The organism is Pseudomonas sp. DCB_AW (genome assembly GCF_026240895.1).
Taxonomy (GTDB): domain Bacteria; phylum Pseudomonadota; class Gammaproteobacteria; order Pseudomonadales; family Pseudomonadaceae; genus Aquipseudomonas; species Aquipseudomonas kermanshahensis.
In genome coordinates, this window is record NZ_JAPFCE010000015.1 from 1 (window position 1) to 105,155 (window position 105,155).

The window sequence follows — 105,155 nt, forward strand, 5'->3', positions numbered from 1 at the left end:
CATGGTGTTCGCGGTGTATCTGCCTCCTCAGGCCGAACAGGGGGCCAAGCTGCCGGTGCTTTACTGGCTGAGCGGCCTGACCTGCACCGACGAGAACTTCATGCAGAAGGCCGGCGCCCAGCGCCTGCGTTACGCGAGAGCGGCGCTTACTCGTCGTCCGCAGTACCGTCCGCCCGCCAGTAGGCCGCTGCCTTCAAGGCATCGTCCGGCACGCCTTTTTCCAGCAGCAACGCCTTGGCCTGGCGGGTCAGGGCTTTCTCCAGCGCCACCCAACCGTACAGCCTGCCTTGTGGCAAGGTCAGGTTCTTCAGCAGGGCGAGCAGGTCCTCTTCCTGGCGCCGGACCCAGATCACATCCACCTGTGCCTTGCTTGGCAGCGGCTGGCGTTCCTGTTCGTCTTCGATCTGGATTACCGCCAGCACGTGCCGGCCCGCGGGCAGTTCTTCAAGGCGGCGGCCGATAGCGGGGATTGCCGTCTCGTCACCGATCAGCAGGTAGCTGTCGAAGATATCCGGTACCACCATCGAGGCCCGTGGGCCGGCGATGTTCAGGTGTTGGCCTGGCGCAGCCTGGGCGGCCCAGGTGGAGGCAGGGCCATCACCGTGAAGGACGAAGTCGATGTCCAGTTCGTTGGCCTCCAGGTCGATGCGCCGTGGCGTGTATTCGCGCATGGTGGGCCGTGCGCCGCCGTCGCGGCCCAGGTTACGGGCGTCGATGGCTTGCTGTTGCGCCGGCGTTTCGGCAAACAGCAGCTTTACATGATCGTCGGTACCGACGCTGGTAAAGCCCGCCAGTTCCGCGCCGCCCAGGGTGATACGGCGCATGCGTGGGGTCAGGTCGGTGACGCGCAGCACGTCAAGGCGGCGCTGGCGGATTTCGTGGTTGACGCGGTGAATGGTGTCACTCATGGGTGTTCTCCGTAACGGCATCGTCCGGCCCGGAGGCAATGGCCTTGGCCGTGTTGTTAAGCAGGTCGCGGACCCGTTCGATTTCTTCCGGTGTCCAGCGCCCGCTGTGCATGTGCAGCGCATGGCGCAGGTTGCCGACCGCTTCGTGGATCTCGGGTGGGCGGTCGTGCCCGCGCAGGGCGCGTTTGCTGACTTCGATGCGCATGCGCACGCCGTCGAGGGCAACCGCCTGCTCGGCCAGGGCGGTGCGGCCGGCATCGGTGATGGCGTACAGGCGTTTGCTGCCCTGGACCTGGCCGCTGATCAGCTCGGCCTCTTCAAGGAAGTTGAGGGTCGGGTAGATGACGCCGGGGCTTGGGCTGTAGCTGCCGTCGAACAGGTTCTCGATCTGGCGGATCAAGTCATAACCGTGGCCAGGTTGCTCAGCCAGCAGGGCCAGCATCAGCAGCTTGAGGTCGCCGGGGGCGAAGACGCGAGGGCCGCGTTCGCCGCGGCCGGGGCGGCGCTCGAAAGGATCGTGGGGTGCAGGGTCGCGCATCAACATGGGCTCCGTCTTGTGCGATATATCTTAAGATATTACTCAAGATATATCTAAAGACAAGCCCTGAATGCCAATGATTATCATCTAAATGTTAGATGAGTCGCTCCCGTGCATCGCAACCTGCGGCGCTTTGCATTCATTCGGGTTGCCCGGCTGCAGGTACGGCATGAGGATCGGCGCCATGCCCTTTAGCACTTGCACGGGCAATGCCGAGGTGAATTTGAACGCTTCGGCCGAGCGCCCCGGCACGAATGCGGTCAATGTGCCGAAGTGGTTATCGCCCAGGAAGAACACGAAGGTGGCGGTGCGGTTCAGCGAACGCGAGCCGATCAAGCGGCCCCCGGCACCGAAGCTTTCGATGCGGTTGTCGCCGGTACCGGTCTTGCCGCCCATCACCAGCGGTGTACCGTCCTGCAGCTTGAAGCTGCCGGAAATACGCCGTGCCGTCCCCGCGTCGACCACTTGCGACATGGCGCCTTTGAGGGCCCGCGCAACCTCCACCGGGAGGATCCGCTGGCCGCGGTCGGGGTCACTCACCAACTTGGTCTCGTAGGGGGTGTTGGCGGCGAAGTGCAGGGTGTCGATGCGCAAGGTCGGCAGGCGCACGCCGTCGTTCTGAATGATGCCGACCAGTTCGGAAAGGGCGGCCGGGCGGTCACCCGAGCTGCCGATGGCGGTGGCCAGCGACGGTACCAGGTGGTCGAACGGATAGCCCACGCGCTTCCAGCGCTGGTGGATGTCGAGGAACGCTTCGATCTCGACCATGGTGCGGATACGGCTGTCGCGTGCACCCTGATGGCGGCTCTTGAACAGCCAGCCATACACCTCCTGGCGTTCGAAGCGGCTGGCATTGACCATTTCGGTCAGCGTCGAGCTTGGGTGCTTGAGCAGGTAACCGAGCAGCCACAGGTCCAGCGGGTGGACCTTGGCGATGTAGCCCTGGTCGGGCAAGTCGTACTTGCCCGGGCCGTAGGCGTCGTACATTTCCGACAGGCGACCGTCGGTGAGTTTGCCCAGGGCAATCTTGTCGTCCTTGCTGTGCGCGCGTACGAAGGCGTTGAAGGTTTCCTGGCCGGCTTCGGGGAACAGGTAGCGGTGCACCGCCGCCAGGCGCTGCGGGGTCACGCGCATGCTGTCGAGGAAGGTGTCCAGGCGTTGTTGCGAGGTTTTGCGCTGGTACTTCTTCCAGAAGCGCATCAGGTAGTTGGTACCCTCCTTGTCGGCGAAACGGGCCAGGTATTCCTGGCGGCGGGGGTCGGCGTCATCCTTGAGCAGCGGTACCCGATTGAATGGCTGCTGATAGGTGACGTAGCGCACCAGGTCGCGCATCAGGCGGATGAACGGCAGGTTGATCGATTCGCGCAGGGCGATCTTCAGCGTTGGGTTGCGGCTGTTGTCTTCCTTGCGGAAGTTGTTGAACACGTGCATGCCACCCCCGGTGAAGAAGGCCTCACCGGTGTTGGCCGAATACTTGCGTTCCAGGGCGGCGTCGAGCATGGCATCGAGGTTCTGGTCCTTGCTGTTCTGCATCAGCCATTCCAGTGACCACTGGGTGATGCGGTCCAGTTCGGCCACCTCGACCTTCTTCAGTTCGGCAGCGGGCTTGCCGGCATACTTGTCGTGCAGCTCGGCGATGATTTCCAGGTAGGTGGTGAGCACCCGCAGCTTGGCTGTCGAGCCCAATTCCAGCTTGCTGCCTTCGTTGATGTCGAACGGCTGGTCGGTGCTGTCGGTCTGCACCCGCACCCTGGATCCATCGGCGGTGCGCTCGAACAGCGTGAAGCTGTAGCGCACCTGGTCGGTGGTCTTGGTGGTCAGCAGGCGCTCGCCGATCAGCCCGATCTGCGCCGCGAACTCAGGGTCCGAGAGGTTCTTCAGGTACTGGCTGACCTGCATCTGCAGGTCAGCCTGCAGGGTGCTGGTGGCCGACAGGTCGAGGCGGTCGAGGTCGTACAGCGGGCGGTTGAGCATGGCCGCCAAGCGGTTGCGGGCCAGGCTGATGCCCTTGTTGGTGATGATCGGCACGATGGTCGGTTGTGCCACCCAGTCGCGATACACCGCCTTGCTGGCCAGCGCCGCATCGGCCAGCGGCTGGTCGATGACCTTGTTGGCGGCGAGCACGCGGACATGGGAATCGGTGAGCTCGGCCAGTTCGACCCGGCCTTTGGACAGGTAATGCGAGGGGCGACGCTGGGCGATCATCAGCGACAGCACCTGGCGCAGCGCAAGGCCACGCGCCGCGAGGCTTTCGGGGTCGCTGGCGGTCGACAGCAGGGCCTGGTTGACCTGGTCGAAATCGGCGCCGTACCACACCCGCAAGCCTTCAGCCATGCCATGCACTTCACCGTGGCCGGGCACCGCCGAGAGCGGCACGCTATTGAGGTAGTCGCGCACGATGCGCTGCCGGGCCTCGGTGGTGTCCGGGCCGCCCTGGTAGGCACGCACGCTGGCGGACACCATCTGGCGGATCTTCTCAGCGCCGGACACGGTCAGGCCATCCGGCGAGTGGCGGTACTTCTCCAGCTGCGTCGCCAGGGTACTGCCACCGGCCGACTGGCCGGGCAAGGCAAAGTACTTGGCCACCTGGCTGTAGGCGGCCTTGGCGAAGCGCGGCCAGTCGACGGCCGGGTTGTTGCGCGGGTCGGTGGTGTCGAGCAGGTCGCGGTTTTCGATGAACAACAGGCTGTTGACCATCACCGGCGGGATCGCTGCAAAGTCCGGGTACAGGTGTTGCGGGTAGTTGTACTGGTACAGCGTGTCGCCACGGCAGTCGGTAATCGACAGGCCAGCCTGAATTTTCTCGATATAGGGGGCGAACAGGCCGTGATCGACGTAGTCCATCAACGCGGGCGAGAACTGCACCTGTTCACTGATCAGGTAGTCGCGTTTGAGCAGCCGCGGCAGGAATTCGCCCAGCGCGCTGTAGCCCAGGCGTTTGTCGAACGGGCCTTCACCGGGGTAGACGATGGCATCGCTGGGGCCTGGCTGCAGCGAGTAGGTCAGGGTGGTGGCGAGCTTGCTGAACTCCCGCGATTGCAGGTTGGAGGTGCGGAATTCGTCATAGGCGGCAAAGCCCAGGGCGATGAGGGCCACCAGCAGGATCAAAATGATCAGCCGCCACCAGAGCCGACGCTGACGTGGGGACTTTGCAGGTGGCGTCTCGGCCGGAGGGGTTGCGGGTGCTTCCGTTCTGGTTGGTTCCGATTGCCACAGTGCGCCCATAGTCTTCAATCCGGCCAGGTATTTTCGTCTTGCTTGTCTGAAGCTTAGACGTTGACCGGGTTGGGTGAAAAATTTGTAGGAAGGCGAGAAAAGTGACGTAGGGATATGCGGCTTTGGTGTGGGTTTCGGGGCCAGGTGATGTTGATAAGGTGTCGCCCTGAATCTGCGGCGTGTAACAGCCTCAGAACCCTATCAGCAGTGGAATAGACCCGAGATTTCTCGCCAAATTTCCCCGTTTATACAGTGAAAATCCCTACAGGTAGCTTCCTATACTGCTCGCCCCTTCGACCTGCCGGACGCTCTACTCCGGCACACGGGCCGGCCCACAAGGCCAGCCCGGCCAATCAACGCCCCGCCTATCGGCGCGGCAGTTGCGGCACGAAGGTCAAATCCAATAACAAAATGAGGTTGTATTGCTATGCCAGTCGGCAACCACCCTGCCCATGCCGAGACCGCACAAGGCGGCCCTCTCAAGCGTGAACTGGGCGAACGGCACATCCGTCTTATGGCGCTGGGAGCCTGTATCGGTGTCGGTCTCTTCCTCGGTTCGGCCAAAGCCATCGAAATGGCCGGCCCTGCCATCATGCTTTCCTACATCATCGGTGGCCTGGCCATCCTGGTCATCATGCGCGCCCTCGGTGAGATGGCCGTGCACAACCCCGTTGCCGGCTCGTTCAGCCGCTACGCCCAGGACTACCTTGGCCCATTGGCCGGTTTCCTCACCGGCTGGAACTACTGGTTCCTGTGGCTGGTGACCTGCGTGGCGGAAATCACCGCAGTGGCCATCTACATGGGCATCTGGTTCCCCGACGTACCCCGCTGGATCTGGGCCTTGGCGGCGCTGGGCAGCATGGGCGCGGTCAACCTGATTGCGGTCAAGGCATTCGGTGAGTTCGAGTTCTGGTTCGCCCTGATCAAGATCGTCACCATCATCGCCATGGTCCTGGGGGGCATCGGCATCATTGCCTTCGGCTTGGGCAACGACGGCGTGGCAGTGGGTATTTCCAACCTGTGGAGCAATGGCGGCTTCATGCCCAACGGCGTGACCGGTGTGCTGATGTCGCTGCAGATGGTGATGTTTGCCTACCTGGGCGTGGAAATGATCGGCCTGACCGCCGGCGAAGCGCGCAACCCGCAAAAAACCATCCCGCAGGCCATCGGTTCGGTGTTCTGGCGCATCCTGCTGTTCTACGTGGGGGCGCTGTTCGTGATCCTGTCGATCTACCCGTGGAACGAGATCGGCAGCCAGGGCAGCCCGTTCGTGATGACCTTCGAGCGCCTCGGCATCAAGACTGCGGCCGGCATCATCAACTTCGTGGTCATCACGGCGGCGCTGTCGTCGTGCAACGGCGGCATCTTCAGCACTGGGCGCATGCTCTACAGCCTGGCGCAAAATGGCCAGGCCCCGGCGACCTTTGCCCGCACCTCGAAAAACGGTGTGCCGCGCAATGCGTTGCTGCTGTCGATTGGCGCACTGCTGCTGGGCGTGCTGGCCAACTACCTGGTGCCGGAGAAAGTCTTCGTCTGGGTGACCTCGATCGCCACCTTCGGCGCGATCTGGACCTGGGTGATGATCCTGCTGGCGCAGCTCAAATTCCGCGCCGGGCTGTCGACTGCCGAGCGCAAGGCGTTGAAATACCGCATGTGGCTGTGGCCGCTGAGCTCCTACCTGGCACTGGCTTTCCTGGTGCTGGTGGTGGGGCTGATGGCGTATTTCGAGGATACCCGCGTGGCGCTGTACATCGGGCCGGCGTTCCTGGTCTTGCTGACCGCCTTGTACTACACCTTCCGCCTGGCGCCGAAGGAGGCGCAAGGGGTAGCGAGCACCGCATCCTGATGTGAACTGGCTGGGGCCGCAGAGCGGCCCCTGCCATGTCAGGCTGCCACCTCACTGTTCGGCTCGAAGCTGTCCGCCCTGGCCAGCTGCCACATCCGCGAATAAAACTGCCCATTCACCTCGCCGGTCAGCAACTCGCCCGGCTTGAGGAATACGTGCATCTGCGAGAACAGCTTGATCTCCGTGGCCGATACGCGCCGTACCAGGTGCTTGGCCTCCAGTTGCGCGGGGTGGTCCAGGCCGGCCGCTGCCAGCATTTCGGCCAGGGCGCGCAGGGTGTTGTGGTGGAAGTTCAGCACCCGTTGGGCTTTGTCCGGCACCACCAGCGCACGCTGGCGCAACGGGTCTTGCGTGGCCACGCCAGTCGGGCACTTGTTGGTGTGGCAGCTTTGCGACTGGATGCAGCCAATAGCAAACATGAAGCCGCGCGCCGAGTTGGCCCAGTCGGCGCCGATGGCCAGCACGCTGGCGATATCGAACGCGCTGACGATCTTGCCGCTGGCGCCAAGCTTGATCTTGTCGCGCAGGTTCAGGCCCACCAGCGTGTTGTGCACGAACAGCAGGCCTTCGCGCAGCGGTACGCCGATGTGGTCGGTGAACTCTACCGGCGCAGCACCGGTGCCGCCTTCCTTGCCGTCGACGACGATGAAGTCGGGCAGGATGCCGGTTTCCAGCATGGCCTTGGCGATGCCCATGAACTCCCACGGGTGGCCCAGGCAGAACTTGAAGCCCACCGGCTTGCCGTCCGACAGCTCACGCAGTTGGGCGATGAACTGCATCATTTCTATCGGGGTGGAGAAGGCGCTGTGGCGTGACGGCGAAATGCAGTCCTCGCCCATGAGCACGCCGCGGGTTTCGGCAATCTCCTGGGTCACTTTGTGCTTGGGCAGGATGCCGCCGTGGCCTGGCTTGGCGCCCTGGCTCATCTTGATCTCGATCATGCGTACCTGCGGGCTGCGTGCCTGGGCGGCGAAGCGCTCGGGGTCGAAGCGCCCGTCAGGCGTGCGGCAGCCAAAGTAGCCGCTGCCCAGCTCCCAGACCAGGTCGCCACCGTGTTCCCGGTGGTAAGGGCTGATGCTGCCTTCGCCGGTATCGTGGTGGAAGTTGCCCAGCTTGGCGCCCTGGTTAAGGGCGCGGATGGCGTTGGCGCTGAGTGAGCCGAAGCTCATGGCGGAAATGTTGAAGATCGACGCCGAATACGGCTGCCGGCACTGCGGCCCGCCGACGATGACGCGGAAGCTCGCCGGGTCGGTCAGCGGTGCCGGGCGCATGGAGTGGCCGATGAATTCGAAGCCGGACTCATACACGTCGATCAGGGTACCGAAGGGTTTGTCCGAGGCTTCGTTCTTGGCCCGTGCGTAGACCAGCGAGCGTTGCGCGCGGGAGAAGGGCAGGGCGTCGCTGTCGGCTTCGAGCAGGTACTGGCGGATCTCTGGGCGAATGCCCTCGACCAGGTAACGGATGTTGCCGAGGATCGGGTAATTGCGGCGTACGGCGTGGCGTTGCTGCAGCAAGTCGAACACACCGATCAGGCTGAGCACGGCAGTGGTCAGGGTGAACGGCCACAACCACTCATGGTGGGTGAACGGCAGGCTCGCCAGGGTGAACAATACACAGGCGGCGAAGAAGGCGTAGCGGCTGAGAAGTGACAGGCTCATACGGGGTCCTTGCGATGGCGCGGTCAGGCTCAGGGCCTGGGGCAAACCCCGACCATAGCCCGGTTGGGCGATGCTGAAAATGAAAATCGGGGTATCGAAAATCATTCGCTTCAGCGTGCATCGCTCAACAACCTGCGGCGCCAGGTGTCCTGTTCCTCCACCGAGGCCTCGATGAGGAACTGGTAACGCCCGGCGACTCGCACCGCCACCGGCACGCCATCGCGGTACAGCAAGCGGTTACCGCTCACCGCGGGTAGTTTCGCCCCTGGCAGCAATGACCCGACCACATTGAGCGGGTCGCTGGCGCTGACCATCACCAGTGCGCCCTCCGGCTCACGCCGGCGCACTTGCCGCAACAGGCCCACAGCCTCTGGCAAGGCGAACTGCTCACCGGCCAGCCCAGCAATGAAGCGCCCACCCCGGATTTCGCCGCGGGCCTCCAGGCGGTGATAGCAACGCAGCAATTCGCGCCAGGGCGGCAATACATCACTTTCCCGCTCCAGCAGCCGCCAGCAGATCACCCCATAGCGGCGCAAGAGGGCGCGGGCGATGTGCTCCAGACGCTGGCTTTCGCCTATTGCAGCAGTGCCCCTGCGCAACAGCGCCCAGCGGCCGGCGTGGGCCATGCTGGTGGAGAGGGGGGCATGGCCGCGCCTGCTGGTGCGCGAGGTGCGTTTTGCCGCTGGCGTGATCAGGCTGCGCAGCCCGGTAAAGCTGTCGGCACCCACCAGGCCGAAGCCCACCAGCGCCTGCAATGCGGTTTCCAGTTCGCTGGGCAGCAGGTGGGCTTCCTGCGTCAGTTCATCGAAGAACAACGCCCCATGCGCCTGCAACACATCATGCACGCGTTGCGCCCGCGGGCCGAGCTCGTCTACTGCCGGTACGGGCGCCAGGCTGCGCCAGAGGCCCAGGTGTTCGCGCGGCAGCAGCACCAGCGGTGTACTGGCCAAGGTCGTGCTGGCCACCGTGGTCGCCAGCCGGCTCCAGGCAAACTGCCCGTTGCGGCAGGTGTCGTCGAGCCAGTGCGGGTTGTAGTCGTGGATGCGTGCCGGCAGCAGCTCCGCCTCCCAGGCGCCGGCCGCAGCGGGGTAGCCCTGCAACTGTGTCAGCACTTCAGCCACGGCCTGTGGCCCGCGCAGGCGCTCGTCTGCGGCCAGGTGCTGCCAGTCGAACAGAAAGCGCATGAAGTCTTGCAGGCTGACCGGTTCGATCTCCCGGCGCAGGCGTTTGACCGTGTAGCGGTGGATGCGCGCCAGCAAGTGCCGTTCGCACCACTGCAGCTGTTGTTCCGCAGGCCTGAAATAGCCGCGCAACACGTAGCCCTCGGCTTCCAGGCGGGCCAGGGCCTGTTCGATGTCTGGCTGCGGCTTGCCTAGCGGGGTAGCGATCTGCGCCATGGTTTGCGGGCCGTGGCCACTTAAGCGGGCACGCAGCAGTTCGCTTAGCGCATTGTCAGCCTCGATGGCTTGCTCGAAGCCTGGCAGCACGTTTAGCGCAGGTTCGGTGGCTGAACCTGGATACACACGTTGCAGCAGGCTCAGGCGTTCACGCGCCAGCCACAGCTGTTGACCCGGCAGGCGCAAGGCGCGCCCCGCTTTGGTCAGTTGCCGAAGCAGTAAATCCCAATGGGCGTTGGCCTGCACTTCATGGGCAGTGATGGCCCCCAGGCTCATCAACGCTTCGTGCATCTCGTCGGCGTTAGCCGCTTGCGGCCAGGCCTCGCTCTCTACGGCGGCGATGGCATCGGTGTCCAGCGCGCCCAGGTCATCCGCGCTGTGCAGTTCGTTCCAGCGCCGGTTGAGCACGGCCTGGGTGCGTCGCTCTTCCAGGGGCGCATCGTCAAGAAAGGCGTAGGGCCTGGCGTTGAGGATGGCCGAGGCCAGTGGCGACGGGGCCGGCAGGTCACGGCTGAGCAAGCGCACCTCACCGCCTTCGATGCGGCGCAGCAAGGCCAGCCAGCCTTCGCTGTCCATGGCTTCGTGCAGGCAGTCGTCGAGGGTCTGCTCGACCAGCGGATGATCCGGAATCTGCCGTTCGCCGGCGATGTTTTCCAGGCAGGCGATCTGGTCGGGGAACACCGAAGCGATCAGGTCCTCGCTTTTCATCCGCTGGAGCTGCGGGGCCACCTTGCGCCCACCGACGAAGCGCGGCAAGGCCATGGCCACGGCAGCGTTCCAGCGCCAGCGCACGCCGAACAAGGGCGCATCGAGCAGGGCCTGGATGAGGAGCTGTTCGGCGCTGCGGCTGGACAGGTAGCGCCACACCTCGTCCAGCGCAAAACTGTGGCTGGTGGACAGCGACAGGACGATGGCATCTTCGCTGGCCGCTGCCTGCAGCTCGAAATTGAAGGTGCGGCAAAAGCGTTTGCGCAGGGCCAGGCCCCAGGCACGGTTGATGCGGCTGCCATAGGGCGAGTGGATGATCAGCTGGGTACCGCCGGACTCATCGAAGAAGCGCTCCATGATCAGCGTCTGTTGCGAGGGCAGGGCGCCCAGCACGTCGCGGGTGCGCCCCAGGTAATCGAGCAACTGGCTGGCGCTGTCTTCGCCCAGTTCGAAGGTGCGCTGCAGCCAGGCCAGCACGGCGGTACTGTCGGCGCCGGGCAACCCCAGTCGCTCATCGATGCGTGCCTGCAGCCGAGCGACCGCGGCGGACAATTCGTCACTGCGCCCCGGTGCTTCGCCCAGCCAGAAGGGGATGGTCGGCGGCAGGCCATGGGCGTCTTCTACCCGCACCCGGCCCGATTCGACGCGCAGAATCCGGTAGGAGGCGTTGCCCAACTGGAAAATATCGCCGGCAATGCTTTCCACGGCGAAGTCTTCATTGACGCTGCCAATGTTCAGCGCCTGCGGCTCGAGTAGCACGGCGTAGTCGGCGGTTTCGGGGATAGTCCCGCCACTGGTCAGCGCAGTCAGTTGGCTGCCGCGGCGGCCGCGCAAGGTGCCGCTGACCGCGTCGCGGTGCAGGTAGGCGCTACGGATGCCCTGGCGGCCGTTATAGCCTTCGGCGAGCATGCGCAGCAGCGCCTGGTAATGGTTGACGTCGAGTTCGGCGTAAGGCGTTGCCTGGCGCAGGCAGTCGAACAGCGCTTGTTCCTGCCAGGGCTGATTACTGGTTTCGGCGACAATCTGCTGGGCCAGCACGTCGAGGGGCGCAGTGGGAATGTGCAGTTGGTCGAGCTCCCCGTGGCGCACGCAGTCCAGCAGGGCGATGCATTCGATCAAGTCGTCGCGCGAAGTGGGGAACAGGCGCCCTTTGGGGATGCCCTCGACCTGGTGCCCGGAGCGCCCGACGCGTTGCAAGAAGGCCGCGATCGAGCCCGGTGAGGCGATCTGGCAGACCAGGTCGACATCGCCGATGTCGATGCCCAACTCCAGTGACGCCGTGGCCACCAGCACCTGCAACTGGCCGGTTTTCAGGCGCTGTTCCGCATCCAGGCGCAGTTCCTTGGCCAGGCTGCCGTGGTGCGCGGCCACCGCGTCCTTGCCCAGGCGATCGCTGAGGTGGCGGGTCAGGCGTTCGGCCAGGCGCCGGGTGTTGACGAACACCAGCGTGGTGCGGTGCTCGCGGGCGAGGGCTGCCAGGCGGTCGTAGACCAGGTTCCACACGTCCGTGGCCATGACCGCGCCCAAGGGCACGGGCGGCACCTCGAGGGCCAGGTCGCGCTGGCGGGCGTGGCCAATGTCGACGATCGCGCAAGGGCGCTGATGGCCGACCAGAAATTGCGCCACGCGCTCCACCGGCCGCTGGGTGGCCGACAGGCCAATGCGACGCAACGGCCGCCCCGTCAGCGCCTGCAGGCGCTCCAGGGTCAGTGCCAAGTGCGCCCCCCGTTTGTTGCCGGCCAGGGCATGGATCTCATCGACGATCACTGTGTGCACGCTGGCAAGGCCCGCGCGGCCCGAGGCCGAGCCCATCAGCACATAGAGTGATTCCGGCGTGGTCACCAGGATATGCGGGGCCAGCTTGCGCATGGCTGCGCGTTCTTTTTGCGGTGTATCGCCGGTGCGCACTGCGGTGCTGATGCGGGGCGGCTTGAGGCCCTGGTCTTCCAGCGCCTGGCTGATGCCTTCGAGCGGTGCTTGCAGGTTCAGGCGAATATCGTTGGACAGCGCCTTGAGCGGCGAGACATACACCACTTGGGTGCACGCGGGCAGTTCGCCGCCGTGTTCGAGGCCTTGGCAGAACAGTTCGTCGAGCACGGCCAGAAAGGCGCTCAAGGTCTTGCCGGAGCCGGTCGGTGCGGCCAGCAGCATCGACTGGCCGCCGTGAATCAATGGCCAGGCACGCGCCTGGGCGTCGGTGACCGTGGCGAAATGGCGACGGAACCAGGTGCCGACGGCGGGGTGGAACAGCGCCAGCACCGGGTGCTGTTGGGCGGGTAGGTTCATGTGTTGGTTATGGCGGGTGGGCGGCGGGTTGGCAAGGGGCCGTTCGTCTGTGAGGGCAGGCTGCACCGACCTTGTCAGGCGATGAACCCCATGGGATCCTCTCAGGCTTTTCCAGCGAGCCCATCCCATGCCCAACACCCTTCGCATCGCCGCCGCCCTGCTGATCGACCCCCAGGGCCGCACCTTGCTGGTGCGCAAGCGCGGCACCGTGGCCTTCATGCAGCCCGGCGGCAAGATCGATGCGGGTGAGTCGCCGGTAGAGGCGCTGGTGCGTGAGCTGCATGAGGAGCTGGGCCTGCGCATCGACCCCGCCCAGGCCGTCCACCTCGGCCAGTTCAGCGCGCCGGCTGCCAACGAGCCAGGCTACCAGGTGCAAGCCGAACTGTTTCGCGTCGACAGCGCCGAAGCCGTGACCCCGGCGGCGGAAATCGAAGAAGTGGTGTGGCTGGCGGCGGACCAGGCGCCTGCGTTTGAGCTGGCGCCGCTGACCCGCGACCTGATCCTGCCGTTGTACCGCCAGGCCGTCAGCGTACCGCGCTGACCCCATCGAGGGTGGCGAACGAAGTGTCCTTGGCGGTCAGCAGAAAATCGCGCATGTACGGCGCATCGAGCATGTCGGTGCGTACCGCCGCATAAAGCGTGGCGAACAGGCCCTTTTCGCCCAGGCGCTTGCCTTTCACGTAGCCCCGCGAGCTGTACTCGTGCAGTGCCCAGTGCGGCATGCCGCACACGCCACGGCCGCTGGCGACCAATTGCATCATCATCACCGTCAGCTCCGAGGTACGCACGGCGGCTGGCTCGATGTCGGCTGGCTCCAGGAAGCGGGTGAAGATATCCAGGCGATCGCGTTCCACCGGGTAGGTGATCAGGGTCTGGTCGAGCAGGTCTTGCGGCACCATGTAAGGCTTGCTGGCCAGCGGGTGCTGGTTGGCCACGGCGAGCATGGCTTCATAGGTGAACAGCGGCACATAGGTGATACCGGCCAGGTCCAGCGGGTCGGAAGTGACCACCAGGTCCAGGTCGCCACGGGCCAGCGCGGGCAGGGGAGCGAAGGCAAAACCCGAGGCCAGGTCCAGCTCGACTTCCGGCCAGGCATCGCGGAACTGGTCGATGGTCGGCATCAGCCATTGGAAGCAGCTGTGGCATTCGATGGCCATGTGCAAGCGCCCGGCGGTGCCACCGGCCAAGCGCGCGATGTCACGCTCGGCGCCGCGCAGCAGCGGCAGCGTGGCATCTGCCAGTTGCAGCAAGCGCAGGCCGGCACTGGTGAAGCGGATCGGTTTGCTCTTGCGCACGAACAGCGGCAAGCCCAGGCGCTCTTCCAGCTCTTTGAACTGGTGCGACAGCGCCGACTGCGTCAGGTGCAGGCGTTCGGCGGCCTCTACCAGGCTGTCGGCCTCGCGCAGGGCATGAAGGGTTTTCAGGTGGCGGATCTCCAGCACTGCTGACTCCGAGGGTTGAATGCCAAAGGGAAGGAATTGAGTTGAGTTTCGCTCATGTTGCCCAGGCTGTCGACTGGACCGTTGGCCACACCACTCAGCGGGGGTCATCAAACTGTCACTGAACTGTGGCAGCGCGCCCGACAGAAATTCATCAAACTCGCGCTCTACTGGGGATCTGCATTCTGGTGTTTCTTTCATGCGGGCTTTGCTGCTGTTTCTCTTCTTTCTTTTCAGCGTGCCGGCGAGCTTCGCCGACCAACGCTGTGACACGCAGGTAGCGGTACAACGGGCTGAACTGGGTGATTTGAGCCTGGTTTACCAAAGCGTCGGTGCGCCGCGAGACCCTGCATTGCTGCTGGTCATGGGCCTGGGCGGGCAACTGATCCATTGGCCGGACGACGTGGTCGAGGCTCTGTGCCGCCAGGGTTTTCGGGTCATACGCTACGACAACCGCGATGTCGGCCTGTCGCGCTGGAACCAACTGCCACCCTCGGCCAACCTGACGGTCGAGCTGCTGCGCTACAAGCTCGGCCTGCCGGTTTCCGCCCCCTATACGCTCACCGACATGGCGGGGGATGGGCTGCGCTTGATGGATTCATTGGGCATACGCCAGTTTCATGTGCTGGGTGTCAGCATGGGCGGGATGATTGCCCAGCACCTGGCGGCAATGGCGCCGGAGCGGGTCCGTAGCCTGACGCTGGTGATGTCCAGCTCAGGCGCCGCAGGGCTGCCGGCGCCGGACCCTGCCCTGGTGCAGCTGTTGGCCCGGCGCAGTGCGCCCAACCGTGAGGTAGCGATCGAGCAGCAGGCTGACTTGCTGGCGGCACTGGGCAGCCCGCAGGTGCGTGATGATCGGGCCGCCTTGTTGCAGCAGGCAGCGGTGGCCTATGACCGGGCATTCAACCCGGATGGTGCCAAGCGCCAGATCATGGCGATCCTGGCCGAACCGAGCCGCGTGGCGTTGCTCAACCAGCTGCGCGTGCCGACGCTGGTGGTGCATGGCACGGCCGACCCGTTGTTGCCGGTGATGCATGGGGTGCACTTGGCGGCGCATATCCAGGGCAGCCAGCTGCGCTTGATACCGGGGCTGGCGCACCGTTTTCAGGAGCCGTTCAAGGCGCCGTTGCTGGGGGCGGTGCTGCCTTACCTGCAATCGCATCGGCAGGATGTGACGCATATTGCGGGTCTGTGAGATTGGCATTGGCTGCTTCGCGGGCAAGCCCGCTCCCACCGGTTCCCCACCACCCTCGGGGGCGGCGCTAATCCTGTAGGAGCGGGCTTGCCCGCGAAGCAGGCGCCGCCGATTTTTAGCCCAGCCCGTACTTTTTCACTTTGTCGAACAGCGTGGTCTTGGCCATGCCCAGCTCCTGGCTGGCCTGGCTGAGGTTGCCGCCGGTGCGTTGCAAGGCATCGCTGAGCAGGTTGCGTTCAAAGGCCTCCACCGCCTCGGAAAAGCCCAGGCCCTGGCTGGCGCCGCCACTCGGGCCTTTCTTGAAGGCCGGTAAGCCCAAGGCATGACGCTCGGCAACGTTGCGCAGTTCTCGCACGTTGCCCGGCCAGTCATGGGCCATCAACCGCGACAAGGTCTGGCTGTCCAGTGTCGGTGCTTCACGGTCGAAGCGCAGGGCCGATTGCTGCAGGAAGTGTTCGAACAATTGCAGGATGTCTTCGCGGCGTTCACGCAGGGGGGGGAGCTCCAGCGTCACCACGTTCAGCCGGTAGTACAGGTCACTGCGAAACTGCCCGTTCTGCCCCATGGCATCGAGGTCGGACTTGGTCGCGGCGATTACCCGGCAATCCACCGCGATGCTCTGGTTCGAGCCCAGCCGCTCCAGTGTGCGCTCCTGCAACACCCGCAGCAGTTTGATCTGCAGGTTGATCGGCATGCTCTCGACCTCGTCGAGGAACAGCGTGCCGCCATTGGCGTGTTCGATTTTGCCGATTCGGCGTTTACCTGCGCCGGTAAAGGCGTTGGCTTCGTGGCCGAAAATTTCGCTCTCGAACAGGTTTTCGGGCAGGCCGCCGCAGTTCAGCGCCACGAAGGGTTGGCCCTGGCGGCGGCTGAAATCGTGGAGGCAGCGGGCGACCAGTTCTTTGCCGGTGCCGGTCTCGCCTTCGATCAGCACGTTGGCCGAGGTGTCGGCGACGTTGGCGATCAGTTCACGCAGGTGCTCCATGGCCGGCGAGCGGCCAATGATGCGGCCCTCCAGGCTGCTCTGTTCGGCCAGCTGGCGGCGCAAGGCAACCACCTCGCGGGACAGGCCGCGCTGTTCGAGGGCGCGGCGCACCACGTCGACCAGGCGCTCGGGGGAGAAGGGCTTCTCCATGAAATCGTAGGCGCCGTTGCGCATGGCGCCGACCGCCATGTCGATATCGCCATGGCCGGTGATCAGCACCACCGGCAGGCTGCGGTCGCGGGCCTTGAGGCGGTTGAGCAGCTCAAGGCCATCGATGCCGGGCAGGCGAATGTCGCTGACGACGATGCCGGCAAAGTCGTCGCCGATGCGTTCCAGGGCCTGTTCGGCGCTGCCGACCCCTTCGCAGGCGATGTCTTCCAGGGCCAATGCCTGCTGGCAGCCGAGCAGCACATGCGGGTCGTCTTCGACAATCAGGACGGTGAGAGGCGCTTGGTTCATGGGTGCTCTGCCGATTCGCTAGGGGGGGATACCAGGGGCAGGACAAGCACGAAGGCCGTCCCGCCACTGACAGGATGCTCGACGTTCAGGCTGCCTTTGGCGGCGGCGGCAAGGCTCGCCGACAAGGTCAGGCCCAGGCCCAGGCCATGTTCGCCCGGTTTGGTGGTGAAGAAGGGTTCGAACAGATGCTTGCGTGCCTCGGCGTCGATGCCATGGCCGTTGTCGCGCACCCGCAGGCGATACTTGTCACCCTGCAGTTCGCCTTCGAGCCACAGCTCTGGCAGGGGCTGGGTGGCCATGGCGTCGATGGCGTTGCCGATCAGGTTGACCAGGATCTGCTCCAGGCGGGTCTGGTCGATGGCCAGTTGATGGTCTTCGAACTGGTTGTGCAATTGCAAGTGGCAGCCACTGATGCGGTTGGCCAGTACCTGCAGGGTGGCGTCCACCGCCTTGGCCAGCGAGGCCTGGCCACCGTCGTCGCCACGGCGGGCGAATGAACGCAGGCTGGCGGTGATTCGGCCCATGCGGTCGATCAGGTCGTTCATGGTACGCAGGTTGGTGCTGGCCGTTTCCAGCGCGCCGCGTTCGAGGAAGCGTACGGTGTTGCCGGACAACGTGCGCAGCGCGGCCAAGGGCTGGTTGAGTTCGTGGGCGATGCTGGTCGACATCTGCCCGATGGCAGCCAGCTTGCCCGCCTGCACCAGCTCATCCTGGGCATGGCGCAGGGTTTGCTCAGCATGCCGGCGCTCGCGGATCTGCCCCTTCAGCCGCTCATTGCTGGCACGCAAGTCGGCGGTGCGTTCGGTGATGCGGCGTTCGAGTTGGCTGTTGGCTTCCTGCAGCGCCTCACGGGCGGCCAGGCGGGTGGCGATGACCTTGCGGCGTTCGTTCCAGGCGATGCCCAGGATGGCTAGCAGGGCGAATGCCACCCCGACCAGGATGCCTTGCACCATCGATTCTCGGCGCAGGTCTTGCAACGGGGTCAGCAGGGTGAAATGCCACGGGGTGTCGACCAGGCGACGGGTCTGGGCCAGGTAGGCCACTTCATGGGCCTTGCCTTGTGCTGTTTCGCTGTTGGCCGGGAAGGTCAGCTTTTCAACACCATCGGCGAGGGTTTCCCGCGCCAGAGGTTGCAGCTCGTTCAGCGGCCACCAGTAATACTGCAGGCTGCGCGCCAGGCGTTCCTTGATTTGCGGGGTCAGCGGGCGCACCGACTTCAAGCGCCGGGCCGGGTCACTGGACAGAATGATGATGCCGTTCTCATCGCTGACGAACGCTTCCAGGCGGGCGCGCTGCCAACGTTCTTCGAGGGTGTCCAGGCGTACCTTGATCACCGCAACGCCTATGATCTTGCCGTGTTCTTCCAGGCCATGGGCCAGGTAGTAGCCGGCCTCGCCGGTGGTGCTGCCGATGCCATAAAAGCGCCCGGGTTCGCCGCGCACGGCAGTCTGGAAGTAGGCCCTGAATGACAGGTCTTCACCCAGAAACGAATCGGCATCGCGCCAGTTGCTGGTGGCCTGCACCCGGCCGTTGGTGTCGAGCACGAAGATTGCCCGGCTGCGGCTGCGCCGGTTCAGGCCTTCGAGGTATTCGTTGACCGCCTGGCGGGAGCCGCCATCGGGCTCGGTGAGCAGGTGCGAGACGCTGTCTTCAAGCTCCAGCAGGCTAGGCAGGTAGGTGTATTTGCTGATCTCGCTCTCGACCGTGCGCGCGTGCAGCTCCAGCTGACGCTCGCCGTTTTCGCTCAGGCTGCGGATGCCATTGCTCTCGCTGACCAGGTAACCGGCCATGCCGAGGCCGACCATCAGCAGGATGACCAGGGGGGGTAACAGCAATTGACGAATCAGGCGGGAATTCACGGCAGGTCTGGCAGGGAGAAGAAGCGAAGGATCGCATTTCATCACAGTGGCCTTGTCACGACCAGCGTCCGCTGCCCGATGGGGGCGGGCAGCGGAGGCTGAGGCCGGCTTAGTGTTGCAGGATCTTGCTGAGGAAGTGCTGGGTGCGTTGGTCGCGGGCGTTCTGGTCGCCGAAGAACTCTTCTTTGGTGCAGTCTTCGATGATGCTGCCTTTGTCCATGAAGATGACCCGGTTGGCGACCTTGCGGGCAAAGCCCATCTCGTGGGTCACGCACATCATGGTCATGCCCTCGTTGGCCAGCTGAACCATCACATCGAGCACTTCACTGACCATTTCCGGGTCCAGTGCCGAGGTGGGTTCGTCGAACAGCATGACGATCGGGTCCATGGCCAGGGCGCGGGCGATCGCCACCCGTTGCTGTTGGCCGCCGGAAAGCTGGCCGGGGTGTTTCTTGGCATGCGCGCTGAGGCCGACGCGATCGAGCAGGGCCAGGCCTTTCTTGGAGGCTTCTGCCTCGCTGCGGCCGAGCACCTTGCGCTGGGCGATGGTCAGGTTTTCGGTGATGGTCAGGTGCGGGAACAGCTCGAAGTGCTGGAACACCATGCCCACCCGCGAGCGCAGTTTCGGCAGGTTGGTCTTCGGGTCGGCAATCGAGGTGCCATCGACCACGATGTCGCCCTTCTGGAACGGCTCCAGCGCGTTGACGCACTTGATCAGGGTGGACTTGCCCGAGCCCGACGGCCCGCACACTACTACCACTTCACCCTTCTTGACGTCGGTGCTGCAGTCGGTCAGTACCTGGAAGTCGCCGTACCACTTGTTGACGTTCTTGATGGAAATCATACGGTGATCCTTTTTTGCAGGCGCTTGACCAGCCACGAAGCGGAGAAGCTGATGATGAAGTAGACGACCCCGGCGAAGATCAGGAACTCATGAGAGCGCCCGATGATGTCGCCGTTGGAGCGTGCCGAGTTGAGGAAGTCGACCAGGCCCACGGTGTACACCAGCGAGGTGTCCTGGAACAGGATGATACTTTGCTGCAGCAGCAAAGGGGTCATCTTGCGGAAGGCCTGGGGCAGGATGATCAGGCGCATGGTCTGGGCGTAGTTCATGCCCAGCGCTTGCGCGGCGCCCATCTGGCCCTTGGAGATCGACTGTACACCGGCACGGACGATTTCGCAGAAGTAGGCCGCTTCGAACATCATGAACGCGACCACGCAGGAGGTGAACGCACCGACGGGTGTGTCTTCGCCGGTGATCCAGCGCAGCACGAACGGCACCGCCAGGTAGAACCAGGTGATCACCAGCAGCAGCGGGATCGAGCGGAAGTAGTTGACGTAAGCGCCCGCCAGCCGCGACAGCAGCTTGCTCGATGACAGGCGCATCAGCGCCAGGAGGGTGCCGAGTGCGATACCGCCGACCACGCCCATGACCATCAGTTGCAGGGTCATGATCATGCCTTCCCAGAGGGCGGGCAGGGCGGGGATGATTTCGCTGAAATCCATGTCCATTTACTTGCCTCCCACGGAAATCAGGCCAGGTACTGCGACTTTCTTCTCGACCAGGCGCATGAGCAGCATCAGGCCCATGTTCAGGGTGAAGTAAATCAGCGTGGCCAGGGTGAACGCCTCGAACAGGTTGGCGGAGAACTCTGCGGTCTGCTTGGTTTGTGCCAGCAGCTCCATCAGGCCGATCAGCGAGGCCACCGAGGAGTTCTTGAACACGTTGAGGAACTCTGACGTGAGCGGCGGAATGATGATCCGGTAGGCTTGCGGCAGCAGCACGTTGGTGTAGATCTGCGGCAGGCTGAAGCCCATGGCGCGGGCTGCGGATTCCTGGCCGCGGGGGAGCGCCTGGATGCCGGTGCGCACTTGTTCGCAGACACGGGCCGCAGTGAACAGGCCCAGGCACACAACCACGCTGATCAGCGCCGAGGTGGTCGGGTTGAGGTCCTGCTTGAACCATTCCTGCAGGCCTTCGGGCAGCAGGTCCGGTATCAGGAAGTACCAGATGAACAGCTGCACCAGCAGCGGCACGTTGCGGAACAGTTCCACATAGGCAGTGGCGATGCCCGATACCAGGCGGTTCGGCACAGTACGCATGACGCCAAGGACAGACCCCAGCAGCAGCGCGATGATCCAGGCGGTGATGGCGATGGCGATGGTCCAGCCCAGGCCGGTGATGTACCAGTCCAGATAGGTTTCGCTGCCCACGCCGGTGGACTTGAAGAACACGCCCCAGTCCCAGTTGTAATTCATCGGGATTTCCCCTCAGACGGTTGTTTCACGGGCACCTTCGAACATCCGGGGGCGCTTGGCGCCCTCGGATGAAAGGTTAGACACTAATGAGTGGCCTGCAGAATTGATTCGTGCGCATGCGCACCAGGCCACTATCTGAGGATCAGGACTTCTTCTCGTCCGCCGCTTTGTCGGTCGGCTCGGCGATCAGTTTTTTCAGCTCGTCGCTCATCTGGAACTGCAGGTTCAGGCCCTTTGGCGGGATTGGCTGCATGAACCACTTGTCGTAGCTCTTGTTGACTTCGCCCGACTTGAAGTAAGCCACGATGGCCTCGTCGACCGCTTTCTTGAACGCAGCGTCTTCCTTGCGCACCATGCAGCCGTAGATTTCGTACGACTGAGGGGTACCGGTGATAACCCAGTCGGACGGTTTGCGAGCCTTGGCCATTTCACCGGCCAGCAGGGCGTCGTCCATCATGAAGGCCACGGCGCGGCCGCCTTCGAGCATGTTGAAGGCTTCACCGTGGTCCTTGGCGGAAATCACGTTCATCTTCATTTGCTTGTCGGCGTTCATCGCCTTGAGGATGCGCTCGGAGGTGGTGCCGGCGGTGGTCACCACGTTTTTGCCAGCCAGGTCCGGGAAGTCTTTATAGGAAGGCTGACCGTCCTTGACCTTGGTCAGCAGGCGGGTGCCGACTTCGAAGATGCCGACCGAGAAACCGACTTGCTGCTGGCGCTCGACGTTGTTGGTGGTGGAGCCGCACTCCAGGTCGACGGTGCCGTTTTGCACCAGCGGGATGCGGGTCTGGGAGGTGACGAGGTTGTATTTGACCTTGATGTCGGTGCCCAGTTGTTTTTTCAGGGCCTCGACCACGGCCAGCTGGATGTCGTGGGAGTAGCCCACGGGTTCCGGCTTGCCTGCCAGGTAGGAAAATGGAATGGAGGAGTCGCGGTGGCCCAATGTGATGGTGCCCGAGTCCTTGATCTTCTTCAGGGTGCCGGTCAGCTCCTCGGCCATGGCCGGCGAAGCGATGACTGCAGCCGCGATAGCGGCGCCCAGCAATTGACGAACGATACGCATCAAATTTTCCTCGACATGTTTGTTTTTTTTATGGAGCCGTTGGCGGACTCTTTCGTTCAACGAATACAACATGAAGCGGGTGCATTCGGCTAAAGAGTGTAGAGCATGAGTCGTGCCAAGCTTCCTTCTTGATCATAACGCCCCGAAATTACGGGGTATCGATCTTTTTTGACAGTAAATCGACAGCATGTGTTGTCCGTGATTCCGAATGGGTTGGCTTTTGCTGTTCGGAAACCCGAATGAATGGGGCCTAGATTTAGTTACCGCAGGTGACGGTTTGCAGCGTGGTCTGTTAACGGCTTTTACGGACCGCACTGCCATGACCCTTTCTGCCGATGAAGCGCCTGCTTCGATAGATGCCCTGATTTCCCAACGTTTACCGGCCTGGCTTACCTCGGCCACGGTCGACCAGCAGCGTGCGCTTCACCAGGCGCTGCGTCAGCAGCAGGACAGTGCTGAGCGTGTGCGGCAGTTGTTCAGCCACATTCCGGCCCTGGACGACTTTGCCGCCGCACTGCTGGAGGACGCGTTGCGTCGGCGTTTCAAGGTAAGCACTGACGTGCGCAAAGCGACACTGCGCAAGGTGGTTCAAATCATTCTGGCAACGCCCATTCCGCCAACGCCGTCGCCGAACATTGTCCGCATCTCGACTCAGCCTCTGTTGACGACCGCGCTGCACAACTTCACCCAGGCGGAAACCAAGCCAGGGCCTTTCACCCAGGTCGCGCTGCGCGATGTGGCCGGTGTCACGCTGTCGGTATCGTTCGAGCGCTTCGCCAAGTTGTGCCGCACGCTCGACCTGGGCGGCCGCTATCAGGCCCTGTTGCGCGCGCATCTGCTGCCAGCAGATCGGCCAGGCGACGAACCCGGTCAGGCCCGTCGTGAGGTCGAGGCATTGCTGGAGGAGGCCCTGCGCTCGTCGATGGAAGCGGCTGTACGCCTGGCAGCCCTCAAAGGCCAGATCAGCCACGACAACTACCTGCAGACACTGCCGATCTTTGCAAAGCCTGCTGTGGTGCCTGCTTACCCTGTTGTGTTGACGGCTCGCCAGGTCTACCTGCTGGGCAAGTGCCTGCACGGGGCGGTGGCCATCGAGATTCAAGACCGCGATCAGGCTTATTTGCGCGGGATCCTGCTCTGGATACCGGGTGACCCTCAGCAGCCCGTGCAGGTGTTCGAATCCTGGTGGGCGTTCTATCAGGCCATGGGCCTGCGCCTGCGCGACCCACACTATGCGGCGTTCATGGCGCGGTTCATCGCTGAGCGTGATCGGGTCGCCTTTTTCGGCACCTTGAAGCGTTTGCTGTCGTCGAGCGCTGAGGGGGCGGTGTTGCAGCTGGATGGTCGTGACTTTGCCATCACTCAACCGTTGTTTGCCTTCCTGCGTGCTTCGCGCATCGACAAGATGCTCGATGATGCTCGTGTGCTGGCCGTACCCACTGCCGACGAGGACAGCAAGGCGCGGGATGAGCGGCTGAGGGGGTATCAGCAAGCGGGACTGACCTTGTTGAACCTGGCTGGGCTGTTCGTGCCGGTGGTGGGCGAATTGATGCTTGCGGTCGCTGCCGTGCAGATTGCCGATGAGGTCTACGAGGGTTACCAGGATTGGCAGCTGGGCGATCGCCAAGGGGCGCTGGAGCACGTATTCAGTGTGGCTGAAAGTGTTGCGCTGGGGGCCGCGATAGGCGCTGGCACTGCAGTGGCGGGGCACGTGCTCAAGCGCATCGTGTTCGTCGATGAGCTGTCGCCGATTCGCACCGATGCCGGTCACGTCAAGCTGTGTGCCCATGACCTGTCTGCTTACCGGGTAAAGGAGCAGGGCGTGACGGTTGGCGAACTGATCCCAGAGGATGACCAGTGGCAATTGAAGTTGCACGAAGCCAGTTTTCAGTTGGCGGGCTACAAGGATGGTGAGCACCTGTTCATCCGTCATCCTCAGCGCAGCGAGGCCTTTCAGCCAATGCTCGAGCACAATGGAACTGGCGGCTGGCGGCATGCACTGGAGCGTGCAGAGGAGTGGGCAGAGCCTGCGCGCTTGATGCGGCGGTTGAGCGCTGAACTGGCCGACGTCAGCGATGAAGACGTACGCAGGGTGCTCGATAGCACGGGCTTCGATGACGCACAGCTAAGGCGTCTGCACCTGGAAAACGCGCCGCCCCCCGCACGGTTGCTCGATGCCTTGGAGCGCTACCGCTTGCATGAGCAATTCCCCGCCGTACAGGGCGAGGCGTTCGAGTTTCTGGTCAGCACAGCGCAAGGCAATGAAGAGTTGGCCAGTGTCGCGCTGCGCCGGGACTTCCCTGGCCTGTCGCAGCGCGGGGCCCATGAAATTATCCAGCAGGTCGACAGCCAGCAGGTCGAGCAGATGCTGGCCAGTGATCGCGTCCCCTTGGCCTTGGCTGAACGCGCGCGCTGGTTTTTGCGCGACAGCCGCCTTGACCGTGCCTGCGCAGGTTTACGTCAGGCTTCGGCAGCCAATGCCGATACCGCGAAGCTGGCCGTTGGCCTTATCGAACACTTGGCGCCGTGGCTTGAACCCTATGCCGTCGAAGTGCGAGCCGAGAGCCGCACAGGGGCGGTATTGGCACATGCCGGCGCGGATGCTGCTGCTCAGCGGTTCAGTATCATCAAAACGCCGACTGGATATACCGCCTATGCTGCGACGGGTGAGCTGTTGGCAGGCACTGTTCCAACCGACAGCCTGCTGCAGGCACTTTCGTTGACCTTGAGTGACGCGCAAACAGGCGCACTGGGGACCCGCACGCTGGACGCGCCAGCGTTGAGCGACCTGCTGGCCGAGCACGCCCGCACGCATCGTGACCTGGCCGCGCAGTTGATCGGCCAGGCGCCGATAGGCGGTGGCGTGCGGCCGCCCGTGCGGTGGGGAGACGGGCGCCTGGGCTACCCACTCAGTGGGCGCGGCGAAAGCCGTGGGCAGGCCAGCCGGCGAGGGCTGCGGCAAATCTTCCCGACCCTTGGCGACAGCCAGTTGCAACGCTATCTGCTGGACCTGATTGCACGCGGGGTCGACCCGTGGCAGCACTACAGCGAGCTCAGCCAGCAACTGGTGAGCCTGCGCCAGGTCTTGCGGCGGTGGCGTATGGAACACGCTGGCGTGCTGGACCTGCTGCGGCGTGGCCGGGTCGCGAACAGCATCCGCCGTTGCTGGCGATGCAAGACGGGCCTGCGCAGCGATGGCACCTACGCGCTGGACATTCGAGGCGAACGTGTCGGCAGCTTGCCCACGCTGGAAGAGGGGGTGAGCTTCCCGCATGTCACGCGGCTGACCCTGCGCGACATGGACTTGTCGGAAATCGATCCTGATTTCCTCGCGCGCTTCCCTAACTTGCGCGAGCTTGACCTGCGTGCGAATCATCTTGCCGTCATCCCGCCGGGTGTAGAGCGGTTGACCGAGCTGCGGGGGCTGCAGTTGGATCACAATCGGATCATCATGGATGTTGCCGGCAACCGCCGGCTCAGTGCCTTGACCCGCTTGCAAACGCTCGAGCTCAATTACAACCCGCTCGGCTTTGCCCCCGATATACGTGGGTTGATCCACCTCAGGCCGGTGGGGCTGCGTTCGACAGGTATCACCTCATTCCCCTCGCGCCTGCAGCAGTTGCCACTGCGCGGCGTCGCCGACCTGCGCAACAACCAGATCCGTCAGGTCAATCAGGACCTCCACGGCCTGCGCCAGCGTCTGCAGCGCATGGCCCTGCACGACAATCCCTTGGATGAAGCGAGCGAGCAGTACCTGAATCAACTGTCGGGCACTTCGTCGTTCCGTCATCAGCTGGTGCAGGTAAACGAGCGCGAGCACTGGTTGCTCGGCTCGACGGGCGCACAACGTAGCGAGCGCGAGATGCAGTGGCGTAACCTGCAGTTGGAAACGACGTCCCGGCCTTTCTTCAACTTCCTCCGCGACTTCGCTCGATCGTCCGACTTCGTGCAGCGACCAACCTACTATCGGGCCAGGGTCTGGAACATCATCGAGGCCTGCGAGCAGAACACTGAACTGCGTGAACAGTTGTTCATCATGTCGGGCGGCAACGCTTCCTGCGAGGACCGCCTGTTGTGGCTGTTCAGCCAGATGGAGGTGAGGGCGTTGATCCACCGGCATACCTCGGGGATGTCCATTGCCCAGAGCGAGGTTGAGCTGATGCGCTTGAGCCGCTCACTGTTTCGCCTGGACGCGCTTGATGAGATCGCGACGCGGCGGATCCAGAGGATTCGCGATGCTGGGCACGATGTGGACGATATCGAAGTCTACCTCACCTACCGTGTTCGCTTGGCGGGCCCGCTGCGCCTGCCTGCCCAACCTGCTGCCCTGCATTTTGAAGCCTATGCCGGGTTGACCCCCGCCGACCTGAACAACGCCAGGGTCGAAGTTTTACGCGCGGAAACCCCAGAGCGTTTGACTCAGGCACTGGCTGATCAGGCGTTTTGGGAACGTTACGTGCGGGACCGTTACGAGCGCCGCTTCACAGCGCTGGTGGACGCGTTCCGGGCACCCGAAGAGGCCTACCGGGAGCGTGCAGAAGCGGGAGAGGTCAGTGAGGAGCAATACTTGAAGTACTGCGAAGGCATCGTGCAAGCCATTCACGACGGCGAGCGCGACTTGATTGTCACGTTGGCCCGCGAAGCGTTTGACCGTTGGTTCGGGATTGATGGGGTGTTGCCGTGAGCGGGTGCCGCGCTGGCGGCACCGGCTTCAACGTCGCCTTCAGGCAGCCTTGAACGAAGTTTGGCTCAGCGGCGCTGTCACTAGGTAGTCGTGCAGCGCCTGCTGTTCCGCAGGCGATGTGAACAGGCCCAGTTTGGTACGGCGCCACAGAATGTCGGCCGCATCTACAGCCCACTCTTCGCTGCGCAGGTAATCGACTTCGCGGCTGAAGAGACCGCCGCCAATGGCCTGGCCCAAACCTTCCGGGCCCTGAATACCCTCGAGCAGGCGCCATACGCGGCTGCCGTAAGTCACTGCCCAGCGTTTGGCGATGTCCACCGGCAGCCACCCGTACTGCGCCAGAATGGCGTCAGTCAGTGCCTGCGCAGTCGTCATATCTTCCCCGCCTGGCAGCGGCGCTGTAGCGGTCCAGCTGGCGCGCATCTGGGTGAAGAACGGCTTGAGCTCGGCCATGGCCGATTCGGCCAGCTTGCGGTACGTGGTGAGCTTGCCGCCGAACACCGACAGCAACGGCGCCTGGCCTTCACCTGCCGACAGCGCCAGGGTGTAGTCGCGGGTCACGGCCGACGGGTTGTCCGACTCGTCGTTGCACAGCGGGCGTACGCCGGAGTAGGTGTGCAGGATGTCGGCACGGCTGAGCTGATGGTTGAAGTGCGCGTTGACTACCTTGAGCAGGTAGTCGGTCTCGGCCTCGGTGATTTTCACCTGGGCCGGGTCGCCGCTGTACTCACGGTCGGTGGTGCCGATCAGGGTGAAGCGGTCCAGGTAAGGGATGCAGAACACGATGCGCTGGTCTTCGTTCTGCAGGATGTAAGCGTGCTCGCCTTCGTACAGGCGCGGGACGATCAGGTGGCTGCCCTGAATCAGGCGGATGCCGTAAGGCGCATCCAGCTTGAGGTCATCCTTGATGAAGCTGGCCACCCACGGGCCAGCAGCGTTGACCAGGGCGCGGGCACGAATGCTCTGCAGGCTGCCGTCGGCATGCTGTAACTCGACCTGCCACACGCCATCGACACGCTCGGCACGCAGGCAGCGGGTGCGGGTGACGATGTGCGCACCTTTTTCGCGGGCTGCCATGGCATTGAGCACGACCAGGCGGGCGTCGTCCACGGCGCAGTCAGCGTATTCGAAACCCCGGGTGATGGCCGGTTTGAGCGGATAGCCCGGGCCGAAGCGCAGGCTGCGCGAAGCGCCCAGGCGCTTGCGCTTGCCCAAGTGGTCGTAGAGGAACAGGCCGGCACGGATCATCCAGGCCGGGCGCAGGTGCGGGCGGTGGGGCAGCACGAAACGCATTGGCTTGACGATGTGCGGCGCCTTGGCCAGCAGGACTTCGCGCTCGGCCAGGGCTTCGCGCACCAGGCGGAACTCGTAGTGCTCCAGGTAGCGCAGACCACCATGGATGAGCTTGCTGCTCGCCGACGACGTGTGCTGCGCCAGGTCGTCCTTTTCGCAAAGGAACACCTTCAGGCCGCGCCCGGCGGCGTCGGCAGCAATGCCCACACCATTGATGCCACCGCCGATCACGGCGAGGTCATAGCAGTCGGTGAGGGGGGGCTGGGACGAAACGGGCTGGGACACGGGCAAGGCCTCCTGGGGCTGTTCACATCGAATATGAACATTGATGTTCGTTTCCGAAAATACTAGCGCAACAGAAGGCGGGTATCCAGTCAGTCTTTATAGAAAATACTGATCGGATGACAATAAAGTGAACATTTACGAAAATTCGGGTGTAGGGCTTGATTCATTAGGCGTTGTCGAAATCGAGCGCCGCCCGCGCGGCGCATCGCGAGCAACGCTCGCTCCTACGTTTGTTTCGGGCCAGTCACGCCTGTGCCAGCGCACGCGACCGCCTGGTTGGTCCGACGCGACATTGAGGCGGGCGCCAAGGGGCCGCGCGCCAATGCCACAGGAATAATTGGCCGGAAACAAACGTAGGAGCGAGCGTTGCTCGCGATGCGCCGCGCGGGCGGCGCTCGATCTCGAGAGCGATAAAAATCTCAATCCATACGCTTCAGCCCCACAATCTGCTTCACACCACGTCGAGGCGAATCTTGTACTGGTTAAGCAAGTGGGCGAGGGCGGGCGTCGGCGTCTGGTCGGTCACCAAACAGTCCACCAGGCTGATCGAGCCCAGGCGAACCATGGCATTGCGCCCGAACTTGCTGGAGTCGGCGGCCAGGATAACCTGGCGTGCATTGGCGATCAGGGCCTGGGAAACCCGTACCTCCTGGTAATCGAAGTCCAGCAGGCTGCCATCTTCGTCGATGCCGCTGATACCAACCAAGGCGAAGTCAACCTTGAACTGGTTGATGAAATCGACGCTGGCCTGGCCGACCACACCGCCATCGCGGCGCACCGTGCCACCTGCCACCAGTACTTCGAAATCGTCCTTGGCCGCCAGGATCGAGGCCACGTGCAGGTTGTTGGTAATCACCTTCAGGTGGTTATGGTTGAGCAGTGCGCGGGCGATCGATTCGGTCGTTGTGCCGATGTTGATGAACAGCGAGGCATGGTCGGGAATCTGCGAGGCCACGGCTTCGGCGATGCGCTGCTTCTCGTCGCGCATCTGGTCGGCGCGCATGGCGTAGGCGGTGTTCTCGATGCTCGAGTCATACGCGGCACCCCCGTGGTAGCGGCGCAGCAGGTTGAGCTCGGCGAGCTGGTTGATGTCGCGGCGGATGGTTTGCGGGGTGACGACGAACAGCTGCGCCATTTCTTCGATGCTGACGTAGCCGCGGTCGCGGACCAGCTCGAGGATTTGTTGTTGGCGGGGGGGCAGATTCATGGGCGGTCCTTATGGGCTGCCGGACAAATTCTGCAATGATGCCGTAGGAAGCGGATGACGGCCAGTAGACGAATGTGCAGGACGCGTGTAGGAGCAGCCTTGTGCTGCGAAGAGGCCGGTGTTAGCAGCGAATATTCACTGTCTGATCACTGGCTTCTTCGCAGCACAAGGCTGCACCTCCAGGAGGGTGTCAGGCTTCGTGATCTTCCCAGTCGCGGGTACGGTCGACGGCCTTCAGCCACCCGGCATAAAGCTTCTCTTTCTGCGTCTCGTCCAGTTGCGGGCTGAACTCGCGCTCGATGATCGCCTTGTCGCGCAACTCATCCAGGCTGCTCCAGAACCCGCAGGCCAGGCCTGCCAGGTAGGCGGCGCCGAGGGCTGTGGTCTCGCGCATTTTCGGGCGCTCCACGCAGGTGCCGAGGATGTCGGCCTGGAACTGCATGAGGAAGTTGTTGGCCACCGCACCGCCATCCACGCGCAATTCGGACAGGCGATAGCCGCAATCCTGTTGCATGGCGTCCAGTACGTCACGGGTCTGGTAGGCGATCGATTCCAGCGCTGCACGAATGATGTGGTCGACCTTCACACCCCGCGTCAGGCCGAACAGGGCGCCACGGGCATAAGGGTCCCAATAGGGAGCGCCCAGGCCCGTGAAGGCGGGCACCAAGTACACGCCGTTGCTGTCCTTGACCTTGCTGGCGAAGTACTCGGTATCGAGTGCGTCGTTGACGATCTTCAGCTCGTCACGCAGCCACTGCACGGTAGAGCCACCATTGAACACGGCGCCCTCCAGTGCATAGGCCACTTCACCGCGCGGGCCACAGGCGATGGTGGTGAGCAGGCCATGGGACGAGTTGACGGCCTTGTCGCCGGTGTTCATCAGCAGGAAGCAGCCGGTGCCGTAGGTGTTCTTGGCCTGGCCGGGCTCGACGCACATCTGGCCGAACAGCGCAGACTGCTGGTCGCCAGCGATACCGGCGATGGCAATGCCGCTCTTGGTGTGGCCGTAGACTTCGGAGGAGGGGCGAACCTCGGGCAGCATCTGGCGTGGGATGCCGAGGATTTTCAGCAGCTTTTCGTCCCATTCCAGTGTGTGAATATTGAACATCAGCGTGCGCGACGCGTTGGTGTAGTCGGTGACGTGCACCTTGCCGCCGGAGAATTTCCAGATCAGCCAAGTGTCGACAGTACCGAACAGCAGCTCGCCACGTTCGGCGCGCTCACGGGCGCCTTCGACATTGTCGAGGATCCACTTGAGCTTGGTGCCGGAGAAGTACGGGTCGGTGACCAGGCCGGTGGACTCGCGGATGTAGTCTTCATGGCCATCCCGCTTGAGCTGCGCGCAGATTTCGGTGCTGCGGCGGCACTGCCAGACGATGGCGTTGTACACCGGGCGGCCGGTTTCCTTGTCCCACACCACCGTGGTTTCACGCTGGTTGGTAATGCCCAGCGCAGCGACCTGGGCGTGGCTGATGCCCGCCTGGGCGAGGGCCTCGACCAAGGTGGCGCTCTGGGTGGCGAAGATCTCCATCGGGTCGTGTTCGACCCAGCCCGCCTGCGGATAGTGCTGGGCGAATTCGCGCTGGGAGGTGCCGACCACATTGGCGTCGCGATCGAAAATGATGGCCCGCGAACTGGTGGTGCCCTGGTCCAGGGCGATGATGTAGTTCTTATCCAGGGTGTCTGTCATGGTCGTAGGCCTTGCAAAAATGGGAAGTCAGGGCTTGGGCGTGAGGCCACATCAGTTGACTTGAGTATCGCCCTGGCGATTGTCGTTTGTCTCAGCGCTTGCGGTTGGCGCTACTGGCAGGTTGCGGGCGATCAGGCCGCGATACGCTGCGGCGCCCAGGCATGCGCCAAGGATCGGTGCGAACACCGGTACCAGGAAATAAGGAATGTCCCGTCCGCCAGTGAAGGCGATTTCGCCCCAACCGGCCAGGAAGGTCATCAATTTTGGCCCGAAATCGCGGGCCGGGTTCATCGCAAAGCCGGTCAGCGGCCCCATGGCGCTGCCGATCACGGCAATCAGCAGGCCGATGAGCAGCGGCGCCACGGCGCCACGGGGCAGGCCATTGTTGTCGTCGGTCAGGGCCATGATCACGGCCATGAGGATGGCGGTGATGACCACTTCCACCAGGAACGCCTGGCCAGTGGACAGCGAGGGGTGCGGATAGGTGGAGAACACCGACGCCAGCTCCAGGCTTTCGCTGCTGCCTCGTAGCATGGCGTGGGCTTGTTCGAAATCGAAGAACAGGTTGCTGTACAAGGTGTAGACCAACGCTGCGCCGCAGAAGGCGCCGCAGACCTGGGCCAGCATGTAGAACGGCAGTTTGCGCTTGTCGAAGCCGGCGAACAGGGTGAGGGCGATACTCACGGCCGGGTTCAGGTGCGCGCCGGAAACACCCGCGGTGAAGTAGATCGCCATGCTCACGCCGACGCCCCAGATAATGCTGATTTCCCACAGGCCGAAGCTGGCACCCGCGACTTTGAGCGCGGCGACGCAACCGGTGCCGAAAAAGATGAGCAGGGCGGTGCCAAGAAATTCGGCCAGGCATTGGCTGGACAAGGTGGGTTCGCGTAGAGCAGTCGTCATGTATGACCTCGTTTTTTTTGTTGTGAGGCGCGTGGCGCTCGACAGCAAAGCCCGGAGTCGATCCCCATTGACCCCAGGCAGATACAGGAAATGCACCTTAAATGTGCACCATTTCTTCAGAAACGAAAAAATATAGACAAGAAACGCTTATGTCAAAGGTCGAAAGTGAACGGTCAGTCACGTTTTGGACGTAGTATGGGGTCGCGAAACCGCACGCTAGACAGGTGCGTAGCCTCCGAACTGGCTGGGATGTGGGATATGTCCTAAAGTAGCCGCCGACTTGTCCCTGACCGGAGCCTGCGCATGACCCCCGCCCTAGACCTGTTGAAAAAAGCCCGCGCTGAGCATCGTGTGCACAGTTATGAGCACGATCCTAAATCGGCCTCCTATGGTTTGGAGGCAGCGGAAAAGCTCGGGCTCGATCCGCAGCAAGTGTTCAAGACCTTGCTGGCGAGCAGTGAGAAAGGTGAGTTGCTGGTGGCCGTGGTGCCGGTGGTGGGCACCTTGGACCTCAAGGCACTGGCCCATGCGGCGGGGGTGAAGAAGTGCGAGATGGCCGACCCGGCGGCGGCCCAGCGGGCTACGGGGTATCTGGTCGGTGGCATCAGCCCGTTAGGCCAGAAGAAGCGCTTGCGCACCTTTATTGATGACTCGGCGCAGAACTTTGCAACCATCCATGTCAGCGCCGGGCGGCGTGGGCTGGAGGTGGAGTTGGCGGCGGCGGTGCTGGCCGAACATACCCAGGGCACGTTTGCCGGTATTGGCAGGGGTTGAAATCGCTGGGGCCGCTGCGCAGCAGCCCCAGAATAGAGAATCAGGTCGCCGAGCTGTAGCGGCGAACGCCATTTTCCTGCCGTGGCAACTGCGCCGCGACACTGCCCGGCACCGGGAACAGCACCAGGTGATCGGCCGCCACGGCAATCCCTACATCCTCACCGACCTGGTGATCGATATGGCTTGGGAAGATCGCCTCCAGCTGGCTGCCGGTAGGCAGTTGCAGGCGATACAGGGTCGATGCCCCCAGGAAGCTCTTGCCCACGATACTGGCCCGCAGCAGGCTGTCTGGCGCATACACGATATCGTCAGGGCGCAGCAGCACATCCACCGAGCTGCCTGGCGCCATGATGTAGGCGCGGTTGCCGCGCAGTTCGCCGAGTTCGGTATTGACCGCCTCGTGGCTGCTCATCTGGCCACGGATGAAGTAGCCCTGGCCAATGAAGCTGGCCACGAACGGCGTCTGCGGCTCGTGGTAGAGGTTGTAAGGCGTATCCCACTGCTCCAGGCGACCTTCCTTGAACACACCCACCTGGTCGCTGACGGCAAACGCTTCCTCCTGGTCGTGGGTCACCAGAATGGCACTGGTACCCCGGCTCTTGAGGATGTCGCGCACCTCATGGCTCAAGCGGCGGCGCAGTTCCACGTCGAGGTTGGAGAACGGCTCGTCGAGCAGCAGTAACTGAGGCTCTGGCGCCAGCGCGCGGGCCAGGGCGACCCGTTGCTGCTGCCCACCGGACAGCTCGTGCGGATAGCGACCGCCCAAGCCGCCCAGCTTGACCAGCTCGAGCATCTCTTCGACCACCTCACCCTGGCGCGGGTGCTTGGCGATGCCGAAGGCGATGTTCTGGGCCACGGTCAGGTGCGGGAACAGGGCGTAGTCCTGAAACACCATGCCGATGCGGCGTTTTTCCGGGGCCAGGGTGAAGCCGGCACGGGAAATGACCTCGCCCGCCAGTTGGATCTCGCCTTCATGAATAGGCTCGAAACCGGCGATGGCGCGCAGGGTGGTGGTCTTGCCACAACCGGATGAACCCAGCAGGCAACCAATGTCGCCTGCGTTCAGGTGCAGGTTGAGGTTCTGGACGATGCGCTGGTCGCCGTAGCCGCAGGCGAGGTTGCGCAGGTTGAGCAGTAGGGGTTGACTCATGCGTGGTGGTAAGCCGGTTCTACAAGGAATTCGAGAAGGGCCTTCTGTGCATGCAGGCGGTTTTCAGCCTGGTCCCAGGCGACCGAACGAGGGTCGTCGAGCAGGTCATGGCTGATTTCCTCACCACGGTGGGCGGGCAGGCAGTGCATGAACAGGGCGTCGGGTGCCGCCAGGTCGAGCAGTTCGCGGGTGACCTGGTAAGGCGCGAAATGCGCCAGGCGGCGTGCAGTTTCCTCCTCCTGGCCCATGGAAGTCCAGACATCGGTGGTCACCAGGTGCGCGCCGCGCACGGCTTCCTTCGGGTCGCGGATGATCTGCACGCGATCACCGCCCAGCGCCATGAAGCGTGGATCCGGGTCGTAGCCTTCGGGGCAGGCGATGCGCAGCTGGAAATCGAACTGCTGGGCGGCTTCGATATAAGAGTTGCACATGTTGAAGCCATCACCGATCCACGCCACGGTCTTGCCCTGGATCGAGCCACGGTGTTCGACGAATGTCTGCATGTCGGCCAGCAACTGGCACGGGTGCGACTCATCGGACAGGCCGTTGATCACCGGCACGCGCGAGTTGGCGGCGAACTCGGTGAGGGTGCTGTGGGCGTGGGTGCGGATCATCACCACGTCGACCATGCTCGACAGCACGATGGCGCTGTCGCTGATCGGCTCGCCGCGGCCCAGCTGGGTGTCGCGAGGTGACAGGAAGATGGCCTGGCCGCCGAGCTGGATCATGCCGGCCTCGAACGACACGCGGGTCCGGGTCGAGGACTTTTCGAAGATCATGCCCAGCACGCGGTTTTTCAGCGGCTCGAACAGTACGCTTCGCTTGCGCAGGTCCTTCAGCTCGATGCCGCGGCGGATCACCCCGAGCAATTCGTCGGTGGTGAAGTCCAGCAGGGAGAGAAAGTGCCTAGCGCTCATGTTTGACTACCTTATCTGCAACGGTATGCAGGTCGACCGTATGGTTTTTTTTGACAACGGGAGTGACCTGCGGCGTAAGCCGCACGGGGCGGACGAAATAGGGAAAGGCGCAATACTATAATTAAATGTCGCCTGAAACCAAGAGGGGAAACAGCAGCTCTGTTGCAAAGGGTGTCGTTACCCCTTGAGCGTGCGCTGTTTTTTTTTTGCTACAGAGGTTGTACACGGCTTGCCCGCAATTTGGCAAATGCGTGTCGCGAATCGTTTGCCTGATGTCGGGGAATTCACAGCGCAAAGCGCGCTGGCGAGGGCCGTGGGCCGGGCGCATAGTCGTGATCAGACCCATGACAACGCAGAGGCGGCCATGACCAAGACCCTGCATCACCGTGCCTGTCACCTGTGCGAAGCCATTTGCGGGCTGAACATCGAAGTCAGCCATGAAGACGATGGCCGGGCGCTGATCAGCTCGATCAAGGGCGACCCCGATGACCCGTTCAGCCGTGGCCATATCTGCCCCAAGGCAGTGGCCTTGCAAGACATCCAGAACGACCCCGACCGCCTCCGTCAGCCCCACCGTCGGGTTGGCGAACGCTGGCAGGCGATCGGCTGGGACGAGGCCTTCGCCCTGGCGGCCGACAAGCTGTGGGCCATCCAGCAGGCGCATGGTCGCAACGCGGTGGCGGTGTATCAAGGCAACCCCAGCGTGCACAACTACGGGCTGATGACCCACAGCAACTATTTCCTCGGCCTGTTGAAGACCCGCAACCGGTTCTCGGCCACCTCGGTGGATCAGTTGCCCCAGCACCTGACCAGCCACCTGATGTACGGCCACGGTCTGCTGTTGCCGATCCCGGACATCGACCACACCGACTTCATGTTGATTCTGGGCGGCAACCCGTTGGCATCCAATGGCAGCATCATGACCGTGCCAGATGTGGAGAAGCGCCTGAAGGCCCTGCGTGCCCGGGGCGGTCAACTGGTGGTAGTGGACCCGCGGCGCAGCGAAACGGCGGCCATGGCTGACCGCCACGTGTTCATCCGCCCCGGCGGCGATGCCGCATTGCTCAGTGGCCTGCTCAATACCCTGTTCGACGAAGGCCTGACCCGCACGTCGCACGTGCCGGTCAAGGGTGTTGATCAGGTGCGCAACGCAATTGCCCCGCTGACCGCTGAAGCCATGAGCCCGCTGTGCGGCATTGCCGCTACCGATATTCGCCAGCTGGCGCGTGATTTTGCGGCTGCCGACAAGGCCGTCTGCTATGGCCGCATGGGCGTATCGACCCAGGCCTTCGGCACCGTGTGCCACTGGCTCGTGCAACTGATCAACCTGGTCACCGGCAACCTGGATCGGGTGGGCGGCGCCCTGTGTACCGAGCCTGCAGTCGACTTGGTGGCGAGTACCTCGGGTGGGCATTTCAATGCCTGGCAAAGCCGGGTTTCGGGGCTGCCGGAGTACGCCGGCGAGCTGCCGGTGGCTGCACTCGCCGAAGAAATGCTCACGCCCGGTGACGGCCAGGTGCGGGCGCTGGTGACCGTGGCGGGCAACCCGGTGCTGTCCACGCCCAATGGTCGACAGCTGGACGAGGCGCTGGAGGGGCTTGAGTTCATGCTCAGCATCGACCTTTACATCAACGAGAGCACCCGCCATGCCGATTTGATCCTCCCTTCCACGTCGGCGCTGGAGAACGACCACTACGACAGCACCTTCAACTTGCTGGCGGTACGCAACGTGACGCGCTTCAACCGCGCGATCCTTGCCAAGCCAGAAGGCGCGTTGCACGACTGGGAGATCTTTGTTGGCCTGGCCAAGGCCTTTGCCGAGCGTGCGGCAATGGAGCTCAAGCCGACCCTGCCCCCGGCGCAGATGATCGACTGGGCTTTGCGCAAGGGGCGCTATGGTGATGAATCGGCCTGGAAGCTCTCGATCGAAACACTGGATCGACACCCCCACGGGCTCGACCTGGGGCCGCTAGGCGCCAATCTGCAAGCGCGCCTGCGCACCGCCAGCCAGGCCATCGAGGCGGCCCCTCAGGTGCTGCTCGACGACTTGGCCAGGCTTGCCCGGCAGGCACCGTTGGCCGCTGGAGCGCTGTTGTTGATTGGCCGCCGCCATGTGCGCAGCAACAATTCATGGATGCACAACTTCCACCGGCTGGTCAAAGGCAAGCCGCGCCATCAGCTGTTGATGCACCCTGAGGACCTGCTGCAACGGCAACTGCAGGATGGCCAGCGCGTGCGCATACGTTCGCGTACCGGCACCCTTGAGGTTGAAGTGCAGGCGTGTACCGACATGATGCCGGGCGTGGTCAGCCTGCCACACGGCTACGGCCATGGTCGCCAGGGCGTGCACCTGCAGGTCGCCCAGGGGCAACCCGGGGTCAGTGCCAATGACCTCACCGATGAGCGCTTGCGCGATCAGGTGTCGGGCAATGCCGCCCTCAATGGCGTGCCTGTGCACGTCGAGGCCGCCTGAGCAACGGCAAGGCCGAGCATACCGCTCGGCTTTCCGATACAATGCGTCACCGTGCCGACCATCGAGTCGGAAAGTTCAGACGAGGTGTTCCATGGATATCATCGAAACGATCAAAGAGCAGATTGCCAACAACACCATTCTGCTTTACATGAAAGGCTCGCCGAATGCCCCGCAGTGCGGGTTCTCGGCCAAGGCATCGCAAGCTGTGATGGGTTGTGGCGAGAAGTTCGCCTACGTCGACATCCTGCAGAACCCGGAAATCCGCGCCAACCTGCCCAAGTACGCCAACTGGCCAACCTTCCCGCAACTGTGGGTAGCAGGCGAGCTGGTCGGCGGTAGCGACATCATGCTGGAAATGTTTGAAAACGGTGAGCTGCAAACCCTGATCAAGGATGCTGCTGCCAAGGCGAAGGCTTCTGAAGCCTGACCCTCGAACGCCCATAAAAAAACCCGCTCATGGCGGGTTTTTTTATGGGCGGGATTTTACTCTTCGCCCATCTGCGACTGCAGGTAGTTCTCGATGCTGATCTTGTCGATCAGGCTCAGCTGGGTTTCCAGCCAATCGATGTGCTCTTCCTCGGACTCGAGGATGTCTTCGAGCATTTCACGCGAGCCGAAGTCACCAACGGTTTCGCAGTGAGCGATGGCGGCTTTCAGGTCGATCAGGCCTTTCTGTTCGATCTTCAGGTCGCACTCGAGCATTTCTTTGGTGTGCTCGCCGATCAGCAGCTTGCCCAGGTCCTGGACGTTCGGGATGCCTTCGAGGAAGAGAATACGCTTGATCAATTTGTCAGCGTGCTTCATCTCGTCGATGGATTCCTTGTACTCGTGCTTGCCGAGTTTGTTCAGGCCCCAATCTTCGTACATGCGTGCGTGCAGGAAGTACTGGTTGATCGCGACCAGCTCGTTTCCGAGGATCTTGTTGAGATGCTGGATGACGCTTACGTCGCCTTTCATGACGGGTTCCTGCCCTGTAGAAGTGTGCCAATACAGAGAAGTTTGAGCCTGATACTTAGGGCTGTCAAACCTAAGTTATTGAATAATAAGTGAAAATGAATAGGAATAAGAATGTTTGTGAAGCGCGTTGGAGTGCTAAGTTATTGAATTGCGGGCATAAAAAAACCGGACGCTAGGTCCGGTTCTTCAAAATAGGGGGTTTCAAGCGGCAGTAAATTCTACCGGATAGGGCAGGGCAGCCTGGCTGACCTGAAGATCGGTCAAGGTCTCGCGGACCACTTGCTTGGCAAGGCAGGCACATTTACCGCATTGGCTGGCGACGTTGGTCGCGGCTCGAACTTCCTTGTAGCTGCAGCATCCGTCATAGATCGCATCGCGGATCTGTCCGTCGGTCACGCCGACACAAAGACACACATACATAAAGTCGGACCATCGCTGGTTGAGATGGTCTGGAGCTTAATGGTAATGAGAATGCTTGTCAAAATACTTTCTGAGAGGGGCGTGCTTGAGCGACCGGCGGTTGGATTCGGTCTGTCATGAGAAGCCGTGTATGATGGTCGGCCTTTGTTGGATGTCGGGCAAGCCCGTCTGGCCCGGCAAACGGTTTTTCACCCTCATCAGGAGATAACAATGAGCGTACTCGTTGGTAAACAAGCCCCCGACTTCACCGTTCCCGCTGTACTGGGCACTGGCGAAATCGTCGACAGCTTCAACCTGGCCTCGGCCATCAAGGGCAAGTACGGCCTGGTGTTCTTCTACCCGCTGGACTTCACCTTCGTCTGCCCGTCCGAGCTGATCGCCCTGGACAACCGCATCCCAGACTTCCAGGCTCGCAACGTTGAAGTGATCGGCGTTTCGATCGACTCGCACTTCACCCACAACGCCTGGCGTAACACCCCGGTCAACAACGGCGGCATCGGCCAGGTGAAGTACACCCTGGCTGCCGACATGACCCACGAAATCTGCAAAGCCTACGACGTCGAGTCCGAAGGTGGCGTGGCCTTCCGTGGTGCCTTCCTGATCGACACCAACGGTGTTGTCCGTTCGCAGATCATCAACGACCTGCCACTGGGCCGTAACATGGACGAGCTGCTGCGTCTGGTTGACGCCCTGCAATTCCACGAAGAGCACGGCGAAGTCTGCCCTGCCAACTGGAAGAAAGGCGACAAAGGCATGAACGCTTCGCCAGAAGGCGTTGCTGCATACCTGAGCGAGAACGCTGGCAAGCTGTAATTGCCAAGCGCATAAAAAAACCGGCCCTGGTGGCCGGTTTTTTTGTGCCTGCATTTGGGACCGCTTCGCGCTCCTATCGCGACGCGAGGCCGCTCCTACAGGTACAGCATCTGTCTGTAGGAGCGGCCTTGTGTCGCGATGGGCCGCAAAGCGGCCCCAATATCTCAACTCAGTCGTTGAAATCGCGCCAGCCGCCCATTTCTTTCCAGCGGTTGACGATGCCGCAGAACAGCTCGGCCGTCTTCTCGGTGTCGTAACGCGCCGAATGCGCCTCACGCCCGTCAAAGTCGATGTCAGCACTCTGGCAGGCCCGCGCCAGCACGGTCTGGCCATACGCCAGGCCCGCCAGGGTGGCGGTGTCGAAGCTGGAGAACGGGTGGAAGGGGTTGCGCTTGAGGTCGTTGCGGTTGACCGCGGCATTGAGGAAGCCCAGGTCGAAGCTGCTGTTGTGGCCGACCAGGATTGCGCGCTTGCAGCCGTTGGCCTTGAGCGCCTTGCGCACGCCGCGGAAGATATCGGTCAGCGCGCTTTCTTCACTCACTGCCATGCGCAGCGGGTGGTCCAGCTTGATGCCGGTGAACTCCAGTGCGGCAGCCTCGATATTAGCCCCCTCGAACGGCTCTACCCGGTGGAAGTAGGTGTGTTCGGGGAACAGGAAGCCTTTCTCGTCCATGCCGATGGTGACGGCGGCGATTTCCAGCAAGGCATCGGTGGCGCTGTTGAAACCGCCGGTCTCGACATCCACCACCACTGGCAGGTAGCCACGGAAGCGCTCAGCCATCGGGTGGCGCGAGCCGCTGCCGGCCTGGCCGTCCTGATCGTCTTCGTAGAGGTCTTCGCTCACGCGTTTTCCTCCAGCAGGCGCCAGCGCAGCTTCTCGCCGGCACGCAGCGGTACCACGGTCTGATCGCCAAACGGCAGGCTTTCAGGGGCAGTCCACTCTTCGCGGACCAGGGTGATGGTGTCGGTGTTCGCCGGCAGGCCATAGAAGGCCGGGCCGTGCAAGCTGGCGAAGCCTTCGAGTTTGTCCAGCGCGTTACGCTGCTCGAACGCTTCGGCGTACATCTCGATGGCCGCGTACGCGGTGTAGCAGCCGGCGCAACCGCAGGCCGCTTCCTTGGCGTGACGGGCGTGAGGGGCCGAGTCGGTGCCGAGGAAGAATTTCGGGCTGCCACTGGTGGCAGCATCCAGCAGCGCCACCTGGTGGGTGTTGCGCTTGAGGATCGGCAGGCAATAGAAGTGCGGGCGGATGCCGCCAACCAGCATGTGGTTGCGGTTGTACAGCAGGTGCTGGGCAGTAATGGTGGCACCGACGTTGGCCGAGGCCTCGGTGACGAACTGCGCGGCATCGCTGGTGGTGATGTGTTCGAACACCACTTTGAGCGTTGGGAAGCGTTCGACCACACGGCGCATGTGCTCGTCGATGAAGCGCTTCTCGCGATCGAACACGTCGATCTCGCTGCGGGTCACTTCACCGTGCACCAACAGCGGCATGCCAACGTCGGCCAGCGCTTCGATAGCGGGGAAGATGTTGTCGATGCTGGTCACGCCTGAATCGGAGTTAGTCGTGGCGCCGGCCGGGTACAGTTTGGCGGCGTACACGATACCGCTGGCCTTGGCCGCGCGGATGTCCTCGGGGCTGGTGCGGTCGGTGAGGTAAAGCACCATCAGCGGTTCGAAGCGGCTGCCGGCCGGGCGCGCGGCAAGGATGCGCTCACGGTAGGCGCCAGCTTCGACGGCATTGCGCACCGGCGGTACGAGGTTGGGCATGATGATGGCACGGGCGAAGGTACGCGCCACATCGCCAACGGTATGGGGCAGGACGGCACCATCGCGCAGATGGATGTGCCAGTCGTCGGGACGCAGGAGGGTCAGGCGATCGGACATTGGGGATTCCAGGCGGGTCGAACTCAAGGCCCAATGCTACCGGAAAACCCTGGGCCGAGCACGGCTATCAAGTTTTTCGGGTGGCGTCCGATACCCTGCAGGTAAGCCGTCAGAATTTGTGGAGCCGCCCGTGCGCCAGCGTTACCTAGCCCTGTTGACCCTGTTCGCCAGCCTGCCGGCCGGTGCACTGACTTTCCAGACGCGCATGGAGAACATTGCCTGGCAAGTCGAGGGCGACCAGTTCGAGTGCCGCCTGATCCAGCCGATCGACGGTTTTGGCAGTGGCGAATTCGTGCGCCGGGCCGGTGAGCTGCCGGTGTTCCAGCTGCGTTCGCACACTAACGCGCTGGGGGCTGGGTCTGCCACGTTGCTGGCCGCAGCGGCGCCTTGGCAGCCGGGGCGTGGTGATATCAACCTGGGTGTGGTGCGGATGGCGCGTAGCGGCGTGCTGTTCAGCTCGTCCCAGGGGCAGGCCGGCCGACTGATCAATGGTTTGCTCGATGGCCGCAGCACGGTGGTGCGCAACTACACCGGCGAGGCGGGGCGGGCAATGGAGGTGCGGGTACTGCCGGTGAGTTTCGCCAAGGCCTACAGCGACTACCAGGCCTGTGCCAGCAAGTTGCTGCCGATGAATTACGACCAGGTGAGGCAGACGCAGGTGGGCTTCCCGGGGGGCGGCATCGATCTGGACGATTCGGCTCGAGCCCGGCTGGACGTTGTGCTGGATTACATGAAGGCCGACCCGACGGTTAACCACATCGAGCTCGACGGGCACTCCGACAACAGCGGAAACCGCCTGACCAACCGTGACCTGTCGCGCCGCAGGGCAGTGGCAGTGGCGGACTACTTCAAGGCCCATGGCGTGCCCGAAGCGCAAATCACCGTGCGCTTCCATGGCGAGCGCTACCCATTGGCGAAGAACAATAATGCCGCTAACCGGGCTCGCAATCGGCGGGTGAGCATCGAGCTGGATCGGGTTGCGGTGGTTGAAAAACCGGTGGAGAAGCCGGTTGAGCAAACAGTGCCAGCTGCTGCTCCGGCGCCAGCTAGCCCTGCTGCCGTGGCGCCGGGGGCGAAGCTACCCTGAGGTCGTGGGGGGATGATAAGTGATTGCTTCGGGGCCATTGGGGGTTCGCCACAACATTTTCAGCGCCTGTGAGATCGAGCGCCGCCCGCGCGGCGCTTCGCAGCACAAGGCTGCTCCTACAGTTGTTTCGGGCCAGTCACGCCTGTGAAGGCGGCGCGCGACCGCCTTGTTGGTCCGACTCGATAATGAGGTAGGCGCAAAGAGGGCCGCGCGCCCATGCCACAGGAAAAATTGGCCCGAAACAACTGTAGGAGCAGCCTTGTGCTGCGAAGCGCCGCGCGGGCGGCGCTCGATCTGATAGGCGCTACACCTCTCAAGCCATGCCCCTCCATGCCCAGACCGCAATCCCCTCCAAGCATCCATTCAGGCAACGTCGCGCCCTCGACAATTACTGTCGCTTTGTCGTCAGAAGCTGTCGCCCCACTGTAAATTTTTCCATAACGCCGTTAGAATCGACCCCTTTCCGTACAACCCCGTGGAGTGATGGCATGGCGGACGTAAATAAGGTCGTACTGGCGTATTCCGGCGGCCTTGATACTTCGGTGATTCTCAAGTGGCTGCAGGATACCTACAACTGCGAAGTGGTGACCTTCACCGCTGACCTGGGTCAGGGCGAGGAGGTCGAGCCGGCCCGTGCCAAGGCACAGGCAATGGGTGTGAAAGAGATCTACATCGACGACCTGCGCGAAGAATTCGTGCGTGACTTCGTGTTCCCGATGTTCCGCGCCAACACCGTCTACGAAGGCGAGTACCTGCTGGGTACCTCCATCGCCCGTCCGCTGATCGCCAAGCGCCTGATCGAAATCGCCAACGAAACCGGCGCCGACGCCATTTCCCACGGCGCGACCGGCAAAGGCAACGACCAGGTACGTTTCGAGCTGGGTGCCTACGCGCTCAAGCCGGGCGTCAAGGTCATCGCCCCATGGCGTGAGTGGGACCTGCTGTCCCGCGAGAAGCTGATGGACTACGCCGAGAAGCACGGCATCCCGATCGAGCGTCATGGCAAGAAGAAATCGCCGTACTCGATGGACGCCAACCTGCTGCACATTTCCTACGAAGGCGGTGTCCTGGAAGATACCTGGACCGAGCACGAGGAAGACATGTGGCGCTGGAGCGTCTCCCCGGAGAACGCCCCGGACCAGGCTACCTACATCGAGCTGACCTACCGCAACGGTGACATCGTTGCCATCGATGGTGTCGAGAAGTCTCCGGCTACCGTCCTGGCTGACCTGAACCGCATCGGTGGTGCCAACGGCATCGGCCGTCTGGACATCGTCGAGAACCGTTACGTCGGCATGAAGTCGCGTGGCTGCTACGAGACCCCTGGCGGCACCATCATGCTGCGCGCCCACCGTGCGATCGAGTCGATCACCCTGGACCGCGAAGTTGCTCACCTGAAAGATGAGCTGATGCCGAAGTATGCCAGCCTGATCTACACCGGTTACTGGTGGAGCCCGGAGCGCGTGATGCTGCAGCAGATGATCGACGCTTCGCAGGTCAACGTGAATGGCGTGGTACGCCTGAAGCTGTACAAGGGCAATGTCACCGTTGTCGGCCGCAAGTCGGACGACTCGCTGTTCGATGCCAACATCGCGACCTTCGAAGAAGACGGCGGCGCTTACAACCAGGCCGACGCTGCGGGCTTCATCAAGCTCAATGCACTGCGCATGCGCATTGCCGCCAACAAGGGCCGTTCGCTGCTCTAAGTACTGGCAAGCGTTGCACGAACCCCGGCTCAGGCCGGGGTTTTTTTTGGTGCGTTATGCCAATGGCCTTTAAGCCTTGTGATTGACGACGTCCTCCTGGAGCGCACTGATAGACAGGCGTGCGCATTGACGCTTGTCCAGATTAAGGAAGTGCCACGTGCGTGTTGATTCAGGCGCGTGTGCGAGTGCCACGAGGATGTGCTGTTCCAGCCTTTGTTGTGCATCGGGGCCAGTAAAGATAACGGTCACAGGTTCAGGCGATTCAGCCTCTGGGTTGTCGGTTGTTACTTTTTTTAGGGCAGGGTTATAGAACGACTTGTAATTGAAGTTCAACGTTAGAAAGAACAAGGCTGTAAGGAAAAACGGAAAGCCGACCAGAAACCAAGTATATAGACTCTGGCTGGATTCGCTGAGAAACGGCAGTGTTGCAAGGGCGGATGCTTCGATGATCCCCGCGAAGATAGCAATGATCGTCAGCGGGGCGACAGGTTGTACGTCGGGCATGATGGCTGTCTCCTGCGGTTTCGCTCATCATTACCGTACTGTTATGCTCAACTAAAGGCTGTAGTGTTTCCCAACTGCGCATTGTCGGCACAACGGCGGGTGCCTGATTTTTTTCGCGCATTTAAAGTGGCCTATTCTTCGCGCGGAAGTTTGTTTTCAACTGGTTCACTCGATCGGGTCAGTGCTACGTTTCTTGCGAGACATGAACACTCACGATTAGCGTGCTGCAAGGTTTTGTGTAGGAAATTTCTGTAAGTGTTGTAGGGCTCGTCTATTCATGAGTTTCATTGACAAATCGTCGCGCCATTAAGCGTTCTGTCAGTTATCGTGGCGTGCCACAGCAAAAATAATGAATGAATGGATATCACATGAATAAAGTCCTTATCGTGGATGACCATCCGGTCATACGCCTGGCCGTGCGCATGCTGATGGAGCGGCATGGGTATGACGTCGTTGCGGAAACCGATAACGGCGTGGCCGCCTTGCAACTGACGCGTGAGCACCTACCGGATATCGTGGTGCTGGATATCGGGATTCCCAAGCTCGATGGCCTTGAGGTCATCGCCCGCATGGCGGCATTCAGCCCAGGCAGCAAGGTGCTGGTGCTGACCTCCCAGGTACCTGGAAACTTCTCGATGCGGTGCATGCAGGCGGGGGCGGCGGGTTATGTGTGCAAACAGCAGGAGCTGACCGAGTTGCTTAGCGCCATCAAGGCGGTGTTGTCAGGCTACAGCTATTTCCCTAATCAGGCCTTGCATGCCTCGCGAGGCAGGGGCAGCGGTGGCAGCGAGACGGACATGGTCAACCGTCTCTCGGCCCGGGAGATGACCGTTTTGCAACAGCTGTCGCGCGGGCGCTCGAACAAGGAAATTGCCGACAGCATGTTCCTCAGCAACAAGACTGTCAGCACCTACAAGTCCCGTTTGCTGCTCAAGCTCAACGCCCGGTCGCTGGTAGACCTGATCGAGCTGGCACAGCGCCACGGGTTGAACTGACCGCTGCGCTACAAAGCCTCCCGGTGGGAGGCTTTGCAAGGGTCTATAAGTCGTAGTCGAAATCGGCCAGTTGCTTCTGCAGGCGTCGCTCTTCCAGCAGGTTGTCGATGGTGCGACGTTTACTGAGGTTGGTCTTTGCAGTCTCTACCTGGGGCTCCGCTTCATCATCTGCGGCAACAAAATCATCTTCGATTGACAGGTCGTCTTTATCAGCACTCATGAGTCGCTCCAAGCCAAGGGGCCATTGGCCGTCCTTATAACCAGAAAGCTGACGCTGGTAAAAAAGATTTTTTCAATCGAGCAAGGTGGTTTTTAACTATCGGCTCAATCGTCAGACGTCTTGTGCTTGTATTCGCACAGGTCTTCGATTCGGCAGCTCCCACAGCGGGGCTTTCGCGCCTGGCATACATAGCGCCCATGAAGGATGAGCCAGTGGTGGGCATCGAGCAGGTAGGGCTTGGGTACGAACTTGATCAGCTTCTTCTCGACTTCCAGCACGGTTTTACCGGGTGCGATGCCGGTGCGGTTACTGACCCGGAAAATATGCGTGTCCACCGCCATGGTCGGCTGCCGGAACGCCGTGTTGAGGACCACGTTGGCCGTTTTGCGCCCCACACCGGGCAGCGCTTCCAGCGCTTCGCGGGTTTCAGGCACCTGGCTGCCATGGCGCTCGATCAAAAGCCGGCAGGCTTCGATCACGTTCTTGGCTTTGCTGTTGTAGAGCCCGATGGTCTTGATGTATTCGCTCAGCCCTTCGACGCCCAGGGCGTAGATGGCCTCCGGGGTATTGGCGACCGGGAACAGCCGGGCGGTGGCCTTGTTGACGCCTACGTCGGTGGATTGCGCTGAAAGGGTCACGGCGACAAGCAACTCAAACGGGGTGGTGTAGGCCAGTTCCGTTTTCGGGTCAGGGTTGTCTTCGTGCAGCCTGCGAAAGATCTCCAGGCGTTTTGCGGCATTCATGGACTCAGGGCTTTCCTTGACGACGTGGGTGGGCAGGGCCCGGACGCAGGTGATTGTACAGGGCCAACAGCACTCCGAGCAGTAGCAGTGCGCCCGGGGCGAGGTTGGCAAGGTGCACGCCCAGCATTTCGCCCAGCCCTTGGCGACAGGCGCCGAGTACAAGGTATGCAGCCAGCAGGCCACCCAGGTGCAGCAGCAATGAGCGCCAACGGCCTGCTTCCGGCAGCAGTCGGTCCATTGCCAGGCACGTCAGGCACAACAGTGCGGGGTACGGGCCCAGGAGCAGCGCCATGGGCAGCAGCCAGGCACGCAGGGCCAATTGCAGGCAACTGGCCAGGCCAGCGAGTATGAGCAGGCTTGCCAGTACGTAGGCCGCCCCATGCAGGCGGTTGCGCAATGGCATCAGCAAGGCTTGATGTAGGCCAACCATCAACACTGCGCACCCGCCCATGACAGCCGCCATGGGCAGCGTTTGCGTCGTCCCTAACAGCGGGGCGAGGGCGGCGACCAGCACGTAGTCCCTATTCATGGGGGAGGCCCTCAATGAGTACGTGACGATGCTTATCGAAATAGCGCAGGGCATCTTGCAGCGCCTCGATCACTGCCCGCGAGGTGACTGTTGCGCCTGCCAATTGGTCGAAGTCGCCCTGGTCACGCTTCAGTGCCCAGTGATCACCCAGGCTGCGATTGGCAAACTGCGTCAGCCAGTGCACCTGCGGGTCGGCAAGGCGCCCGCCGAGCCCGGGGCTTTCCTGTTGCTCGACCACCTGGCTGCCCAGCAGGCGCCCGTCGGGCGTGATGGCGATAGTCAAGACGATCGGCCCAGCATAGCCCTGGGCCTGGGTGATCAGGACGACCGCCGCAGGCGTGCCCGCCAGCGTTGCCCGGTAGGCCGACACGATGCGGCTGTGCGCAAGTTGTGCGTCGGGCGTTGGCAGGGGGGTATCCAATGGGTGATTGTCGTAACTGGCCTCGGGGAGCACTGCCAGCCGCTGGCGGCTCTGCAGCTGTTTTTCAGCTTGGCCAATGGTGGGCGTGGTCCACGAGCGCCAGATCAGCGTCGTCGACAAGGCCAACGCCGCTGTCGCCAGCAACACTGCCGCCTGCGCGAGGCGCTTCATCGGGCAGCCTCTTGGCGGCGCAAGGCCAGCCGTTCAAGGCTGGGGACCATGAGGTTCATCAGCAGGATGGCGAACGCCGTGCCATCGGGGTAACTGCCCCAGGTGCGGATCAGGTAGATCAGCAGGCCTGTGCCAAAGCCGAACAGCAGTTTGGCCCACTCGCTCTTGGGGCTGGAGACAGGTTCGGTGGCAATGAAAAAAGCCGCCAGCATGGTCGAGCCAGAGAACAGGTGCAGCAGGGGAGAACCGTTGGAATCGGAGCCTGAGCCGTTCCAGCCCAGCAGGCTGAACAACATCAGGCCAGCCAGCAAACCCACTGGCGCATGCCAGCTGAACACTTTGCGCTGAAGCAGAAACAACCCGCCCAGCAGAAACGCCAAGTTGACCCATTCGCCGCCGCGCCCACCGATGCTGCCGAACCCGGGGTGGCTGGCGAACAGTTCATCGATGGTCAGGCTGCGGTTGTGGCGCAGGCCGTCGAGTATTGTCGGTTGTGCCCAGGCATCGATGTGCTCGCCGCCGCCCACTACCTGCTGCAGGCTCTCGAGCAACCCCGGCGCGTGCCCTGGCCAATGGTTCATCTGCAACGGGAAACTCAGCAGTACGAAGGCGTAGCCCACCATGGCTGGGTTGAACAGGTTGCGGCCGACACCGCCGAAGGCCTGTTTGCCAACCCCGATCGCCACCCCAGCGGCGACCATGGGCAGCCACCAAGGGGCCAGCGCAGGAAGGGCGGCCGCCAGCAGCACCGCAGTGACCAGCGCACTGCCATCGCTCAGCGTCACTCCTACAGTTTGGCCGCGCAGGGCCAATAGCAGCGCTTCGCAGAGCAATGCTGCACTGGCACACAGCAGCAGGTTGCACAGCAGCCCCCAGCCCTGCACCCACAGCAGTGCTAGCAAACCGGGGGCACAGGCCAGTAGCACCAGGCCCATGCTGGTACGCAGGCGTGGGTCAGGCTTTGCCTTGGTCGGGGTCATTGCGCAAAAAGTCCGTTGAAACCGGAAAATGCCAAGGCCATGATGCCCACACCGAGCAATTCGATTGGCAGGCCACGCAGGGCAACAGGTATGTCGGCATGGGCGCTGCGCTGGCGCAGGTCCGCGAACAGAGCCAGCGCAAGCCACAAGCCCACGCCGGCCAGCAGGCCTTTGCTCAGCGTCGCAAGCCAGGCCGTGCCAGCGCTTGTCTCCTCCAGGGCCAACCCCAGCACGGCGACGTTGCTTAGCAGCACTGCAGGCAGATCTGCCACGGGCCAGTCGGCGCGTAGCCTGGCCAGCGCCCATGGCACGCCGTAGGCCAGCAATGCCAACCAGGGCAGCAACAGGAACAGGCTCAGGTCGTGGAGCTGCCAAGGGTCGAGCACCAGCCACCTGAACAGGTGAGCGCCGATCATGGCGAGTGCCACGGACAAGGCGCAGGCCAAGCCGAGCACATGCACGCGCAGCCACGATATTGGCTGTTGCTGCAGGCACAGGTGATTGATCAGGGTGGCGCTGATCAGGACCAGAACGTAGTCACTCATGACATGACGATAGCCGGGATTCGTATCGATTGTCCGGCATTCAGCGGGTGATAGAACAGCCCCGGCACAGAGGCCGGGGCTGGGGGCTTACTTGATGCGTTGGCCTGGCTTGGCGCCGCTGTCCGGGCTGAGCAGGTAGATTTCTTCACCGCCAGGGCCGGCAGCCATGACCATGCCTTCCGACACGCCAAAGCGCATTTTCCGAGGCTTGAGGTTGGCGACCATCATGGTCAGGCGGCCTTCCAGCTTGGACGGGTCGGGGTAGGCCGACTTGATGCCGGAGAACACGTTGCGGCGCTCGTCACCGATGTCCAGCGTCAGTTGCAGCAGCTTGTCGGCACCGGGTACGGCCTCGGCCTTGACGATCAGGGCCACGCGCAGGTCGACGGCGGCAAAGGTATCGAATTCGATTTCCGCCGACAGCGGGTCCTTGGCCAGTTCGCCATTGCCGGCCGGCGCCTGGGCTTCGGCGGCCAGCAGGTCTTCTTTGCTGGCAGCGACCATGGCTTCGACCTTGGCGGGTTCGATACGGCTCATCAGTGCCTTGAAGGCATTCAGGCTGTGGTTTTCCAGGCGCGACTGGTGGTCGTTCCAGGTCAGCGGTGCGACATTGAGGAAGGCCTCGGCGTCGGCAGCCAGCACCGGCAGTACCGGCTTGAGGAAGATCACCAACTGACGGAACAGGTTGATGCCTTGGGCGCAGATGGCCTGGACTTCGTCCTGCTTGCCTTCCTGCTTGGCCAGCGACCAGGGCGCCTTGTCGGCGATCCAGGCGTTGGCGCGGTCGGCCAGCGCCATGATTTCGCGCATCGCACGGGCGAAGTCACGGCTCTCATAGGCCTCGGCAATCGACGGCGCGGCTGCCAGGAAGGCTTCGGTCAGCTCGGGTGCGGCATCACCGGCCACCATCACGCCGTCGTTGCCTTTGTGAATGAAGCCTGCGCAACGGCTGGCGATGTTGACCACCTTGCCGACCAGGTCGGAGTTGACCTTCTGCACGAAGTCTTCCAGGTTCAGGTCCAGGTCATCGACGCCACGGCCCAGCTTGGCCGCGTAGTAGTAACGCAGGTATTCCGGCTGCAGGTGATCCAGGTAGGTACGGGCCTTGATGAAGGTGCCGCGCGACTTGGACATCTTGGCGCCGTTGACGGTCAGGTAGCCGTGCACGTTGACCGCAGTTGGCTTGCGGAAGCCCGCGCCTTCGAGCATCGCTGGCCAGAACAGGGCGTGGAAGTTGACGATGTCCTTGCCGATGAAGTGGTACAGCTCGGCGCTGGAGTCTTCCTTCCAGAAAGCATCGAAATCCAGCTCTGGACGGCGCGCGCAGAGGTTCTTGAAGCTGGCCATGTAGCCGATTGGCGCGTCCAGCCAGACGTAGAAATATTTGCCCGGCTCGCCCGGGATCTCAAAGCCGAAATACGGCGCATCGCGGGAGATGTCCCACTCTTGCAGGCCCGAGTCCAGCCATTCGGCGAGCTTGTTGGCGACGGCTTCCTGCAAGGTGCCGCTACGGGTCCACTGCTGCAGCATGGCCTGGAAATCAGGCAGCTTGAAGAAGAAATGCTGGGAATCACGCAGTACCGGGGTGGCACCGGAGATGGCCGACTTGGGGTTCTTCAGCTCGGTCGGGGCGTAGGTTGCGCCGCACTTCTCGCAGTTGTCGCCGTATTGGTCTTCGGCCGCGCACTTGGGGCAGGTGCCCTTGATGAAACGGTCGGCCAGGAACATGCCCTTTTCGGGGTCGAAGTACTGGGTCACCGAACGGGTGGCAATGTGGCCGGCGTCACGCAGGCGCGTGTAGATCAGGCTGGACAGCTCGCGGTTTTCTTCGCTGTGGGTCGAGTGGAAGTTGTCGAAATCCACCAGGAAGTCGGCAAAGTCGCCGCTGTGCTCGGCCTGGACATTGGCGATCAACTGCTCGGGGGTGATGCCTTCCTTCTCGGCGCGCAGCATGATGGCCGAACCGTGGGCGTCATCGGCGCAGACATAGATGCACTGGTTGCCGCGTAGTTTCTGGAAGCGGACCCACATGTCTGTCTGGATGTACTCGAGCATATGGCCAAGGTGGATCGATCCATTGGCATAGGGCAGGGCGCTGGTGACGAGAATCTGACGTGGCTCGGACATGGTGGCTCGGCTACTTATCTGGCTACGGGGTAAAAATGAGGGTGATCGGCCACTATAAAGGGCTGGCGAAGATATTTCACCCCACAGACGCACCTGCTGACGATTGACGGGTTAGGATAGGCGCCTGTTTTACATTCAGTTTGCCAATGGGAGTCTCCATGAGTGCCGTCACCCGTGCCGCCGTCGAAGGCGTGCTTCGCCAGTACACCGACCCCTACCTGAGCCAGGATCCGGTCAGCGCCGGCTGCGTGCGCGCCGTGGATATCCAGGGCGGGCAGGTCAGTGTGCAGTTGCAACTGGGGTATGCCGCTGGGTTGTTCAAGAACGGTTGGGCCCAGGTGCTGCAGACCGCCATCGGCAACCTTGACGGCGTCAGCAGCGCCCAGGTGTCGATCGACTGCGTGGTCGCCGCGCACAAGGCCCAGGCCCAGGTGCCGGCCATGGCCAACGTCAAGAACATCATCGCCGTGGCCTCGGGCAAGGGTGGCGTCGGCAAGTCGACCACTGCCGCTAACCTGGCTTTGGCCCTGGCCCGTGAAGGCGCCCGGGTCGGTATTCTCGATGCGGATATCTATGGCCCCAGCCAGGGCGTGATGTTCGGCATCGCAGAAGGCACCCGCCCTCAGATTCGCGAGCAGAAGTGGTTTGTGCCGATCAAAGCGCACGGTGTAGAAGTCATGTCCATGGCGTTTCTCACGGACGACAACACGCCGATGGTGTGGCGTGGCCCGATGGTGTCGGGTGCGCTGTTGCAGCTTGTGACCCAGACCGCCTGGGATGACCTCGATTACCTGGTCATCGACATGCCGCCAGGCACCGGCGACATTCAGCTGACCCTGGCGCAGAAAGTGCCGGTGGCGGGCTCGGTGATCGTCACCACCCCGCAGGACCTCGCCCTGCTGGACGCCAAGAAGGGCGTGGAGATGTTCCGCAAGGTCAATATCCCGGTGCTGGGCGTGGTCGAGAACATGGCCGTGCACATCTGCTCCAACTGCGGCCATGCCGAGCACCTGTTCGGCGAAGGCGGCGGTGAGAAGCTGGCAGCCCAGTACGGTGTCGACCTGCTGGCCTCGCTGCCGCTGTCGATGCTCATCCGCGAACAGGCCGACAGTGGCAAGCCGACGGCAATTGCCGAGCCGGAAAGCCAGATCGCCATGGTGTACCAGGAGCTGGCCCGCCAGGTCGGGGCGCGGATCGTGCTGCAGGAAGCCGCAGCGCCGGCGATGCCGAGCATCACCATCAGCGAGGATTAACCTGAGAAACCCCCTCCTACAGGTACACCACAGGCCTGTAGGAGCGGGTTTACCCGCGAAGAAGCCAGCACCGGTTTCAGCCAGGCATAAAAAAACCCGCCAGAAGGCGGGTTTTTTTGAAAGCTAGAAAGCTGAGATCGACTTAGGCGATCTGAACTTCTTCAGCCTGCATGCCTTTCTGGCCGCGGGTAGCGACGAAAGTAACAGCCTGGCCTTCTTTCAGGGTCTTGAAGCCGTCAGCTTGGATGGCTTTGAAGTGCACGAACAGGTCGTCACCCGACTGAGGGGTGATGAAGCCGTAGCCTTTCTCGTCGTTGAACCACTTAACAACACCGTTTTGGCGATTGGACATGTTTCTGTCTCCTTGGACAAAGTTGATTACGGTCAGGAAAAACCCTGCCCGGGACTGAGTGCAAAGAGAGCAGAAAATTCAGATATGGGCCGATCAGGATCGTGCGTCAAACTAGAGATTCTCGGTGTCACGTGCAGCACAGTGGCGTCACCTTAACCCACTTTCCGCAACCTGCCAATGGCCAGAAGCCGCTTTACTGAAATTCAGATCGGTGGCAGCTGTAGGCCCCGCCTGGCGGGGATTGTAGCAAGAATGCAGGATGGAACTTTGAAGAGGGCGCTGGGACCGGTAAGATGCGCCTCACGATTTTCACCTCGCAACTCTTCAGGACACCCCCGCCATGAGCATCAAATCGGACAAGTGGATTCGCCGCATGGCGCAGGAACACGGCATGATCGAACCGTTCGTCGAGCGCCAGGTGCGCGGCGAGCACGACAGCCGAGTCATCTCTTTCGGCGTCTCCAGCTACGGCTACGACGTACGCTGCGCCGACGAATTCAAGGTGTTCACCAACATCAATTCGGCCACCGTCGACCCGAAAAACTTCGACGCCGGCAGCTTCGTCGACGTCAAGAGCGACGTCTGCATCATCCCGCCAAACTCCTTCGCCTTGGCCCGCACGGTGGAGTACTTCCGCATCCCACGCAACGTGCTGACCATCTGCCTGGGCAAAAGCACCTATGCGCGCTGCGGCATCATCGTCAACGTCACCCCGCTTGAACCCGAGTGGGAAGGCCACGTGACCCTGGAATTCTCCAACACCACCACCTTGCCGGCAAAAATCTATGCCAACGAGGGCGTGGCGCAGATGCTCTTCCTCGAGTCCGACGAAGAGTGCGAAGTGTCCTACAAGGACCGCGGCGGCAAGTACCAGGGCCAGCGCGGCGTCACCCTGCCACGCACCTGAGCCGACGAGCGCGGGGAATTCCCCGCGCATTTGGTACTCCAACGGGTAACCTGCCGATGTGCATGATGCGTGTCGGCTCTCGTCAGGAGCTGCCTATGAAACTCCATCCCGCAATCAGTGCAAAGCTGGCTGGCCTGCAGCCTAACCAGGTCGGTATGTTGCCATGGTCACTGCTGGCGCACCCGCTGCCGATGCAGGCGGGCGGCGTGCCCCACCAGCCTGATCCCGATACCCCTCAACCACCGGAACCGGGCGAAACGCAGCCCATGGAGCCCGGTGAGCCAACCCTGCCCGACGAACCACCTCCCGCGCCCGTCGCCTGAGTGGGCGCTGCTTTAGAGCGCCCATACCCGCCCGGCGCCGGCCAGAAACACGCGGTTTTCGGCGTCGGGGTGCACGCGCCAGCCACCGGTGAATTCACCGAAGGCCGGTAGCAAGCTGATCGCGTCACCCATCAGGAAGCAGGGCAGGCGCAGACGTTGTCGGGCCCGCCCTTGCAACACGAACACCGGGTGGACGTGGCCCGCCAGCACTGGGTGCTGGGGGTGAACGACGGGTTCGTGCTGTAAGGCGAAAGGTGCCAATAGCCATGGCTCTTCGACCACCTCGATGCCCAGCGACTGCGGTGGGTTGCCCGCGTGGCGATCATGGTTGCCACGCACCAGTACGATGCGCAGTCCGGCGTGCCGTTCTCGCCATGTTTGCAGCTTGGCCATCGTTGCCGGTGCGCGCGCGGTTTTGGCATGCAGGAAATCGCCCAGAATGATCAGCATCTGGCACTCATGGCTTGTCAGCAGTTGGTCCAGGCGCGCGAAAGTGGCTTCGGTGGTGCCCCGCGGCACGGGCTGATGCAGCGCGCGATAGCTGGCGGCTTTGCCAATATGCACATCCGCTACCAGCAGGGCCCGGCGGGCAGGCCAGTACAGCGCTTTGTCCGGCAGTAACCACAGGGTTTCGCCGCAGTGCTCGATGGCCAGGTGATCATTCATGCGTTGTTACCCGCCACTTTTTCCAGGTCTGCCACCATCCGCGCAATGCGGTCTGCGAGTTTTTCTGTGCTCAAGGTTTCGCGCATGCCTTCCACCAGCAAGGTAAAGGCCAGCGGCCCTGGGCGGCGTAATTCACGCAGGTCCAGCTGCAGTTGGCCCAGCTTCGCCAACTGCCGGTGCAACCGCTCGATTTCCAGTTCTTCGCGCAATACTTCGTCCCGTGCCTGGCCCAGCAGCAGGTTGTCGGCATCGTGCTTGCGAAACACCTCGTAGAACAGCCCGCTCGAAGCCTGGATCTGCCGGGTGCTCTTTTGCGCCGCCGGGTAGCCGCCAAACACCAGGCCGGCGATCTGGGCGATCTCGCGAAAGCGCCTTAGCGCCATCTCGCCTGCGTTCAGGCTGGCCAGTACATCCTCCAGCAGGTGCTCGGTCGAGAGCGCGCTGGGCAAATGCCTGGCCCAGTCCACGGCGCTTGGGCTGAGCAACTCAAAGCCATAGTCACTGACCGCAATTGAGACCGAAAGCGGTTGCACCTGGCTGACCCGCCAGGCAATCAGGTTGGCCAAGCCGAGGTTGGCCATGCGCCCGGCGAACGGGTACAGAAAAAGGTGAGAGCCTTGGCGTGATTTTAACGTTTCGGCCAACAGCGTGCGGGTAGTCGGCAGTGCAGACCAGCTTGCCTGCAAGGCCAGCAACGGGCGCACGGCGCGCATTTCCGGGCCTTCGTAACGCTGGTGGGCGGCGGCATCGAGTTGTTCGACCAGGGCATCGGCCAGTTCGCTGGACAGCGGCATGCGCCCGCCATTCCAGCGGGCCACAGCGGCCTTGCGCGAGGTGCTGCGGCGGACGTAAGCGGTCATGTTCTCGACGCGCACCAGTTCCAGCACGCGCCCTGCGAAGACCAGGCTATCACCGGGCCGCAGGCGGGCGATGAACGCTTCCTCGACACTGCCCAGCGACTTGCCACCGCCGCCTTTGCTCCAGTACTTGAGCTGCAGGCTGGCCTCGCTGACGATGGTGCCGATGCCCATGCGGTGGCGCCGTGCCAGGCGCTCGCTGGCAACCCGCCAGACCCCGTCGGCGTGGGGTTCGACACGTTGGTAGTCAGGGTAGGCGCTGAGCGAGTTACCGCCGTGGCAGACGAAGTCTAGCGCCCACTGCCACTGGCTGTCGCGCAACGCGCGGAAGGCCCAGGTGCTGCGTACCTCGGCCAGCAACTGCTCGGGGCGAAAGCCACTGCCCATGGCCATGCTGACCAGGTGTTGCACCAGCACATCCATGCACAGCTGTGGTGAGCGCCGGGCCTCGATCTGCCCGGCGAGCAGGGCATGCCGGGCCGCAGCGGCCTCCACCAGTTCCAGGCTGTGGGTGGGCACTAAGGTTACCCGCGAGGGGCGCCCCGGTGCGTGCCCGGAGCGACCGGCGCGCTGCATCAGGCGGGCGATGCCTTTGGCCGAGCCGATCTGCAGCACCCGCTCGACGGGCAGGAAATCCACGCCCAGGTCCAGGCTGGAGGTGCAGATGACGGCTTTAAGCGTACCTTGCTTCAAGTTTCGCTCGACCCAGTCGCGGGTGTCGCGGGCCAGCGAGGCGTGGTGCAGGGCGATCAGGCCGGCCCAGTCGGGGCGTGCCTCGAGCAGCGCCTGGTACCACAGTTCGGCCTGGGCGCGGGTGTTGGTGAAGACCAGGCTGCTGGCGCTGCTGTCGAGCTCCCGGCTGACCTGATCGAGCATCTTCAAGCCCATGTGCCCTGCCCAGGGGAAACGCTCGATCGCGTCGGGCAGCAGGGTATCGACCTGCAGTTGCTTGTCTTGCCGGCCTTGCACCAGCAACCCATCGCCTGGCAACAGCACGTCGCGTGCGTGCTGCAGGTTGCCGAGGGTGGCCGAGAGGCCCCAGGTCAGCAGCGGCGGGTGCCAGTGGCGCAGGCGTGCCAGGGCCAGTTGCAACTGCACGCCGCGCTTGTTGCCCAGCAGCTCATGCCATTCATCCACCACCACCAGGCGCAGGTTGGCGAAGTCGTCACGGGCCTGTGCTCGGGTCAACAGCAGCGTCAGGCTTTCGGGGGTAGTAATCAACACGCTGGGCAGGCGCCGGGCCTGTCGCGCGCGTTCGGCGCTGCCAGTGTCGCCACTGCGCACGCCCACGCTCCAGTTCAGGCCCAGCTCATCGAGCGGCGCTTGCAAGGCACGCGCGGTGTCGGCGGCCAAGGCGCGCATGGGCGTCACCCACAGCACCTGCAAGGGGGCCGGCTGGCGGGCTGAGCTGGCAACGGCGAACGCGCGCAGGGCTGCCAGCCAGACGGCGTAGGTTTTGCCGGCGCCGGTACTGGCGTGCAACAGCCCGGACTCGCCGCGTTCGACGGCCGCCCAGACACGGCGCTGAAAGGCGAAGGGTTTCCAGCCGCGCAGGGCGAACCAGGCGTTGGCGAGGTCGGTGGAGGCGGCCATGGGGCGGGTGATCCTTCGAAGGCTGTGCTTCTACTGACCGCCCGCCAGGGGCATTGGTTTTACCGGATCAATTCCCCAGCAGGTAGCCGCTGCGGCACACCTGCTCGCCCGCCACATGGGCGATGACCATGCCTGCCGTCGCCATGCGGCGCACGCTACGGGCGTACAGCAGGCCGGGTTGGCTGTTGCGCACCGCAGTCACCCGGTCGTTGAGCGGGTCGATGACTTCGGCGATCAACTGGTCGGCTTGCAGGTGCTGGCCTGGGCGCGCGTGGTACACCAGCAAACCGCCAAGCGGCGTCGACACGGGCTCTACGGCCGCCAGGGGCGTGGCCGCGCGGGGCAGTGGAGGAAGGGGGGCGCAGGTGCCTTCGATGACGCCGTTGTGGGTCAGGAAGTCGAGGATTGCCTGGCAGTCCTTGCCGGCCAGGTCATGGCTCACGTCCGCCTGGCCGCGCAATTCGACAGTGACCGAGCAACAGCCCAGCGGAATCGGGAAGCGCTTGCCAAAGCGTTGCTGCAACTGCCACCAGACCAGGCTGAAGCATTCATCGAACGATTGCCCGCCTGAATCGGTGGCCAGCAGGCTCGCCTGGGCGCCCAGGTAGCGGGCCAGTGGCTCGATCTGTGGCCAGGCATCGGGCGTCGTGTACAGGTGCTCGACGGCTTCGAAGTCGCAGTGCAGGTCGAGTATCAGGTCGGCGTCGCAGGCCAGGCGCTGCAAGATCAGGCGTTGGGCCTGGAGTGGAGTGCGTGCCGGGTGGGCGTCTAGCCCGCGGCGCAGGTATTCGCGGATCAAGGCGACGTTGTGTGCGGCGTCCTGGGTCAGGTGTTCTTCGACCTGATCGCCGATGGAATCGGACAGATCGACGAAGTTGCGATTGAAATTCTCGCCACTCTGCAGTTCGAAGCGCCCCAACGGGGCGTCCAGCAGCACTTGTTCGAGACCGACCGGGTTGGCCACCGGCACCAGGATGATTTCCCGCTGCAGACGGCCCTGTAGTTCCAGCTCGGCCAGCCTGCGCTTGAGGTGCCAGGCCACCAGCATGCCGGGCAGTTCGTCGGCATGCAGCGAGGCCTGGATGTACACCTTGCCGCCACCGCGTGGGCCAAAGTGAAAGCTGTGCAGTTGGCGTGAAATGCCCGGTACGGGAGAAAGCAGGTCGTGGGTCGAATGGTGCATGGTAGTCCTGGCTACGTGGCGAATACGGTCTGCGACACGGGTCGGCACACAGATAGAAGCATAATTTTTGCGTCAGCGCCTGTGCGAATTAGGCACTGTCAGATCAGCAGTGCCTGCAGTGTCGCGAGGTCGTCGGCTTCTTCGACCGGTTTGTCCAGGCGCCAGCGCAGCATGCGTGGAAAGCGCACGGCGATGCCGCTTTTATGGCGTTTGGACAGGGCAATGCCTTCGAAACCCAGTTCGAACACCAAGGTCGGGGTCACGCTGCGCACCGGGCCGAACGTTTCCACTGTGGTTTTGCGGATGATCGCGTCAACCTTGCGCATCTCTTCGTCGCTCAGCCCTGAATACGCCTTGGCGAAGGGCACCAATGCTCGCCCGGCCGTGCCGGGCGGCGCGTCCCAGACGGCGAAGGTGTAGTCGCTGTAGAGGCTGGCGCGGCGGCCGTGGCCACGCTGGGCGTAGATCAACACGGCATCGACGCTGAACGGGTCGATTTTCCACTTCCACCAGGTGCCCATGTCTTTGGTGCGACCGACGCCATACAAGGCCTCGCGCTGCTTGAGCATCAGGCCTTCCACGCCGAGGCTGCGCGACTGCTCGCGCTGTTCGGCCAGCTCGGCCCAGGTTTGCCCTTCGAGCAAGGGCGAAAGCAGCACAGGCGCCAGCGGGTAATCTGCCACCAGGCGTTGTAACTGCTGACGACGTACGTGCTGCGCCTGGTTGCGCCAATCCTCGCCCTGCCATTCCAGCAGGTCATAGGCCTGCAGCACCACGGGCGCGTCGGCCAGCAGCTTCTTGCTCAGGGTCTTGCGGCCCAGGCGTTGCTGCAACAGTGCGAAGGGTTGCACGGCCAGGGCATCGTCCGTTGCCCCTGGTTTCCACACCAGGATCTCGCCATCGAGCACGACGCCGTCCGGCAGTGTTTGCGCCAGGCTGTGCAGCTCGGGGAAGCGATCGGTGACGAGCTCTTCGCCACGCGACCAGACCCACAGCTGGCCGTCGCGCTTGACCACCTGTGCGCGGATGCCATCCCACTTCCATTCGATCTGCCAGTCGCTCGGCGGGCCGAGTTGCGCGTCAAACTGCTCGACGGGCGCCTGCAGCGGGTGGGCCAGAAAAAAAGGATAGGGCTGACCGCCACGCTGGCGGTGTTCATCTGCCGACTCGGCAGCGATCAACTGCTGGTAACCGGCGGCGGTAGGGCGGTGGCTGATGTCGGTGTAGCCGACCAGGCGCTGGGCCACGCGCTTGGCGTCCAGGCCGGCCAGTTGCGCCAGGGCGCGGGTGACCAATAGCTTGGACACGCCGACGCGAAAGCTGCCGGTGATCAGCTTCAGGCACAGCATCAGGCTTGGCCGGTCGAGCTGCGCCCAGAGCGGGGGCAGGCGCTGGCGGATCACGTCGGGCGGCAGGCCACGAAGGGGCAGCAGGTGTGTCTCGACCCAGTGGGCCAACCCCTCGTCGCTGCCATGGCTGCTCTCGGGCAGCAGCAACGAGATCGTTTCGGCCAGGTCGCCCACGGCTTGATAGCTCTCTTCGAACAGCCATTCAGGCAGTTCTGCCAGCTCAGTCGCCAGTTCGCGCAGCACACGGGTTGGCACCAGTTGCCGCGGCCGGCCGCCGGCGAGGAAGTACACGGCCCAGGCCGCATCCTCGGCAGGCGCCTGGGCAAAGTAGTCGCGCAAGGCGTCGAGCTTGGCGTTGCTGGAGGTGGTCGCATCGAGGCGCAGGTACAGTGCGGCGAAGGCTTTCATGCCTCGGGCTCCGAGGTCGCGGGCTCGTCTTCGTCGCCGTATTCGGTGGCGAAGGCGCGAGCATCCAGGCCCTGTTCGTTCAAGTAGCGCACCAGCACGTTAACCGAGCCATGGGTGACCATCACGCGCTCCGCGCCGGTCTGGCCAATGGCCCACAGCAGGCCCGGCCAGTCGGCGTGGTCTGACAGCACGAAGCCGCGGTCGACGCCACGCCGCCGGCGTGTGCCGCGCAACAGCATCCAGCCGCTGGCGAAGGCATCGCTGTAATCGCCGAAGCGCCGCATCCAGCTACTGCCCCCGGCAGAGGGCGGGGCCAGGACCAAGGCTTGGCGCATTAATGGGGCGTTGCGCGGGATGTCGCCGGCATAGCGGGTTTCCGGCAGGTGCACGCCCGCTTCGCGGTACACCCGGTTCAACGGCTCGACCGCGCCGTGTACCAGAATCGGCCCGATGCTCGCGTCCAGCCCGTGGAGAATGCGCTGCGCTTTGCCGAAGGCGTAGCAGAACAGCACGCTGGCCTTGCCCTGCGCGCAATTGGCGCGCCACCAGGCGTTGATACCGGCGAACACTTCAGGCTGGCGGGGCCAGCGGTAGATAGGCAGGCCGAAGGTCGACTCGGTGATGAAGGTGTGGCAACGCACTGGCTCGAAGGGAGCGCAGGTGCCGTCGGGTTCGACTTTGTAGTCGCCCGAAGCGACCCAAACCTGGCCCTGGTATTCCAGGCGTACTTGCGCCGAGCCCAGTACATGGCCGGCGGGATGCAAGCTCAGGGTGACACCGTGGTGGAGGATGCGCTCGCCGTAGGCCAAGGTTTGCAGGTTGATGTCCTGGCCCAGTCGGCTGCGCAGGATGCCTGCGCCGGGTGCGGCGGTCAGGTAATGGTTATTGCCGGTGCGGGCGTGGTCGCCGTGGCCGTGGGTGATGATGGCACGGTCCACCGGCCGCCAGGGGTCGATGTAGAAATCACCGGGCGGGCAGTACAGGCCTTCGGGGCGGGCGATAACGAGGTCCATGGCACGGGCGCCGGTGGTGGGTTACCAGTTAGGAGCGCGGTGGGTGATGGGAAGTTCGAGTGAGTTCGTCGTGGGGGTTGTGGCGCCTGTGAAATCGAGCGCCGCCCGTGCGGCGCTTCGCAGCACAAGGCTGCTCCTACATTTTTACGGTTACGCCAAGAAGGTCGCGTGCCCTCGTCTCAGGAATAATTGGCCCGAAACAGATGTAGGAGCAGCCTTGTGCTGCGAAGCGCCGCGCGGGCGGCGCTCGATCTCACAGGCGCTACAAGGGAGGCGTCATGCACTCACGGCATCACACCATCCCCTTCACCGACCCGGTACCAAGGTCAGCCGCTGGCTCCCATAGGCCCGCCCAAAGTTCTGCGGTTGCAGCGGCAGGCTCATGAAGCGCCCCTTGAACCAGGCATCCAACCCGTCGCTGTAGTGCGGGCTTGCCGCGTTGCCGGACTGGCCACTGCTGGTCAGCACCTGCAACGGTTCGGCTTGGCCGAAATCGACGACCATGCGTGCCGATGCTGGCAGGCGGGTGTCGAAGTCACTGCCCCAGGCGTAGGGGGTGAGGGCCAGGGTACTGAAGTCGCCGCCGGCAGCCAGCGGTGAACGGCTGAGGGCATCACCCAGGCCATGGTAGGCCGGTGCCGGCCAGCGGTACTGGTGCAGCTTGCCCCACTGCCAAGCGCGGCGGTCGGCGCCGAGTTGCGCAGTGCCGGCATCCACCGCAGCGGCCAGGCTGCGGGCGAGAATCACCGGCTTGTCTTCTTTCTGCGGGGTGCTGCGGTCATCCCAGAACGGGCTGTCTTCGCGGCCCAGCAGGTGGTCGGCCTGTGCCGAGTAGGAGAGCCGCGCGTTGCTGACGAACGCCTGCCAGGCAGGGCTGGATTCTGGCCCGAGGTCGTCGAGGAAGGTTTCGCGGGCGAAGGCCTGAAGGAACAGCTCGTACAGCGCGGCGTCTGCCGACACAGGGCTCAGCCGGCCATCGAATGCCTTGAGCCGGGCCAAGGCGTCGCGGGCCTTGTCACGCTGAGTAGGTGGCAGAGCATCGATGGCTTGCTTGAGTGGTTGAGCCATGCCCGGTGCGTCGAACATCTGCTTGAGCTTGTCGGCCAGCAGGGTGACTTGATCGTTTTGCAGGGCCATCAGGCTGCGGCTGTCGTGACGGCCGTTGCCTGCCAACTGAGCCAGGCGCTCGGCGCGCTCGGGGTAGTACCAGGTGTTGGACAACTGCATGCCGTAGCCGCGCGGCAGGCTGCGCTGGTTGGCGTGGCCGATCCAGCCAGCCGGCGGGTCCTGATCGTATGGGTGCAGCATCGGGTCAGCGTAACCGTCCCAGTCGTAACGGCCGTCCCAGCCGGGCGAAGGCAGCAGGCCCTGGCCTTCGCGGCGGTTAGGGTAGCGCCCGCTGACTTGCCAGCCGATGTGCTCTGGCTCGGCGAAGACGAAGTTGAGCGCCGCGGCGGCGACTTCGCGGGTGCTGTCGAATGCCCGTTCGACGGTCTTGGCGCGGGTCAGGTCGAACAGCGCGTCGAGGCTGCGGTCGCCCTTGAACTGAGGCAGGTTCAGGGCCAGGCCCAGGCTGGCGCTTGCCGGCTGGGCAAGCAGGGTGCCGTGGCGCGTGTCGTACATGACCTCGCGCAGCGGGCGTTGGCCACGCACGAAGAAGGTTTCGCTGCGTGCTCGTGCTGGCAGCCATTTGCCGTCGGCCAGGTAGCTCAGTTGGTTGCCTTGGCGGCGCAGTTGCTCCAGGTACAGGTCCTGGTTGTCGGCCATCACGGCGCTGCTGCTCCAGGCGATCTTACCGTTGTAGCCGGCCAGCACGATCGGCAGGCCCGGCAGCGACAGGCCGGCGACCTGGTACTTGCCCGTGTGGATCTGCACCGGGCTTAGCGCCCAGGCGGCCTGGCTGTCGCTGGCCAGCAGGCTCTTGCCGCTGCGGCTGCGTTGGCCTGCCAAGGCCAGGTTGGCCGAGCCTGGGCTGCCGAGCAGGTCGAGGTCGGCGAGCTTTTGGCTGGCTGCCGCCAGGGCGGGCAAGCCGGGTAGCTGGCTGGCGAGGTTGAGGCCCTTGAGCTTGTCCACTTCGCTGTCGGCCAACGGTTCGTCCGGTGCGCCGGGCAGCAGCCAGGCCAGCTTGTCGCTGCCGACCTTCTGCGCCAGGGTCAGGGCGCTGAGTTCTTCTTGCAGGTTTACCGATTGGCTGAAGGCGTACAGGCTGAAGATCAGCGCCGAGTCTTCTGGCTTCCAGTACTCAGGGCGATGGCCGCTGCTGGCCAGGCTGGCGGGCAGCTTGTCGCGGTAGCGGAACAGGTAGGCGTTGACGCCGCGGGCGTAGACCTCGAAGAAGCGCTTGAGCCGTGGCGAGGCGTCGGCGTATTGCTGGGCGGCGCTTTGCTTGAGGTTGGCGGCGCGCATCAGGCGGTCGATGTCGAGGGCATCGCTGCCGGCAAGTTCGGCGAGGCGGCCTTGGGCGAGCAGGCGCATGGCGACCATCTGCTCGATGCGATCCCCGGCGTGTACGTAACCGAGGCTGAACAGCGCATCATGGAAGTTGCCGCTCTCGATCAACGGCGCGCCCATGGCATTGCGCCGTACCGAGACGTTTTGTGCCAGGCCTTTGAGCGGCTGTACGCCGGTGGTCGGTGGCACGCTGTCCTGGTAGCCGCCCATCTGGCAACCGGCGAGTCCGAGCATGCCGAGCAGCGTGGCAGCGGTCGTGAACCGCGGGCGGAAGGGAGGAAAGGCGGGGGCGGCCATGACAAGGCTCCTGCAAGGCGTGGCGGGGGTTTGGAAGGCGCTAAGGTAGTGAGCACGCAGGCGCGGTGCAAGGTGCTTAGGCGGTTTATTTACGAATGGTATGTGGGAGGGGCGATGGGCGAGGGGCGGCAGGTGTAGGGGTTGAGTGTTGTGGTGTTCTCAAGATCGAGCGCCGCCCGCGCGGCGCTTCGCAGCACAAGGCTGCTCCCACATCTGTTTCCGGCCAGTAAAGCCTGTGAGAGAGGCGCGCGACCGCCTTGTTTGTTCGACTCGATATCGTGTCAGCCGCCAAGGGACCGCGCGCTAATGCCTCAGGAATAATTGGCCCGAAACAGATGTGGGAGCAGCCTTGTGCTGCGAAGCGCCGCCCGCGCGGCGCTCGATCTTGGGAACACCACATCACTCAAGCCCTACACCCAGGCCCTCAGTACAACGTGCCGATCAAGCGCCGTGGCACTTCTTGAACTTCTTCTCGCTGCCGCAAGGGCAAGGATCGTTGCGGCCAACGTCCTTCAGGGCGTTACGAACAGGTTCCTGATGGCCGTGGTTGCAGTGCGGGCCGTGCACATGGCCATGGTCGTGATCGTGGTGGTGATCATGATCGTGGTTGCAGTCAGGGCCATGAACATGAGGTTGCTGGGTCATTGCAAAGTTACTCCGGTATGAAATCACCGGGGATTATCTCACCACTGCGCGACAAGTGCAGGTCCCGGTGGAACAGCAACCCGGTGGCCAGCTCGCCCTGCAAGGTGTAATGCAGCGGTTGCTCACTTTTAAGCAGCTTGGCCAGCGGCTTGAGGTGCTGCCACAGGTTGGTCCGCGCGGTGATCTTGAAGGTGCGCCGGGCATGACCGCCGACGCTGCGCCACACACTGGTCTCATCCTGCACCAGCAGCAGGTCGTTGAGCCGTATCGAATACGCCAGGCTGCGGATGAACAAGCGGCTGTCATTCGGGTTGTCGACGCGCAGGTGCAGCACGAACTCCTGCTCAAGCAGCCTGGCCTTGACCGTTTCGACCCTGACCAGGTGCACCTCAGGTTCGCGCCAGTCGTCGCCGCCCCAGCTGACGCAGCCTGCCAGCAGTGCCAGCAGGGCGCCGAGCAGCAGTACGCGGGCCTGGGCGATCATGCTCAGCTGGCCACGTAACTGGCGCAGCATTTCTTGAACTTCTGACCGCTGGCGCAGGGGCAAGGGTCGTTGCGCCCGGCCTTCAGCCCGACCGTGGGGTCGATGAAGTACCAGCGCCCCTCATGCTGGACGAACGCCGAGCGCTCGCGGTGCTGGTGATCGCCGTCCACATCGTGCCAGCGCGCGGTGAAGGTGACAAAACCGTGCTCGGGTTGGCCGCCCAGCACCTCGGCGCTTTCGACCTCCAGCCCCAACCAGGTGCTCTGGGCGCTCCAGCTGGCCATGGCGGCGCGGTCCAGCGCCGCTTGTTGAGCCGGCAGGGTGGTGCTCACCAGGTAGTCGATCAGGCCCAGCACGTAAGCGCTGTAGCGCGAGCGCATCAGCGTCTGGGCATCCGGCGCCGGGGTTCCGGCATGGTAGTGCCCGCAGCAGGCGTCGAGCAGGTTGCCACTGCCGCAAGGGCAGACCGAGACACTCATCATCACCACCAGTACTTTCCAAAATTTTCAGGGTTGGCCCAGAATCGCGCATTGAGCCAGTCCGGGACTTGCTTGTAGTCATGTAGATCATAGGTGAAGAGGCTCAATACCTGCCCTTCACGACGGAATTTTTCGCTGGCAGACAAGGCCAGGGCGAAAAAGTCGGTGTCTTGCCAACCGCAGGCCGAGAGGTCGGCCAGCACCGCAACCCGGCTGGCATTAAGGTTACGAATGCCGCCCAGCAGTTCCAGGCCGGTACGCTTGGGCAGGTGCTCCAGGCAGTCCACCAGCACCGCCAAGTCGAAGCGTTGACCGGCAAGGTCTGCCGGCAACGGGCCGGGTGCAGTCGTTGCGATGGCCACCTGCGGGTGTGCCTCGGCAAAGGCGTCCAGTGCGGGGAAGCGCGTGCCTACCAGCAACAGGCGTTGAGGGGTAAAACGCTCGAGCAGGGCCGCCAAGGCCTGCTGGGGCGTGCGCTGGGAAAAACCGTCGGTCATTGCCAATCCTCGTTCAAGTCATCCAAGACTAACGGGCCGCAGCGCCTGGGCAAAGCGGCATGTGACCGCGTCGTGGCTGATTGCTGGCAGGGATGGATTGCGCGGTCTTTACTCCCAGAGATCGGCCTTATGCCGATTCCCCTAGGAGAAGCAACGAAAATGAGCATAGTACGCACAGCGATACCCCTGGTACTGCTCACCAGTGTGTTGACTGGTTGTGCAGGTTTGCAAAAAACCGACTGGCCGAAGTGTGCTGCCGTCGGGGGCGTAGGCGGCGCCGCCTTGGGTGCCATCGAGAGTTCCAGCTGGGCTGGCTGGGGCGCGTTGCTGGGCGGTGGCCTGGCGGCGGGCTATTGCTGGGCCCATGGCGATGGCGACGAGGATGGTGACGGCGTGCCGGACAGCCGTGACAAGTGCCCCGGCACCCCACGCGGTGTGCAGGTCGATGCCAATGGCTGCCCGCCAGAACCGGTCGCGGTGGTCGAGGAAGTCGTGGTGCAGAAGGAAGAAGTCATCGTCATCCGCGATGTGCACTTCGAGTTCGACTCTGCGCGTCTGACCGCCAAGGATAAAGAGCGGCTGAACACCATCGCCACCCGCCTCAAACAGGAAGCACCGAGTGCCCGCCTGAGTGTCAGCGGCCATACCGACAGCGTGGGCTCTGACACCTATAACCAGAAACTGTCCGAGCGCCGTGCCCATTCGGTGACCGATTACCTGGTCGAGAGCGGTGTGCCGCGCAGCAGCTTCGTCTCGATAGTGGGTGCCGGTGAAACCCAGCCAGTGGCTGACAACGCCACGGCCGATGGGCGCGCCATGAACCGTCGCACCGAGATCAAGATCCAGCGGTGACGGCCAGCACCAGCGTCCGCGCCTGGAGCAGTGGCGCGGGCGCAGGCTGCTGGGCAGTTCGATCCGACAAGCGTCACTGCAGGGCCTCTGGCGCACGCCTTGGCATTACAGGTACTGTTGGTCGCACGGCTCGCTCGAACGGGCCGCTTCGACATAACAATAAATGTAGAGGGGCGGGGCTATGAAGTTCATCCTGGGCCTGGGCAAGGTCCTGACCGTTATCTTCTGGGGCGTGGCGCTGTTCAATCTGTTGATGCCGCAACCCTTGCCATTCAATCTTCTGATCAACGCGGCAGGCATTGTCTTGCTGAGCCTGCATGTGCTCGAGGTGTTGTTCTTCAACGCCAGCCTGCGTGGGCGCAGCCACCGTTGGTTCGACCGCTTGCAGATCCTGCTGACGGGGATCTTCCATGTCATGTCCATTCCTCGTGCGCAGGAGGCGCCGCGCAATGCGTAATCTGATGTTGCTGGCGGTGTTGGCCGCGCCCTTGGCCCAGGCCGAAAGCCTTGAAGTGGCTTCCAATTCCATGCTGCGCTTGCCCGACAAGTCGGCCAGCGTGCACCTTGAGTCCCTGCGCGTGGCCGACTCGGCGACGCTGCTTTTGCCTGCCACGCTTACCGAGTTGAAGGTCGATCACCTGCAACTGGGGCGCGAGGCGCGTATCGCCATTGCCCCCGCTGACCACCCGCTGCGCATTGAAGCACGCAGTGCCCGGCTGGGTGAGGGCAGCGAAATCAGTGCCCCGGGTGCGCCAGGCACCTACCAGCGTGCGGCCCGTTCCGGGCGAAGCCTGGACTTGAAGCTGGATGAGTTAGAGGCCGAGCAACTGTCGATCGATGCCCGAGGCGGCGCCGGCGCGCCGGGTTATGCAGGCCTCGATGGTGCCAACGGCCAAGCCGGGGGCTGCACCTGGGGCCAAGCCAGCCGCGGCGCCAATGGCGATGATGGCGGCAACGGGCATGACGGTGCGGCGGGTGGGCGAATTCGCCTGAGTGTGCCGCAGGGCTTTGCTCAATCGCGCATTGTGGTGCGCCTGGATGGCGGTGCCCCAGGCCAGGCCGGCACAGCGGGCAAGGCAGGCAAAGGCGGGGCGAGTAAGGGGTGTTTGGTCTATCGCACCGATGCCGGTGCCAGCGGGCGGCCGGGGCAACCGGGCCAGCCAGGCCTGGCCGGCGCCTCGGGTGAGTTGATTCTGCAGCGCCTTTGACCCGCGCGGGCGGCGCGGCCCAGGGTTGCGTCGCCTACAGCACCCACCGCGAGCTGGCCACTGCCACCACCGCGATGCCCAGCAGCAGGTTGATGCCGACCATCCGTCGAATCCTGCCCAGTACCGCGGCCCCCGCCGCCCAGTCCTCGGCCTGCACGGCTGTTTTCAGCTCTGGCAGCAGCAAGGCCTGGATGCGCATGAACAGGGCGAACATGGCAATGCCGCCACCGATCATCACATGCACGTACTTGGGCGCGGTCTCGAAGCCTGTGAAGCGCATGTGCAACATGCCGATACCACTGATCGCCAAAATCGCGACCGCCAACCAGACCCATCTGAAGAAGCGTCGGAAAACTTCCACCCACAACCGCAGGCGCGCAGGCCCGTCGAGGGCTGCAACCGTTGCCGGCCGCAGCACCAGCCAGGCGAAGAACATGCCGCCGACCCAGACCAGCGCGGCCAGGACATGCAGTGTGTAGGGGAGGGCAAAGGCAAGCATCCGGATCTCCATGCGGCATAAAGGGCAATAGCGGGGTATGATAGCCGCCCATGCGAAACACTGAAAATATATCCAGCCCTCCGGGCGCCTGCAGACCATGATCAGCAACGAACTCAAAGCCACCATCCAGGGCGCCTACTCGCGTTTTCTCGAAGCCAAGAGCCTCAAGCCGCGCTACGGCCAGCGCCTGATGATCGCCGAAGTGGCCAAGGTGCTCGGCGACATCGCCTGCGACGATGAAGGCCGCCGTGCCGGCGAGCCTGCCGTTGTCGCCGTCGAAGCGGGTACTGGTACCGGCAAGACGGTCGCCTATGCGCTGGCCGCGATCCCGGCCGCCAAGGCTGCCGGCAAGCGCCTGGTCATCGCCACCGCGACCGTCGCCCTGCAAGAGCAGATCGTCTTCAAGGACCTGCCCGACCTGATGCGCAGCAGCGGGCTGAATTTCAGCTTCGCCCTGGCCAAGGGACGCGGCCGCTACCTGTGCCTGTCCAAGCTCGATGTGCTGCTGCAAGAAGGCCACGCACAATCGGCCACCGCGCAGTTGTTCGAGGAAGAAGGCTTCCACATCGAAGTCGACGAGCGCAGCCAGAAACTGTTCAACAGCATGATCGAGAAACTGGCGGGCAACCGCTGGGACGGCGACCGCGACAGCTGGTCCGAAGCCCTGGAAGACCAGGACTGGGCACGCCTGACGACCGATCACAGTCAATGCACCGGCCGCCACTGCCCTAACTTCCAGCAGTGCGTGTTCTATAAAGCGCGCGAGGGCATGGGCAAGGTCGACGTGATCGTCACCAACCATGACATGGTCCTGGCTGACCTGGCCCTGGGGGGCGGCGCGGTGTTGCCCGACCCACGCGACACCATGTACGTGTTCGACGAAGGCCACCACCTGCCAGACAAAGCCATTGGCCACTTCGCGCATTACTCGCGCCTGCGCTCCACGGCCGACTGGCTGGAGCAGACCGCCAAGAACCTCACCAAGCTGCTGGCTCAGCACCCGTTGCCGGGTGACCTGGGCAAACTGATCGAACAGGTGCCGGAGCTGGCACGTGAGATCCGCACCCAGCAGCAGTTCATGTTCACCCTGTGCGAACAGGTCGCGGACTTCCGCCCCAGTGAAGACACCGAGGGCCGTGAACGCCCGCGCTATCGCTTCGAAGGGGGCGTGGTGCCGGAGCAGATCCGCGAGGTGGGCATCGAACTGAAAAAGGGCTTCGCCCGTCTCAACGACCTGTTCACTCGCCTGGCCGACCTGCTGAAGGAAGGCATGGACGGTGAAGTCAATATCGGTATCGCCAGCCACCAGGCCGAAGAATGGTACCCGCTGTTCGGCAGCCTGGTGACCCGCGCACAGGGCAACTGGGAGCTGTGGACGGCCTTCACCGCCGAAGACCCCGAAGACAGCCCGCCCATGGCGCGTTGGCTGACCCTGGCCGAAAGTGGAGCGTTGTTCGACATCGAAGTCAACGCCAGCCCCATTCTCGCCGCCGAAATGCTCCGTCGCAGCCTGTGGAGTGTCGCCCACGGCGCGCTGGTGACCTCGGCCACGCTCACCGCCCTGGGCAAGTTCGACCGCTACCGCATGCGTTCGGGCCTGCCGCGTGATGCCGTTACCTGCGTGGTCCCCAGCCCGTTCGTGCATGGTGATGCCGGCCTGCTGCGGGTGCCCGACCTGGGCGCCGACCCACGTGATGCGGCGGCGCACACCGCCGCCATCATCCGCGAGCTGCCCAACATGCTCGACGATGCCCGCGGTGCGCTGGTGCTGTTCTCGTCGCGCAAGCAGATGCAGGATGTGTTCGACGGCCTGGACCGGGACTGGCGCAAGCTGGTGCTGATCCAGGGCAACCTGTCCAAGCAGGAGACCTTGAACAAGCACAAGGCGCGGGTCGATGACGGCCAGCACAGCGTGTTGTTCGGCCTGGCCAGCTTTGCCGAAGGTGTCGATTTGCCCGGTGCCTATTGCGAGCATGTGGTGATCGCCAAGATCCCCTTCGCCGTGCCCGACGACCCGGTCGAGGCGGCCCTGGCCGAGTGGATCGAAGCCCGCGGCGGCAACCCGTTCATGGAAATTGCCGTGCCGGATGCCTCGTTGCGGCTGATCCAGGCCTGTGGCCGGTTGCTGCGGACCGAGCAGGATCGCGGCGTCATCACCTTGCTCGATCGGCGCTTGGTCACCCAGCGCTACGGCAAGGCTATTCTCAATGCGCTGCCGCCCTTCCGGCGGGAGATTTCCTGACGGCCGGAGCACACTGCTCCGGCTTGTTGTCCATCACTCAGTCTTGGGCTCACGAGGGCCCTGAAGGAGAGCCCCAGCCCTATGGTCCGCCGTACCCTGCCTGTCGTATTCGCCCTGTTGTTCAGCTCGCCCTTGCTGGCCGGGCAGCAGACGCTGTTCAGCTTCGTGCGCCCGGCCTCGGTGGTCAACGTGGTGACCGAAGATGCCGGCATGCCGCAGTACAACGCAGAGCAAACGGCCGGGGGGGAGGTGCTGCGGCGTGTGGTGTTCAACCCGGTCGAGCGGCCGACCCTGCGCCTGAGCCCACAAAGCGGTGCCTGGGACTGGTCGGCCGGGCAGTTCCTGACCTTGCGCCTGCAAAGCGCCATGGATTGGGCGCTGACTGTGGATGTCACTGTGCTGGGCACTGATGGCCGCACGCTGACCAGCCGCATCGACCTGCCAGCCGGGCCGGCCCAGACAGTGATGGTGCCGCTCACGGCCACCTCGCCGTTGAGCCAGGGTATGCGCGCTGGCCCGCCAATGCCGTGGACGTATGCCGGCCAGCGCCTGCTGCTGACCAGTAGCGCGGGCGCTGTAGACCTTAAGCAAGTGGCCTCTGTCAGCCTGACGATCCCCAACCCCAAGGTGGCGCAGAGCCTGCTGATCGAGAAAGTGGGTATTCAGGATGACGACCAGGCCTATAAAGCGGCCTACCACGAGCTGATTGACGCTTATGGCCAGTCCACGCGTGGCCAATGGCCTGAAAAAATCGGCAGCGACGAGCAGCTCAAGGCTGCCGATGTGCGCGAACAGCAGCAACTCAAGGGCTGGCTGGCAGAGCTTGGCAAGCAGCCCCTGGACACCTATGGCGGGCTGCTGGACGGGGCGGCGTTCGAGGCCAAGGGCTTTTTCCGAACCGAGAAGCGTGATGGGCGCTGGTACCTGGTAACGCCGGATGGCCACCCGTTCTACTCGCTGGGTGTCAACGCCGTGGCCGCGGATGGCGGGCGCACCTACGTCGAAGGCCGTGACGGCATGTTCAAGGCGCTGCCCGGCGATAATGATCCGCTGGCGGCGTTCTATGGCAAGGGTAACAACGACGACGGCAATGCCTCGTCGCAAGGGCGCAACTTCAAGCAGGGGCGTTGGTTCGACTTCTATGCCGCCAATATTCAGCGCACCTATGGCAAACCTTGCCCGCCCAGCGTTGAGGGGCAGCCTGCAGTAGAGTGCCCGCCATTCGTGCTGGATGCCTCGCGCTGGCAGACGCACGCGCTCGATCGCCTGCAAGCCTGGGGTTTCAACACCCTGGGTAACTGGAGCGATTCGGCGTTGGGCCAGGCCAAGCGCATGCCCTACACCTTGCCGCTGTCGATTGTCGGTGACTACGCCAGCATCAGTACGGGCATGGACTGGTGGGGCAGCATGCCCGACCCCTTCGACCCCCGGTTCGCCATGGCCACTGAGCGCGCGGTCGCCATCGCCGCCCGGGACCACCGTGATGACCCGTGGCTGATCGGCTACTTCGCTGACAACGAGCTGGCCTGGGCCGCACCGGGCAATGACCCCAAGGCCCGCTACGGGCTGGCCTACGGCACACTGCGCCTGACCACCGACGTGCCCGCCAAGCGCGCCTTCCTCAAGCAACTGCGGGACAAATACCGCAACCAGGAGGGCCTGTCCAAGGCTTGGGGGATTGAACTGTCCGCCTGGGAGCTGATGGAAGACCCCGGTTTCGAGGCCCCCTTGCCCAACCCGGAGCACCCGGAAATCGAGCGGGATTACCAGTACTTCCAACAGGTGTTCGCCGAGACCTATTTCAAGACCATCGCCGATTCGTTGAAGTGGCACGCGCCCAATCACCTGCTGCTCGGCGGCCGCTATGCGGTGAGCACGCCAGAAGCGGTCAAGGCCTGTGCGGAGTTCTGCGACGTGCTGAGTTTCAACTTCTATACCCTCAAGCCTGAGGACGGTTACGACTTCGCCCGCCTTGCCGAGCTGGACAAGCCGGTGCTGGTGTCCGAGTTCCAGTTCGGCTCCCGCGACCGTGGGCCGTTCTGGCCGGGGCCGTTGGAGGTGGCGCGTGAAGAAGACCGTGGGCCGGCCTATGGCAACTTCCTCAAGGCCGCGTTGGCGCAGCCGATGATCGTCGGGGCGCATTGGTTCCAGTACCTGGACCAACCGGCCAGTGGGCGGCTGCTCGATGGTGAGAACGGGCACCTGGGGCTGGTGGCCATCACTGATGTGCCCTACCCAGGGTTCGTCGAGGCGGTGCGTAAAAACAACCAGCAGGCCATTGGTCAGTTGCGCGCGCAGTTGGCCAAGCCGCAGCCGTGAGCCATCGGGGCCGTCAAACGGCCCCTTTACCTGCGACCACCCAGCCTAAGCCAGTTTGCAAAACCGCCAACTACTGAAACAATGCACGCCATTTTCAGAAGGTCGTACGGAGAACAGTGGGTGCAGATCCAGGGTCACTATGAGCTGAAGTTCGAGGCGGTGCGTGAAGCCTTCGCCGAGTTGTTCGATGATCCCCAGGAGCGTGGCGCGGCGCTGTGCATCCAGGTGGGCGGCGAGACCGTGATCGACCTGTGGGCGGGCACCAGCGACAAGGACGGGCAGCAGGCCTGGCACAGCGACACCATCGCCAACCTGTTCTCCTGCACCAAGACTTTCACCGCCGTCACCGCCTTGCAACTGGTAGGCGAGGGCAAATTGGCGCTGGATGTTCCGGTCGCGCATTACTGGCCCGAATTCGCTCAGGCCGGCAAGCAGTCCATCACCCTGCGCCAGTTGCTCAGCCATCGCGCTGGCCTGCCGGCCATCCGTGAGTTGCTGCCTGCCGAGGCGTTGTATGACTGGCAGGCGATGGTCGATGCCTTGGCCGCCGAAACCCCGTGGTGGGCGCCCGGCACCGAACACGGCTACGCCGCCATCACTTATGGCTGGCTGATCGGGGAGCTGATCCGCCGTGCAGACGGCCGTGGCCCAGGCGATTCGATCGTGGCCCGTACGGCCCGGCAGTTGGGGCTGGACTTCCATGTCGGCCTGGCGGATGACGAGTTTTACCGTGTGGCGCATATCGCACGCGGCAAAGGTAACCCCGGCGATGCCGCGGCCCAGCGCTTGCTGCAGGTGACCATGCGTGAGCCCGAGGCGCTGTCGACCCGTGCGTTCACCAACCCGCCAGCGATTCTCACCAGTACCAACAAGCCCGAGTGGCGGCGCATGCAGCAACCGGCGGCCAATGGCCACGGCAATGCCCGCAGCCTGGCAGGCTTCTATGCCGGGCTGCTCGATGGCAGCCTGCTCGAGTCCGAGCTGCTCGACGAACTCACCCGTGAGCACAGTATCGGCCAGGATCGCACCTTGCTGACCCAGACCCGTTTCGGCCTGGGCTGCATGCTTGACCAGCCCGAGGTGGCCAATGCCACCTTTGGCCTCGGTGCCCGTGCGTTCGGGCATCCCGGCGCGGGCGGCTCAGTAGGTTTCGCCGACCCAGAGCACGATGTGGCATTCGGTTTTGTGGTCAATACCCTTGGCCCGTATGTGCTCATGGACCCAAGAGCCCAGAAGTTGGTCCGCGTTCTTGCCAGTTGCCTTTGATCGGGTAATGCGGGTATTGGCTGACCCCTTTGACTATCCTCAATGTCTACGCGTTAAGTGCGTTGGCAAAATTTCCTTCTATTTCATGGTGTATCGCTGATGTCTTCACATAAAACCTTAGCACTCGCCCTGTGCCTGACCGCCGTTACCGGCTGCGCCAGCCACTCCCCGGACGCCGCGAAGGACAGTGGTTTCAACTGGTGGCCTTTTGGGTCGGACCAGGTTGCCGAGCAGGAAGTGAAGCAAGCCGTCACCGAAAAGGTCGCCAAGGCCGATGCCAAGTCTGAAAGCGCAAGCCGCTGGTGGTGGCCGTTTGGCGGCGACGACACGGCCAAAGGGCCTGTTGTACCCAAGATCGACCAGAAAGCCACCCAGGCCTGGTTGGACGAATACGAGCCCAAGCTGCGTGAAGCGATCAAGGACAGCAAGCTGGAACTGGAGCGCCGTGACAACGTATTGGCGGTGACCATTCCGGTGGACAGCTCCTACAACCCTGATCGCCCGAACATGCTGCTGCCGATGACCCTGGGCCCGATCACCCGTGTGGCCAAGACCGTCGAGGGCGATTCCAAGACCGCCGTGTTGGTGCTGGGCCATGCCGACAGCAGCGGTGTTGCAGCGGCTAACCAGAAGCTCAGCCTGGAGCGCGCCGCCTCGGTGTCGGCGATTTTCCGCCTCAGCGGCCTGCAACGTGATCGCCTGAGCCTGAAGGGGATGGGGTCGGTAATGCCGCGCGCCGCCAACGACAGCGCCGAAGGCCGTGCACTGAACCGCCGTGTGGAATTGCTGCTGACGCCACAGAACACCATGCTCGCGCTGCTGGCCAAGTACCAACAGGCCGCGCCGGCACCGACCCCAGCGTCGATGGTCGCAGTGCAAGATGCCAAGGCACCTGCCGCCAAGGCCGTCAGCACCAAACCGGCTGCCAAGGCCGCTGCCAAACCGGCCGCGAAAAAGCCTGTCGCCAAGGCCAAGGCACCCGCCAAGACGGCTGCAAAAAGCAAAGCCGCGCCGGCCAAGCCCGCTGCCAAGAAGGCGACCACCGACAAGAAAGTAGCCGCCAACAGCCCTGCGAAGACCAACTGATCGTCAAGGAAACGCAGCCATGACTCAAACCCTGGCCGATATGCGCCGCGACTACACCCGTGATGGCCTGGCAGAAGCCCAGGCCCCGGGGGAGCCGTTCGCTTTGTTCCACCAGTGGTTCGCCGATGCGGTGAAGACTGAACAACCCCCGGTCGAGGCCAACGCCTTGACCCTCGCCACGGTCGATGGCGAAGGCCGGCCCCATTGCCGCGTCTTGCTGCTCAAGGGGCTCGATGACCGTGGTTTTACCTTCTTCACCAACTACGAAAGTGCCAAGGGCCAGCAACTGCAGGCCAACCCTTTCGCCGCCATGACGTTCTTCTGGCCGGCGCTGGAGCGCCAGGTACGTATCGAAGGGCGTGTGGAAAAGGTCACGGCCAAGGAGTCGGACGACTACTACCAGGTGCGACCGCTGGGCAGCCGCCTGGGGGCTTGGGCCTCGCCGCAAAGCCAGGTAATAACCGGCCGCGAAGCGTTGGAAGCGCTGGTAAAGGCGACCGAGGCGCGGTTCTGTGACACTCAGCCGCATTGCCCCGAGCACTGGGGAGGGTACCGTCTGTTGCCTGAGCGTATCGAGTTCTGGCAGGGGCGGGCGAGCCGCCTGCATGACCGGTTGAATTACCGCCTGGTCGATGGGCAATGGCTGCGAGAGCGGCTGGCACCCTGAGATCCTGGGGCTGCTTTGCAGCCCATCGCGACACAAGGCCGCTCCTACAGGAGATCGTGTATCCAGCAACTGGCGCGTTCCCCTGTAGGAGCGGCCTTGTGTCGCGATGGGCCGCAACGCGGCCCCAGCGATCGATCAGGTTACCTCGTATAAGCCGCCGCCTCCCGCTCCAACCAACTCGCCAGCGCCTTGCGCTTGACCTTCTCTTTGCGTGCCTGCTCCAGCCGCTGCAACATGTAGTCACGCTTCTGCGCATCCTTCCCGGCCAGCGATAGCGCCAGGTCGCGGTCCATCCAGCGGCGCATGCGCACATACAGCCACCCATGGAAGTACAGCCCTGCGACAGTTGTCACCACGACGATGAAGTAATCCATGGCTATCCTTGGTCTCACTTGAAAGGCCCCACGATACAGTCCATGCAGGCTGTACCCAGGCTGAATGAAAACAATTTTATTGCGTCTGCGTCGTGACAGCCGTCAACGCGCAGCGTCTAATGGACACCGATGACTTTTGGAGATTTTACCTATGCGTAAATCCGCTTTGCTGGTGGCGACCTTTACCACCATGTCGCTGTTGCTGGGGGGCTGTGCCTCGAGCCTGACCGGCGATAGCTACTCCCGTGATGAGGCCCGTCGCGTGCAGACAGTGCGTATGGGTACCATCGAATCCCTCCGTCCGGTCAAGATCGAAGGCACCAAGACCCCAATCGGCGGTGGCGCTGGCGCCATTGTCGGTGGCGTTGCCGGCAGTGCAGTCGGTGGTGGCCGCGGCAGCATCGTTGCTGCCGTAATTGGTGCAGTGGCGGGTGGCCTGGCAGGTTCTGCCGCCGAGGAAGGCATCACTCGCACCCAGGGTGTTGAAATCACCGTGCGTGAAGATGACGGCAGCATGCGTGCCTATGTGCAGGCCGTTCAGGAAAACGAGATTTTCCGGGTTGGCGACCGTGTTCGCATCATGACCGTCGACGGTACCAGCCGCGTCTCGCACTGAGCCTTGACCCGGTTATAGCGCAACAATAAAAAACCCCGACATGGCCACGCCAGTCGGGGTTTTTTAATGCCACTTTTTTTAGCTTGCGAGGGGTTTGCGGCTGGCCATGGCAGTGACGGCATAGCCGATGACCGCGGCGAAGAACGAGCCCGTAAGGATGCCCATGCGGTCCATGCCCGCATAATCGCTACTGCCTGGCACGAATGCCAGCGAGCCCACGAACAAGCTCATGGTGAAGCCGATGCCACAGAGGATCGCCACCCCCAGCAATTGCCCCCAGTTTGCGCCTGCCGGCAACGCGGCCATGCCAAGTTTGATCGCGACCCAGGTCAGGCCGAAGACCCCTACCGTCTTACCCAACAGCAAGCCGACAGTGATACCCAGCGGTACTGGATGAGTGAAGCTGTCCAGGTTCATGCCTGCCAGCGAAACACCGGCGTTGGCGAAGGCGAACAGCGGCAGAATGGCGTAGGCAACCCAAGGGTGCAGGGCATGCTCCAGGGAAAGCAGCGGCGACGTTTCGGCGTTGCGGGTGCGCAGTGGGATGCACAGCGCCAGGGCGACACCCGCCAGCGTGGCGTGAACACCGCTCTTGAGCACGCACACCCAAAGCACCAGGCCGATGATCAGGTAGGGCCCGAGTTTGACCACGCCAAGGCGGTTCATGGCCAGCAGCGCTACCAGGCAGGCGCCGGCCAGCAACAGCGAGACGCTCGACAAGGTGCCCGAATAGAACAGGGCAATGACAATGATCGCACCCAGGTCATCGATGATCGCCAGGGTCATCAGGAACAGCTTCAGCGAGACCGGTACGCGCTTGCCCAGCAGTGCCAGCACGCCAAGGGCGAAGGCAATGTCGGTGGCGGTGGGGATGGCCCAGCCGGCGACCGCAGCCGGGTCGTCGCGGTTGATGAACCAGTAGATCAGTGCGGGTATCACCATGCCACCCACCGCAGCGGTAGCGGGCAGGACTATCTGCGAGGGCTTGGAGAGGTGGCCGTCGACCACCTCGCGCTTGACCTCCAGGCCGATGAGCAGGAAGAACAGCGCCATCAGGCCGTCGTTGATCCACAGCAGCAAGGGCTTGGCGATTTCCAGCGCGCCAACTTTGACCGCCACCGGGACGTCGAGCAGGCCGTTGTACAGGAAGGACAAAGGTGAGTTGTTGATGACCAGCGCAAGAACGGCCGCGGCGATCAGCAGCAGACCGCTGGCAGCTTCGAGCTGAAAGAATCGGGTGAAGAGGCTACGCACGGGCTATGGGCTCTCCCTGAGAGATTAAGGATGAAACGGGCGTACACCCTAGCCTGTGGCGATATGCTTTAAAACAAAAACTATATTCGTTTTTGTTATATGTTATTGCTGCCTGGGCTGTGGCAAGCCTAGACGGTGTTGCGGAATGCGTGGGTAGGGTAAATCCGATTATCTCTGCAGGCTTTTCTGGCACTGCAGGGCCCCGCAGACTCGATTCCGTGTAGGAGCAGCCTTGCGCTGCGAAGAGGCCGGTGAAAGCAGCGAAGCTCTATGTGCTGCCACCGGCCTCTTCGCAGCACAAGGCTGCTCCTACCAGAAGCGGGCCTTATGCGTTCAGCCCGAGCATATCCCGCGCCACCGCCTCGGCAATGCGAATGCCATCGACGCCAGCGGACAGAATACCGCCCGCATAACCCGCACCTTCGCCTGCTGGGAACAGCCCCTTCAGGTTCAGGCTCTGGAAGTCCTCACCCCGGGTAATGCGCAGCGGCGAAGACGTGCGCGTCTCGATACCGGTCAGCACCGCATCGTGCAGGTTGTAGCCCTTGATCTGCCGATCGAATGCCGGCAGTGCTTCGCGGATCGCCTCGATGGCGAAGTCCGGCAAGCTCGGCGCCAGGTCGCCCAGGGTCACGCCCGGTTTATAAGACGGTTCGACACTGCCCAGGGCCGTGGACGGCCTGCCGGCCACGAAGTCGCCAACCAACTGCGCCGGTGCCTGGTAGTTGCTGCCACCCATCACGTAGGCGTGGGCTTCCAGGCGCTCCTGCAGCTCGATACCGGCCAACGGGCCACCCGGGTAGTCGCGTTCCGGGTCGATGCCGACGACGATGCCGGAGTTGGCATTACGTTCGTTACGCGAGTACTGGCTCATGCCGTTGGTAACGACGCGGCCAGGCTCGCTGGTGGCCGCGACCACGGTGCCGCCTGGGCACATGCAGAAGCTGTACACCGAACGGCCGTTCTTGGCGTGGTACACCAGTTTGTAGTCGGCGGCGCCGAGCTTCGGGTGGCCGGCGTACTTGCCCAGGCGCGCCTTGTCGATCAGCGTTTGCGGGTGCTCGATACGGAAGCCGACCGAGAAGGGCTTGGCCTCCATGAACACGCCCTTGGCGTGCAGCATGCGGAACGTGTCGCGGGCACTGTGGCCCAGGGCCAGGACCACATGGCGCGAATGCAGCTGCTCGCCGCTTTCCAATACCACGCCGGTCAGCTGCCCATCATCGGTCAGCAGGTCGGTGACTTTCTCCTGGAAGCGCACTTCGCCGCCCAGGGCGATGATGTCCTGACGCATCTGCTCGACCATACCGGTCAGGCGGAAGGTACCGATGTGCGGCTTGTTGATGTAGAGGATCTCATCGGGCGCACCGGCCTTGACGAACTCTTCCAGCACCTTGCGGCCGTGGTGCAGCGGGTCCTTGATCTGGCTGTACAGCTTGCCGTCGGAGAACGTCCCGGCGCCGCCTTCGCCGAACTGCACGTTGGACTCCGGGTTGAGCACGCTTTTGCGCCACAGGCCCCAGGTGTCCTTGGTGCGCTGGCGCACTTCTTTGCCGCGCTCGAGGATGATCGGCTTGAAGCCCATCTGCGCCAGCAATAAGCCGGCAAAGATGCCGCAGGGGCCGAAGCCGACCACGATCGGGCGTTGCTCGACCTCGGCAGGGGCGTGGCCGACGTACTTGTAGGTAACGTCAGGCGCGACGCCAATGTTGCGATCGTCTTCGAATGTGCGAAGCAGCTCGGCTTCGTTGCTGGCTTCGAGGTCGATGGTGTAGATGAACAGCAGTTCGCTGTTTTTCTTGCGTGCGTCGTAGCTGCGCTTGAACAGGTTGAAGCTGAGCAATTGCTCATCGCGGATGCCCAGGCGCTGGACGATGGCTTCGCGCAGGGCTTCGTCAGGGTGGTCCAGGGGCAGCTTCAGTTCGGTGATTCGTAGCATGGCAGGGTCCAGTATCCCGGCCATGGGCGGCCGGCGGCTTTACACAAACCGCCAAGTATAAGCTGTTCGCCGCCCTGACTGGCAGGATAAAAGCGCCCGGCGATCAGTTGTCGCGTGCACCACCGTAGTAACCGCAGCCTTGCAGGGTCTTGCCATCGATGCGCAGCTCGGCGCGCAAGTGACGGACTGCCCCGGTCGCGCTGTCCACGCAGCGTTGCGGTGCGACCCAAAGCTCCACGTGCTGGCCGTTGGCTTCGCTGGTCAGGGTCAGGCCGCCACCGGGTACTTCTTCTTCCAGGAACGGCAGGGGCAGCGGCGCCTGGCCTACGCGGCTGACGACCATGCCTTTGCCGCTGGCTTTGATGTCCCAGTCGGGTTCGTGGCCGTTGGCACGCAGGGTCAGTTGTTTGAAGTTGGGGTCTTCACAGGCCCGGGTCGAGGGCTCCAGGCGGTACAGGCGGCGGACGTCGAGCTGGCCGTCGGTGTTGGCCTGCTTGCTGCCAGTCAGGCGGCCGCGCACGTCGGCGAACAGCTTGTCGCCAGCATCCTTGGCGAGGTTGGCGGCTTCCTGCAGGATGCCAGTGCTGGCGGCGTCGTTGATCACGAAACGGCGGCTTTCATTACAGGGTTTGAACAGCAACTGGCCCCCGGCGGCGCTCAGTTCGCCCTGCATGCGCGTGGTGCCGATGTTCGGGTCGGTCGGCGTGGCAGCCATGAGCTGGCAGCCGGCGAACAGGGGCAGCATGGCGGCGAGCAGCAGGGAGGGGGTGAGGCGCATGGGGCGGGCTCCGGCGATCGTTGCAAAAGAGCTGGCCACGTTACTCAGGGTGCGCGGCGATCACAAGCTTTGTTGATAGCCTGTGCCGGCCTCTTCGCGGGTAAACCCGCTCCCACGGACCCGCAGAGACTTTCAAAGCTGTGCAGTACCTGTGGGAGCGGGTTTACCCGCGAAGAGGCCGGCACAGGCCATAAAAATGCAGCAGGTAGAACAAAGGGCCCGAAGGCCCTTTGCTCATCAACCACCCAGATACGCGTCACGCACCTTCGGGTCACTCAGCAGCGCTTCACCCGTGCCCTGCATCACCACCCGTCCGTTTTCCAGTACATAGGCACGGTCAGCGATCTTCAGCGCCTGGTTGGCGTTCTGCTCCACCAGGAACACGGTCACGCCGTCACGGCGCAGCTGTTCGATGATGTCGAAGATCTGCTGGATGATGATCGGGGCCAGGCCCAGCGAGGGCTCGTCGAGCAACAGCAACTTGGGTTTGCTCATCAGCGCCCGGCCAATGGCGAGCATCTGCTGCTCGCCACCGGACATGGTGCCGCCGCGCTGGATATAGCGCTCCTTCAGGCGCGGGAACAGCTGCAGGACCTTGTCCAACTGCTCCTGGTAATCGCCCTTGTCGGTGAAGAAACCGCCCATGGCGAGGTTCTCTTCGACCGTCAGGCGGGCGAACACGCGGCGCCCTTCGGGGACTACGGCGATGCTCTTGCGCATGATGTGCGAGGAGGTCTGGCCGACCAGTTCTTCACCCAGGTACTTGATGCTGCCACTGTGCGCCTGCGGCGAGCCGCACAAGGTCATCAGCAGGGTCGACTTGCCCGCGCCGTTGGCGCCGATCAAGGTGACGATCTCGCCCTGGTTGATTTCCACGTTGACGCTGTGCAGTGCCTGGATCTTGCCGTAGAAGGTGGAAACGTTTTCGAACTTCAGCATTTACGCTTCCCCCAGGTAAGCCTTGATCACATCAGGATTGTCGCGAATCTGCTCCGGCGTGCCGTCGGCCAGGGGGGTACCCTGGTTGATCACCACGATATGGTCGGAGATGCTCATCACCAGCTTCATGTCGTGCTCGATCAGCAGCACGGTGACGTTGTGTGATTCGCGCAGGTAGGCGATCAGGGCCTTGAGGTCTTCGGTCTCTTTCGGGTTCAGGCCTGCTGCCGGTTCGTCGAGCATGATGATCCGTGGCTGGGTCATCATGCAGCGGGCGATTTCCAGGCGGCGTTGCTGGCCGTAGGCGAGGGTGCCGGCGGTACGGTTGGCGAATTCGGTCAGGTTGACCTTTTCCAGCCAGTACTGCGCGCGTTCCATGGCTTCCTTCTCGCTGCGGCGGAAGCTCGGGGTCTTGAACAAGCCTGCGAAGAAGTTGGTGTTCAAGTGCCGGTGCTGGGCGATCAGCAGGTTCTCCAGCGCGGTCATTTCCTTGAACAGGCGCACGTTCTGGAAGGTCCGTACCACGCCCTTGCGGGCGATCTGGTGGCCGGCCAGGCCCTGGATCGGCTGGCCATCGAGCAGGATGGTGCCGCCGCTGGGCTTGTAGAAGCCGGTCAGGCAGTTGAACACGGTGGTCTTGCCAGCGCCGTTCGGGCCGATCAGCGCCACCACTTGTTTTTCCTTGACGGTCAGGGCCACGCCGTTGACCGCCAACAAGCCGCCGAAGCGCATGCTCAGGCCGCTGACTTGCAGAATTTCGCGGCTCATCGACGCAGCTCCATGTGTGGACGTTGCATAGGCAGCAGGCCTTGCGGACGCCAGATCATCATCAACACCATCAGCGCACCGAACATCAGCATCCGGTATTCGCTGAACTCACGCATCAGCTCAGGCAGCAGGATCATCACGATGGCCGCGAGGATCACGCCCAGTTGTGAGCCCATGCCGCCGAGCACGACGATGGCGAGGATGATCGCCGATTCGATGAAGGTGAACGACTCGGGGGTCACCAGGCCTTGGCGAGCCGCGAAGAAGCTGCCGGCGAAACCGGCGAAGCAGGCACCCAGGGTGAATGCCGAGAGCTTGATCACGGTAGGGTTCAGGCCCAGTGCGCGGCAGGCGATTTCGTCTTCACGCAAGGCTTCCCAGGCACGACCGATCGGCATGCGCAGCAGGCGGTTGATGACGAACAGCGCCAGCAAGGCCAGCAGCAGCGCTACCAGGTAGAGGAAGATGACCTTGTTGATCGAGTTGTATTCCAGCCCGAAGTACTCGTGGAAGGTCTGCATGCCCTCGGCGGCACGGCGTTCGAAGGTCAGGCCGAAAAACTCCGGCTTGGGGATGTTGCTGATGCCGTTGGGGCCGCCGGTCCAGTCGGTGAGGTTACGCAGGAACAGGCGGATGATCTCGCCGAAGCCCAGGGTCACGATCGCCAGGTAGTCGCCGCGCAAGCGCAGCACCGGGAAGCCGAGCAGGAAGCCAAAGGTGGCGGCCATCAGGCCGGCGATCGGCAGGCAGACCCAGAAGCTCCAGCCCAGGTAATGCGACAGCATGGCATAGCTGTAGGCACCTACGGCATAGAAGCCCACATAACCCAGGTCGAGCAGGCCCGCGAGGCCGACCACGATGTTCAGGCCCAGGCCCAGCAACACGTAGATCAGGATCAGCGTGGCGATGTCGACCGCACCGCGCGAGCCGAAGAACGGCCAGACCAGCGCAGCCACGATCAGCCCCATGATGATCCAGCGCTGGGTCTTGGGCAGGGTCAGGTAGTTGCTCACCGCAGGCGGGACCAGCTTGCGATCCGAGCGGCGGCCCATGACCGAACTCCACTGCTTGTCGAACAGCACGCGCAGGAACATCAGCACCGAGCAGACGGCGATGATGCTGATGGTGAACGACCCTTGGCTGTGCACGGCCAGGCTGATGCCGTCGATGCTCAGTTTCAGGCCGAGCACCGGGAAGGCCACGGCCCAGACCAGCAAGGCGCTGAAGAACGCCTGTTTAAGATTTTTGTTCATACTTTTTCAACCTCCGGGCGGCCCAGGATGCCGGTCGGCCGGAACAGCAGGACAAGTACCAAGAGACCGAATGCCACCACATCCTTGTACTGGTCGCCGAAAATGTCGGCGCCGAAGGCTTCGGCCACACCCAGCACCAGCCCACCGAGCATGGCGCCCGGAATGCTGCCGATGCCACCCAGCACAGCGGCGGTGAAGGCTTTGAGGCCCACCAGGAAGCCGGCGTTGGGGTTGATCACCCCGTACTGCATGCTCAGCAGCACGGCCGCCACAGCCGCCAGTGCGGCACCGATGACGAAGGTGAGGGCGATGATGTTGTTGGTGTTGATGCCCAGCAGGTTGGCCATCTTGATGTCCTCGGCGCAGGCACGGCAGGCGCGGCCCAGGCGGGAACGGGAGATGAACAGGGTGAGCAGGGTCATGGCCACCAGGGTGACGACGAACACCAGGATCTGCATGTAGCTGATCAGTACTTCTTCAGCACCGCCTGGCCCGAAGGAGAAGCTCCCAGGGATCAGGTTGGGGATGGATTTGTCCTTGGAGTCCTGCGAAAGCAAGACGGTGTTCTGCAGGAAAATCGACATGCCGATGGCGGAAATCAGCGGGATCAGACGGTTGCTGTTGCGCAGAGGGCGGTAGGCAACCCGTTCGATGCTGTAACCATAGGCACTGGTGACGAAGATCGTCGCGACGAAGGCGACGGTCATCAGGATCGGCAGCGAATGGATACCCATCATGGCCAGGCCCGCCAGGGCGATGAAGGCCACGTAGGAACCGATCATGTACACCTCGCCGTGGGCGAAGTTGATCATGCCAATGATGCCGTACACCATCGTGTAACCGATGGCGATCAAGGCATAGGTGCTGCCGATGGTCAATCCATTAACCAGTTGTTGGAAGAAATGGTAGATCTCAGGCATTACAGCGCTCCTAAAAACCTGATTTGCATTTCACTGGCAGGGGTACGGCCAGGAAACCGCGGGTGACGGTTTTAAGATTTTCAGGTGGACCGGCCCCCGGATCGCGGGGATCAGGCCCATGAACCTCGTAAAACAAAGCCCACTGCTCGCACAGTGGGCTTCTACGGTCAGCTATTTAGTCACGCAGTTACTGAGGGGATACTTCAGTCTTCGGCTTGCCGAAGTGCCATTCGTAGACCACGAATTTGAAGTCTTTCAGGTCGCCCTTGGCGTCGTACGACAGGTCGCCGGTAGGGGTCTTGAAGGTGCCAGCGTGCAGGGCTTCGGCAACCTTGGCGGTGTCTTCCGACTTGGCGGCCTTGATGCCTTCAGCGATCAGCTCGACAGCCGAGTAGGCCGGGAACACGAACGGGCCGCTTGGGTCTTTGCCGTCAGCCTTGATGGCGTCGACGATGGCCTTGTTCGCAGGGTCTGCGTCAAACGACTTCGGCAGGGTAACCAGCAGGCCTTCGGAAGCGCCCTGGGCGATCTGCGAAATGGAGTCGTTGCCGACACCTTCCGGCCCCATGAACTTGGCTTTCAGGCCTTTTTCCTGAGCTTGACGCAGGATCAGGCCCAGCTCTGGGTGGTAGCCGCCGTAGTAGACGAAGTCGACGTTGTTCTGCTTGAGCTTCTGGATGATCGAGGAGAAGTCCTTGTCACCGGCGTTCAGGCCTTCGAAGACGGCCACCTTGGTGCCTTTGCCTTCCAGGGTCTGCTTGACCGCGGTGGCGATGCCTTCACCGTACTGCTGCTTGTCGTGCAGGACCGCAACGACCTTGGGCTTGACGTGGTCGGCGATGTAGTTGCCGGCTGCAGGGCCCTGGGCGCTGTCCAGGCCGATGGTGCGGAAGATCAGCTTGTAACCACGGGCGGTGATTTCTGGGCTGGTGGCGGCGGGGGTGATCATGATCACGCCTTCGTCTTCGTAGATGTCGGACGCAGGCTGGGTGGAGCTGGAGCACAGGTGGCCGATGACGAACTTGACGCCGTCGTTGACCACTTTGTTGGCGACTGCCACGGCCTGTTTAGGGTCGCAGGCGTCGTCGTATTCCTTGGCTTCGAGCATCTTGCCATCAACGCCGCCCTTGGCGTTGATGTCTTTGATGGCTTGCTTGGCGCCGATGAACTGCATGTCGCCGTACTGGGTGACAGGGCCGGTCTTAGGCCCTGCGATCCCGATCTTGATGGTATCGGCGGCAAACGAATGGCTGGCTACCCCGGCCAGAACCATTGCGGCGAACAGCTTGGAAATCTTGATCATAGTGCTCCACTCATTCTGTTGTAATTCTTATAGTCCTGGCGGCCAGGGCTACAGACCGGGCGGGATTTGCGGTATGGCCACGCCATACTGCATGCCCACCTTCCCCCGGAACATGTCCCGGAACTGTACCGGTACAGTGTAGAGCGCTGTCCGAGCGCTTGAAAAGCGGTCAAAAAGAGCCTGTTTCCTGGGTTGTCGCTTGATCGACACAAAGATACAGAAAGGCGCCATCAATTTGCCTGTATCTGCGGTCCCACCCCACAAGTTCGGGGCCGATCGACCAAATTACGTATTTGAAACCGGGTTTTTCTGCAAAAATACCGGCCTTTTTTATTGGCCGATTTTTGCGGGTACAAACCCATGACTGATCAAACAAGCACCCTCTATGCCAAATTGCTTGGCGAGACGGCAATCATCGAGTGGAAAGCACTGGAGCGCTTCTGGGCGAAGGGTGACCTGATTTGGGTCGACCCCAGCCTGGACCTGATCGCCGTTGCTGAAGCAATGGCCGAGAATCGCAGCGAGATCTTCGCCAAGTGGCGCAGTGATGGCACTGTGGGGCCGGTCACTGCTGAGCAGGCATTGGACCTGCAAAACCGCGACCCAGAGATCTGGGCGGTGGTGGTTTCACCGTTTATCGTGATTCAAGCGAAGCGTTCGGAATCGGCGTGATCGGTTTTGGTGCGTGAAAATGCGCAGCCCGCCTTAATTTGGTGCTTGAAGGCGATCAGCCGGGTAGAGGTAAGTAACAATTCGGCGTGGCGGTAACAGTTTACGGGATGCGTAATGTGGCCGCTGCGCGCCCCCTCGCGGGTATACCCGCGCCTTAGGCCCTGACTGCGGCCTCAAAAAATAACAAATGTGCCAGGAGTCGTTCATGAGTTCACAACTACCTTCGCTAGGATTCGCCGGCATTGGCCTGATGGGCCTGCCGATGTGTCGGCGCCTGCTGGCTGCCGGCTACCCCTTGACGGTGTGGAACCGCAGCCCGGACAAATGCGCCGAACTGGTGGCGGCTGGCGCGCGCCTGGCTGCAAGCCCGGCCGCGTTGTGCCGCGACAGCGATATGGTGCTGCTGTGCCTGGCTGACACGCCGGTGGTGCGCGAGGTGGTGTTTGGTGAACAGGGCATTGCCCAGGGCGGGCGCAGTGGCCAACTGCTGATCGACTTTTCAAGCCTCGAACCGACCGCCACCCGTGAGATGGCTGCCGAGCTCGCTGCGTTGTGTGGCATGGCCTGGCTGGATGCGCCGGTGTCCGGTGGCACGCCGGGCGCCGAGGCCGGCACCCTGGCAATCATGGTCGGTGGCGAAGCGGCTGACTTGCAACGCGCGCAGCCGGTGCTGCTGACCCTGGGCCAACGTGTAACTCACATGGGCGCCGTGGGTGCAGGCCAGGTGACCAAGGCTTGCAACCAGATGATCGTGGCCTGCAATGCGTTGGTGATCGCCGAAGTGGTGGCGTTGGCCGAGCAATCGGGGGTTGATGCGACACTGATCGCTGAGGCGTTGGCGGGAGGTTTTGCCGATTCGAAACCCTTGCAGATCCTCGCTCCGCAAATGGCCGAAAGCCGCTTCGAGCCGATCAAGTGGCATGTGCGTACGCTGCTCAAAGACCTCGACAGCGCGGTCAAATTCGCCCGCGAGCAGGGCTCGGCGACACCGCTCAGTGGCCTCGCCGCGCAATTGATGCGCTTGCACGGTAGCCAGGGCTACTTGCAAAAAGATCCGGCGACCCTGGTATCGCTGTATCGCAGCAAGGGCTGAGCACGCCTTTGTGGCGCTCCAGCCGCTCCAGGATGGGCCGCAATTCGCCCAACGCCACCGGGCGGCCGAGCAGGTAGCCTTGCAGGTAGTCGCAGCCGTGGGTTTCGAGGAATTCAAGTTGCTCGACGGTTTCCACCCCCTCACTGACTACCTGCAAGTGCAGGGTGTGGGCCATGACGATGATGGCTTGGACGATCTCGCGGTCTTTCTGGCTGCCGGGTACCTCCTGCAGGAAGGTCCGGTCGATTTTCAGCACGTCCAGCGGCAGGCGCTTGAGGTAGGCCAGTGACGAATAACCGGTGCCAAAGTCATCGATCGACAAGGCCACGCCGAGGGCGCGCACGCGCTTGAGCAGGTTGACCGTGCGATGAATATCGCCCATCAAGGCATTCTCGGTGACTTCAAGCTCCAGGTGGCGGGGCGCCAGCGCCGAGTGATACAGCGCTTTCTCCACTTCGCTGGGTAGCTCATCGTGGCTGAGGGTTACCGCCGAGCAGTTGACGGTGACCTTCAGGTCAGCAAAGCCATGACGGTGCAGTTGCGCCAGGTCGGCGCAGGCGTGGCGCAGCACCCACAGGTCGAGGTCGATGATCAAACCATTCGCTTCGGCGATACCGATGAACCGGTCGGGCCCGAGCAAGCCGTGTTGCGGGTGCTGCCAGCGGACCAAGGCTTCGAGCTTGGCCACCTGGCCATTGCGCAGGTCGAAGATGGGCTGGTAGTGCACGCACAGCCCGCGTTCCTCCAGCAGCGCGATGCGCAGTTCTTCTTCCAGCTGCAGGGCGAGGGTGGCGCGGGTTTTCAGGCTGTCGTTGAAGAAGTTGAGGCTGTTGCGGCCGTTGCCCTTGGACTGGTACAGGGCAAGGTCGGCGTGCTTGAGCAGCTCTTCAGCGGTGTGGCCATCGTCGGGGAAAATGCTGATACCGATACTGGTGGTCATGACCATGCGTCGGCCACCCAGGTCGATGGGCTCCTTCATCCGTTGCATGATGCGCTGCGCCAGGTGGCGTGCCTCGTCACGGTTGTTGAGGCTGGTGACCACGCAAAACTCGTCGCCCCCGAAACGCGCCACCAGGTCGTGGCTGCGGGTGGCTGCCTTGATGTGGTTGGCAATCACCTTGAGCAGTTCGTCGCCAGCGGCATGGCCAAGGCTGTCGTTGATCCGCTTGAAATGGTCGATGTCGAGGAACATCACCGCCAGGCGGTTTTGACTGGTGGTCTGTTCGGCGAGGCGTTCGGCGAATACCTGATTGAAACCGCGGCGGTTGATCAGGTTGGTCAGGGCGTCGTAATGCGCGGCCTGTTGCAGCGAGGCCCGTGCCTGGTCGAGCTGGCTGAGCAGGATGCTGACCCGGCGCAGGTCGTGCTCCTTGCTTTGCAGCTTCTTGTCGGCCAGTGCCGCACTGATGCTGGCGCCGCTGATCAGCAGTGTAATGAAGGCAATGGTCAGCCCCAGTTGCAGGCTGTTGTCTGCCGAGGGCAGGCGCAGGGCGGTATCGGCGGGGATGACCAGGGTCATGGCCGACATCGCGGTGAAGTGGGTCGCGACGATGCCACCGGCCATCACCAGGCTGGCGCCGTACTTCAGGGCTTGGTGCAACGTGCCGCTGCCATTGCGGAAATACCGCGCCAACAGCAACGCCGCGAGGCTGGTGAGCATAGCGATGACCACGCAGGCGAGTAACAGCCCGGTCTGGTAGTACTGCCGGGCGCCGGTCTCGAGGGCGGCCATGCCGACAAAGTGCATCAGGATAATACCGGCACCAATCAGCACGGCACTTTGCAGGTAGTGCTGCACTCGCATTTGGCTGCGGTTGAGGCTGTTCATGCCCAGCCAGGCAACGATCAATGCAATGAGCAACGAGAGGACGGTCAGCGAGACGTCGTAGTGGACTTCCACCGGCGCCTGGAAGGCCAGCATGCTGATGAAGTGCATGGCCCAGACACCGCCAGCCAGGCAACAGGCGCCAAGCACGCGCCACTGGCGTTGTGCGGTGGGGTGTTCGTTGTGGGATTGGCGCTCGGCCATGTCCAGGGTCGCGAAGCAAGCCGCGCAGGCCACGGTAAAGGCGAGCAGAACAAGGAAAGGCTCGTGGCGACAATCGATGACGATGCGTCCGGTTGCCGGCAGATCGGCGAACAGTTGCAGTCCCAACCAGTCCATTGCGTGCCTCTTAGCCGAGTTTTCACGCGTCTCCGGTAGAACGCCTTGGGAGACTGTCCAGAGGCAGTATAGGAAGAGGTAGTTAGGCCTTCCTGACTAATGGCACTTTGATTTCTACGATTTGGTTATGCGTTCAATAGCAGCCAGGAATATGGCTGCTGGTGCCGCGCCCCCTGTAGGAGCAGCCTTGCGCTGCGAAGGGGCCGGTAAAGCCACAGCATTGGCTGTGCCTGAACTGGCCTCTTCGCAGCGCAAGGCTGCTCCTACAGGGGCGGGGTGTATCAGCCGGCTACCAGCACGCGAATGGCTTCGAGGCGCAAGGCAGCTTTTTCAAGCATCGCCAGGCCTTCTTCACGCTGCTTGCGCAGGGCGTCGATTTCGCTGTCGCGCACGCTTGGGTTGACGGCTTGCAGGGCAACCATGCGCGCCAGCTCTTCGTCGGCCTCGGCCTGCAAGCGACGCTGCGCTTCGGCCACACGCTCGACGTGGGTCGGCATGATCTTGGCTTCCCCACCACTGATGCGCTGGGCCAATATATCCCGCTGCGCCTGGACGAACTTGTTGGCGCTGGCGCGCGGCACGCTTTCGAGCTGGTCGTTGAGCGTTTCGAATGCCACGCGCGACGCCAGGTCGTTGCCGTTGGTGTCGAGCAGGCAGCGCAGGGCTGCCGGCGGCAGGTAACGGCCCAACTGCAGGGCGCGCGGTGCCACCACCTCGCTGACGAACAGCAGTTCGAGCAGCACGGTACCCGGCTTCAGCGCCTTGTTCTTGATCAGCGCAACGGCGGTGTTGCCCATCGAGCCGGACAGCACCAGGTCCATGCCACCCTGAACCATCGGGTGCTCCCAGGTCAGGAACTGCATGTCCTCGCGGGACAACGCCTGGGCGCGGTCGTAGGTGATGGTCACGCCTTCGTCGTCACCCAGCGGGAAGCTGGCGTCGAGCATTTTCTCGCTCGGCTTGAGGATCAGGGCGTTTTCCGAATGGTCTTCGCTGTCAATGCCGAACGCGTCGAACAGGGTTTCCATGTAGATCGGCAGGGCGAACTGGTCATCCTGCTCGAGAATTGCCTCGACCAATGCCTGGCCTTCACCGGCCCCGCCAGAATTGAGCTCCAGCAGGCGGTCACGGCCGCTGTGCAGCTCGGCTTCCAGGCGTTCGCGTTCGCCGCGGGCATCAGCCACCAGTGCATCCCAGGCTTTGCTGTCACCGCTTTCAAGCAGCGGCAGCAGGCGAGGGCCGAACTGATGCTGCAGGGCATTGCCGGTCGGGCAGGTGTTGAGGAAGGCGTTGAGCGCTTCGTGGTACCACTGGAACAGGCGCTCTTGCGGGCTGTCCTGCAGGTAGGGCACGTGCAACTGGATGGTGTGCTTCTGGCCGATCCGGTCGAGACGGCCGATACGCTGCTCGAGCAGGTCCGGGTGGGCCGGCAGGTCGAACATCACCAGGTGATGAGAGAACTGGAAGTTGCGGCCTTCGCTACCGATCTCGGAACAGATCAGCACCTGGGCGCCGAACTCTTCGTCTGCGAAGTAAGCGGCGGCGCGGTCACGCTCGAGAATGCTCATGCCTTCGTGGAAGACTGAGGCAGGAATGCCGGAGCGCACGCGCAGGGCGTCTTCCAGGTCCATGGCGGTTTCGGCATGGGCGCAGATCACCAGTACTTTGGTGCGCTTGAGCATCTTCAGGGTATCGATCAGCCAGTCGACCCGAGGGTCGAAACGCCACCAGCGCTCGTCGTCAGTGATGTCGCCCTGCGCCTGGAAGGCGACTTCCGGGTACAGCTCGGCTTTTTCGCCAGGCGGCAGGTCGCGGTACTGTTCCGGCATCGCTACCGGGTAGGCATGCAACTCGCGCTCGGGGAAGCCCTGAACGGCTGCGCGGGTGTTACGGAACAGCACGCGGCCAGTGCCGTGGCGGTCGAGCAGCTCGCGGATCAGGCGCGCGCTGGCTTGGGTGTCACCATCGCTGACGGCTGCCAGCAAGGCTTCGCCTTCGGCCCCGAGGAAACCATGGATGGTGGCGTGGGCCTCCGGCGACAGGCGACCTTCGTCGAGCAGCTCCTGTACCGCCTCGGCGACCGGGCGATAGTTTTCGCTCTCGGCACGGAACGCCACAAGGTCGTGGAAACGGTTGGGGTCGAGCAGGCGCAGCCGGGCGAAGTGGCTGTCCTGGCCGAGCTGTTCGGGGGTAGCGGTGAGCAGCAGCACGCCAGGGATCACCTGGGCCAGTTGCTCGACCAGGCCGTACTCGGCGCTGACCTGGTCTTCATGCCAGACCAGGTGGTGGGCTTCGTCGACCACCATCAGGTCCCAGCCTGCGGCAAACAGCGCGTCCTGGGCTTTTTCGTCGTCAACCAGCCATTCCAGGGCCACCAGCGCGAGCTGGGCGTCTTCGAACGGGTTGCTGGCATCGCTCTCGATGAAGCGCTCGGCGTCGAACAACGCCACTTGCAGGTTGAAGCGCCGGCGCATTTCCACCAGCCATTGATGCTGGAGGTTTTCCGGGACCAGGATCAGTACGCGGCTGGCGCGCCCTGAGAGCAGCTGGCGATGGATGATCAGGCCTGCCTCGATGGTTTTGCCCAGGCCGACTTCGTCCGCCAGCAGCACCCGGGGTGCGCTGCGGTCAGCAACTTCACGGGCGATGTGCAACTGGTGGGCGATCGGTTGTGCGCGGCAGCCACCCAGGCCCCAGAGCGACGACTGCATCTGCTTGCTGGTGTGCTGCAAGGTGTTGTAACGCAGGCTGAACCACGACAGCGGGTCGATCTGGCCGGCGAACAGGCGGTCGCTGGCCAGGCGGAACTGAATGAAGTTCGACAGTTGGGTTTCCGGCAGGGTACGCGGCTGGTTTTGCCCGTCCAGGCCGTGGTACACCAACAGGCCATCGACATCGTCGACCTCGCGCACGGTCAGCTTCCAACCGTCGAAGTGGGTGATCTGGTCACCTGGCGAGAAGCGCACGCGGGTCAGCGGCGCATTGCGCAGGGAATACTGGCGGGTGTCGCCAGTGGCCGGGTAGAGCACGGTCAACAGGCGGCCATCCTGCGCCAGGATGGTACCCAGGCCGAGCTCTGCTTCGCTGTCGCTGATCCAGCGTTGCCCCGGTTGATACTGCTGCGCCATACTGCCTGAACTCCCGCGATGAAAAGCCGGCTATGTTAACGGATCGGCCGGTCAGACCAAAGTGTTGAAGTGCACCGAAGGGTGCCGAAGACCAACAGTCTAGCCGTTTCATCGACCAACACCGTCTTGTAGACGAGGGCCGCGCACCAACATGTCCGCCAAGCACCGCTGGTTGAACGTATCCCTGGCCGTGAGCAGCCTTGTGCTGCTGGCCGGCTGCGAGCAAAAAAGCTTCGAGACCTTGCCGGCGATTACGCCCGGGCAGCTTGAGGCACTGGGCGTGCAGACGCCGATCAAGAGCGTGCACTTTCGTGACCGCGACGGCGAAGGCCTGCTGGTGCTGAGCCGCACCGACGGCCAGGCCACCGACGCGGAAAACCAGCAGGAAGTGGACAAGGTAGTGCTCAAGGCCACGCTGTATGGGCGCACGGCCGAAAGCGATGCGTTCAAGTCACGTTGGCAGATCGAGCAGGAAACCACCTGCCCGGGGCTGGACCTGGACGTCGACTTCTATTCCGATGTCAGCGATGTCAGTGACCTGAACAAGGACGGTATCGCCGAACTGACGGTTGCCAGCCATGCCTTCTGCGGCGGCGGCATCGACCCTCACGATATCGCCATCGAAATGCGCGAAAGCCAGGCCATCTACACCATTACCGGCCAATCGCTGATCACCCCGGCGGGCGAGGAGCCGATCGGCGGCGAGCGCGAAGACAGCGCCTCGCTCAAAAGCGCGCCGCAGGTACTGCGCGAGCACATGGACGCGGTCTGGCAGCAGGTCTACAAGCGGCCCTGGAGCGAGGCGAGCCCGCCGAGCGATGACGACCCCGATGACGAAGTCGAATAAGCGTTGTCTCTATTCAAGGTAGGACAACGCCCGCCGATACAGGGGTAATAGGAGACTTTCCATGTTGCCGCCGATTATTCCGCTCAGTGCAGCCCCGGTAACCTCGCAACAGGACCCGGTCAAACCCACTCCCGACATCAAGCCGGTGGTCCCCGCGCAGCCGACTTCCGGTGAAAGCGCCATCAACCTCAAGCAGCAGCGCGACCCGCAGGAGCAGGCCTTGATCCTGCGTGATGAACAGCGTCGTCAACAGCAACGTCGGCAAAAAAGCGACAGCGAGCTTTACAGCGCGTTACCGGGCGATGAAGTCAACGCCGACAACACCGTGCCGGTCGCCCCCTTGATGGGCGAGAGCCCACGCCAGGGGCTGTTGGTCGACATCGAAGTCTGACGCGGGGCTGGTCAGCGTCACTGGCTGGCTTCATCATGCAAGTCTCTGTTGATCGTCGAGCCCACCCATGAGTCAAGACAACCTCATCGATTTCGATGCCGAACGTGCCAAGCGCGTCCACGACCTCAAGGAAAAGCGCCTGAACGAAGTGCGCCAGGCCTTCGAGCAAGCCATGCCCCTGAGCACGGCAAAGAAAAAGAAGCCTAAGGGCAAGCCCAAGAAGCGCTGAAACTTGACGCAGGTCAACCCTGCGCCCGCCTCGCGTGCCCGGTCCCGGGCACCATTGACCCCGGTCAATTTTCCCCGCCCCCACATTCGTTACCTTGCATCCATCGGACAACGGCAAACGAAGAGGGAGGCCGACATGTTCTTCGACAACGTGGTTATCGCAGGTGTGGTAACGGTCGGGTTGATGGTCGCATTCTTTGCCGGTCTGGGCATTTTCATCTGGAAGGACTCGAACAAGCGCAAGCCGCGCTGACCTTCCGGGTTCACGAGCACGCAAGGCATTTAGGGCGACTTCGGTCGCCCATTTTTTTTGCCTGCTAAAAGTTGGGCAGCGCATCTCAATAAAGATGATTAGCTAGCTAATTAATCGTTTCCGCATTATCCTTCGCTTCATTGTCTATCGTTTACCTGATCATCCCCGCAAGGTCCGCCTCGTGCCCATCACTCTCCAGGCCCTGTTCGCACCCAGCAGCCTCGCCCTCAAGTTCGCCATCAAGACCGTGCTCGGTGGCGGCCTGGCGCTTTGGCTGGCGATGCGCTGGGGGTTGGAGCAGCCGTCATGGGCATTGATGACGGCATTCATCGTGGCTCAGCCGTTGTCCGGCATGGTGGTGCAGAAGGGCCTTGCGCGCCTGGCCGGCACCTTGGTCGGCACGTTCATGTCGGTAGTTTTTATCGGCTTGTTCGCCCAGACGCCAGGCCTGTTCCTGATCACCCTCGCGCTGTGGCTGGCACTGTGCACGGCCGCGTCAACGCAGCTGCGCAGTGCCTGGGCCTACGCCTTTGTGCTAGCCGGCTACACCGCCGCGATCATCGCCCTGCCGGCGATCGACCACCCGTTGCAGGTGTTCGACCAGGCCGTGGCGCGCTGCACCGAGATCTGCCTGGGGATTTTCTGCGCTACCGCCACCAGCGCCCTGATCTGGCCGCTGCGCGTGGAACAGCAACTGAGCGGGCAAGCCCGGCAGGCTTGGCAAAATGGCCTGCAGGCGGCCAGTGCCATGCTGGGGGGAGAGGATGAAGCGCGCAAAGGGCTGCTGGAAAGCCTTGGGCGCATCGTCGCCATCGACAGCCAGCGCGAACATGCCTGGTTCGAAGGCAATCGCGGGCGTCAGCGGGCGCGCGCCATTCGCGGCCTGAGCCAGAAGCTGATGGTGCTGCTGCGTATCTCCCGTTCGGTGCGCCGGCAGTGGCGCCAGCTCGATGAAGGTGAAGCCCGGCACCTGGCGCCCTGGCTGGAGGCGGTGCGCACGCAGTTGGGTGCACCCGACCAACCCGGCCTGTTGCTGTTGCGCCAACGCATCTGGGATGCCGCCCATGATGAGCAGATCAGCGCTGCCGAACATTACTGCCTGGCGCGCATGACGCTGTTGCTGGACTACGCGATGGCTGCGACCCAGGCGCTGGACGACGTCGAAGCGGGCAGGGCGCCCAAGGATGTGTCCCAGGGCCTGGCCGCACACCGCGACTGGTCGCTGGCACTGTTGTTCGGTTCACGCAGCGCGCTGGCGTTTCTGGTGATGAGTGGCTTCTGGCTGGCGACCGCCTGGCCCTCTGCGCCGGGCGGCCTGGTGCTGACCTGTGTGGTCTGCAGCCTGTTTGCCAGCCGCGAAAACGGCGCTCAGATCGGCCTTAGTTTCTTGCGCGGCATCTTTTTGGCGATCCCCGCGGCGTTTCTGGTCGGGCAGATTCTTTTGCCGCAGTGGAGCAGCTTCGCCATGCTCTGCCTGGGCATGGGTGTGCCGCTGTTTCTGGGGGCGCTGGGCATGGCCCACCCGCGTACCGGCGCGACCGCGACTTCGTATTGCCTGCACTTCATCGTGTTGGTATCGCCGCTCAATGCCATGCAGTTTGGCGTGGCCAGCATGCTCAACAGCGCGCTGGCGATGCTGGTGGGCGTGTCTGCTGCGGTGATGGCCTTTCGTTTGTTGGTGTTCCGTCACCCGGCCTGGCTGGGCCGGCGCTTGCGGGCGGCGACCCAAAGCGACCTGGTGCGCCTGACCCGGCGCGACCTGCGTGGCGCCGACAGCTGGTTTGGCGGGCGTATGGCCGATCGCCTCTTGCAACTGGCGCGGCATGCCGGCGAATTGCCCGAAAGCGAGCGCAAGCGTTGGGATGACGGCTTGCACGGCCTGGACATCGGCGACGAACTGGTGCACCTGCGCATGTGCCTGGCGGTCGCCCAGGCGCCGTTGGGCCGCGCTGAACGCGAGTACCTGCAGCAGGTGGAGGCGGTGCTGGCCAAGGGGCCGGCGCCGGGCCGCGGGCAACGGCTGGACAGCGCCAGTGAACAATTCATCGCCGCCTTGCGTCGGCTGCCGGCAAGCGACCCCTTGCGCCTGGCTGAAGGTGCAGTGCTGCAGTTGCAGAAGAGCTGGGGCAAATGGTGCCGCTGGCAGGAGGACGTGCATGGGGTTGCGTGAATGGGCGCTGGGCGGTGTGCTGCTGAGCCCGTTTCTGATTTATGTGCTGCTGGCGTTGGTGCTCACCGGGGTGTTGCGCTTGTTGGTGCAAGCCACGCCGTTGGGTCGCTGGATCTGGCATGAAGCGCTGTTCGACGCGGCGTTGTTCGTGTGTGTGTTGTTCCTGGTGGTGCGAGTACTAGGGGCTGCATAAAGGCTCTTGTAACGATTTTTGTAAGGAGTGATTCAATGCGTGCCGCCGTACGTACCCTGGTAACCCTGTGTGTGGTGGCCCTTGCCCTGTTGGCAGGCTACCAGCTGTGGCAGTACTACATGCTGACACCCTGGACCCGCGATGCCCGGGTGCGTGCCGACGTGGTGGTGATCGCACCTGACGTTTCCGGTTGGGTGCGTGAGCTCAAGGTGCATGACAACCAGCAGGTCAAGGCGGGCGATTTGCTCATGAGCATCGACCGTGAACGCTTCCAGGCAGCCTTCGACCAGGCCAGCGCCGTGACCGAGACCCGCGCCCAGCAACTGCGCTTGCGCGAGCGCGAAGCGGCGCGGCGTACTGCCCTGGGGCCGGAGGCAATCAGTGCCGAGCTGCGTGAAAATGCCCAGATCAACGCCGCCATCGCCCGCGGTGAACTGCATGAGGCCGAGGCGCAACTGCAAGTGGCCAAGATCAACCTGGCGCGCAGCGAAGTGCGGGCGCCGCGCAGTGGCCATATCACCAACCTGCGCCTGGCCCAGGGCAACTACGTGAACACCGGGGAGTCGGTGATGGCCTTGGTGGACGATTCGACTTTCTATATCCAGGCCTACTTTGAAGAAACCAAACTGCCGCGCATCCGCGTCGGTGACACGGTCAAGGTCTGGCTGATGGGGGCGGGCGAGGCAATGCAGGGGCATGTGGAGAGCATCAGCCGGGGTATCACCGACCGCAACAGTAACCCGGACAGCCAACTGTTGCCGGAGGTGGAGCCGACCTTCAACTGGGTGCGCCTGGCGCAGCGGATACCAGTGCGGATCCGCCTGGACGAGATCCCGCAGGGCATGAACCTGAGTGCCGGCATGACTGCCAGCGTGCAGGTGCATGAGGACCAGGTTACGCAATGAAGGGAAGGCCGAACCCTCTTACGGGGCTGCCGGCGGCTGGCGGAAAACCTTGGCGAATGCGCGGTGACTTGCGTTAGGCTGGCCGCTGCGAGTTGCCCGGCAGAGGCGACCGTTTGCAGCCCGGCGTGCGTCACTTTCGACTTGATTGCGAGGTTACGGCATGGCCATCACTTCCCAGGACATCTGCAACGCGGCGGAGCAGCTCAACGGTTTCGTTGGCTTTCATGGCAAGCGCGGCGTTCATATCGTGCGTTTTTCCGAGGACTCGTTCGGCATGGACGTGGCCGACGACAGTATCACCCCCTGCAGCGAATTCGTCTGGCGGCCCGAGCAAGGCCCGCGCATGGCGTTGTGCCGACAACGCCTGGCACTGTTGCTGGACCAGCATGTGGATGACCGCTTGAACATTGGCGAGCCCTTGCGTACTTACCTGCGGCGCAGTGATTTGCCCGAGATCGTGGCCGAGCGCAACAAGCGCTGACGCCCTGCTGTTCAGGGGGGCAGCCTTGTTCTGCGAAGGCTGCCTTTACGGCAGGCGCCTGGCCGAGCCTGTGGGCGCCTGTTGCAGCAAGGCTTCGAGCGCTTCTTTAGGTAAAGGCCGGCTCAGGAAATAACCCTGCACCTCATGGCAGCCGTCCTTTTCTAGTGTTTTGAGCTGCTGTTCACTTTCTACGCCCTCGGCCGTCACGGTCAGCCCCATGGCTTCACCCAGGTTGATGATGGCTTGCACCACGGCGCGATCATTGCCACTGGTGTTGTTCAGCCCAGCAATGAAGCGTTTGTCGATCTTGATGCTGTCGAACGGGTACGTGCGCAGATAGCCCAGCGATGAGTAACCGGTGCCAAAGTCATCCATGTTCAGGCGAACGCCCAGCTCCTTTAGCGAAAGCATGGTGCTTAGCGCGCCTTCGATGTCGTTGAGCATCACGTTTTCGGTGATTTCCAGTTCAAGGCGCTGGGCGGGGAACGCGGTTTCCAACAGGATCTCGCGCACATCGGCCACCACGTCGCTGCGCAAGAACTGCGCAGGTGACAGGTTTACCGATATCAGCAGGCCCTCCGGCCAGTCGTGGGCCGTGCGGCAGGCTTCGCGCAGCACCCAGCGGCCCAGCGCGACAATGATGTCGCTCTGCTCGGCCAGCGGGATGAAGGTGTCTGGCCCGAGCAACCCCTCCTGCGGGTGCTGCCAGCGCAGCAGGGCTTCGACCGCGACGATGCGCAGGTCGCCCAGGCGATAGCGTGGCTGGTAATGCAACGCGAATTCCTGGTTTTGCAGGGCCCGGCGTAGATCATTCTCCAGTTGTCGGCGGTACTGGATCTGTTTGTTCATTTCGGCGGCGAAGTAGCGCCAGGTGTTCTTGCCCTCCGCTTTGGCCTGGTACAGCGCGATGTCGGCGCAGCGGATCAGTTCGCCGGCATCGAAGCCCAGGGTGCGGCTCTGGGCGACGCCGATGCTGGCGCCGATATGCAGGGGCTGGTTGTCGAAGACGATAGGTTGCTGCAGCAGGCTAATCAGGCGGGCGCAGAAGCGGTCGACTTCAGTGCGGTTATCCATGCCATTGAGTACCAGGATGAACTCGTCGCCACCCAGGCGCGCGACCAGGTCGACATCGCGGGTGGTGTCGCGCAGGCGTGTCGCCACCTCTTGCAGCACAGCGTCACCGGCGGCATGGCCGAGGGAATCGTTGATCGGCTTGAAGTTGTCCAGGTCCAGCAGCAGCAACGTGAGTGGGGGCGAGTCGCTGCCGCGCAATAACAACTGCTCAAGGTGCCGAGCGAGTTTGTTGCGGTTGGCAAGCCCGGTCAGCGGGTCATGCAGTGACAGGTGCTGGATGCGTGCATGGGCGTCGACTTCGTCAGTGATGTCGCTGGCGGTGCCGCGAAAACCCGTCGGTTTGCCGTCGTACCAGATTGCCCGCGCCGAGATGCGGCAATAGCGGTTTTGCCCATTGTGGTCACGGTAGGTACAGCGCAGGTTTGCCAACTGCTGTGGGTCGGCGGCGGCCAATGCGTCCAGCCAGGGTGAGAGTGGCGTGGTGTCGCAGGCCAGCAGCTGGTTTACCGGCTGGCCCAGCCAGTCGTCCACCGGGTAGCCGGTGACGCTGACGAAACGCTGTGAAAGATAGGTCAGGCGTTGTTGTCGGTCGGTTTCCCAGATCCAGTCGGATGCGGCTTCGGCGACGGCGCGAAAACGCTGCTCGCTGGCCTCCAGGGCCTGGTTGCTCTGCTGCAGGCGCGCCAGGCTAAGGTCGATGGCGCGGGAGCTGCGCAAGGCGTGGCGGAACAGGTAAAGCATCACCAGGCCGAGTATCAGCAGCGCGCACAGCAGCGGCGGCAGCATCGCCCACAGCAATTGCTGGCCCGGCAGCGGGCTGGTCCAGGCCAGGTGGAAGCCGGTATCGCCCAGCGCGATACGCTGCTGGCCGTGCTCGCCGGTAGCATCTTTCTCGAGATGCATGCCCGCCAGGCCGGCGCCGGTACCCAACCGTGTGAGTTTGTCGTCGGTCAACTGGTCGACGAACAGCATGACGGGTGCCTGGCGCACTTCGCTGTCCGACACGTCCTTGTCTGGGCGTACGGCCGCGGCGCTGAGCACGGCGGGCCATCCGTTGAACAGCACGAACCGGGTGATTTGTTCGCGGGCGCTGGCAGCCCCCCGCGCTTCATTGATGATGGGTTGCAGCGGCGCTTCTATATAAGTGCTGGCGCTCGCTTCACTGGGCTTGCCTTTGAACAGGGCGTAGGTGGTGCGCTGGTCGTCCACCACGAACACACCTTCGTAGCCACTGGCGCTGTATAGCGATTCCCCGACGTTCTTCTCTTCATAGGCCCACTGCCAGTCCGCCTTGCCGGCCAAGTGTTCAAAGGCGGCATCCCACACGGCATAGCTGGACAGGAACTGGCGTGAGGCAAGCAGCCGTTGCTCGAGGGCTTGCGAGGCATGGAAGGCGCTGCGCTGTTGCTCTTGGTGATCGAGGGTGGCGGCGATGTTGAGCAATGCGCCCAAGGTGACCAGGCAGGCCAGGCCAAAGACCACGCAAAAGCCTGCAATCAAGCGGCGAACTTGAAATCGGGGTGTGGGTAGGGTGGGTGGAAGGTTGGCGGTCCTGGCCATGTGCGGGTGACTCCTTCAAGAACAGCAGCCTCCCGCAAGGCAATCAGGAAGGAGGTTCAGTCAGGATAGGCCAGCCTGAGGCCGGTGGCCTCGCGTTGCGCGAAATTGACCTGGTCGCGGCCAGCGTGCTTGGCGGTGTAGAGCGCCTTGTCGGCCTGTTCGAGCCAGTGTTCGGGGGATTCAAGGTCGGCGTCGAAGGCAGACAGGCCGATGCTGAGGCTGATCCGCAAGTGTGGTAATTGCGGGTTGCGGTAGCTCGCCACCCGCTCGCGCAAGCGCTCCATGGCCAGGCAGGCCTGGGCCTCGTTGGTGTCCGGCAGGATCACGCAGAACTCGTCGCCACCGTAGCGCCCGGCCTGGTCGACCTCACGCAGGTTGCGTTTGAGCTCTTCGCTCATCTGGCGCAGGACGCAATCGCCGACTACGTGGCCAAACGTGTCGTTGATGGTCTTGAAGTGGTCGATGTCGATCAGGGCGATGACCGCCTGTTGCTGCTGTTGCTGGCAGGTCTGGAACTTGAGCAGCAGCAGGTCTTTCCAGGCACCGTGGTTGAGCAACCCGGTCAGGCTGTCGGTAAGGCTTAGCGCACTGAGGCGGCGCTTGTGCTCTGCCAGTTTGATTGCCAGGCGGTAGCAGACCCAGCCCAGGGCCAGCGGGTAGAGCGTCAGCATGGGCAAGCACGCGTAAACCTGCAAGGGCGTGGCAGTGAGTTGCAAGCCAGGGCCGAGCACGAGCGTGGCCAGGAGCATGCCGGCAAGCTGGGCCAGCACGCCGCGAACGACCAGGCGCTTGCCGCCTGCGGCCACGTTGTTCATGGTCATCATCGACAGCACGGTCACGCTGGGCAGTGGGTTGAAGTGCATGGCGGCGGTCCAAAAGCCGCCCATCAGCGAGTCCAGCAGCAGGTTGCGCTGTTCTGCCTGATAAGGCGCTGCCGAGCGCATCGCCCACCGGTAGGCTAAATGCGGCCAGACAATCCCGTTGAAGAGCACCAGCAGCCAGACCCAGGTAGGCGGCGATAGCGGCGCCATGGCAGCCATTACACTGAACAGGCCGATGCCCATGCCGATGATGCGCGGCAGGTAGATGCGCTTGACGAAAGAAAGGCCCTTGCCGCTGCGGTTGTCCATCATGGTCATCGTTCTTCTGCTAAGGCGCCGTTTATCGCATAACGCGTGTGAATATTGTTGAACAGTGTTTCATCTATGAAAAATGACCTTACAAGCCAATTCACGGTTGATCTGATCACTGTGGGGTAATATGAAGGCTTTCCTGTTGCTTGGAGTGCTCATGCTCATGGTTCCCATGGCTAACGCTGCCGGCGAGTCGGCGCCTCAACGGGACGGTCGTTTCCATAATCAGGCCAGCCTGCCTCAAGACGGCGTGATGAAAAAGCTGCGCATCGGCCTCAAGTACCTGTTTTTGCGCAAGCCGCCCGACACTCGGCCCTCCACCCCTCTCCATGTGCAGCCCATGACCCGGCAGCAGGTGCTTGATGCACCTGATCACAGCCTGTGGCGCCTTGGCCATTCCACGATATTGCTGAAGTTGCGTGGGCGCTTCTTTATTACCGACCCGGTATTCGCCGAGCGCGCCTCACCGGTGCAGTGGGCAGGGCCGCAACGTTTCCATGCGCCACCGCTTGGCCTGGACGAACTGCCGCCATTGGCCGCGGTGATCCTGTCCCATGATCACTTCGATCATCTGGATGAGCAGGCGATTCGACGGCTTGCCCCGCGTACGGGGGTGTTTCTGGCACCGCTTGGGGTGGGTGACCTGCTGATCGAATGGGGGGTTGCAGCAGACAAGGTGCGCCAACTGGACTGGTGGCAGGACACTGAAGTTGAAGGGGTACGCTTTGTCGCGACCCCAGCACAGCACTTTTCAGGGCGTGGCCTGTTCGACAGTAACCGGACCTTGTGGGCGTCCTGGGTGGTGATCGATGAACAGCTGCGGTTGTTTTTCAGCGGCGATACAGGCTACTTCGAGGGCTTCAAGCAGGTCGGTGAGCGTTTCGGGCCTTTCGACCTGACTCTGATCGAGACCGGGGCCTATAACGTCGCCTGGCCGAGCGTGCACATGCAGCCGGAGCAGAGCCTGCAGGCACACCTCGACCTGCAGGGGCGCTGGATGCTGCCGATTCATAACGGCACCTTCGACTTGTCCACCCATGCCTGGCAAGAGCCATTCGAGCGCATCCTGGCCCTCACTGAGCAAGCGCAGGTGCGGCTATGCACCCCGCAGATGGGCGAGCGGGTCAGCCTGGACTCGCCGCATGCCGGGCAGAACTGGTGGCAGCCCAAACCTGCGCATCAGCGAGAGCGGTCGACAGAGCGCGCCGTGGCGGAGCGCTGAGGGTCATTTTTCAGTGTCTCGCTGGCGAGGTGAGGGCGGCTTCTGGTCGTCCAGTAAACGCGAAGGCGGTTTACCGCTGTCACTGCGCACCTGCGCATGGCTGATCAGCGCGAAGATGAAGCTGCCACCAATGATGTTGCCGGCGAGGGTCGGCAGGGCGAATGCCAGCAAGAAGCTGCGCCAGGTCTCTTCACCGGCCCAGACCAGGTAGGACACTTCCACCGAACCGACGACAATATGGGTGAAGTCACCCAGCGCCATGAAGTAAGTGATCATCAGGATGATCCAGATCTTGGCGTGCTCCATCGACGGGATCATCCAGACCATGGTGGCGATCATCCAGCCCGACACGATGCCTTTGGCGAACATCTGGCCGATGTCGTTCTTCATTACCTTGCGCCCGACCTCTAGGAAGGCCACGTCGGTCTTGCCGTCGAAGATCGGCAGTTCCAGCATGACCCAGGCCACCAGCAGGGTGCCGGCCAGGTTGCCGAGCAATACCACGCTCCATAGGCGCAGCAGGCGACCCAGGTTGGCCAGGGTAGGCGAGGTCATCACCGGCAGCACGGCGGTGAGTGTGTTCTCTGTAAACAGTTGCTGGCGAGCGAGGATCACCGCCAGGAAACCTGCACTGTAGCCAATGCTTGCAATCACCTGGGCGCTGTCGCCCTCGGGGAGGCGGGCATAGAACAACCCCATGGCCATGAGCGAGAGCCCCATCGACAACCCGGCGGCCAGCGCTGACCACCACAGGGCTGCGATCGTGCGCTCAAGCTCTTGGTCGCCCTGGTAGCGAATGATCTCATGCAGCACCGCTGCCCTTGGCGGCTGGTTATGGCTGACCTCCTGCTCTTCGTCCGCCGACAGGCCTGGCGTTTTCTCGCTTTGCGTCTCGCTCATGGTTGCCACGCTCCGTGGGGTGTTTATCTACAGATCGGTTGCGTGTTCATTAGTTGCGAAGGGCGGGCAAACACTACTGGAAAGTTTTTTTAGATCAGGGTGTTGACTCTGATTTCAAAGCGCGTATTATTCGCCTCCTCGCAGCGATGAACGCTTCGGGGCAAGCGGCAAGTTGTTGAAGTTGAAAGCTTTCGAAAGAAAGCGAAGTTAAAAACTTCAAAATAAACGCTTGACAGCAAATGAGGAAAGCGTAGAATGCGCGCCTCGGTTTAGACGAAAAGCTCTTAACCAAACGCTCTTTAACAAATTGAATCAAGCAATTCGTGTGGGTGCTTGTGAGTACGGACTGATAGTCACAAAGATTATCAGCATCACAAGTGACCATGCGAGAAATCACATAGTCATTT

90 protein-coding genes and 2 pseudogenes are annotated in these 105,155 nt (G+C 63.0%); 35 read left to right on the forward strand and 57 right to left on the reverse strand.

What is annotated here, in order from left to right; translation table 11 throughout:
* Positions 1 to 127, forward strand: a pseudogene (locus OO306_RS11475) (alpha/beta hydrolase-fold protein); the annotation flags it as partial.
* 19 nt (positions 128 to 146) lie between these two features.
* Here the strand turns inward: OO306_RS11475 and OO306_RS11480 are convergent.
* The 3 genes from OO306_RS11480 to OO306_RS11490 all read right to left on the reverse strand — a co-directional run bounded on the left by OO306_RS11480 (position 147) and on the right by OO306_RS11490 (position 4,671).
* On the reverse strand, positions 147 to 908 hold the full coding sequence (locus OO306_RS11480; RefSeq protein ID WP_265968723.1) for a siderophore-interacting protein: 762 nt from the start codon (positions 906 to 908) through the stop codon (positions 147 to 149).
* Complete coding sequence (locus OO306_RS11485; RefSeq protein ID WP_027594168.1) at positions 901 to 1,446, reverse strand: PadR family transcriptional regulator; 546 nt, start codon at positions 1,444 to 1,446, stop codon at positions 901 to 903. The genes OO306_RS11480 and OO306_RS11485 overlap by 8 nt, the downstream gene beginning before the upstream one ends.
* An 87-nt stretch (positions 1,447 to 1,533) precedes the next feature.
* Complete coding sequence (locus OO306_RS11490; RefSeq protein WP_099430279.1) at positions 1,534 to 4,671, reverse strand: transglycosylase domain-containing protein; 3,138 nt, start codon at positions 4,669 to 4,671, stop codon at positions 1,534 to 1,536.
* Positions 4,672 to 5,089: 418 nt separating this feature from the next.
* Here OO306_RS11490 and OO306_RS11495 point away from each other — a divergent pair, with 418 nt between their 5' ends.
* Positions 5,090 to 6,508: an amino acid permease gene (locus OO306_RS11495; RefSeq protein ID WP_099455156.1), complete on the forward strand. Its 1,419-nt coding sequence runs from the start codon at positions 5,090 to 5,092 to the stop codon at positions 6,506 to 6,508.
* Positions 6,509 to 6,546: 38 nt separating this feature from the next.
* Here OO306_RS11495 and OO306_RS11500 read toward each other — a convergent pair whose 3' ends face one another.
* Positions 6,547 to 8,166, reverse strand: coding sequence for an FMN-binding glutamate synthase family protein (locus OO306_RS11500; protein ID WP_027594171.1), 1,620 nt, complete (start codon positions 8,164 to 8,166; stop codon positions 6,547 to 6,549).
* A 110-nt stretch (positions 8,167 to 8,276) separates the two neighbouring features.
* On the reverse strand, positions 8,277 to 12,557 hold the full coding sequence (locus OO306_RS11505; protein WP_265968726.1) for a DEAD/DEAH box helicase: 4,281 nt from the start codon (positions 12,555 to 12,557) through the stop codon (positions 8,277 to 8,279).
* A 127-nt stretch (positions 12,558 to 12,684) separates the two neighbouring features.
* Here OO306_RS11505 and OO306_RS11510 point away from each other — a divergent pair, with 127 nt between their 5' ends.
* The gene (locus OO306_RS11510; RefSeq protein WP_085273566.1) at positions 12,685 to 13,098 is read left to right on the forward strand and encodes an NUDIX domain-containing protein; all 414 of its coding nucleotides are present in this window, start codon (positions 12,685 to 12,687) and stop codon (positions 13,096 to 13,098) included.
* Here OO306_RS11510 and metR read toward each other — a convergent pair.
* Entirely contained in the window at positions 13,082 to 13,999 is a 918-nt protein-coding gene (gene metR / locus OO306_RS11515) for a transcriptional regulator MetR (RefSeq protein ID WP_027594174.1), read from the reverse strand. The genes OO306_RS11510 and metR overlap by 17 nt on opposite strands.
* A gap of 196 nt (positions 14,000 to 14,195) precedes the next feature.
* On the opposite strand from metR, the gene OO306_RS11520 reads away from it, so the two are divergent.
* Positions 14,196 to 15,191, forward strand: a complete 996-nt coding sequence (locus OO306_RS11520) for an alpha/beta fold hydrolase (protein WP_085273565.1) — start codon at positions 14,196 to 14,198, stop codon at positions 15,189 to 15,191.
* A 115-nt stretch (positions 15,192 to 15,306) separates the two neighbouring features.
* Here the strand turns inward: OO306_RS11520 and OO306_RS11525 are convergent, their stop codons facing one another.
* The 6 genes from OO306_RS11525 to OO306_RS11550 all read right to left on the reverse strand — a co-directional run bounded on the left by OO306_RS11525 (position 15,307) and on the right by OO306_RS11550 (position 21,813).
* Positions 15,307 to 16,635, reverse strand: coding sequence for a sigma-54 dependent transcriptional regulator (locus OO306_RS11525; protein WP_085273564.1), 1,329 nt, complete (start codon positions 16,633 to 16,635; stop codon positions 15,307 to 15,309).
* Positions 16,632 to 18,536, reverse strand: coding sequence for an ATP-binding protein (locus OO306_RS11530; RefSeq protein WP_085273563.1), 1,905 nt, complete (start codon positions 18,534 to 18,536; stop codon positions 16,632 to 16,634). The genes OO306_RS11525 and OO306_RS11530 overlap by 4 nt, the downstream gene beginning before the upstream one ends.
* Positions 18,537 to 18,603: 67 nt before the next feature.
* Positions 18,604 to 19,338 carry an amino acid ABC transporter ATP-binding protein gene (locus OO306_RS11535; RefSeq protein ID WP_027594178.1) on the reverse strand — a complete coding sequence of 245 codons (735 nt, stop codon included), beginning with the start codon at positions 19,336 to 19,338 and terminating at the stop codon, positions 18,604 to 18,606.
* On the reverse strand, positions 19,335 to 20,006 hold the full coding sequence (locus OO306_RS11540) for an amino acid ABC transporter permease (protein ID WP_265968731.1): 672 nt from the start codon (positions 20,004 to 20,006) through the stop codon (positions 19,335 to 19,337). Before OO306_RS11540 ends, OO306_RS11535 begins: the two co-directional genes overlap by 4 nt.
* Positions 20,007 to 20,753, reverse strand: coding sequence for an amino acid ABC transporter permease (locus OO306_RS11545; RefSeq protein ID WP_265968733.1), 747 nt, complete (start codon positions 20,751 to 20,753; stop codon positions 20,007 to 20,009).
* A gap of 142 nt (positions 20,754 to 20,895) precedes the next feature.
* A complete protein-coding gene (locus OO306_RS11550) occupies positions 20,896 to 21,813 on the reverse strand; it encodes a glutamate/aspartate ABC transporter substrate-binding protein (protein ID WP_265968735.1) in 918 nt (305 codons plus the stop codon).
* Between the two features lie 319 nt (positions 21,814 to 22,132).
* Here OO306_RS11550 and OO306_RS11555 point away from each other — a divergent pair, with 319 nt between their 5' ends.
* On the forward strand, positions 22,133 to 26,497 hold the full coding sequence (locus tag OO306_RS11555) for an NEL-type E3 ubiquitin ligase domain-containing protein (RefSeq protein WP_265968737.1): 4,365 nt from the start codon (positions 22,133 to 22,135) through the stop codon (positions 26,495 to 26,497).
* A 39-nt stretch (positions 26,498 to 26,536) separates the two neighbouring features.
* Here the strand turns inward: OO306_RS11555 and glpD are convergent, their stop codons facing one another.
* The 4 genes from glpD to OO306_RS11575 form a co-directional block, all read right to left on the reverse strand.
* Positions 26,537 to 28,075 (reverse strand): glycerol-3-phosphate dehydrogenase, encoded by a 1,539-nt coding sequence (glpD, locus tag OO306_RS11560; protein WP_265968739.1) that lies wholly within the window; start codon positions 28,073 to 28,075, stop codon positions 26,537 to 26,539.
* 451 nt (positions 28,076 to 28,526) lie between these two features.
* Positions 28,527 to 29,282, reverse strand: coding sequence for a DNA-binding transcriptional repressor GlpR (glpR, locus tag OO306_RS11565; protein WP_027594184.1), 756 nt, complete (start codon positions 29,280 to 29,282; stop codon positions 28,527 to 28,529).
* A gap of 190 nt (positions 29,283 to 29,472) precedes the next feature.
* On the reverse strand, positions 29,473 to 30,972 hold the full coding sequence (gene glpK / locus OO306_RS11570) for a glycerol kinase GlpK (RefSeq protein WP_099430273.1): 1,500 nt from the start codon (positions 30,970 to 30,972) through the stop codon (positions 29,473 to 29,475).
* 51 nt (positions 30,973 to 31,023) lie between these two features.
* Positions 31,024 to 31,875 carry an MIP/aquaporin family protein gene (locus tag OO306_RS11575; RefSeq protein WP_027594186.1) on the reverse strand — a complete coding sequence of 284 codons (852 nt, stop codon included), beginning with the start codon at positions 31,873 to 31,875 and terminating at the stop codon, positions 31,024 to 31,026.
* Between the two features lie 303 nt (positions 31,876 to 32,178).
* Between OO306_RS11575 and ybaK the strand changes: the two genes are divergently transcribed.
* A complete protein-coding gene (ybaK, locus tag OO306_RS11580) occupies positions 32,179 to 32,649 on the forward strand; it encodes a Cys-tRNA(Pro) deacylase (protein WP_054899441.1) in 471 nt (156 codons plus the stop codon).
* A gap of 40 nt (positions 32,650 to 32,689) precedes the next feature.
* Here ybaK and OO306_RS11585 read toward each other — a convergent pair whose 3' ends face one another.
* Both OO306_RS11585 and argF read right to left on the reverse strand, forming a co-directional pair.
* On the reverse strand, positions 32,690 to 33,799 hold the full coding sequence (locus OO306_RS11585) for an ABC transporter ATP-binding protein (RefSeq protein ID WP_099430271.1): 1,110 nt from the start codon (positions 33,797 to 33,799) through the stop codon (positions 32,690 to 32,692).
* Positions 33,796 to 34,716, reverse strand: coding sequence for an ornithine carbamoyltransferase (gene argF, locus OO306_RS11590; RefSeq protein WP_085273557.1), 921 nt, complete (start codon positions 34,714 to 34,716; stop codon positions 33,796 to 33,798). Before argF ends, OO306_RS11585 begins: the two co-directional genes overlap by 4 nt.
* A gap of 364 nt (positions 34,717 to 35,080) precedes the next feature.
* Between argF and OO306_RS11595 the strand changes: the two genes are divergently transcribed.
* Positions 35,081 to 37,189: a molybdopterin-dependent oxidoreductase gene (locus OO306_RS11595; protein WP_265968746.1), complete on the forward strand. Its 2,109-nt coding sequence runs from the start codon at positions 35,081 to 35,083 to the stop codon at positions 37,187 to 37,189.
* Positions 37,190 to 37,280: 91 nt separating this feature from the next.
* A complete protein-coding gene (grxD, locus tag OO306_RS11600) occupies positions 37,281 to 37,616 on the forward strand; it encodes a Grx4 family monothiol glutaredoxin (protein ID WP_012313029.1) in 336 nt (111 codons plus the stop codon).
* A gap of 56 nt (positions 37,617 to 37,672) precedes the next feature.
* On the opposite strand, the gene bfr is transcribed toward grxD, so the two are convergent.
* A complete protein-coding gene (bfr, locus tag OO306_RS11605) occupies positions 37,673 to 38,146 on the reverse strand; it encodes a bacterioferritin (RefSeq protein ID WP_027594191.1) in 474 nt (157 codons plus the stop codon).
* A 201-nt stretch (positions 38,147 to 38,347) separates the two neighbouring features.
* Positions 38,348 to 38,566 (reverse strand): bacterioferritin-associated ferredoxin, encoded by a 219-nt coding sequence (locus OO306_RS11610; protein ID WP_099455144.1) that lies wholly within the window; start codon positions 38,564 to 38,566, stop codon positions 38,348 to 38,350.
* Positions 38,567 to 38,776: 210 nt separating this feature from the next.
* On the opposite strand from OO306_RS11610, the gene OO306_RS11615 reads away from it, so the two are divergent.
* Positions 38,777 to 39,379 carry a peroxiredoxin gene (locus tag OO306_RS11615; RefSeq protein ID WP_027594192.1) on the forward strand — a complete coding sequence of 201 codons (603 nt, stop codon included), beginning with the start codon at positions 38,777 to 38,779 and terminating at the stop codon, positions 39,377 to 39,379.
* A 169-nt stretch (positions 39,380 to 39,548) separates the two neighbouring features.
* On the opposite strand, the gene rnt is transcribed toward OO306_RS11615, so the two are convergent.
* Both rnt and pyrC read right to left on the reverse strand, forming a co-directional pair.
* Positions 39,549 to 40,223, reverse strand: coding sequence for a ribonuclease T (gene rnt, locus OO306_RS11620; protein WP_027594193.1), 675 nt, complete (start codon positions 40,221 to 40,223; stop codon positions 39,549 to 39,551).
* Positions 40,220 to 41,266 carry a dihydroorotase gene (pyrC, locus tag OO306_RS11625; RefSeq protein WP_265968751.1) on the reverse strand — a complete coding sequence of 349 codons (1,047 nt, stop codon included), beginning with the start codon at positions 41,264 to 41,266 and terminating at the stop codon, positions 40,220 to 40,222. The genes rnt and pyrC overlap by 4 nt, the downstream gene beginning before the upstream one ends.
* Positions 41,267 to 41,396: 130 nt before the next feature.
* On the opposite strand from pyrC, the gene OO306_RS11630 reads away from it, so the two are divergent.
* Together OO306_RS11630 and OO306_RS11635 are read left to right on the forward strand one after the other, a co-directional pair.
* Positions 41,397 to 42,353, forward strand: a complete 957-nt coding sequence (locus OO306_RS11630; RefSeq protein ID WP_265968753.1) for an OmpA family protein — start codon at positions 41,397 to 41,399, stop codon at positions 42,351 to 42,353.
* 488 nt (positions 42,354 to 42,841) lie between these two features.
* Positions 42,842 to 44,059 carry an argininosuccinate synthase gene (locus OO306_RS11635; protein WP_027594196.1) on the forward strand — a complete coding sequence of 406 codons (1,218 nt, stop codon included), beginning with the start codon at positions 42,842 to 42,844 and terminating at the stop codon, positions 44,057 to 44,059.
* A 69-nt stretch (positions 44,060 to 44,128) separates the two neighbouring features.
* On the opposite strand, the gene OO306_RS11640 is transcribed toward OO306_RS11635, so the two are convergent.
* Entirely contained in the window at positions 44,129 to 44,563 is a 435-nt protein-coding gene (locus OO306_RS11640; RefSeq protein ID WP_027594197.1) for a hypothetical protein, read from the reverse strand.
* Positions 44,564 to 44,931: 368 nt separating this feature from the next.
* Here OO306_RS11640 and OO306_RS11645 point away from each other — a divergent pair, with 368 nt between their 5' ends.
* A complete protein-coding gene (locus tag OO306_RS11645; protein ID WP_033702663.1) occupies positions 44,932 to 45,558 on the forward strand; it encodes a response regulator transcription factor in 627 nt (208 codons plus the stop codon).
* A gap of 43 nt (positions 45,559 to 45,601) precedes the next feature.
* On the opposite strand, the gene OO306_RS11650 is transcribed toward OO306_RS11645, so the two are convergent.
* The 7 genes from OO306_RS11650 to metG form a co-directional block, all read right to left on the reverse strand.
* Positions 45,602 to 45,778 carry a PA3496 family putative envelope integrity protein gene (locus OO306_RS11650; protein WP_027594199.1) on the reverse strand — a complete coding sequence of 59 codons (177 nt, stop codon included), beginning with the start codon at positions 45,776 to 45,778 and terminating at the stop codon, positions 45,602 to 45,604.
* 104 nt (positions 45,779 to 45,882) lie between these two features.
* A complete protein-coding gene (nth, locus tag OO306_RS11655) occupies positions 45,883 to 46,521 on the reverse strand; it encodes an endonuclease III (RefSeq protein WP_027594200.1) in 639 nt (212 codons plus the stop codon).
* A gap of 4 nt (positions 46,522 to 46,525) precedes the next feature.
* The gene (locus tag OO306_RS11660; protein ID WP_265968756.1) at positions 46,526 to 47,050 is read right to left on the reverse strand and encodes an Rnf-Nqr domain containing protein; all 525 of its coding nucleotides are present in this window, start codon (positions 47,048 to 47,050) and stop codon (positions 46,526 to 46,528) included.
* A complete protein-coding gene (locus OO306_RS11665; protein ID WP_265968758.1) occupies positions 47,043 to 47,642 on the reverse strand; it encodes an RnfABCDGE type electron transport complex subunit G in 600 nt (199 codons plus the stop codon). Before OO306_RS11665 ends, OO306_RS11660 begins: the two co-directional genes overlap by 8 nt.
* Entirely contained in the window at positions 47,639 to 48,622 is a 984-nt protein-coding gene (locus OO306_RS11670; RefSeq protein ID WP_265968760.1) for an RnfABCDGE type electron transport complex subunit D, read from the reverse strand. The genes OO306_RS11665 and OO306_RS11670 overlap by 4 nt, the downstream gene beginning before the upstream one ends.
* Positions 48,619 to 49,167: an Rnf-Nqr domain containing protein gene (locus OO306_RS11675; protein WP_265968762.1), complete on the reverse strand. Its 549-nt coding sequence runs from the start codon at positions 49,165 to 49,167 to the stop codon at positions 48,619 to 48,621. Before OO306_RS11675 ends, OO306_RS11670 begins: the two co-directional genes overlap by 4 nt.
* Before the next feature lie 87 nt (positions 49,168 to 49,254).
* Entirely contained in the window at positions 49,255 to 51,294 is a 2,040-nt protein-coding gene (gene metG, locus OO306_RS11680; protein WP_265968763.1) for a methionine--tRNA ligase, read from the reverse strand.
* A 158-nt stretch (positions 51,295 to 51,452) separates the two neighbouring features.
* Between metG and apbC the strand changes: the two genes are divergently transcribed.
* Positions 51,453 to 52,547, forward strand: a complete 1,095-nt coding sequence (gene apbC / locus OO306_RS11685) for an iron-sulfur cluster carrier protein ApbC (protein WP_265968765.1) — start codon at positions 51,453 to 51,455, stop codon at positions 52,545 to 52,547.
* Positions 52,548 to 52,689: 142 nt separating this feature from the next.
* Here the strand turns inward: apbC and OO306_RS11690 are convergent, their stop codons facing one another.
* A complete protein-coding gene (locus tag OO306_RS11690; protein ID WP_027594207.1) occupies positions 52,690 to 52,899 on the reverse strand; it encodes a cold-shock protein in 210 nt (69 codons plus the stop codon).
* Positions 52,900 to 53,239: 340 nt separating this feature from the next.
* Between OO306_RS11690 and dcd the strand changes: the two genes are divergently transcribed.
* A complete protein-coding gene (gene dcd, locus OO306_RS11695) occupies positions 53,240 to 53,806 on the forward strand; it encodes a dCTP deaminase (RefSeq protein ID WP_012313046.1) in 567 nt (188 codons plus the stop codon).
* A gap of 95 nt (positions 53,807 to 53,901) precedes the next feature.
* A complete protein-coding gene (locus OO306_RS11700; RefSeq protein WP_027594208.1) occupies positions 53,902 to 54,129 on the forward strand; it encodes a hypothetical protein in 228 nt (75 codons plus the stop codon).
* A 12-nt stretch (positions 54,130 to 54,141) separates the two neighbouring features.
* Here OO306_RS11700 and pdeM read toward each other — a convergent pair whose 3' ends face one another.
* From pdeM to OO306_RS11750, 10 genes are all read right to left on the reverse strand, one after another.
* A complete protein-coding gene (pdeM, locus tag OO306_RS11705; protein ID WP_265968772.1) occupies positions 54,142 to 54,795 on the reverse strand; it encodes a ligase-associated DNA damage response endonuclease PdeM in 654 nt (217 codons plus the stop codon).
* Entirely contained in the window at positions 54,792 to 57,245 is a 2,454-nt protein-coding gene (locus OO306_RS11710) for a ligase-associated DNA damage response DEXH box helicase (RefSeq protein WP_265968773.1), read from the reverse strand. Before OO306_RS11710 ends, pdeM begins: the two co-directional genes overlap by 4 nt.
* Positions 57,246 to 57,312: 67 nt before the next feature.
* Positions 57,313 to 58,428: a succinylglutamate desuccinylase/aspartoacylase family protein gene (locus tag OO306_RS11715; RefSeq protein ID WP_265968774.1), complete on the reverse strand. Its 1,116-nt coding sequence runs from the start codon at positions 58,426 to 58,428 to the stop codon at positions 57,313 to 57,315.
* 98 nt (positions 58,429 to 58,526) lie between these two features.
* A complete protein-coding gene (locus tag OO306_RS11720; protein ID WP_265968775.1) occupies positions 58,527 to 60,185 on the reverse strand; it encodes an ATP-dependent DNA ligase in 1,659 nt (552 codons plus the stop codon).
* Entirely contained in the window at positions 60,182 to 61,198 is a 1,017-nt protein-coding gene (locus tag OO306_RS11725) for a ligase-associated DNA damage response exonuclease (protein ID WP_265968776.1), read from the reverse strand. The genes OO306_RS11720 and OO306_RS11725 overlap by 4 nt, the downstream gene beginning before the upstream one ends.
* Before the next feature lie 306 nt (positions 61,199 to 61,504).
* A complete protein-coding gene (locus OO306_RS11730; protein WP_265968778.1) occupies positions 61,505 to 63,946 on the reverse strand; it encodes a penicillin acylase family protein in 2,442 nt (813 codons plus the stop codon).
* Positions 63,947 to 64,387: 441 nt separating this feature from the next.
* On the reverse strand, positions 64,388 to 64,591 hold the full coding sequence (locus OO306_RS11735) for an SEC-C metal-binding domain-containing protein (protein WP_033694179.1): 204 nt from the start codon (positions 64,589 to 64,591) through the stop codon (positions 64,388 to 64,390).
* A gap of 7 nt (positions 64,592 to 64,598) precedes the next feature.
* A complete protein-coding gene (locus OO306_RS11740; protein ID WP_186682779.1) occupies positions 64,599 to 65,075 on the reverse strand; it encodes an LEA type 2 family protein in 477 nt (158 codons plus the stop codon).
* Positions 65,076 to 65,077: 2 nt separating this feature from the next.
* On the reverse strand, positions 65,078 to 65,554 hold the full coding sequence (locus OO306_RS11745; RefSeq protein ID WP_265968781.1) for a YchJ family protein: 477 nt from the start codon (positions 65,552 to 65,554) through the stop codon (positions 65,078 to 65,080).
* Between the two features lie 2 nt (positions 65,555 to 65,556).
* Positions 65,557 to 66,051 carry a DUF6231 family protein gene (locus OO306_RS11750; protein ID WP_027594221.1) on the reverse strand — a complete coding sequence of 165 codons (495 nt, stop codon included), beginning with the start codon at positions 66,049 to 66,051 and terminating at the stop codon, positions 65,557 to 65,559.
* A gap of 159 nt (positions 66,052 to 66,210) precedes the next feature.
* Between OO306_RS11750 and OO306_RS11755 the strand changes: the two genes are divergently transcribed.
* From OO306_RS11755 to OO306_RS11765, 3 genes are all read left to right on the forward strand, one after another.
* Complete coding sequence (locus tag OO306_RS11755; RefSeq protein ID WP_027594222.1) at positions 66,211 to 66,903, forward strand: OmpA family protein; 693 nt, start codon at positions 66,211 to 66,213, stop codon at positions 66,901 to 66,903.
* A gap of 181 nt (positions 66,904 to 67,084) precedes the next feature.
* Positions 67,085 to 67,360, forward strand: coding sequence for a DUF1145 domain-containing protein (locus OO306_RS11760; protein WP_027594223.1), 276 nt, complete (start codon positions 67,085 to 67,087; stop codon positions 67,358 to 67,360).
* On the forward strand, positions 67,353 to 68,111 hold the full coding sequence (locus tag OO306_RS11765; RefSeq protein WP_027594224.1) for a hypothetical protein: 759 nt from the start codon (positions 67,353 to 67,355) through the stop codon (positions 68,109 to 68,111). The genes OO306_RS11760 and OO306_RS11765 overlap by 8 nt, the downstream gene beginning before the upstream one ends.
* Before the next feature lie 34 nt (positions 68,112 to 68,145).
* On the opposite strand, the gene OO306_RS11770 is transcribed toward OO306_RS11765, so the two are convergent.
* Positions 68,146 to 68,610: a CopD family protein gene (locus OO306_RS11770; RefSeq protein ID WP_099430252.1), complete on the reverse strand. Its 465-nt coding sequence runs from the start codon at positions 68,608 to 68,610 to the stop codon at positions 68,146 to 68,148.
* A gap of 97 nt (positions 68,611 to 68,707) precedes the next feature.
* On the opposite strand from OO306_RS11770, the gene dinG reads away from it, so the two are divergent.
* From dinG to pdxH, 5 genes are all read left to right on the forward strand, one after another.
* Complete coding sequence (gene dinG / locus OO306_RS11775; RefSeq protein ID WP_027594226.1) at positions 68,708 to 70,852, forward strand: ATP-dependent DNA helicase DinG; 2,145 nt, start codon at positions 68,708 to 68,710, stop codon at positions 70,850 to 70,852.
* Between the two features lie 81 nt (positions 70,853 to 70,933).
* Complete coding sequence (locus OO306_RS11780; RefSeq protein ID WP_265968782.1) at positions 70,934 to 73,171, forward strand: beta-galactosidase; 2,238 nt, start codon at positions 70,934 to 70,936, stop codon at positions 73,169 to 73,171.
* Between the two features lie 120 nt (positions 73,172 to 73,291).
* Positions 73,292 to 74,437 (forward strand): serine hydrolase domain-containing protein, encoded by a 1,146-nt coding sequence (locus OO306_RS11785; protein ID WP_265968783.1) that lies wholly within the window; start codon positions 73,292 to 73,294, stop codon positions 74,435 to 74,437.
* Positions 74,438 to 74,536: 99 nt separating this feature from the next.
* Positions 74,537 to 75,523, forward strand: a complete 987-nt coding sequence (locus OO306_RS11790) for an OmpA family protein (RefSeq protein WP_265968785.1) — start codon at positions 74,537 to 74,539, stop codon at positions 75,521 to 75,523.
* 19 nt (positions 75,524 to 75,542) lie between these two features.
* Positions 75,543 to 76,190, forward strand: a complete 648-nt coding sequence (gene pdxH, locus OO306_RS11795) for a pyridoxamine 5'-phosphate oxidase (RefSeq protein WP_027594230.1) — start codon at positions 75,543 to 75,545, stop codon at positions 76,188 to 76,190.
* Positions 76,191 to 76,330: 140 nt separating this feature from the next.
* On the opposite strand, the gene OO306_RS11800 is transcribed toward pdxH, so the two are convergent.
* Positions 76,331 to 76,564 (reverse strand): hypothetical protein, encoded by a 234-nt coding sequence (locus tag OO306_RS11800; RefSeq protein ID WP_265968788.1) that lies wholly within the window; start codon positions 76,562 to 76,564, stop codon positions 76,331 to 76,333.
* A 151-nt stretch (positions 76,565 to 76,715) separates the two neighbouring features.
* On the opposite strand from OO306_RS11800, the gene OO306_RS11805 reads away from it, so the two are divergent.
* Positions 76,716 to 77,180 (forward strand): glycine zipper 2TM domain-containing protein, encoded by a 465-nt coding sequence (locus tag OO306_RS11805; RefSeq protein WP_027594232.1) that lies wholly within the window; start codon positions 76,716 to 76,718, stop codon positions 77,178 to 77,180.
* A 78-nt stretch (positions 77,181 to 77,258) separates the two neighbouring features.
* Here OO306_RS11805 and nhaA read toward each other — a convergent pair whose 3' ends face one another.
* The 8 genes from nhaA to OO306_RS11845 all read right to left on the reverse strand — a co-directional run bounded on the left by nhaA (position 77,259) and on the right by OO306_RS11845 (position 86,334).
* Complete coding sequence (nhaA, locus tag OO306_RS11810) at positions 77,259 to 78,434, reverse strand: Na+/H+ antiporter NhaA (RefSeq protein WP_265968790.1); 1,176 nt, start codon at positions 78,432 to 78,434, stop codon at positions 77,259 to 77,261.
* A gap of 325 nt (positions 78,435 to 78,759) precedes the next feature.
* A complete protein-coding gene (locus tag OO306_RS11815; RefSeq protein WP_099430247.1) occupies positions 78,760 to 80,373 on the reverse strand; it encodes an NAD(P)/FAD-dependent oxidoreductase in 1,614 nt (537 codons plus the stop codon).
* 103 nt (positions 80,374 to 80,476) lie between these two features.
* The gene (locus OO306_RS11820) at positions 80,477 to 81,151 is read right to left on the reverse strand and encodes a COG3650 family protein (protein ID WP_099430246.1); all 675 of its coding nucleotides are present in this window, start codon (positions 81,149 to 81,151) and stop codon (positions 80,477 to 80,479) included.
* Between the two features lie 237 nt (positions 81,152 to 81,388).
* Positions 81,389 to 82,090 (reverse strand): ABC transporter ATP-binding protein, encoded by a 702-nt coding sequence (locus OO306_RS11825; RefSeq protein ID WP_085273538.1) that lies wholly within the window; start codon positions 82,088 to 82,090, stop codon positions 81,389 to 81,391.
* Positions 82,091 to 82,858 (reverse strand): high-affinity branched-chain amino acid ABC transporter ATP-binding protein LivG, encoded by a 768-nt coding sequence (livG, locus tag OO306_RS11830; RefSeq protein WP_027594237.1) that lies wholly within the window; start codon positions 82,856 to 82,858, stop codon positions 82,091 to 82,093.
* A complete protein-coding gene (locus OO306_RS11835; RefSeq protein WP_027594238.1) occupies positions 82,855 to 84,111 on the reverse strand; it encodes a high-affinity branched-chain amino acid ABC transporter permease LivM in 1,257 nt (418 codons plus the stop codon). The genes livG and OO306_RS11835 overlap by 4 nt, the downstream gene beginning before the upstream one ends.
* Positions 84,108 to 85,031 (reverse strand): high-affinity branched-chain amino acid ABC transporter permease LivH, encoded by a 924-nt coding sequence (livH, locus tag OO306_RS11840; protein ID WP_008097482.1) that lies wholly within the window; start codon positions 85,029 to 85,031, stop codon positions 84,108 to 84,110. Before livH ends, OO306_RS11835 begins: the two co-directional genes overlap by 4 nt.
* Positions 85,032 to 85,218: 187 nt before the next feature.
* On the reverse strand, positions 85,219 to 86,334 hold the full coding sequence (locus OO306_RS11845; protein WP_265968792.1) for a branched-chain amino acid ABC transporter substrate-binding protein: 1,116 nt from the start codon (positions 86,332 to 86,334) through the stop codon (positions 85,219 to 85,221).
* Positions 86,335 to 86,694: 360 nt separating this feature from the next.
* Here OO306_RS11845 and OO306_RS11850 point away from each other — a divergent pair, with 360 nt between their 5' ends.
* Both OO306_RS11850 and OO306_RS11855 read left to right on the forward strand, forming a co-directional pair.
* Positions 86,695 to 87,006, forward strand: coding sequence for a DUF2288 domain-containing protein (locus tag OO306_RS11850; protein WP_027594241.1), 312 nt, complete (start codon positions 86,695 to 86,697; stop codon positions 87,004 to 87,006).
* A gap of 205 nt (positions 87,007 to 87,211) precedes the next feature.
* The gene (locus tag OO306_RS11855) at positions 87,212 to 88,099 is read left to right on the forward strand and encodes an NAD(P)-dependent oxidoreductase (protein WP_027594242.1); all 888 of its coding nucleotides are present in this window, start codon (positions 87,212 to 87,214) and stop codon (positions 88,097 to 88,099) included.
* On the opposite strand, the gene OO306_RS11860 is transcribed toward OO306_RS11855, so the two are convergent.
* Positions 87,999 to 90,263 carry a bifunctional diguanylate cyclase/phosphodiesterase gene (locus OO306_RS11860; protein WP_265968795.1) on the reverse strand — a complete coding sequence of 755 codons (2,265 nt, stop codon included), beginning with the start codon at positions 90,261 to 90,263 and terminating at the stop codon, positions 87,999 to 88,001. The two genes, OO306_RS11855 and OO306_RS11860, sit on opposite strands and share 101 nt — an antisense overlap.
* 281 nt (positions 90,264 to 90,544) lie before the next feature.
* Complete coding sequence (rapA, locus tag OO306_RS11865; RefSeq protein WP_265968797.1) at positions 90,545 to 93,391, reverse strand: RNA polymerase-associated protein RapA; 2,847 nt, start codon at positions 93,389 to 93,391, stop codon at positions 90,545 to 90,547.
* A 151-nt stretch (positions 93,392 to 93,542) separates the two neighbouring features.
* Between rapA and OO306_RS11870 the strand changes: the two genes are divergently transcribed.
* The 8 genes from OO306_RS11870 to OO306_RS11900 all read left to right on the forward strand — a co-directional run bounded on the left by OO306_RS11870 (position 93,543) and on the right by OO306_RS11900 (position 98,859).
* The gene (locus tag OO306_RS11870) at positions 93,543 to 94,238 is read left to right on the forward strand and encodes a M949_RS01915 family surface polysaccharide biosynthesis protein (RefSeq protein WP_265968799.1); all 696 of its coding nucleotides are present in this window, start codon (positions 93,543 to 93,545) and stop codon (positions 94,236 to 94,238) included.
* A 61-nt stretch (positions 94,239 to 94,299) separates the two neighbouring features.
* Positions 94,300 to 94,629 carry an aspartate-semialdehyde dehydrogenase gene (locus tag OO306_RS11875; protein WP_085273530.1) on the forward strand — a complete coding sequence of 110 codons (330 nt, stop codon included), beginning with the start codon at positions 94,300 to 94,302 and terminating at the stop codon, positions 94,627 to 94,629.
* 67 nt (positions 94,630 to 94,696) lie between these two features.
* On the forward strand, positions 94,697 to 94,858 hold the full coding sequence (locus tag OO306_RS11880) for a hypothetical protein (RefSeq protein WP_176515004.1): 162 nt from the start codon (positions 94,697 to 94,699) through the stop codon (positions 94,856 to 94,858).
* Between the two features lie 135 nt (positions 94,859 to 94,993).
* Positions 94,994 to 95,110 carry a cytochrome c oxidase subunit CcoM gene (ccoM, locus tag OO306_RS28340; protein ID WP_003254862.1) on the forward strand — a complete coding sequence of 39 codons (117 nt, stop codon included), beginning with the start codon at positions 94,994 to 94,996 and terminating at the stop codon, positions 95,108 to 95,110.
* 181 nt (positions 95,111 to 95,291) lie between these two features.
* A complete protein-coding gene (locus OO306_RS11885; protein WP_265968801.1) occupies positions 95,292 to 97,280 on the forward strand; it encodes an FUSC family protein in 1,989 nt (662 codons plus the stop codon).
* Complete coding sequence (locus OO306_RS11890) at positions 97,267 to 97,473, forward strand: DUF1656 domain-containing protein (RefSeq protein ID WP_027594247.1); 207 nt, start codon at positions 97,267 to 97,269, stop codon at positions 97,471 to 97,473. The genes OO306_RS11885 and OO306_RS11890 overlap by 14 nt, the downstream gene beginning before the upstream one ends.
* Positions 97,474 to 97,508: 35 nt before the next feature.
* The gene (locus tag OO306_RS11895; protein WP_265968803.1) at positions 97,509 to 98,378 is read left to right on the forward strand and encodes an HlyD family secretion protein; all 870 of its coding nucleotides are present in this window, start codon (positions 97,509 to 97,511) and stop codon (positions 98,376 to 98,378) included.
* Between the two features lie 160 nt (positions 98,379 to 98,538).
* Positions 98,539 to 98,859, forward strand: a complete 321-nt coding sequence (locus OO306_RS11900; RefSeq protein ID WP_186702577.1) for a DUF2025 family protein — start codon at positions 98,539 to 98,541, stop codon at positions 98,857 to 98,859.
* Between the two features lie 45 nt (positions 98,860 to 98,904).
* On the opposite strand, the gene OO306_RS11905 is transcribed toward OO306_RS11900, so the two are convergent.
* Complete coding sequence (locus OO306_RS11905) at positions 98,905 to 101,493, reverse strand: EAL domain-containing protein (protein WP_265968804.1); 2,589 nt, start codon at positions 101,491 to 101,493, stop codon at positions 98,905 to 98,907.
* A 56-nt stretch (positions 101,494 to 101,549) separates the two neighbouring features.
* Complete coding sequence (locus tag OO306_RS11910; protein ID WP_099430962.1) at positions 101,550 to 102,623, reverse strand: diguanylate cyclase; 1,074 nt, start codon at positions 102,621 to 102,623, stop codon at positions 101,550 to 101,552.
* Between the two features lie 130 nt (positions 102,624 to 102,753).
* Between OO306_RS11910 and OO306_RS11915 the strand changes: the two genes are divergently transcribed.
* Positions 102,754 to 103,848: an MBL fold metallo-hydrolase gene (locus OO306_RS11915; RefSeq protein ID WP_265968805.1), complete on the forward strand. Its 1,095-nt coding sequence runs from the start codon at positions 102,754 to 102,756 to the stop codon at positions 103,846 to 103,848.
* Positions 103,849 to 103,851: 3 nt separating this feature from the next.
* Here the strand turns inward: OO306_RS11915 and OO306_RS11920 are convergent, their stop codons facing one another.
* On the reverse strand, positions 103,852 to 104,748 hold the full coding sequence (locus OO306_RS11920; protein ID WP_099430238.1) for a formate/nitrite transporter family protein: 897 nt from the start codon (positions 104,746 to 104,748) through the stop codon (positions 103,852 to 103,854).
* Positions 104,749 to 104,842: 94 nt separating this feature from the next.
* A pseudogene (locus OO306_RS11925) lies at positions 104,843 to 105,155 on the reverse strand (hypothetical protein); the annotation flags it as partial.

Excerpts from the sequence above, each read along its gene's own strand:
- OO306_RS11585 (WP_099430271.1), bottom strand. The coding sequence starts at position 33,799 with ATGAGTCAACCCCTACTGCTCAACCTGCGCAACCTCGCCTGCGGCTAC.
- pdeM (WP_265968772.1), bottom strand. The coding sequence starts at position 54,795 with ATGAATGATCACCTGGCCATCGAGCACTGCGGCGAAACCCTGTGGTTA.
- OO306_RS11610 (WP_099455144.1), bottom strand. The coding sequence starts at position 38,566 with ATGTATGTGTGTCTTTGTGTCGGCGTGACCGACGGACAGATCCGCGAT.
- OO306_RS11530 (WP_085273563.1), bottom strand. The coding sequence starts at position 18,536 with ATGAAATGCGATCCTTCGCTTCTTCTCCCTGCCAGACCTGCCGTGAAT.
- OO306_RS11875 (WP_085273530.1), top strand. The coding sequence starts at position 94,300 with ATGTTGCCGCCGATTATTCCGCTCAGTGCAGCCCCGGTAACCTCGCAA.
- OO306_RS11800 (WP_265968788.1), bottom strand. The coding sequence starts at position 76,564 with ATGGATTACTTCATCGTCGTGGTGACAACTGTCGCAGGGCTGTACTTC.
- OO306_RS11645 (WP_033702663.1), top strand. The coding sequence starts at position 44,932 with ATGAATAAAGTCCTTATCGTGGATGACCATCCGGTCATACGCCTGGCC.
- OO306_RS11690 (WP_027594207.1), bottom strand. The coding sequence starts at position 52,899 with ATGTCCAATCGCCAAAACGGTGTTGTTAAGTGGTTCAACGACGAGAAA.
- OO306_RS11700 (WP_027594208.1), top strand. The coding sequence starts at position 53,902 with ATGAAACTCCATCCCGCAATCAGTGCAAAGCTGGCTGGCCTGCAGCCT.
- OO306_RS11525 (WP_085273564.1), bottom strand. The coding sequence starts at position 16,635 with ATGAACCAAGCGCCTCTCACCGTCCTGATTGTCGAAGACGACCCGCAT.
- pdxH (WP_027594230.1), top strand. The coding sequence starts at position 75,543 with ATGACTCAAACCCTGGCCGATATGCGCCGCGACTACACCCGTGATGGC.
- glpR (WP_027594184.1), bottom strand. The coding sequence starts at position 29,282 with ATGAATCTGCCCCCCCGCCAACAACAAATCCTCGAGCTGGTCCGCGAC.
- OO306_RS11855 (WP_027594242.1), top strand. The coding sequence starts at position 87,212 with ATGAGTTCACAACTACCTTCGCTAGGATTCGCCGGCATTGGCCTGATG.
- OO306_RS11915 (WP_265968805.1), top strand. The coding sequence starts at position 102,754 with ATGAAGGCTTTCCTGTTGCTTGGAGTGCTCATGCTCATGGTTCCCATG.
- OO306_RS11760 (WP_027594223.1), top strand. The coding sequence starts at position 67,085 with ATGAAGTTCATCCTGGGCCTGGGCAAGGTCCTGACCGTTATCTTCTGG.
- OO306_RS11665 (WP_265968758.1), bottom strand. The coding sequence starts at position 47,642 with ATGAAGCGCCTCGCGCAGGCGGCAGTGTTGCTGGCGACAGCGGCGTTG.
- OO306_RS11845 (WP_265968792.1), bottom strand. The coding sequence starts at position 86,334 with ATGATCAAGATTTCCAAGCTGTTCGCCGCAATGGTTCTGGCCGGGGTA.
- OO306_RS11640 (WP_027594197.1), bottom strand. The coding sequence starts at position 44,563 with ATGCCCGACGTACAACCTGTCGCCCCGCTGACGATCATTGCTATCTTC.
- OO306_RS11910 (WP_099430962.1), bottom strand. The coding sequence starts at position 102,623 with ATGGACAACCGCAGCGGCAAGGGCCTTTCTTTCGTCAAGCGCATCTAC.
- OO306_RS11495 (WP_099455156.1), top strand. The coding sequence starts at position 5,090 with ATGCCAGTCGGCAACCACCCTGCCCATGCCGAGACCGCACAAGGCGGC.
- OO306_RS11890 (WP_027594247.1), top strand. The coding sequence starts at position 97,267 with ATGGGGTTGCGTGAATGGGCGCTGGGCGGTGTGCTGCTGAGCCCGTTT.
- OO306_RS11500 (WP_027594171.1), bottom strand. The coding sequence starts at position 8,166 with ATGAGCCTGTCACTTCTCAGCCGCTACGCCTTCTTCGCCGCCTGTGTA.
- OO306_RS11825 (WP_085273538.1), bottom strand. The coding sequence starts at position 82,090 with ATGCTGAAGTTCGAAAACGTTTCCACCTTCTACGGCAAGATCCAGGCA.
- OO306_RS11675 (WP_265968762.1), bottom strand. The coding sequence starts at position 49,167 with ATGAGTGACTACGTTCTGGTCCTGATCAGCGCCACCCTGATCAATCAC.
- OO306_RS11540 (WP_265968731.1), bottom strand. The coding sequence starts at position 20,006 with ATGGACATGGATTTCAGCGAAATCATCCCCGCCCTGCCCGCCCTCTGG.
- livG (WP_027594237.1), bottom strand. The coding sequence starts at position 82,858 with ATGAGCCGCGAAATTCTGCAAGTCAGCGGCCTGAGCATGCGCTTCGGC.
- apbC (WP_265968765.1), top strand. The coding sequence starts at position 51,453 with ATGAGTGCCGTCACCCGTGCCGCCGTCGAAGGCGTGCTTCGCCAGTAC.
- OO306_RS11770 (WP_099430252.1), bottom strand. The coding sequence starts at position 68,610 with ATGCTTGCCTTTGCCCTCCCCTACACACTGCATGTCCTGGCCGCGCTG.
- dinG (WP_027594226.1), top strand. The coding sequence starts at position 68,708 with ATGATCAGCAACGAACTCAAAGCCACCATCCAGGGCGCCTACTCGCGT.
- nth (WP_027594200.1), bottom strand. The coding sequence starts at position 46,521 with ATGAATGCCGCAAAACGCCTGGAGATCTTTCGCAGGCTGCACGAAGAC.
- OO306_RS11920 (WP_099430238.1), bottom strand. The coding sequence starts at position 104,748 with ATGAGCGAGACGCAAAGCGAGAAAACGCCAGGCCTGTCGGCGGACGAA.
- OO306_RS11870 (WP_265968799.1), top strand. The coding sequence starts at position 93,543 with ATGTCCGCCAAGCACCGCTGGTTGAACGTATCCCTGGCCGTGAGCAGC.
- grxD (WP_012313029.1), top strand. The coding sequence starts at position 37,281 with ATGGATATCATCGAAACGATCAAAGAGCAGATTGCCAACAACACCATT.
- OO306_RS11720 (WP_265968775.1), bottom strand. The coding sequence starts at position 60,185 with ATGAAAGCCTTCGCCGCACTGTACCTGCGCCTCGATGCGACCACCTCC.
- OO306_RS11510 (WP_085273566.1), top strand. The coding sequence starts at position 12,685 with ATGCCCAACACCCTTCGCATCGCCGCCGCCCTGCTGATCGACCCCCAG.
- OO306_RS11670 (WP_265968760.1), bottom strand. The coding sequence starts at position 48,622 with ATGACCCCGACCAAGGCAAAGCCTGACCCACGCCTGCGTACCAGCATG.
- OO306_RS11730 (WP_265968778.1), bottom strand. The coding sequence starts at position 63,946 with ATGGCCGCCCCCGCCTTTCCTCCCTTCCGCCCGCGGTTCACGACCGCT.
- OO306_RS11505 (WP_265968726.1), bottom strand. The coding sequence starts at position 12,557 with ATGAACCTACCCGCCCAACAGCACCCGGTGCTGGCGCTGTTCCACCCC.
- rapA (WP_265968797.1), bottom strand. The coding sequence starts at position 93,391 with ATGGCGCAGCAGTATCAACCGGGGCAACGCTGGATCAGCGACAGCGAA.
- livH (WP_008097482.1), bottom strand. The coding sequence starts at position 85,031 with ATGCCTGAGATCTACCATTTCTTCCAACAACTGGTTAATGGATTGACC.
- OO306_RS11815 (WP_099430247.1), bottom strand. The coding sequence starts at position 80,373 with ATGCTACGAATCACCGAACTGAAGCTGCCCCTGGACCACCCTGACGAA.
- OO306_RS11835 (WP_027594238.1), bottom strand. The coding sequence starts at position 84,111 with ATGAACAAAAATCTTAAACAGGCGTTCTTCAGCGCCTTGCTGGTCTGG.
- OO306_RS11880 (WP_176515004.1), top strand. The coding sequence starts at position 94,697 with ATGAGTCAAGACAACCTCATCGATTTCGATGCCGAACGTGCCAAGCGC.
- OO306_RS11715 (WP_265968774.1), bottom strand. The coding sequence starts at position 58,428 with ATGCACCATTCGACCCACGACCTGCTTTCTCCCGTACCGGGCATTTCA.
- OO306_RS11860 (WP_265968795.1), bottom strand. The coding sequence starts at position 90,263 with ATGGACTGGTTGGGACTGCAACTGTTCGCCGATCTGCCGGCAACCGGA.
- OO306_RS11900 (WP_186702577.1), top strand. The coding sequence starts at position 98,539 with ATGGCCATCACTTCCCAGGACATCTGCAACGCGGCGGAGCAGCTCAAC.
- OO306_RS11595 (WP_265968746.1), top strand. The coding sequence starts at position 35,081 with ATGACCAAGACCCTGCATCACCGTGCCTGTCACCTGTGCGAAGCCATT.
- ybaK (WP_054899441.1), top strand. The coding sequence starts at position 32,179 with ATGACCCCCGCCCTAGACCTGTTGAAAAAAGCCCGCGCTGAGCATCGT.
- ccoM (WP_003254862.1), top strand. The coding sequence starts at position 94,994 with ATGTTCTTCGACAACGTGGTTATCGCAGGTGTGGTAACGGTCGGGTTG.
- OO306_RS11725 (WP_265968776.1), bottom strand. The coding sequence starts at position 61,198 with ATGGACCTCGTTATCGCCCGCCCCGAAGGCCTGTACTGCCCGCCCGGT.
- OO306_RS11555 (WP_265968737.1), top strand. The coding sequence starts at position 22,133 with ATGACCCTTTCTGCCGATGAAGCGCCTGCTTCGATAGATGCCCTGATT.
- argF (WP_085273557.1), bottom strand. The coding sequence starts at position 34,716 with ATGAGCGCTAGGCACTTTCTCTCCCTGCTGGACTTCACCACCGACGAA.
- OO306_RS11805 (WP_027594232.1), top strand. The coding sequence starts at position 76,716 with ATGCGTAAATCCGCTTTGCTGGTGGCGACCTTTACCACCATGTCGCTG.
- OO306_RS11850 (WP_027594241.1), top strand. The coding sequence starts at position 86,695 with ATGACTGATCAAACAAGCACCCTCTATGCCAAATTGCTTGGCGAGACG.
- OO306_RS11635 (WP_027594196.1), top strand. The coding sequence starts at position 42,842 with ATGGCGGACGTAAATAAGGTCGTACTGGCGTATTCCGGCGGCCTTGAT.
- metG (WP_265968763.1), bottom strand. The coding sequence starts at position 51,294 with ATGTCCGAGCCACGTCAGATTCTCGTCACCAGCGCCCTGCCCTATGCC.
- OO306_RS11480 (WP_265968723.1), bottom strand. The coding sequence starts at position 908 with ATGAGTGACACCATTCACCGCGTCAACCACGAAATCCGCCAGCGCCGC.
- OO306_RS11550 (WP_265968735.1), bottom strand. The coding sequence starts at position 21,813 with ATGCGTATCGTTCGTCAATTGCTGGGCGCCGCTATCGCGGCTGCAGTC.
- OO306_RS11750 (WP_027594221.1), bottom strand. The coding sequence starts at position 66,051 with ATGACCGACGGTTTTTCCCAGCGCACGCCCCAGCAGGCCTTGGCGGCC.
- OO306_RS11745 (WP_265968781.1), bottom strand. The coding sequence starts at position 65,554 with ATGAGTGTCTCGGTCTGCCCTTGCGGCAGTGGCAACCTGCTCGACGCC.
- bfr (WP_027594191.1), bottom strand. The coding sequence starts at position 38,146 with ATGAAAGGCGACGTAAGCGTCATCCAGCATCTCAACAAGATCCTCGGA.
- OO306_RS11535 (WP_027594178.1), bottom strand. The coding sequence starts at position 19,338 with ATGATTTCCATCAAGAACGTCAACAAGTGGTACGGCGACTTCCAGGTA.
- OO306_RS11575 (WP_027594186.1), bottom strand. The coding sequence starts at position 31,875 with ATGACGACTGCTCTACGCGAACCCACCTTGTCCAGCCAATGCCTGGCC.
- OO306_RS11755 (WP_027594222.1), top strand. The coding sequence starts at position 66,211 with ATGAGCATAGTACGCACAGCGATACCCCTGGTACTGCTCACCAGTGTG.
- glpK (WP_099430273.1), bottom strand. The coding sequence starts at position 30,972 with ATGACAGACACCCTGGATAAGAACTACATCATCGCCCTGGACCAGGGC.
- dcd (WP_012313046.1), top strand. The coding sequence starts at position 53,240 with ATGAGCATCAAATCGGACAAGTGGATTCGCCGCATGGCGCAGGAACAC.
- OO306_RS11735 (WP_033694179.1), bottom strand. The coding sequence starts at position 64,591 with ATGACCCAGCAACCTCATGTTCATGGCCCTGACTGCAACCACGATCAT.
- OO306_RS11740 (WP_186682779.1), bottom strand. The coding sequence starts at position 65,075 with ATGATCGCCCAGGCCCGCGTACTGCTGCTCGGCGCCCTGCTGGCACTG.
- OO306_RS11820 (WP_099430246.1), bottom strand. The coding sequence starts at position 81,151 with ATGCGCCTCACCCCCTCCCTGCTGCTCGCCGCCATGCTGCCCCTGTTC.
- OO306_RS11545 (WP_265968733.1), bottom strand. The coding sequence starts at position 20,753 with ATGAATTACAACTGGGACTGGGGCGTGTTCTTCAAGTCCACCGGCGTG.
- OO306_RS11650 (WP_027594199.1), bottom strand. The coding sequence starts at position 45,778 with ATGAGTGCTGATAAAGACGACCTGTCAATCGAAGATGATTTTGTTGCC.
- OO306_RS11790 (WP_265968785.1), top strand. The coding sequence starts at position 74,537 with ATGTCTTCACATAAAACCTTAGCACTCGCCCTGTGCCTGACCGCCGTT.
- OO306_RS11905 (WP_265968804.1), bottom strand. The coding sequence starts at position 101,493 with ATGGCCAGGACCGCCAACCTTCCACCCACCCTACCCACACCCCGATTT.
- OO306_RS11710 (WP_265968773.1), bottom strand. The coding sequence starts at position 57,245 with ATGGCCGCCTCCACCGACCTCGCCAACGCCTGGTTCGCCCTGCGCGGC.
- OO306_RS11780 (WP_265968782.1), top strand. The coding sequence starts at position 70,934 with ATGGTCCGCCGTACCCTGCCTGTCGTATTCGCCCTGTTGTTCAGCTCG.
- OO306_RS11490 (WP_099430279.1), bottom strand. The coding sequence starts at position 4,671 with ATGGGCGCACTGTGGCAATCGGAACCAACCAGAACGGAAGCACCCGCA.
- OO306_RS11660 (WP_265968756.1), bottom strand. The coding sequence starts at position 47,050 with ATGAATAGGGACTACGTGCTGGTCGCCGCCCTCGCCCCGCTGTTAGGG.
- OO306_RS11765 (WP_027594224.1), top strand. The coding sequence starts at position 67,353 with ATGCGTAATCTGATGTTGCTGGCGGTGTTGGCCGCGCCCTTGGCCCAG.
- OO306_RS11485 (WP_027594168.1), bottom strand. The coding sequence starts at position 1,446 with ATGCGCGACCCTGCACCCCACGATCCTTTCGAGCGCCGCCCCGGCCGC.
- OO306_RS11520 (WP_085273565.1), top strand. The coding sequence starts at position 14,196 with ATGCGGGCTTTGCTGCTGTTTCTCTTCTTTCTTTTCAGCGTGCCGGCG.
- pyrC (WP_265968751.1), bottom strand. The coding sequence starts at position 41,266 with ATGTCCGATCGCCTGACCCTCCTGCGTCCCGACGACTGGCACATCCAT.
- OO306_RS11615 (WP_027594192.1), top strand. The coding sequence starts at position 38,777 with ATGAGCGTACTCGTTGGTAAACAAGCCCCCGACTTCACCGTTCCCGCT.
- OO306_RS11895 (WP_265968803.1), top strand. The coding sequence starts at position 97,509 with ATGCGTGCCGCCGTACGTACCCTGGTAACCCTGTGTGTGGTGGCCCTT.